This window comes from Streptomyces sp. SS1-1 (genome assembly GCF_008973465.1).
Lineage (GTDB): Bacteria > Actinomycetota > Actinomycetes > Streptomycetales > Streptomycetaceae > Streptomyces.
Genome location: NZ_WBXN01000004.1, coordinates 512,998 through 626,507, shown reverse-complemented (window position 1 = coordinate 626,507; position 113,510 = coordinate 512,998). Strand labels below are relative to the sequence as shown.

Genomic DNA, 113,510 nt, shown 5'->3' with positions numbered 1-113,510 from the left:
TTGTCGGCGTAGGGGTGCAGCCCGGAGGCGGCCGGGGGCATGGCGGCCACCCGGGCGGTGTCGGCCAGCATGTCCCAGTGCGCCATGAAGAAGTCCGGCCGGGCGCTGCGGAAGACGACGACCGTGAGGTCGGGGGCCTCTTCGATACGGGTGATCAGCTCCGCGAGCTGATCGAGGGTGTCGGCGTCGATCAGGTTGATCGCTCCGTTGGAGAAGGTCACCCGCCAGTACGACGGGCTGACCTCCTGGACGGCGAACTGCTCGGCGGCGCTCATGGACCGGTCCTTGTGTGAGGGGGGCGTCGCTCGTGACTGTGCCCCGCCCCCGCGCGATGCCCACGCGACCGCACCCGCGCGGGTGACACCGGGCGACGAGCGGCCCACTCCCTGTTTGCTTGACTCGTCAATCAAATGGAGTTACCTTCGCGGTGAGGTTGCTTGACGGAGCAAGTATTTCCGTGGACCGCCTCACGCATCACCGCACTCACGCATCACGCAGGGAAGGTCCTCATGACCAAGATCGGAATCATCATCGGCAGCACGCGCCCGGGCCGCAACGGCGAGGCCGTGGCGCGCTGGGTGCACGAGGTCGCCGCCGAGCGCACCGACGCCCAGTTCGAGATCGTCGACCTGCTGGACTACAAGCTCCCCGTCCTCGACGAGGCGTACCCGGCGTCCCTCGGCAACTACACGCAGCCCCACACCCAGGCGTTCGCCGAGAAGATCGCCTCGCTGGACGGCTTCGTGATCGTGACGCCGGAGTACAACCGTTCCGTGCCGGGCGCGCTGAAGAACGCGATCGACTTCCTCTACGCCGAGTGGAACAACAAGGCCGTAGGGTTCGTCAGCTACGGCTCGGTCGGCGGCACCCGTGCCGTGGAGCACCTGCGCGGCATCGCGGGCGAGCTCCAGCTGGCCGACGTCCGCTCCCAGGTGGCGCTCTCGCTGTTCACCGACTTCGAGAACTTCACCACCTTCACGCCCGCGCCCGTCCAGCGCGACACGCTGGTGACGACGCTCGACCAGGTGGTGGCCTGGTCGAAGGCGCTGGCCCCGCTGCGGGCCGCCGCCTGACGCCACGGCCGCCCCGGCCACCCGTGCGCGGGGTGGCCGGGGCGGCCGGTGCCGTGGGGCGTCCGGGCGTCGTCAGTCGCCCTCGGCGATGCGCTCCAGGACCCGGGCGGCGGCGGCGATGTCACAGCCCTCCAGGCGGGAGAAGACATGCCGCCGCACGCTCGCGAGGTTGGTCGGCCAGGCCAGCTTCAGCCGCTCCCAGCCCGCGTCGGTGAGGACGGCGAGCCAGGCCCGGCCGTCGTCCGGGCACTTCTGGCGGAGCACCAGCGACTGCGCCTCCAGGCGCTTGACCACGCGGGTCACCCCGCTCAGGGAGAGCCCGCACATACGGGCCAGGTCGCTCATCCGCATCCGGTTCTCCGGGGCCTCGGAGAGATGCACCAGCACCGTGTACTCGGTGCTGGTGATCGGCTGTTCCTTGGCCATGTCGGCGTCGACGACGCGCGGCAGGTACGCCATGACCCGTCCGAGGGCCCGGAGGAACGCTTCCTCGTCCTGGTCGAGGGGCTTGATCGCCGTCGTATCTGCCATGGACACAGTGTAATTGGGCACCACGGACGGCTTGCCGCTGACCGGCCCCTCCCCGGAGGACCCCGCGGGACCCTCAGAGGACCTTCAGCAGCTCGGCCGCGAGCGCCGCCGCCGACGCCGGGTTCTGCCCGGTGTAGAGGTTGCGGTCCACCACCGTGTACGGCTTCCACATCTCGCCGCGCACGAAGTCCACGCCCAGCACCTTGAGTTCGTCCTCCAGGAGCCACCGGGCCCGGGAGGCCAGCCCGACGCCGTCCTCCTCGTCGTTGGTGAACGCCGTCACCCGGTAGCCGGCGAAGGGGGAGACACCGTGCAGCCTGGTCGAGAGCATGGCGGCCGGTGCGTGGCACACGATGGCCAGCGGCTTGCCCGAGGCGAGGGCCGCGGTCAGCAGCCGTCCCGCGTCGGGGTCCTCCCAGAGGTCCTCCATCGGGCCGTGGCCGCCCGGGAAGTAGACGGCGTCGTAGTCCTCGAGGCGCGCGACGGCCAGCTGCAGCGGCCGGCGCATCTCCTCCGCGGAGCGGATGACCCCCTCCAGCTCCAGCGCGGTGTCCGCGCCGCCCGCCATGTCGGGGCGCAGGCTCATCATGTCGACGGTCGGGACCACGCCGCGGGGGGTCGCCACCGTGACCCGGTGGCCGGCGTCCGTGAACGCCTTGTACGGGGCGGCGAACTCCTCGGCCCAGTAGCCGGTCGCGTGCCTCGTCCCGTCCTTGAGCGTCCAGTACGAGGCACCGGTCATCACGAACAGCAGCTTCGCGCTCATGGTCACTCCCGTCGTCGCGGCAGGCTGCGGAGCGGGGCGCTCGCCACGCCCGCGGACGGAGCGATGGCCGCGGCCCCACGGGGCCATGCTGCTCCCGTTGCCCCCGGGCCGCACCCGCGGACGCCCGCCACTCCTGCCGGGGGCGTCCTCGACGCCCCGGACCGGCGGCCGTCAGGCGCGCAGATCCACCCAGGATCCGTGCGGGGCGGTCCGCAGCAGCGAGGACAGGCCCGCCTCGTGGAAGGCCAGTTCGAGGTCGGTGAACCCCTCGGAGAAGTGCGCCCAGCCGTCGTAGTGGGCCGGCACGATCACGCCGGCTCCGAGGACGGCCGCCGCGGCGGCGGCCCGCCGGCTGTCGAGGGACAGCGGGCGCCCGTCGAACTTCGCCGGCACCCGGGCCGCCCCGGCGTGCAGCAGGGCGGCGCCGATGTCCGGGACGCGGCGGGAGATCTCCGCCACGACCCGGATCGAGGCGTTGTCGCCGCTCACGTACAGCGTGGGCAGTCCGCGGCCGGACAGGACGAAACCGGTGACCTCGCAGTTGACGTTCCCGTCGGCGTCGCGTTCGGCGTCGTCGGGGCCGTGCGTCGCGGGCACCGCGAGCACGGTGAGGTCGCCCTCGCCGTCCGCGCGGGGCAGGGAGTGGCTGGTCCAGGGCGCGAGGCCGAGCGCCGGTGAGCCGAGCCGGGCGGCGGTGACGGGCCCGGTCAGGACCAGCGGGGCGGTCAGCGCGAACGCGCGGCCCCGCTCGTCGAGGTTGTCCGGGTGCAGATCGTGGCTGACCAGGACGAGGTCCACCGGGCCCACCGCGTCCTCGGTCCGGGCCGGCCCGGCCGTCTTGGTGAGATATCCGTGCGGGCCCGCCTCGTCGAAGGTCGGGTCGCTCACGATCCGCAGACCGCCCATGTCGATGACGGCGGTCGGTCCGCCCAGGACGGCGACCGCGCAGTCCTGGCGAGCGAGGGGCGTGGTCGTCATGGCGACTCCGTCCGGTGATCGGGCACGTGGTGCCGAGAGATGCCTGTCGGAAAACGATCGTGACGTCAGGAAATCTACGTCACCACCGGCGGCCCGTGGTCAGTCGTCCCGCCGTGCGCCCGGCCCGGCGCGCAGGGCCCGCACGGCGTCGCCCAGCGCGGCGATCTGTTCCGGCGCGAGCGCGGCGACGAACAGCTCGCGGATCGCGAGCAGGTGGGGGAGCGCCGCCGCCCGGAACGCCCGGGCGCCCTCGTCGGTGAGCACCACTTCGGCGCCGCGGCTGTCGGTGGCGCACTCCACGCGCCGTACCAGCCCGCGGCGCTCCATGCGTCCCAGCTGATGGGAGAGCCGGCTGCGCTCCCAGTCGAGGGTGCGTGCCAGGGCGGAGGGCCGCAGCCGCCCGCCGTCCGCCTCGCTCAGCGCCAGCAGGGTGGCGTAGTCGCCGGGGGAGAGCGAGGAGTCCTTCTGCAGGCGCGCGGCCAGCTCGGTGCGCAGCGCCTGCGCGGTCTCGATGAAGTCCCGCCAGATCCGCAGCTCTTCGGTCGTCGGGTAGGCCCGGCGTCTGCCGCCCATGCCGCCTCCTTTCGTTTGACGAGTCAAGTATGCGGAGTAATACTTGACGTGTCAAATAAAACGCCGGCCGGGCGCCCGTGCTCGCGCGAACCACCCCTCGAGGAGCCCTCATGTCCCAGTCGAACGACGCCCACCCGAACGACCCGTCCGCGCTCGTCCTCGGCCTCGACACGTTCGGCGACGTGCCCGTGGACGACTCCGGTGTCCTGCTCACCGACGCCGCGGCGATCCGGCAGGTCGTCGACGAGGCCGTCCTGGCCGACGGCATCGGCGTCGACGTGCTCGCCGTGGGGGAGCACCACCGCCCCGAGTGGGCCGTGTCCACCCCGGAGACCGTGCTCGCCGGTATCGCCACCCGCACCGACCGCATCCGCCTGTCCTCCGGGGTGACCGTCCTGAGCTCCGACGACCCGGTCCGGGTCTTCCAGCGGTTCGCCACGGTCGACGCGCTGTCCGGCGGGCGTGCCGAGGTCATCCTCGGCCGCGGCTCGTCCACCGAGTCGTTCCCGCTCTTCGGCTACGACCTCGCCGACTACGAGGTCCTGTTCGAGGAGAAGCTCGACCTGTTCGTGCGCCTCCTCGAGGAGCGGCCCGTCAGCTGGGAGGGCACGGTCCGGCCCCCGCTGAGGGACGCCCAGGTCCTGCCCCGGACCGAGTCCGGGCGCCTCACCACCTGGGTCGGCGTCGGCGGCTCGCCCCAGTCCGTCCTGCGCACCGCCCGGCACGGCCTCGCGATGATGCTCGCGATCATCGGCGGCCCCCCGGGGCGCTTCGTCCCGTACGTCGATCTCTACCGGCGCGCGACGGACCAGCTCGGCACCCCCGCCCACCCGGTCGGCATGCACTCGCCCGGCTTCGTCGCCGACACGGACGAGGAGGCGCGGGAGGCGTACTGGCGGCCGTACCGGGAGATCCGCGACCGCATCGGCGCCCAGCGCGGCTGGCCCCCGCTGCGACGCGCCGAGTACGAGGCCGAGATCGAGCACGGCTCCCTCTACATCGGCTCGCCCGAGACGGTCGCCCGCAAGATCGCCGCCAACGTCCGCTCGCTCGGCGTCGGCCGGTTCGACCTCCTCTACACCGCGGGCGCGCTGCCCGTGAGCGCCCGGCTCCGCGCGGTCGAGCTGTACGGCACCAAGGTGATCCCGATGGTCCGCGACCTGCTGGCCGGCTGACCCCCACGGAACGGAAGGAGACCCGATGGACACGGACATCCGCACGATCGGCGTCCTGGGCGCGGGCAAGCTCGGCACCGTACTGGCCCGGCTCGCCCTCGCCGCGGGCCACCGCGTACTGATCGCGGGGTCGGGCGAGCCCGGCGCCATCGCCCTCGCCGTGGACGTCCTCGCGCCCGGCGCGGTCCCGGTCACCGCCGCCGAGGCCGCCTCGGCCGCCGACGTGGTGATCCTGGCCCTGCCCCTGGGCCGCTACCGGAGCCTCCCGGTGGAGGCGCTGCGGGGCAGGCTGGTGATCGACGCCATGAACTACTGGTGGGAGGTCGACGGCGTGCGCGACGAGTTCGCCGACCCGCGCCGCTCCACCAGCGAACTGGTCCAGGCGTTCCTGTCGGACTCGCGCGTCGTCAAGGCGTTCAACCACATGGGCTACCACGACCTGGAGGGCGGCGCCCGGCCCGCCGGTGCCGCCGACCGCACGGCGATCGCGGTCGCCGGCGACCGACCGGAGGACCGGGCCGTGGTGGCCCGGCTGGTCGGGAGTCTCGGCTTCGACCCGGTCCCGGCGGGGACCCTCGCCGACGGGGTGCGGCTCCAGCCGGGCGCCGAGCCCTTCGGCGCGTATGTCGCGGCCGCCGAACTGCGCGCCATGCTCGACCGCTTCCCCCGGACCGAGCTGGGCCGCGCCGTGCGCCGGGCCCGCGCCGCCGCGCCCGCGGAATCCGGCGAGGCGGCCTGACGTCGGGACCCGTCCCGGGAATGGATCGGCGAGGGCTGGAGTTGTAAGAAGTGCTTGACTTGTCAAGCAAATAGCGGAGGGCTCGGAGCCCCCGCACCACCCACCGCGTGGCGCACCCCCGCCCACGCGTCTCACCCCTAGGAGCAGAGCCATGGGAACACTCGACGGCAAGGTGGCGCTCATCACCGGCACCGCGGGCGGCATGGGCCGGGTAGCGGCACAGGTCTTCGCCCGCGAGGGCGCCCGGATCGTCGGCACCGACATCCAGGCCGCCGCCGACGAGGAGACGGTCGAACTCGTCCGCCGCGCGGGCGGCGAGATGACGAGCATCGCCCCGGTCGACCTCACCGACCCGGACGACGTGCACCGGCTCGCCGAGGAGGCCGCCGCGGCCTACGGCGGACTCGACGTGATCTACAACAACGCGGCCATGCAGCGCTTCGGCCCGATGCCCGACTTCCCGGTGGAGGACTGGCACGCGACCATCGCCGGCGAACTCGACATCCCCTTCCTCGTGTCGAAGTTCACCTGGCCGCACCTGGTCCGGCGCGGCGGCGGCGTCATCATCAACGTCGCCTCGGAGGCCGGTCTCATCGCCGGTGCCACCCCTCCGATGGTCGCCCACACCGCCGCCAACGCCGGAGTCATCGGCATGACCCGGCAACTCGCGCTGGAGGGGGCCCCGCACGGCATCCGCGCGGTGGCGATCAGCCCCGGCCCGGTGCTCACCCCCGCCAGCGACCGCGACCTCGGCGACAACCAGGCCGCCCGGGACGCGATCACCAGCAAGACGCTGCTCAAGCGGTTCGCCCGCCCCGAGGAGATCGTCGAACTCGCCGCGTTCCTCGCCTCGGACCGGGCGGGCTACATCACCGGCGCCAACTACGCGGTCGACGGCGGCGCGAGCGCCTGGTGACCCACGCGGTCCCCGCGACCGGGACGGACACGACCCGTCCCGGTCGCGGGTCCGGTGCGCGGCCGCTGTCAAGTGGTGGCGGCCGGTCGGGCGATATAGCTTCGGAGAGACCGCCACGGGCCGGCGGACCCCGGCGCGACCGACCGGTCGCCGGCCCCCGGGACCACCTGCCGGGAAGGTACGCGCATGAAGGTGGAAGGGTCTGTCGCGTTCGTCACCGGGGCCAACCGCGGGCTCGGGGAGCAGTTCGTCCGGGCGCTGTTCGACGCCGGAGCCGCCAAGGTCTACGCCGGGGCCCGCGATCCCGCGAGGGTCACCGTGCCGGAGGCCGAACCCGTCGCCGTGGACATCACCGACCACGAGTCCGTCCGCGCCGCCGCCGACCTCGCCGGGGACGTCACCCTCCTGATCAACAACGCCGGCTCCACGACCCGGGCACACGTCCTCACCACGGAACTCGACTCGTTCCGCACGGAGTTCGAGACGCATGTGCTCGGCACGCTCGCCATGAGCCGCGCCTTCGCCCCCATCCTCGCCCGCAACGGCGGCGGCGCCCTCGTCAACGTCCTGTCCGTGCTGTCCTGGGTGTCGATCGTCCCCAGCGCCGGATACGCCGCCGCGAAGTCCGCCGAGTGGTCGGTGACCAACGCCCTGCGGCTCGCCCTCGCCGACCAGGGGACCCAGGTCACCGCCCTGCACGTCAGCTACCTCGCCACCGACATGGCCGCGGCCGTGCCCGGTCCGAAGGCCGACCCCGCCGTGGTGGCCCGCGCGACCCTGGAGGGCGTCGACGCCGGGCAGGACGAGGTGGTCGCCGACGACGTCAGCCGGCGCGTGCGGGGCGTGCTGTCCCAGGGGACCGAGGCACTGTACCCGCAGCTGCGCGGCGGCCCGTCCCTGCTCGACCCCACCGCGCCCGGCGCCTAGGTGTGCTGTCCCGGGACAGCACCTAGGACGTTCGGCCCATGGGCGGCACGGCCGTGAGAGGACGACGATCGGCGGGTACCCATGAGCGGACCCCGCCGGACGCGGGACCGCCGTGACAGGGAGGTGAGGAGGCCGTGCGCCTCACGATCCGCGCCGCCGGCCCGGCAGGACGCCACCCGGACGGCCCACCGGCACCACCTCCTTCGGCGGCTCACCCCGCACCGCCCCTCACCCGTCCGGGGCACCGGCCATGACCGCCCCCGCCCCCGAGGGGTCCCTCGCTCCGGTCCTGCGCGGAGTGGGCGCCGTCGTCTTCGACACCGACGGGGTGATCACCGACTCCGCCAAGGTGCACGCGGCCGCCTGGAAGGTGGCCTTCGACGACTTCCTGCGCGCGCATCCGCCGGCCGACCCCGCGGCGCGCCGCCCGTTCGACGCACGGGACGACTATCTGCGCCACGTCGACGGCAGGTCCCGGCTCGACGGGGCCGCCGCCTTCCTCGCCGCGCGCGGCGTCGACGCCACGCCCGAGACCGTGCGAGAGGTCGCCGCGGCCAAGGAACGCCTGTTCACCGACCGGCTCCGCGAACAGGGCGTCGACGCCTACCCGGGAACCGTCCGGCTGGTGCGGGAGCTACGGGCGGCGGGCGTGCCCCGTGCCGCCGCCTCCGCGTCCCGGCACGCCGGGGAACTGCTGAGCCGGGCCGGGGTGCTCGACCTGTTCGACGCGCTCGTGGACGGCGGAGAGGCGGCCCGGCTCGGCCTCGCCGGCAAACCCGAACCCGACCTGTTCCTGGAGGCGGCCGGCCGGCTCGGCGTCCCCGCCGGGCGGGCCGCCGTCGTCGAGGACGCCCTCGCGGGCGTCGAGGCGGGGCGGCGCGGCGGCTTCGCCCTCGTCGTCGGCGTGGACCGGGCGGCCGGCGAGGACACCGCCGCGCGCCTGCTGCGGCACGGCGCCGACATCGTCGTACGCGACCTCGGGGAACTGTGCGCGGGAGGAGAGCCGACGTGACGGACGCGGGCCAGGACGCCGAGGTGGACGGCTGGAGCTGGGAGTACGAGGGGTACAAGGCCGCCGACGAGCGGCTGCGGGAGTCCCTGTGCACGCTCGGCAACGGCTACTTCGCCACCCGGGGCGCGCTCCCCGAGTGCGACGCCGACGACGTCCACTACCCGGGGACCTATGTGGCGGGCATCTACAACCGCCTCACCTCGGAGGTCTCCGGCCGCCGGGTCGAGAACGAGGACATGGTCAACGTCCCCAACTGGCTTCCGCTGCGCTACCGCCTGCCCGAGGGCGACTGGATCGACCCCGACTCCACGGACGTGCTGGAACACCGGCAGGGCCTCGACCTGGCCACCGGCGTGCTGGAGCGGCTGACCCGCTACGGCCTCGGCGGCGGAAGCGTCCTGACGGTACGTCAGCGGCGTCTGGTGCACATGGCCGACCCCCATGTCGCCGCACTGCGCACCGAGTTCACGGCCGACGGTCTCACCGGCCCGCTGGAGGTGGAGGCGGCCCTGGACGGAGGAGTGACCAACGCGGGCGTACCGCGCTACCGGGACCTCGACGGCCACCACCTCACCCATGTGCACACCGGCACCTCCGCCCCGGACACGGTCTGGCTGCGCTGCCGCACCCGCACGTCCGACGTGCGGATCGGCCTCGCCGCCCGGCTGACCGCCGGCGCCCCCGTCACGGTCCGCCGTGAGACCTCCCGGATCGTCCAGAGCGTCACGCTCGACCTCAAGCCCGGCCGCCCCGCCACCGTCGACAAGACCGTCGCCCTGCACACCTCCCACGACCCCGCCATCAGCGACCCCCTGCACGCCGCCGTCGACCGCGTCGCCCGCGCCCCCGGATTCGACGCGCTGACCGGCACCCACCGGATCGCCTGGGGCCAGCTGTGGCGCCGCGCCGAACTCGACGTGCCCGGCGAACCCGGCCGCATCCTGCGGCTGCACCTCTTCCACGTCCTGCAGACCCTCTCCCCGCACACCGCCGACCTCGACGTCGGCGTGCCCGCGCGCGGACTGCACGGCGAGGCCTACCGCGGCCATGTCTTCTGGGACGAGCTGTTCGTCCTGCCCTACCTCAACCTGCACTTCCCCGAGGTCTCCCGCGCCCTGCTGCACTACCGCCACCGGCGCCTCGAACAGGCCTGCACCACCGCCGCCCGAGCCGGCCGGCGCGGCGCGATGTACCCGTGGCAGAGCGGCAGCGACGGACGCGAGGAGACCCAGCAGCTCCACCTCAACCCGCGCTCCGGGCGCTGGCTGCCCGACCACTCCTGGCTCCAGCACCACGTCGGCTCGGCCATCGCGTACAACGTGTGGCAGTACTGCGAGGCCAGCGGCGACACGGACTTCCTGCACACCAAGGGCGCCGAGATGCTGCTCCAGATCGCGCGTTTCTGGGCGGACAAGGCCGAGTACGACGACGCCCTGGGCCGGCACCGCATCAAGGGCGTCGTTGGGCCCGACGAGTACCACGAGGCCTACCCGGACGCCGACACCCCCGGACTCGACGACAACGCGTACACGAACGTCACCGCCGCCTGGGTGCTCGCCCGCACCCTCGACCTCATGGACACCCTCCCCGAGCCGCGCCGCCGCGAACTCGTCGAGCGGACCGCCCTGGACGGCGGGGAGCTGGAACGCTGGCAGGAGGTCTCCCGCACCCTGCACCTCCCCTTCCACGACGGGGTGATCAGCCAGTTCGAGGGCTACGGCGAGCTGTCCGAACTGGACTGGCACGGCTACCGGCAGCGGTACGGCGACATCCGGCGGCTCGACCGGATCCTGGAGGCGGAGGGCGACACCGTCAACCGCTACAAGGCGTCCAAGCAGGCCGACGTCCTGATGCTCGGCTATCTGTTCTCGCCGTCCGAACTGGGCGCGCTGTTCCGGCGGCTGGGGCACCGGCTGGACGAGGGCGTGTGGCGGCGCACCGTCGAGTACTACCTGCACCGCACCAGTCACGGCTCCACGCTCAGCGGCCTCGTGCACGGCTGGGTGCTCGCCCGGTGCCGGCGCAGCGAGGCGTGGACGTTCGTGCAGGAGGCCCTCCAGGGCGATATCGCCGACGTGCAGGGCGGCACCACCGGCGAGGGCATCCACCTGGGCGCCATGGCGGGCACCCTCGACCTCGTCCAGCGCGGCCTGACCGGCCTGGAGACCCGCGACGGCGCCCTGCGCCTGGACCCGGTACCGCTGCCCGAGCTGTCCTCGTACGGCTTCTCACTGCTCTACCAGGGCAACTGGGGCGTACGGCTGCGGCTGGAGCGCGGCCTGCTGGAGATCGCGGTGCCGTCCTCCGACATCTCCCCGATCACCGTCCGCCTGCCGGACCGCGAGGTCTCCGTCGAGCCCGGCGACCGGGCCCGGCTGGTCCTCCCCGGCTGACGCGCCGGGCCGGGGCGGGCCGGGCCGGGGCGGGCCGGGCCGTGCGGGACTCCGGCCGCGGGGCGACCCTGGAAGGGCGGGGGAGCGGCCCGGAAAGGGGACGACCATGGACGGTGCCGGCCCGGTGGTGGTGGGTGTGGACGGGTCGCCGTCGAGCCTCACGGCGGTGGAGGCCGCCGCCCGTGAGGCCCGCGCGCACGGAGTCGCCCTGCGCGTGGTGCACGCCTTCGGCAGGCCGCCCGCGCGCATCCCGGCCGGCGGCCGCCCCTGGGAGCCCGCCTCGGCCGCCGGGGTGCCCCAGCTCATCGACGGCACGCTCGGCGAGGCCGAGGAGCGCGCCCGCGCGGCGGCCCCCGGCGTCGAGGCCGCCCACGAGGTCGTCGTCGGCGACCCCGTCGAGGTGCTGGAGATCGAGTCCCGCACCGCGTCCATGATCGTCGTCGGCAGCCGGGGCCTCAGCCGCTTCGGCGCCCTGATGGTGGGGTCCACCGCCGGGCAGCTCGCCGCCCACGCCTCCTGCCCGGTCCTCGTGGTGCGCGGCGACCCCCGCCCCGCCGGGCCGGTCCTGCTCGGCGTCGACGGCTCGCCCGCCGCTCGCGGCGCCGTCGAGTTCGCCTTCTCGCAGGCGTCCCGGCACGGCAGGGACCTGGTGGCGCTGCACGTGTGGAGCAACCGGACCGAGCGCGCCTACGCCTCACCGGCCGACCCACCCTTCGTCACGTACGACGAGGGGCAGCTGCGCGACGAGGAGGAACGGGTCCTCGCCGAGGCGCTCGGCGGCATGGGAGACCTCTATCCGGACGTACGGGCCGAGCGCCGGCTGGTGCGCGGCCGGGTCCGGCACACCCTCATCGAGGCGGGCGCGGACGCCGGGCTCCTCGTCGTCGGCGCCCGCGGCCGGGGCGGCTTCACCGGCCTGCTGCTGGGCTCGGTCAGCCAGGCCGTCCTCCACCACGCGCCGTGCCCGGTCGCCGTCGTCCGCCCGCTCTAGAGTCCGGCCGCGTGGTCCGGGACATAGGTGCGCAGCTCGCGGGGCGGGCGCCGGTAGCCGGTCGACTCCGGCCGCTCGGGCAGCTCGATCACCGGCGGGGGACCTCGTCGTAGGGCACCGAGTCCAGCAGGTGGGCGATCATGTTCACCCGGGCCCGGCGCTTGTCGTCGCTCTCCACGACGTACCAGGGCGCCTCGGTGATGTCGGTGTGGACCATCATCTCGTCCTTCGCCCGCGAGTAGTCCTCCCAGCGGGTGATCGACTCCAGGTCCATCGGGGACAGCTTCCAGCGGCGCAGCGGGTCCTCCAGACGCCGCCGGAACCGCTCCTGCTGCTCCTCGTCGCTCACCGAGAACCAGTACTTGCGCAGCAGGATGCCGTCCTCCACCAGCATCCGCTCGAACTGCGGGCACTGCCGCAGGAACAGCTCGTACTCCTGCTTGGTGCAGAACCCCATGACGTGCTCGACGCCCGCGCGGTTGTACCAGCTGCGGTCGAACAGCACGATCTCACCGGCCGCCGGCAGATGCTCGACGTACCGCTGGAAGTACCACTGGGTGCGCTGCCGCTCGGTCGGCCGGGGCAGCGCCGCGATCCGCGACCCGGGGTTGAGATGCTCCGTGACGCGCTTGATGGTGCCGCCCTTGCCCGCCGCGTCCCGGCCCTCGAAGACCACGACCAGCCGGGCTCCCTCGGCCCGCACCCACTCCTGGAGCCTCACCAGCTCCGTCTGCAGCCGCAGCAGCTCCTTCTCGTACGTCTTGCGCCGCAGCTTCCCCGTGTTGTCGCCGGACATGGCGTCTCCCCACTACCCGATCCCGGTCACCCGAACTGCACCGTACTGAGCGGGCCCACCCGGCGCACGCCGGGGACCCCCGCCGCGGTGCGCGACGACGGCGCGGACCCCGGGCGTTCCCGGGATCCGCGCCGTGCGGCCGACCCTCATCCGGTGCGGTCGCCCTTCGGACGGCCCCGCTGGTCGGGGGTACCGTGCGGCGGCGGGCCGAAGGGCTGCGGCGAGGTCGCCGGCGACACCGGGGAGCCCGTGCGGCGCCCGCCGCTCTCGGGGCGCAGGGCTCCCGGATCGCCCGAGGTCGGCTCGGCACCGGAGTGCAGCTGGTCCAGCCGGGCGTCCAGCAGTTCCGTCACCGGGAGACGGTCGCCGTGGGCGTGCTCGTACGCCAGCAGCTCCTCCACCTCCCCGGCGGTCAGCGACCGTACGCGGCTCCGCAGACCGCCGAGCGGCAGATGGTCGTAGTCGGGCAACGGCAGTGCGTGGTGGGACCGGTCGGACATGATGCTCACTTCCGTCGGACGGACCGGGCGCGCGCCCGGCGCACCCGTGGCCGGCGCCGGCGGGACGGGCGTCAGCCCGAGCCGCCGCTGCCGAACGAGCCGCTGTGGCCCTCGTCCCACCGGGGCCGCCCCTCGTCGGAGCTGGCTCGGGAGGAGACGTTGCCGCCGCCCGGCATCTCGTGCGGGGTCAGGCGCTGGTCACTGCGCGGCACCTCGTCGGGCTCGCGGTGCTCCCGGATCTCGTGGACCGGGCCGTCCGCGGGCAGCCGGGGCTGTTCCTCGGGGCGGGGGCGGGGCGGTTCCCTGCGCTTGGAGCGCACCCCCAGGGCGAAGGCGCCGAGGAGCAGCGCCACGAGGATCAGTCCGACCACGGCCAGTCCGACACCCAGGGCGCCCTCTGCGGCGATGTCCGTCGATGCGAAGTTCATGGCCCGCGGGTACCCCCGGAACCCCCGGCGAACCAGGCCGGGCGCGGGTTTGACGCCGCGCGGGCGGGGCTACCCGGCCCCCGTGACATCGACGGCATCGCAGCAAGAACTCGTCCGGTTCCTGGAGGACCGCTTCACCTGTGCGCAGGCCTGCACGGACTGCGCCCGGGCGTGCGCCCTGCGCGCCAGCCTCGTCGACCCGGACGGGGCCGAGGACCACGAACTGCTGCGCCGCAAGGGCATCCTGTGCGCCGAGGTCTGCGACGCGACCTGCCGGATGCTGTCCGACCAGGGCCACTTCGACGCGGACGCCGAGGACACGCTGCGCATGCAGCTGGAGTGGACCCGGACGGTCTGCCTGGAGAGCGCGCACGTCTTCGAGCGGCACCCGGAGGCCGAGGAGACCGCCCGGGCCTGCCGCGCGTGCGCCCGGGCCTGCACCGACTTCATGGCGCTGCTCGTCTGAGTCCCGCCGCCCGTTCTTCGACGAGGCCGCACCGGCCGGCGTTCCCGCCGCTCCTGGCGCTCACCGCCGGACCGCGGCCACCGCTCGCCGGCGGGATCGGGCTGGGGCTGCCACGGGTGCGGCGTTAGCCTGCCGGTATGGGCGATCCCGGGCTCTTCACCCCGCACTCGGTCACCTGGCAGCTGCACGCCGACCCCATGATGTGGGTCGCCGGCATCCGCGCCCTCTACCTCCAGGCGCTGCACCCGCGCGCGGTGCGCGGGGTCCTGCAGAACTCCGACTTCCGCCGGGACGCCTGGGGCCGGCTGCGGCGCACCGCCGACTTCGTCGGGACCACCACCTACGGCACCACCGAGGCCGCCGAGAAGGCCGGGGCCCGGGTCCGCAGGATCCACCGGATGCTCGGCGCCACCGACCCGGACACCGGCGAGCGGTACGGCGTCGACGAGCCCGCGCTGCTGCTGTGGGTGCACTGCGCCGAGATCGACTCCTACCTCCAGGTCGCCCGCCGCTCCGGCTTCCCGCTCACCGACGCGCAGGCCGACCGGTACATCGCCGAACACCGGGTCAGCGCCCGCCTGGTGGGCCTGGACCCCCACGTCGTACCCGGTGACCGGGCGGAGATGGCGGCGTACTTCGCGACCGTGCGGCCCAAGCTGTCCTGCGGACCCGAGGCCCGCGTCGTGGACGACTTCCTGCTCCGTCCGCCGACGCACCCCCTTCTTGTCCCGGCGCGCGAGGTGCTGTGGCGGCGCGTGGCCCGGCTCGCGTACGCCGCTCTGCCGCCGTACGCCCACGACCTGTACGGACGGCCGGCCCCGGAACCCGCTGTCGTCACCCGCCGGTTGCGTGCCACGGGCACCGCCCTGCGCTGTGTTCCCGCACGTCTGCGGTGGCAACTCCCGCCCAAACACATCCTGCGCGCCATGGACCGGCTCGGCCCCGGCGCCCGCCCGGCGCCGTACAAACTCGGACGATAGCCCGCCATACTGGACGAGCCGGAAGGGCGGACCACACGGGGGGCGAGCGCGGCAGATGGGGGAAAGCAGGCTGATCCAGGGCCGGTACCGGCTGCTCGAACCGATCGGGCGGGGCGGTATGGGCGAGGTCTGGAAGGCATGGGACGAGTCACTGGGCCGGCGGGTCGCCGTCAAGTGCCTCAATCCGCTGGGGCCGCACCACGACCCGTCGTTCATGCGGGTCCTGCGGGAGCGGTTCCGCAGGGAGGCCCGGGTCGCGGCGGCGCTCCAGCACCGCGGGGTCACCGTCGTCCATGACTTCGGGGAGTCCGACGGGGTGCTGTTCCTGGTGATGGAGCTGCTGGAGGGCCGCAACCTCAGCCAGCTCCTGGAGGACAACAAGCACCACCCGCTGCCCGTCGCCGACGTCGTCGACATCGCCGAGCAGGTCGCCGCCGCCCTCGCCTACACCCATCAGCAGGGCATCGTGCACCGCGACCTGAAGCCGGCGAACATCATGCGCGTGGCCGACGGCACCGTGAAGATCTGTGACTTCGGCATAGCGCGCCTCGCCCACGACATCGGGTTCACCTCCCGGCTCACCGGCACGAACGTGGCGATGGGCACCCCCCACTACATGTCCCCGGAGCAGATCGGCGGAGAGGAGGTCGACCAGCGCAGCGACCTGTACTCGCTGGGCTGTGTGCTGTACGAGATCGCCACCGGCGTCCCGCCGTTCGACCTCGACGACCCCTGGGCGGTCCTCGTCGGCCACCGCGACACCCCGCCCCGGCCGCCGCGCGGCCACCGCGCCGACCTCCCCGAGTACTTGGAGCGGGTCATCCTGGACCTGCTCGCCAAACGCCCCGAGGAACGCCCGCACGACGGACGCGAACTGGGCCGCCGGATCAGCCTCGGCCGCACCACGCCCGCGTACGTGCCCACGGTGGTGACCGCACGGCCGGCGACCGGGCCCGGGCGGCCCGCCGGCCGCGCCCCCCGCCTGCCGTCCTGGACCCGGGGCATGACCACCGGCCACAAGGCCACCGGCACCGGACCGCGCAGCACACCGCCCGACGCCGCGGCCGGCCTCACCGGCGCAGTCCCCCGGCCGTCCGGCGCCGAGCCCGTTCCCACGGCCGCCGCGCTCACCGCCCTGGCCGGCCGGCACGGCGCGGGGCTGAGCCTCGGCCGCCTCGGCCGCTGGACGGAGGCCCGCGAGACGCACCGGGCGGTGGCCGCCGAACGCGAGCACCTCCTCGGCCCCGACCACCCCGACACCCTCGCCAGCCGCTACGAACTCGCCTTCGCCCTCAGCCGGACCGGCCGTGCCGCCGACGCGCTGCGCGAGTACAAGCACGTCGCCCGCTCCCGCAGCCTCGCGCTCGGCCCGGACCACCCCGACACGCTCGCCGCACGCCAGGAGATGGCGTACGTCCTGGGCCAGTTGGGCCGGCACGTCGACGCCCACCAGGTGTACACGTCCGTCCTGGCCGACCGGGAGCGCGCGATGGGCGCCGACCACCCCGACACCCTGCGCTGCCGCCACAACCTCGCGTTCAACCTCAGCAGACTCGGCCGCCCCGAGGACTCTCACCGGATGGCCGAGGAGGTGGCCGCCGCCCGCGCCCGTGTCCTCGGCCCGCACCACCCCGACACCCTGGTCACCCGCTACGAGGTCGCCTACGCGCTGGGCCAGTTGGGGCGCTGGACGGAGGCGCTCCAGACGTACCGCGAGGTCGCCGACGCCCGCGCCCACGTCCTCGGCCCGGACCACCCGGACACCCTCGCCGCCCGCTACGAGGTCGGCATCAGCCTCGGCCGGCTCGGCCGCGGCGCGGAGGCGTTCCAGCTGTACCGCGCCCTCGTCGACGACCGCACCCGGGTGCACGGCCCCGCCCACCCGGAGACCCTGCGCGCCCGCCACGGCCTCGGCGTCAACCTGGGCCGGCTGGGCCGCTGGGAGGAGGCGCTCGCCGAGGCCCGCGACGTGTGCGCGATCCGCGAGCGCGTCCTCGGCGCCGACCACCCGGACACCCTGGTCAGCCGCCGCGAGGTCGCCGTGGGCCTCGGCTGGCTGGGCCGCTGGGCGGACGCGCTGTCCGAGTACCGCCGGGTGGCCGCCGCCCGGGAACGCGTCCTGGGCGCCGGTCACCCCGACACCCTCGCCAGCCGCACCGACGAGGCCCACTGCCTGGACCAGCTCGGCCACGCCGCCGAGGCGGCCGAGCTGTACCGCCGGGTGGCGCTGCGGCGGCAGCGGGTGGCCGAGGGCCGCTGACCCGGGCGCCCCTGCTCTGGCCGCAGTGGATCACCCCGTGTTACGAAGGACCATGCCTGCACACGACGCACGCCCGGGACAGCGCACCTACGACGCCGTGATCGTCGGCGGGGGACACAACGGCCTGGTCGCCGCCGCCTATCTGGCCCGGGCCGGACGGTCCGTGCTGGTGCTGGAGCGGCTGGGGACCACGGGCGGGGCCGCCGTGTCCACGCGCCCCTTCGCCGGGGTGGACGCCCGGCTCTCGCGCTACTCGTACCTGGTCAGCCTGCTGCCCGACAAGATCGTCCGGGATCTCGGGCTGAGCTTCCGGGTCCGCAAGCGGGACGTCTCCTCGTACACGCCGGTGGAGCGGGACGGACGGCCGACCGGGCTGCTGGTCGGCGGCGGACCGGAGCGCACCCGGGAGGCGTTCGCCCGGCTGACCGGCGGCGACCGCGAGTACGAGGCGTGGCAGCGCTTCTACGGCCTGACCGGCGAGGTCGCCCGGCGTGTGTTCCCCACCCTCACCGAACCCCTGCCGAGCCGGGACGAGCTGCGCCGGCGGGTAGCGGACGACGACGCCTGGCGGATGCTTTTCGAGGAGCCGGTCGGAGTCGCCATCGAGGAACGGTTCACCGACGACCTGGTGCGGGGCGTCGTCCTCACGGACGCCCTGATCGGCACGTTCGCCGACGCCCACGACCCCTCGCTGAAGCAGAACCGCTGCTTCCTCTACCACGTGATCGGCGGCGGCACCGGCGACTGGGACGTCCCCGTCGGCGGCATGGGCGCGCTCACCGACGCCCTCGCCGAGGCGGCCCGCGCGGCCGGAGCGGACCTGGTCACCGGCCACGAGGCCGTCCGCGTCGACACCGACGGGCGCACCGCCGAGGTCACCTACCGCACCGCCGACGGCGAGGGCGTCGCCGCCGCCCGCCACGTCCTGGTGAACGCCTCCCCGCGGGAACTGGCCGCCCTCACCGGCGACCCGGCCCCGGAGCCCGCCGAGGGCGCCCAGCTGAAGGTCAACATGCTGCTCAAGCGGCTGCCCCGGCTGCGCGACACCTCCGTCGACCCCCGTGAGGCGTTCTCCGGCACCTTCCACATCGCCGAGGGCTACGGCCAGCTCGCCGCCGCCCACGCCCAGGCCGCCGCGGGGAACTCCCCACCGCGCCGCCGTCCGAGATCTACTGCCACTCGCTGACGGACCCGACGATCCTCGGCCCCGACCTCGTCGAGCGGGGCTACCAGACGCTCACCCTGTTCGGCCTGCACACCCCCGCCCGGCTGTTCGAGCGGGACAACGACGCGGTCCGCGAGGACCTGCTGAAGTCCACGCTGGCCCAGCTGGACGCCCACCTCGCCGAACCGCTCGCCGACTGCCTGGCGACCGACGCCGACGGACGCCCCTGCATCGAGGCCAAGACGCCCCTCGACCTGGAACGCGACCTGCGCCTGCCCGGCGGCAACATCTTCCACCGGGACCTGTCCTGGCCGTACGCCGACGAGTCGACCGGCCGCTGGGGTGTGGAGACCCGCCACGCGAACGTCCTGCTGTGCGGGGCGGGCGCCGTGCGCGGGGGAGGGGTGAGCGGGGTGCCGGGGCACAACGCGGCGATGGCCGTGCTGGAGGCCGGCGACGGTTCGTGAGGGTGCGTCAGTCCGCGGACGCCGTCCAGCCGTTGGCCGTCAGCCGGGCGGCGTCCGCGGGCCGCGACTCGTCGAACAGGACCCGGTGGGCTCTCTCGACCCGCAGCCCGTCCACGTACGCGCCCCGGCCCACGTAGAGCCGGTCGGTGGTGTAGCGCCAGCGCACCCGCAGCGCGGGGTCGGCGGGCAGCGGCGCGGTCAGCCGGTGCCAGGCCCGCCCCGACCACCCGGTGGCCGTGCCCGCCGGGTGCTCCTCGTCCCCGTCGCCCTTGCGCGCGGTCGTGAAGGGCAGCGGCTCCCAGGTGGCGCCCTCGTCGGTGGACGCCTCCAGCGCGAGGACGTCCGCCGCCGGCTCGGTGTCCCACCACACGGCACAGGTCAGCCGTGCGGCGCCGCGCGCGGTGTCGAGCGCGGGGAGCGCGAGGGTGGCGGTCGTGGCGCTGGCCATGCCCGAGAACCACGCGGTACGGCCGTGCGCCGGGCGCACCGGCACCGCGCGCGCCATGTTGTTGCCCGCGGCCACCCGGGGCGCCGACCCCGACCGCCAACTACGCACCGGGTGCACGGAGTTGCCGAGGACGACGAGGAACGAGTCGGTCGTCGGGTCGAGGACCAGCGAGGTGCCCGTGAACCCGGTGTGGCCGGCCGTGCGCGGGGTGGCCATGGCGCCCATGTACCAGTGCTGGTAGAGCTCGAAGCCGAGCCCGTGCTCGTCCCCCGGGAACGCGGTGTTGAAGTCCGTGAACATCAGCTCCACGGAGTCCGGCGTGAGGATGCGCGCCCGGCCGTAGGAGCCGCCGTTGAGCAGGGTCCGGCCGAGGACCGCGAGGTCCCAGGCGGTGGAGAACACCCCGGCGTGGCCCGCGACGCCGCCCAGGCTGAAGGCGTTCTCGTCGTGCACCTCGCCCCACACCAGCCCGCGGTCCAGACCGGACCAGGGGGTGCGGGCGTCCTCGGTCGCCGCGATCCGCGGCTTCCAGGAGGCGGGCGGGTTGTAGCGGGTGTGCTCCATCCCGAGCGGGCCGGTGATCTCGTCGTGGAGCAGGGTGTCCAGGGCACGCCCGGTGATCTTCTCCAGGACCAGCTGGAGGGAGATCAGGTTCAGGTCCGAGTAGAGGTAGGTGCTGCCGGGCGGGTTCAGCGGCGCCTCGTCCCAGATGAGCTGGAGCCTCCCCTCGTGGGTGGGCGCGCTGTAGAGCGGGATCCAGGCCCGGAACCCCGAGGTGTGGGTGAGGAGCTGACGGATCGTGATGTCCTGCTTGCCGGCCCGCCCGAAGTCCGGGAGGTAGGAGGCGACTGTGGCCTCCAGGCCGAGCCTGCCGCGCTCGATCTGCTGGACGGCGAGGATCGAGGTGAAGAGCTTGGAGACCGAGGCCAGGTCGAAGACTGTGTCCTCGGCCATCGGTATCTGCTGGTCGGCGGGGAACTCCACGCCGGTGTCGGTCGTCTCGTCGTACGCCTGGTAGCGCACCGCCATGCCGATCGGCTCGTGCAGGGCGACCGTGCCGCCGCGCCCGGCCAGCAGGACCGCGCCCGCGTACCAAGGGTGCTGCGGGGAGGGGCCGAGGAACGCCTCGGCGTCGGTGACGAGCCGGCGCAGCGCGGAGGAGAGGAGGCCGGCGCGCTCCGGGGAGCCGTGCCGCAGGGTGCCGGCGCGGCCGGTCGCGGCGGCCGCGGGGACGGCCGGGAGAGGGGCGAGCGCGAGGGCGCCGCCCAGGGCCATGACGCCCCTGCCGAGTTGACGTCGTGTCATGCCCGCGTTGTCGTCCGTCACCGAGATCCTCCCACCGTCCGGCTGAAACTATCTTTCGTGATCGCCGTGCCGGGTGAAACTTTCCTGTCAGAACGGGGTCATGTCAACGGTGTGCGCCCATTCCATGACTCGCACATGATCTGCCGATGCATCGGGAAAGGCCGTCCGTCGTCCGACCCCATGCGGCGAACGGCGGTTGTACGACCCGTACCGGCGGGGCCGTGCCCGGCCCGTGTGAGACGGCACGGCCCCGCCCCGCGCCCGGCGAGGACGCGCGGCGGGGCCGTGACCGCTCAGCGCTCGCGCACCCGCACGATCCGCAGCGCGGGAGACGCCAGCACGTCCTTCTCGCAGAACCTGGCCGTCACCCACTTCTCACCGGAGAACAGCCGGGTCTGGTCGCTGTAGTGCGGCGACTTCGGGTTCGACGACTGCGCGTACGTCAGCAGCGTCCGCGCCACCGGGCAGCGGCTGCCGTCCCAGCCGACCGCCTGGATGTGGCTGGAGCCGGTCGTCACCTCCGTGTAGCCGCCCTGCGCCGGATTCCACACGGGCTCGACCTTGTTCCACACCCCGAGCTGCTCGGTGCCGCCGGGAATGGCGATGCGCTGCCCGTTCCGTACGACGAACTGGTGGTCGCCCAGCCGGGAGTCCAGCGCGATGCCGGCGCCCCTCAGCTCGGCCACCGTGTCCGCGAGCGCCCTCGCGAACCCGGGCGCACCGGTGTTGAGGGTGTTCGGCGTGCGCACCGGGTCCGCCGCCGAGAACGGCACCTTCCACCGCTCCGCCGCCGGCACCGTGGCGTTGAACTTCCGCCAGAACCGGTCGAACAGCAGGGCGCCACGGCTGCCGGTGTCCATGGTGCGGTCCCACTTCGCGAGCACCCGGCAGGCCGCCGACACGTCGACCGCCGTGCCGTCGCCGCTCGTCGCCGTGCCGCCCGGCAGCGCGGCGCACGCCTCCGCCACGTCGGCGGCCGCCAGATCCGCGGCGGGCACCCGGTTCGCGAACTGCTGCCGCTGAAGGTCCCGTACGGTCAGCGAGCCCTTGCGCGCCATCGCCGCCACGTCCTCGACGGCACCGCGCGTGCGCGGCGAACGCTGGGTGCCCACCGTGCCGAAGATCCGCTCGTACCCGGTCAGCGGCCGGTCCGCGTTGGCGAGCCAGGCGCTGTCGTTGGAGTTCTCCACGTACGGCGCGTCCTTCAGCGTCGGCATACGCTTCGGCCCGAACGTCCCCGGCTGGACGGCGTCGGCGTCCCGGCCGAGCGCGCAGTCACCGCGCGAGCCGTCGAGCACCGCGAGGCCCGCCGCCGGGTAGGTCGCCTGGCCCAGCGGGGTGGAGCAGCGCGCCGCCAGCTCGTCGGTGATCCGGGGCAGCACCTGCGACTGGCTGAACAGCGAGTGCCCCGAGGAGTCCGCGGCGATGGTGTTCACCCACGGCAGACCCTGGTGCCGGGACAGCGACTTGAGCACGTCGGCCGTGCTCCTGGCCTTGCTGAAGCCCAGTGAGGTGTCGGCGAAGCGCATGTTCGCGGCGTTCGGGTCGTTGAGCGCGAACGCCGTCGTCGCCGTCCACGGCAGCGGCGGATTCCCGGTGGGGTCCGCCACGACGGGGCCGTACCGGGTCCACCACTGCGTACGGGTCACCGGGGCGGCGCCCTTGACCGCCACCGTCACGGTCCGCTTCGTCATCCGCTCACGCCGGCCGTCCACGAGGTACACGGTCGGGTCGGCCGGGTCCAGCGTGAGCTGGTGCAGGCTGAACGGCACACCCGTCGACACGGTGTGGCTCCACGCCACATGCGCGTTGTAGCCGATGGAGATCGTCGGCGACCCCAGCAACGACCCGCCCGCGACGTCCAGTTCACCGGGTATGGTCTGCTGCGCCTGCCAGAAGCGGCGCCCGCCCTGCCACGGGTAGTGCGGATTGCCCAGCAGCAGACCGCGGCCGTTCGCCGTGGTGTCGCCGCGGAAGGCCACCGCGTTCGATCCCATGGCCGCGTCGGCGGTCCGCTGCCGCACGGCACGGATCACGGCGTCGGCGTCCGGCGCGGCGCTCTCGGCGCCCGCGGCACCGGTGGGCGGCCGGGCCGAGGTGATGTCGTCGACGGAGCCGCCCTGGCCGCCGAGCACCGCGAAGGCGTAGAAGCGGGCGGCCACGTCCAGCGTGGTCACGGGCCGCACCCAGGCCGCACCCTTGCAGGCCGGGTCGGTGACACGGTTCTGCCTCAGCCACGCGTTGTACCCGGAGGCGAAACCGCGCAGCAGATCGGAGACCTGACGGCTCGGCCCGAGCGGCGCGGGCCGCGCGAGCAGCTTCTCGACCGTCCGCGTCTGGCGCACCCCGCGGAAGTACAGGTCGCTGGAGAGGTTCGTGCCCGCCGACGACAGCGAGAAGTCGGTCGCCGCGTCCGGGCCGAGGAACCGGGAGCGCTCGCCGCGCACGGTCAGGAACCCGTCGGCGAGGGTGCACACCTGGTCGGCGGCCTGCGCCCAACCGGTGCCGAAACCGAGGGACTTGTAGTCCCTGGCGACGATATGGGGGATGCCGTACTCGGTGTAGCGGATCTCGGCCGACAGGCCGCCGTGCGAGGGATGGTCGTGACGGCCCGGCCGTTCGGCCGCGGCGGCCGGCAGGGCCGCGGTGGCGGTGAACAGGACGGTGGCCGCGGCGGCCAGTCGTCTCAGACGGGTGGTGCGCATCGTGCCTCCCGACGTCGTTGAGGGAAGGAGCGGTTGAGCGTACCTACTGGTCGGTGCAAACGACCCCCGGATGCTTGACCTGTCCCCGGGGCCGCACCGAGGATCATGAGCCATGACGCAGGGACAGGGCAGCACGGTTGACGGGGTGCTGCGGCGCAGCGCCCACCGCACCCCGGCACGCATCGCCGTGGAGTACGGCGACCGCTCGTGGACGTACGCCGAACTCGACGACGCCGTCTCGCGCGCGGCGACCGTCCTGCGCGGCCAGGGACTCGCCCCCGGCGACCGGGTCGGCGCCTACGGCCACAACTCGGACGCCTACCTGATCGGCTTCCTCGCCTGCGCCCGCGCGGGCCTCGTCCACGTCCCGGTCAACCAGAACCTGACCGGCGACGACCTCGCCTACCTCGTGCACCAGTCCGGCAGCGCGCTGGTCCTCGCCGACCCCGCCCTCGCCGCCCGGCTGCCCGAGGGCACCCGGACCCTGGCGCTGCGCGACGCCGACGACTCCCTCCTCGCCCGGCTCGCCGGCGCCGAACCCTACGACGGCCCCGAGCCGCGCACCGAGGACCTGGTCCAGCTCCTCTACACCTCCGGGACGACCGCCCTCCCGAAGGGCGCGATGATGACGCACCGCGCGCTGGTCCACGAGTACCTGAGCGCCATCACCGCGCTCGACCTCAGCGCGGGCGACCGGCCCGTGCACTCCCTGCCGCTGTACCACTCGGCGCAGATGCACGTCTTCCTGGTGCCCTACCTCGCGGTCGGCGCCACCAACATCATCCTGGACGCCCCCGACGGCGACCGGCTCCTGGACCTGATCGAGGCCGGCCGGGCGGACAGCCTCTTCGCCCCGCCCACGGTGTGGATCGCCCTCGCGGGCCGCGACGACTTCGCCGACCGCGACCTGAGCGGGCTGCGCAAGGCCTACTACGGCGCCTCGATCATGCCGGTGCCCGTCCTGGAGCGGCTGCGCGAGCGGCTCCCGGAGCTGGGCTTCTACAACTGCTTCGGACAGAGCGAGATCGGCCCCCTCGCCACCGTCCTCGCGCCGGACGAGCACAAGGGCCGGATGGACTCCTGCGGCAGGCCCGTGCTGTTCGTGGACGCCCGCGTGGTCGACGAGGACGGCAAGGACGTCCCCGACGGCACGCCCGGCGAGATCGTGTACCGCTCCCCGCAGCTCTGCGAGGGCTACTGGGACAAGCCCGAGGAGACCGCCGCGGCCTTCCGGGACGGCTGGTTCCGCTCCGGCGACCTAGCGGTGCGCGACGCGCACGGCTACTTCACGATCGTCGACCGGGTCAAGGACGTCATCAACTCCGGTGGCGTCCTCGTCGCCTCACGGCAGGTCGAGGACGCCCTCTACACCCACGAGGGCGTCGCCGAGGCCGCCGTGATCGGGCTGCCGGACGACCGGTGGATCGAGGCGGTCACCGCCGTCGTCGTGCCGCGCGGCGAGGTCACCGAGGCGGAGCTGATCGAGCACGCGCGCGAGAAGCTCGCCCACTTCAAGGCCCCGAAGCGGGTGGTGTTCGTGGAAGGGCTCCCGCGCAACGCCAGCGGCAAGATCCTCAAGCGGGAACTGCGCGACCGGTTCGCGCGGTCCTAGTCATTCCTTCGGGCGCAGGTCCACGATCCGGCGGATCTTGCCGACCGAGCGCTCCAGCGACTCCGGCTCGACGATCTCCACGGTGACCGACACCCCGATGCCGTCCTTCACCGCCGCCGCGATCGACCGCGCGGCGGCGTCCCGGACCTCCGGCGACGCGTCCGGACGGGCCTCGGCCCGCACGGTCAGCGCGTCCATCCGGCCCTCCCGGCTCAGCCGCAGCTGGAAGTGGGGCGCCACGCCCGGCGTGCGCAGCACGATCTCCTCGACCTGCGTCGGGAACAGATTGACGCCCCGCAGGATGACCATGTCGTCGCTGCGCCCGGTGATCTTCTCCATCCGCCGGAACACCCGGGCCGTGCCCGGCAGCAGCCGGGTCAGGTCCCGGGTGCGGTAGCGGATGATCGGCATGGCCTCCTTGGTGAGCGAGGTGAAGACCAGCTCGCCCTCCTCGCCGTCGGGCAGCGGCTCACCGGTGATCGGGTCGACGATCTCCGGGAAGAAGTGGTCCTCCCACACATGGAGGCCGTCCTTGGTCTCCACGCACTCCTGGGCCACGCCCGGGCCGATGACCTCGGACAGCCCGTAGATGTCGACCGCGTCGATCGCGAACCGCTCCTCGATCTCGCGCCGCATCCGCTCGGTCCACGGCTCGGCCCCGAAGATCCCCACGCGCAGCGAGGTCCCGCGCGGGTCGACGCCCTGCCGCTCGAACTCGTCGAGCAGGGTCAGCATGTACGACGGCGTCACCATGATGATCTCGGGCTTGAGGTCCTGGATCAGCTGCACCTGGCGGGCGGTCATGCCGCCGGACGCGGGGATGACCGTGCAGCCGAGCCGTTCGGCCCCGTAGTGCGCGCCGAGCCCGCCGGTGAACAGCCCGTAGCCGTACGCCACGTGCACCTTGTCGCCGGGCCGCCCGCCCGCCGCGCGGATCGAGCGGGCCACCATGTCCGCCCACAGGGAGAGATCGCCCTCGGTGTAGCCGACGACCGTGGGGCGCCCCGTGGTGCCGCTGGAGGCGTGGAGGCGGCGGATACGGTCCTGGGGCACCGCGAACATGCCGTACGGGTAGTTCTCGCGCAGGTCGGCCTTGACCGTGAACGGGAACCGGGCCAGGTCGGCGAGCGAACGGCAGTCCTCCGGCCGTATCCCGGCCTTGTCGAAGGACTCCCGGTAGAACGGCACGTTGTCGTACGCGTGCCGCAGCGAGGCCTGCAGCCGCTCCAGCTGGAGCGCCCGCAGCCCCTCCAGGTCGAGGCGTTCCCCCGCGTCCCGCAGGTCCGTCACATCCGTCACATCCGTCATAGGGAGATCTCCACCAACCGCGCCAATCCGGACGACCGATCATTCGGTCTGGGTCTTCCGGGATCAGTAATTCAGGCGGTGCGTGATCAGGCAAGGGGGTCGCACGGATTTTTCGGCCGCTGAGATCGGCCGTCGCCGGGAGCCGCCCGGAATCCCCTTGCGGGCCGGCGCGGGCCACGACCATGATCGGGCCCATGCCCACCCTGCGCGCCGCCGACGGCACCAGACTCGCCTACCACCTGCGCGGGGACGGCGAGCCGCTGCTCGTCCTGCCGGGTGGGCCGATGCGTGCCTCCGCCTACCTCGGCGACCTGGGCGGCCTGTCCGCGCACCGGCGTCTCGTCCTCCTCGACCTGCGCGGCACCGGAGCCTCCGGAACACCCGCCGACCCGGCGACCTACCGCTGCGACCGTCTCGTGGACGACGTCGACCGGGTCCGGGAGCACCTGGGACTCTCCCGCGTCGACGTGCTCGGCCACTCCGCGGGCGGCAGCCTCGCCCTGCTGTACGCGGCCCGGCACCCGGAGCGGGTGGGGCGGCTGGCGCTGGTCACCGCGACCCCATGGGTCCTCGGCATGCGGGGCACGGCCGAGGAGCGCAGGGCCGCGGCGCTGCGGAGGGAGGGCGAGCCCTGGTTCGCCGAGGCGTACCCGCTGTTCGAGCGGTGGCTGACCGGGGACGGCGACTTCGACCCGGCCATCGCCCCGTTCTTCTACGGCCGCTGGGACGCCGCCGCCCGGGAGCACGACGCCCGCGCCGAGGACGAGTCCAACGACGAGGCCGCCGACATCTACTTCTGCGACGGCGCCTACGACCCGGCGGCCACCCTCGCCGCCCTGGCCCTTCTGACGGCCCCCGTCCTGGTCCTCGCGGGCGGGGCCGACGGCGGCCCCTGTCCCGGCCTGGCCCGCCGTACCGCCGCCGCCCTGCCGGTCGCCGAACCGGCCGTGCAGCCCGGGGCCGGGCACTATCCGTGGCTGGACGACCCGGTGTGGTTCGTCCGGCGGATCAGGGAGTTCCTGGACGCCGGTCAGCGTCCCTGAGAGCCGTACGCCGTCAGGAAGCGGTCCCGGAACCGGTCCATGCCCCAGGTCGGTGCGTCGTCGGCGGGCTTGAGGCCCTCCGTCCAGTTCCAGCCCTCGATCCGCTCCAGGACCTTCGGGTCCTTGGCGACGATCGTGACCGGCACGTCCCTGCTCGTGCTCCCTCCGGTGACCGTCGGCACGGGCTGGTGGTCGCCGAGGAAGACCAGCACGGTGTCGTCGGTGCCGTAGCGCTCGACCCACTCGGTGAGGCTCTGCACCGAGTACTCGATGGCACGCCGGTACTCGGTGCGCACCTTCTCGGAGTCCTTCCACACCTGCGCCGGGTCGGTGCCCTCCTTCTCGATCCCGTCGAACACCGAGCCGTCGCCCAGGTCGTCCCAGTCGACCATGCGGGGGATCGGCGACCACGGGTTGTGGCTGGAGGCGAGGATGATCTCCGCCATGATCGGGTCGCGGTCCTTCTTCCCGTGCTCGAGGCGCTGGAACGCCTCCAGGCTGAACTGGTCCGGCACCGGCGACCAGCTGAAGTACGGGCCCTGGTACCCCAGGTGCTCGGAGTCGTAGATGTGGTCGAGGCCGAAGTACTTGCCCTCGGGCCAGGCCTTGCGGACGCCCGGGACGATACCGACGGTCCGCCACGCGCCGGTCTTGCGGAAGTAGCTGGTGAGGGTGGCGCGGTCGCTGGTGGTCAGGGAGCGGTAGCGCTGCTGGTTCTTCACCCACAGGCCCGACAGGAACGTGGAGTGGGCGAGCCAGCTTCCGGCGCCCGTCACCGGCGACCTGAGCCAGCCGCTGCGCGCGGAGAAGCCCGCGGCCTTCAGCCGGGCGTCGCCCGCCCTGAGCGTCGCGTCGACGTGCGGGCCCATCTTCGGGTCGTCGATGGCGACCCGGCCGTAGCTCTCGATGAACGTGAGCATGACGTCCTTGCCGCGCAGCCCGGTCAGCAGCTGGTCGGACGGCGTCCTGGCGTAGGCGTCGGCGGTGAGCTGCTTCTCGAACACCGCGGCGTCGGCGAGGCCGTCCTGGACGTACCGCACACGGTTCGACAGGTACTGGCCGTAGCCCTTGGTGGCCACGGTGACGCCTCCGGCCTGCACGCCCACGGTGAAACAGATGACCCACACCACGCCGAGGACCAGCGTGGAGCGCGCGGCCACCCGGCGGTGGCGGGCCAGCACGTTGGCCAGCCGCAGCATCGCGAGCGCGCTCAGCACCAGCACGGCCACGGTCAGGGCGATGACCCCGATCACCGCCAGCACCTCGCCCGTGCGGCCGAGCGAGTCCTTCAGGAAGTCCGCCGCGTCCACGAGCAGCACCCAGTCGAAGACCAGGTCGAACGGCCGGGCCAGGGTCTGCCGGAAGCCCATGTCGAGGCACTTCAGGACGGCCGTCAGCCCGAGGAACACACCCAGGACGGCGGCCGTGATCCGCCGTGGCCGCGGCGGCAGGAGGAGCAGGACGCCCACGAGGACGAGACCCTCGACGGGGAGGCGGAAGAACGACTGGAGAGGCATCTGGTCGAGCCGGTTCGGCACGATCAGCACGACGTACACGAGCACGGCGGCCAGCACGGTCGTGCCCAGCCACACCCCTCGGGCGGTCCGCGGGAAACGCCGGCGCCAGCCGAACCAGCCGGCGCGCACGGGTTCCTGTACGCCGGGTTCGGAGTCCTTCCGGGGCTCGTCCACCGCCGTCTCGTCGGCGTCCGGGCTCCCGTCGGCGTCCGTGTCCGGCAGTTGGCGAGAGGGCGTGAGGTGCGACACCCGTTGTCCTTCCGTGCGGTTTCCCTGCTGGTACGGCGGACCGGGCCCGTGGGTCGGGACCGCCTCCCTCGCGTACGGCGCGCCCCCGCCGCCCGTTCAGATCCGCAGGTCAATCGCGGGCAAAGACTACGCCCCACGTCCCGTCCGGTCGGCGTGGCCGCACCGCGCGACCCGGCCGACCCCGCCCACGCCGACCGGCGCGCGGGTCACCGGGTCGACCACCCCTGTACGGGAGTTGGCGCAACGCGCTGAGTTACCCTGCGCCCACCTCCACGAGCACGACGTCACCCTGGAGAAGGTCCAGGCTTCACCGATGCCGAACTCGACGGCGACCTGCCCGTCGACATGTCCGGCGGGCTCCTGTCCACCAATCCGATCGGCGCCTCCGGCATGATCCGCTTCGCCGAGACCGCCGGACGCGTGAGCGGCACCCCCGTGCCACGGCGGCCACCGTTGGCACAAAGGTCCCCCTCACGTGGCCTGTTGGCGCCAGGAACCGGTCGCTAGGCTGGCCGCGGACGACGAACCGGGAGGAGCACGGACGTGGCCGAGAGCACCATCCAGCAGCAGTCGCCGCTCGCGGGCTGGGACAAGCCGGAGCTGGACCTCAGCAACGCCGACTGGCACTCGAGCAGCCGCGGCCTCGGCGATGTCCAGATCGCCTTCGTCGAGGGTTTCATCGCGATGCGCAACGGCGACCGGCCGGAAAGCCCCTCCCTGATCTTCACCCCGGCCGAATGGGGCGCGTTCGTGTCGGGCGCCAGGGAAGGCGAGTTCGACCTCACCTAGCACCTGGTCCGGAGCCGTTCCGGGGGTGTCGCACCCGTTTTTCCGGACACGCGACCTGGACAAGCGCACCCCGGCCGGTGCCTGCGTCAGGCTGGCCCCGGGGCGCGAAGGTCGTACTCCGGAGGTGAGGAACCCATGAGCACCCTGCCGGTCATCGCGGCGGTCGACGGTTCGGACGACAGCCTGGTCGCACTGGACTGGGCGTTCGAGGCCGCGCTCACGCGCGACGCGCAGCTGAGCGTGGTCCACGTCCAGCAGTACCCCGCGTGGGCCAGGCCCGACACCCTGCCCGTCGGCCGTCCCGAACCGGAGGACGACACGGTCCTGAACCTCTCGCGCCGCTACCTCGCCGGCCGCGAGAAGAAGCCGACGATCGCGTACCACGCCCTGGAAGGCGCCGTCGGCACGCTGTCCGCCCTCGGTGCCACCGCCCAGCTGCTGGTGCTCGGCTCGCGTGGCCGCGGCGGCTTCGCCAGCCTCCTGCTCGGCTCCACCGGCCTGGCCGCCGCCCGCGACGCCGAGTGCCCGGTCGTCGTCGTGCCCAAGCCGGGACGCCGGGTCCACGAGGGCGGTGTGCCCGTCGAGCCGGGGCCACGCGTCGTCGTCGGCCTCCAGGTCGACAGCCCCGACGAGGCCACCCTGTCCTTCGCCTTCGCCGAGGCCGCCCGGCGCGGCGCCCGGCTCCAGGCCGTCGCCGCCTACACCTGGCCGCTGCACCTGTGGTCGACGGCCACCGCCCAGATCATGCCCCCGGACGAGGACCAGGCGGCCGTCGAGGCGGAGACCCGCAGTCTCGCCGAGGGCTTCCTCGCCCCGCACCGGGCCCGCCACCCGGAGGTGCGTGCCGAGGTGGCCGTGGCCCCCGGCGACGCGGCCGGCCAGCTCGTCGCCGCCAGCCGGGACGCGACCCTCGTCGTCGTGGGCCGGCACCGCCGCCGGCTGCTCGCCCCGGCCCGCATGATGGGCTCGGTCACCCAGGCCGTCCTGCTGCACGCCGCCGCCCCGGTGGCCGTGGTCCCGCCCGCCCCCGCGGAGGAGTAGCGGCCCGCGGGGGACGTCCCGCGAGGGGTGTCGCGCACGCCCCGCCCGCACGACGTGGAACAGGCCCGGCCACGTACCATTGGCGGCATGTCGTTCCTCCGCCGCCGCAGCGCCACGCCCGCCGGGCCCGACTTCGACGTACTGGCCATGGACCCGGGCGACTGGCCCGGGAACCTCGGCGCCGGGCTGCTGCCCGCCCCCGACGGCAGCTGCCAGGGCGTCTTCCTGCGGTACGACCTCTTCGGCGGCCGCGGCCCCGCCATGATCATCGGCAATCTGCCGGAGGGCTCCCCGGCCCGGGAGACCGACGAGGACGAGATCCCGTTCGAGGTGGCGCAGCTGCTGCTCGCGCTGGAGAACGAGGAGGACGTCACCGTCGTCGGCAGCGAGGACGTCCCCGTGATGCAGGGCGACAACCTGCTGATCGTGCGCCGGCTGAAGCTCTCCGAGAGCCGTATCTCCTGCGTGCAGTTCGACCGCAGCGACAACGTCCTGGTGACCATCGCCGCCTGGGACCGCCCCATCACCGACGATCTGTACGCGCTGCTGAAGCCGCTGCCCGCCGAGCTCTTCCAGCAGGGCTGAGCCCGGCGGGGCGGCCCCGTCAGCTGCCCGACCGCACCACCTTCACGTCGGCCACCCGCACGAACGCCACCCGGTGCCCGTACTGGATCTCGTAGTACTGGTCCTTGCCCCGCACCACCCGGTGCGAGCCCTCGTCGAAGGTCACCGCGTAGTAGTACTCGCCCGGCACCTTGCCGCCCACCACGTACCGCTGCCCGGCCGGCAGGGTGTACGGCAGCGGCGACACCGCCTGCGCCGGCACGCCCGCCGGGTACGCGGACGCCTCCGGGTACGCGCGTCCGTACACCGGCACGCTCTCCGTCCCGTCCTTGGGCGTGACCACGTCACCGACCGCGTGCACGGCCGTCGGCGTCTTCGCCGGGTTCTTGAACCACGCCTTCTGCCCGAGGTACCAGATCGCCGTCCAGTCGCCGTCCTGGCCGGCCACCGCGAACTGCTGCCCGGTCGACACCCGCGAGGACAGGTCGTTGACGTCCTTGGTCGGGGTGGACCCGTCACCGATGTCCTTGATGAGCGGGTACGACTCGCCGGGCCCGGAGTACAGCCGCACCTCGCTGGACCCGTGGTCCGCGCACCGCTCGCCCGCCGTCACGCAGCCCGTGAACTCGGGCCGGTTCGTGGCGTAGTCGGGGCGGATCGTCACCAGGCCGCCCTTCGCGCCTGCGGTCGGCGCCAGGGGCCGGCCGAGCAGCTCGAAGTAGTGCCGCCAGTCCCAGTACGGGCCCGGGTCGGTGTGCATCCCGCCGATCGTCGACGTCGTCGGGCCGGGCACGGTGTCGTGCCCGAGGATGTGCTGCCGGTCCAGCGGGATGCCGTGCTGCTTGGCGAGGTACGCCACCAGCCGCGCCGACGAGCGGTACATGGCCTCCGTGTACCAGGAGTCCGGCCGGGTCAGGAAGCCCTCGTGCTCCAGGCCGATCGACTTGGCGTTGACGTACCAGTTGCCCGCGTGCCAGGCCACGTCCTTGGCCTTCACATGCTGGGCGATGTGCCCGTCGGTGGACCGCAGCGTGTACTGCCAGGAGACATAGGTCGGGTCCTGCACCATGTCCAGGACGCCCTCCCAGGCGCCCTCGGTGTCGTGGACGACGATGTACTCGATCTTCTGGTCCGCCGGGCGGTTCCCCAGGTCGTGGTTGCCGTAGTCGCCGTCCCCGAACTCCTCGTAGGGCGCCGGGATCCACTCGCAGGACACCGTCGGCGGGCACTCCGTCTCCGCGGCCCTCGCCCGGCGCAGCCCGGCCTGCCCCAGTTGCGCGGGGTCGGGGGCCAGTCCGGGACGCGCGGCCAGCGACACCCGCTGCCCCTCGTCGGTGCGGCGCTCCTGACCGGTGCGCAGCACCTCGAAGACGTCGTTCGCGTATGCCGTGGCCGTCGCCGTGTCGTCGGCGCCGGAGAACCGGGCCACCGCCCCGTACCAGTCGGCCGGGTCGGAGCTCAGCGGCTCGCCCAGCTCGCGCTGCGCGGCCGCGAGCAGCGCGGCGCCGCCCGCCACATTGGCGGCCGGGTCCGTGCGCAGCCGCTCGGGGCTCAGCCCGGTCAGCTCCGCCGCCTTCGGCAGCGTCCTGAGCCGGGCCGGGATCGTGGAGGTCTTCAGCGCCTTCGCCACGGGGGGCGGCAGCGGGCGGGCGCTGTCGCCGCGCGGGTCCTCGGTGCCCTCGCTGTGGTGCGCACGGGTGCCGGCCAGTGCCGCGCGCGCGTCGGTCAGATGCATCGGGCCGTAGCCGCCGGACACGCTGGGCGCGCCGCTGTGCGCGTCCCAGCGGGACTGGAGATAGGAGACGCCGAGCAGCACGCTCGACGGCACGTGGTACTCGGCGGCGGCCGCGGTGAACGCCGACTGGAGCCGGTCGCCGGAGTCGGCGCGGACCCCGGACGGGGCGGCGCCGAGCAGGGGCACCAACAGGGCCGCGGCGGCGACGGCGGTGACGGATCCTCGCAAAGCAGCCTCCTGGGACGGTCGTGCGCGGTGAGCCGTGCGGGCCGGGCGTGGTCAGTGGTACCCGCTGTCAGACGATCCGTCAATCATGCCAAGGGCTGGGCGAATACCCATGTCAACCGAGGGTTCCCGGGAGTTTCGCGGGGGCGGTGGCCGGGCCTGCGCGGCGTCAGTGGCCTACACCGATGACCGGACGCACGAAGGCCCGCGGAACGCCTCCGAATCGGAGAGCGCGCCGCGGGCCTTCGTCCCCGTCAGCGAGTGCCGACCGCCGCACGCACGGCCCGGCGGGCCAACTGGCAGTCGTCGTGCAGCCGCCTCAGCAGCAGCCGCTGTTCCTCGCCGGACGGCACGGCACCTTGGTGGGCCGTTCCCGGTGCCGTCGGGGCCGGGTCGTGCATCGAACGCTGCACCGCCATCTCGTACGTGCGGATCTCGCGGGTCAGCACCAGCATCAGGTTCACCAGGAAGGCGTCCCGGGAGGCCGGGCCCGCCGACTGGGCGATCTGGCTGATCTGCCGCCGGGCCACCGGCGCGTCCCCGAGCACCGACCACAGCGTCGCCAGGTCGTAGCCCGGCAGGTACCAGCCCGCGTGCTCCCAGTCCACCAGCACTGGACCGGCCGGTGAGAGCAGGATGTTCGAGAGCAGTGCGTCGCCGTGACAGAACTGGCCCATGCCCTGCCGGCCCGCGGAGGCCGCGATGCCGTGCAGGAGCTTCTGCAGGTCACCCATGTCCCGGTCGGTGAGCAGGCCCAGATCGTGGTACCGGGAGATCCGGGTCGCGTAGTCCAGCGGCGCGTCGAACGTCCCCGCGGGCGGTCGCCACGCGTTGAGCCGGCAGATCGCTCCGAGCGCCGCTCTGATGTCCGCCCGCGGCGGTGACTCCACCGGATGCCGCTGGAGTGCCGCCACCCGGCCCGGCATCCGCTCGATCACCAGGGTGCCGTTGTCCGGATCCGCCGCGATCAGTCTCGGCACCCGCACCGGGGGGCGATGCCGGACGAACGAGCGGTAGGCCGCTATTTCGTGCCGGATCCGCTCCGCCCACGCGGGGGACTGGTCGAGTAAGCACTTGGCGACCGCCGTGCTCCGGCCGGTCGTGCCGACCAGGAGCACGGACCGTCCGCTGCGGCGCAGCACCTGCACCGGCGCGAACTCCGGACAGATGCGGTGCACCGACGCGATCGCCGCGCGCAGCTGGGCGCCCTGGGGGCCGGACAAGTCGAGTCTCCCGCTGAGCGGTTGGGTGCCGAGCCCCGCGGGGCGCCGCGGCCGGCCCGCGCCGAGCACGGGAGCGGGCGCCGGACGCGCGGGGTCGAGGTAGGGACCGCCACCCGCCGGGCGGGCACGCAGCGGCCGGGGCGGGGCGGACACGGAGGACGATGCTGCGTACATGGGAGAGACAGATCCCTTCGTGTGCCTGCTACGTCAGTGCGCCACCCGACCCGGTCGCCGGGACACACCCTGGGGAGAGTCCCCCGGCGACCGGGTCGGGGTGGCGCGTTCCTACTCGACACCCGGCGCCCAGTGGCACACCATCTGGCGCACCCTGGCGAACCCTGGCGAATAGTCCCGGGGCACCTTTCACCGGGCTACTGTCAACTCAGCCGAGAACCTGGGGGCTTGACGTGAGCGGAGAACCCAACACCCGTCTTTCGGATCTGTTCGGCCTGGCCGGCTGGTCCAAGGGCGAACTCGCGAGGCTGGTCAACCGGCAGGCGGCGGCCATGGGCCACCCCCAGCTGGCGACCGACACCTCACGGGTGCGGCGGTGGATCGACATGGGAGAGATCCCGCGCGATCCGGTGCCGCGGGTGCTGGCGGCCCTGTTCACCGAGCGTCTCGGCCGTGTCGTGACCATCGAGGACCTCGGTCTGGTCCGGCACGGGCGTACGGGGAGACGGCAGGACGCCGGGAGCGTGGAGCATCCCGACGGTGTGCCGTGGGCGCCCGAGCGAACCGCCGCGGTCCTCACCGAATTCACGGGAATGGACCTCATGCTCAACCGACGCGGCTTGGTGGGCGCGGGTGCCGCGCTCGCCGCGGGATCCGCACTCAGCAGCGCCATGCACGACTGGCTGCGCACCGACCCGGCCCTCAGGGCCGACGCCCCCCAGTTCGACGACCCCTTGCACGCCGACCCCGCCGGGTTCGACCGTTACGAGGCCGCCCCCATCGGATCGCAGGAGATCGAGGAGCTGGAGCGCTCGGTCGAGGTGTTCCGGGCCTGGGACGCCGCCCGTGGCGGCGGACTCCAGCGCAAGGCTGTGGTGGGCCAGTTGAACGAGGTGGGCGGCATGCTCGCCTACCGTCACCCCGACCATCTCCAGCGGCGCCTGTGGGGCGTCGCCGCCAACCTCGCCGTGCTCGCGGGCTGGATGTCGCACGACGTCGGCCTGGAGCCCACGGCCCAGAAGTACTTCGTCATCGCCGCCCACGCGGCCCGTGAGGGCGGCGATCGGCCCCGTGCCGGGGAGGCCCTCTCCCGGGCCGCGCGCCAGATGGTGCACCTCGGCCGGCCCGACGACGCGCTCGACCTGATGAAGCTCGCCCAGTCCGGCTCGGGCGACCAGGTCCTGCCGCGCACCAGGGCCATGTTCCACACCATCGAGGCCTGGGCGCAGGCGTCCATGGGCAAGGGCCAGGCCATGCGCCGCACTCTGGGGCAGGCCGAGGACCTGTTCGTCTCCGACCGGAGCGACGTACCGCCGCCGAGCTGGATGCAGACCTTCAAGGACGAGGATCTGTACGGCATGCAGGCCCTGGCCTACCGCACCCTGGCCGAGTTCGAGCCGGGGGCGGCCGCCCACGCCCAGCACTTCGCGGAGAAGGCCCTCGCCCTGCGCGTCGACGGCCGGGAGCGGTCGAAGATCTTCGACCATCTGTCCATGGCGTCCGCCTGCTTCATCGCGGACGACCCCGAACAGGCCGACCGCTACGCCCGGCTGGCGCTCATGTCGATGGGCTCCAACTCCTCGGGCCGCACCTGGGACCGGCTCCGGCAGATGTACCGGCTCACCGCCGAGTACTCCAGCTACCCGAAGATCCATGAGCTGCGGGAGGAGATCCGGCTGGCGCTGCCCAAGGCGAGGAAGCCGCAGGGCGGAACCAGCGCCCAGGCGTAGCGGCGGGCGCCCGGCGCGCGCGATCCGTCTCCGTGACGGCTAGTCCGTCACCCTGGCCATGAGCACGCAGGCGTCGCCCTCGTGCTCCCTGTCACCGAACTCCTCGGCGACCAGCCGTACGCAGTCCTGTGCGGTGCCCGCCTCGACGAAGCGGGGGGCGAGGTCGAGGAGCCGGCGCGCGGAGTCCATGTCGCCCTGCCCCGGCAGCAGTCCGTCGGTGTGCAGCACGATCAGGTCGCCCGCCTGGAGGGTCTCCTCGGCGTCGCCGTAGGCGGCGCCCGGCGTCGCCCCCAGCAGGGGGCCGCAGGGGGAGTCCAGCCTGCGCCCGGTCCCGCCGCGGAACAGCAGCGGGGCGGGGTGTCCGGCCCTCGCCCAGGTCAGGGTGCGGGTCTCGGGCCGGTAGCGGCAGCACACGGCGCTGCCGAGGGCCGGCTGGTCGCCGGCGTCGAGCAGCTGGCCCAGCCAGGAGAGCAGTTGTCCCGGCTGGGTCCCGGCCATCGCCATGCCGCGTACGGCGCCCAGCAGCGTCGCCGTGCCCGAGGCCGCGGCGATGTCCTGCCCGGTGAGGTCGCCGACGCTGAACAGCGCGACTCCGTCCGGCAGTTCGAAGGAGTCGTACCAGTCGACGCCGATCGGTGCGCTCGCCGGGGACGACAGCCGGTGCGCCGCGATGTCCAGGGTGCCGGGGCCCTGCCGGGCCGGGTTCCGGGAGGTCCGCCAGGGTGGCGCGGCCTCCCGCACCCCGGCCGGGTGCCGATGCTCTCCCGGCGCGGGACGCCGGGCCCCGGGGAGTGCGTCACGGGTCTCGCTGACGGTGTGCCGGCGGCGGCGGACCTCGCTGACGTCCCGCAGCACGGCCCACATGGAGGCCGCGGCGCCGTCGGCGTCGAGCACGGGCTCGCCCATCATGTGCACGGTCCGGGCCTGTCCGTCCGGCCGGACGATCCGGAACTCCCCGTCGATCGGCTGGGCGTCGATCAGGCAGGCGGTGACCATCGTGGTGAGCCGGCGCCGGTCCTCGTCGTGCACCAGGGACGGCAGTTCGTCGAGCGTCAGGGGCGGGGCGGCCGGGTCCCGGCCGAGGATCTGGTACAGCTCCCCGGACCAGCTCGCCTCGTCCGTCAGCAGGTTCCACTCGGCGCTGCCGACCCGGCTGAGCACCGCCTCGGAGCGCGGCGCGGGGGCGGGGCCGTCCCGCAGCTGGGCCAGATGCGCGTCCAGGTCGTCGAGTTGGTGCAGGGCGAGGTCGCACAGGGCGCGCTGCCAGCGCTCGCGGGGTCCGCAGGCGTCGCTCGGGGTGTCCCGCCGCACGGCGTCCACCTCGCCCTTGAGCCGTCGCGTCTGCGTGATCAGCGCGTCGACCGGACCGGGTCCGGGTGGCGGTGCGGCGGGGCGGTCCGCGGAGACATGGGGCGGCATGACGCTCTCCGATGAGGGGACGGTACGACCAGGAACGACGGAGGGACCGTTACGACTGTCGCACAGCCCGCGACGCCCCGTAAGGGATTTGGCAACACCCGACACGGTGGTGCGTCCGGCATATGCCAGAGTCTCCAGGGACAGGTCGAGCGGTACGCATGGTGTACGTGCCCCAGAGGTACGAGTCGTATGCGGCGTACGCGATCTGAGGGGTCTCCGGGGTCGCCGGGCGGTACTCATGTGCACGTTCGACGGGCAAGTGTTCTAGCGGGGTGGGCCGGTGGCTCTGTGCCGGATGGTTGCGCCTTCACCGAAGTGACGCAGCTCACAAAAAGAATCCGCGCACAAGTGTCATGCGAAAGGTGAATGCGGGCTCATAAAAGCAAGCCGCAAAAATCACCGCCGCCGACACAGGGGAGAGTGCCCATGGAGATCGCCCTGGAGCAGCCCGCCCACGCCCGTCTGATCACCGGCGAGGAGCGCGAACTCCCCGTCCCCGCCACCCTGCGGTACCGGTCCTCGGACCCGCTGGCGGTGCACCTCGACTTCCCGGGCGAGGTCTCCCTCGACGGCCGGGGCGCCCTCTGGACCTTCGCCCGCGCACTGCTGGACGCCGGTCTGCGCGGGCCGGCCGGGGACGGCGACGTGCGCGTCTGGCCCTGCGGCCGCGAGCGCACGGTCGTCGAACTGCACTCCCCGCACGGCATGGCGCTGCTCCAGTTCGACACGCCCGCCCTCGAACGCTTCCTGCTGCGGACATGCGCCGTGGTCGCGCCGGGCGAGGAGGACCTGGGCGAGGCCGTGGAGCGCGGTCTGAGCGCCCTCTTCGACGGCGTGTGACCCGAAGGGGGCGCCGGCGGCACGACGAGGAGGCCGACCGTGGCCGTACCTCCTCGTCGCCCCCTCGTTCAGTAGCGCAGCACGCCCGCGATCCGCTCGGCGTCGTCCAGGGTGCCGTCCGGGACGAACCGGACGTCGGCGCCGGTCTCCAGGCACTGCTCGACGATCTCGTCCACGATGTCCTCGCGGGCGTCGAGTTCGCCGGCCGCCGCCGGGATCAGATGGCCGCCCTCGTCGCCGCGGACCGTCATCCGGAAGTTCTCCTCGACGGCCAGCATCCGCACCCGGCCCTCCCGGGCGCTCTGCCAGACCTCGTCGACACCGGCCGCGTACGCCTTGCGCCCCCGGGCCGCGACGAGTTCCCGCATCACCTCGTCCGTGCTCTCCCGCAGGTCGGCCGTGATCCGGGGCGCCACCGCGTGCCACACCGCGTCCCGTGTCCCGTGCGCCAGACCCCCGTGCGGGATGTGCACGGCGAGCTTCGCGGCCCCGCCGATCTCGTCCAGCAGGGACAGCGCCGCCGGTTCGCCGGTGACGTACAGGCGCCGGGGGTGGCGCCGCACGAGCGCGCTCAGCGCGGAGTCGGCGTCCTTGAGGAAGTGCCGGGTGTCCTCGTCGCGGAAGGTGCTCGGCGTGTCGCCGATCCGCTCGCGCCGCTCGGCGTCGAAGTTCTCCGGGCGCCGGGTGAGGGGGAAGCCGCCGGTCCTGGCCTCGGTGATGCGGTCCAGGGTGCCGGTCCACAGGGTGACGCGGTCGGCGGCGACCGAGCAGACCCAGTACGGCCGTTCGGCCGCCTGCGCGGAGACCAGGTTGCGCGTGAGGAAGGTGTCCGAGAGCACCACGCGCTCGGGCACGGACCGGGCGAGCGACCACACCTGGTGCTCGCCGGGCGCCGCGAAGATCACCAGGCCGTCCTCGGCGTACGTGAGGTCCACCTCGGCGAGGGCCTGGTCGAGTTCCCGCTCGACCTCCGCCCGGCGCTCCCGGGTCACCGACGGATCGGTCTCCAGCTGCTTCTTGGCCTCGGCCACGACATTGCGCAGCCGGACCTGGTCCTGGGCCCGGTAGGGCTCGCGGCGATGGGTGGGCGTCAGCACGGACACGGCCGGGTAGGGGCGCGGACGCCGCAGCTCGGACAGGGTGCTGGGACTCAGTGCGTGCTCCATAAGAAGACGATAGGTCCGATTCGCCGTTAGGGCATTTGGGGCAATTCCTCACCTGGTCGGAGGGCTACCGCCGGTCCTCGTCGGGCGCGCACGAACTGCCGTCCGGCGGCAGCGTGCCGTACAGCAGGAACGCGTCGACCTTGCCGTGCACGCACTTGGAGGAGGCGTAACCGGTGTGCCCGCTGCCCTTGTTGTCCAGCACCACGGCGGAGGAGCCGAGCCGCCGCGCGGTCTCCATGGTCCAGCGGTACGGCGTCGCCGGGTCGCCGCGGGTGCCCACGAGCAGCATCTTCGGCGTGTCCAGGTCCTTGACGTCCTCGCGGATGAAATCCGTGCCGGCGGGGCGGCCGTAGCACATCAGCACCTCGTTCAGCCGCTGCCGGCCGAAGACCGGGGAGGCCTCCTCGTACCGGGCGCGCAGCCGGTCCAGGCCGTCGGTGATCTCCCGGCCGGTGGGGCGGTCGGGGTCGTCGGCGCAGTTGATCGCCATCATGGCCGCGGCGGGGTTGTCGAGCGGGACGTCCTCCGCGTCGACCAGGCCGCCGTCGCCGGCCTTCGCCCGCCGCGCGGGGGAGCCCCCGCCCCCGGCGAACGCCTCGATGGCGTGGGTGCTGCCGTCCTCGACCAGGGTGGCCAGGGCGCGTTCCAGGGAGGGCCACAGCTCCTTGCTGTACAGGGCACTGCTCACCGCGGCGACCAGGTCCTGCCCGGTGAACGGCTCGCCGAAGACCGAGGGCACCGGGTCCTTGTCCAGCGAGTCGACGAGCATCACGACGTAACGGCGGGCCTGGCGCGCGTCACGCCCGAACGGACACGCGACGTCCTCGGCGCACCAGTCGGTGAACTCGTCCAGGGCCTTCTGCTGCCCCTCGGCCCCCGCCACCCCCTGCTCGGTCAGCGGCTCGGTGAGGGTGTCCACGCCGTCGAGCACCAACCGGCCCACCTTGTCCGGGAACTGGGCGGCGTACACCGCGCCGAGCCGTGTCCCGTAGGAGAACCCGAGGTAGTTGAGCTTCCTGTCGCCGAGCGCCGCGCGCATCACGTCCAGGTCGCGCGCGGCGTCGACGGTTCCTATGTGCGGCAGGACCGGGCCCGAGTGCCGGGCGCAGGCGGCCGCGGCGTCGCGGAGCCTGTCGAGGACGCCCTGCGGATCGCGCCGGACTTCCGCCGGATCGTCCGGGAGGTCGATCTGCTCCTTGCCGTCGCCGCAGCTGACCGGTGAGGAGCGGCCGACCCCGCGTGGATCGAACGTCACGATGTCGTAGTCGTCCGTGAGGCTCATGAACTCCTTGCCGGCGCCCGCGAACTGAGGGACGCCCGCACCGCCCGGTCCGCCGAAGTTCACCAGCACCGACCCCTTGCGGTGGCCCGTCGCTCGATAACGGGCGAGCGCCAGTTCGAGTGTCCCGTCGCGGGGGTGGTCGTGGTCGAGCGGCACGGTGACCTTGCCGCACTGCATGTCCTTGGGCATGCCCTCGCCCGGGCACTTGCCCCAGGACACCTTCTGGTCGTAGAAGCGGGACACGGCGGGCTCGGACGGCCTGCCCGTCGGCAGACCCGTGCCGATCACGGCCAGTCCGACCGCGCAGGTGACGGCGGCGCCGCGCCACAGGGTGGGGCGCGTTGACAGCTTTGCCGGCATCGAGGCCTCCAGGGACGCCCGTCGCGGGCCGGGAAGCGGCGTCCTCGGCTCACGATAAGCGGCACCCGGAAGGCACGCCTCCGCACGAACGGCGGACAGGGACCCCCGCCGACCGGGCGACATGTGCAGTGATCGGACTTTTTACCACTAGTTCGACAACCCTGCACTCGATGGGGTGAATGGCCGATAAGCCATAACTCGGATGGATCGCTCGCGTTTTATCCGGTGCGGGCGAGTGCTCGTGACCATGTCTGGAAGGCAGGGACCCTATGAGACGGGTTACCCGAAACGGTGTGATCGCCATCGCTGCCGCCTCGGGCGCGATGGCCGTGACGTTCCCGGCTTACGCCGACTCCGCGGCGGACGGTGCCGCGGCCGACTCGCCCGGAGTGCTCTCCGGGAACACCGTCCAGGTTCCGGTGCACGTACCGGTGAACGTGTGCGGGAACACCGTGAACGTGGTGGGGCTGCTGAACCCCGCCATCGGCAACAATTGCGTCAACGAGGACGCGGGCGCCAAGAGCGACAGCAAGAAGGAGGAGGCCACGTCCGCCACGTCCTCCGTGAGCGGGGCGAAGGCGGAGGGCGTCTCGACGGAGTCCGGCGGCATCGGCTCCGGCAACGTCGTCCAGCTCCCGGTGCACGTGCCGGTCAACGTCACGGGCAACAGCGTGAACGTGATCGGTGTCGGCAACGCCGCGATCGAGAACGAGTCGGCGAACGTCTCCGGCGAGGACACGCCGGCGACCACGCTGCCGGCGCCCGAGAAGGCGAAGCCGCGCGCGCCCAAGCCGCGGTCGGTGCCGCCCGTGCACGTGCCGCACGAGGAGGCCGGACCGGTCCTCGCCCACACGGGCGCGGACGCGACCGCCCCGCTCGCGGCGGGCGCCTCGGCGCTCATCCTCGGCGGCGCCGTCCTCTACCGCCGGTTCCGTACCCAGGCGGTGCGCTGACCTCGTCGTCAGGCATCGCGTGAAGGCCCCACCCGCTGGACTCGAGCGGTGGGGCCTTCCGGGCGTCATGGCGTGCGAACACACGGACGCCCGACGCGCCGCCGGCCCCGGCAACGGCTTGATCATGTCGTGACCGCCGCCCCGGAGATCCGCGAGGATGCCGCGTGACCCGCACCCCCACCGAACGGAGCGCCCCATGGCCCTCGCGGCCCCCACGGACCTCGTCGTCGGCCGGGCCGGACCGGAGGACTGGCCGGTCATCAGCGGATGGGCCGCCGCCGAGGGCTGGAACCCGGGGACGTCCGACGGACCGGCGTTCTTCGCCCAGGACCCGGACGGCTTCTTCCTCGGCCGGATCGACGGCGAGCCCGTCTCCGCGATCTCCGTCGTCACCTACGGCCCCGACTACGCGTTCCTCGGCTGCTACCTGGTCCGCCCCGACCTGCGCGGCCGCGGCCTCGGCCTGGCCACCTGGAACACCGCCCTCGCCCACGCCGGGAACCGCACGGTCGGCCTCGACGGCGTCGTCGCCCAGCAGGACAACTACCGCCGCTCCGGCTTCACGCACGCCCACCGCACCGCCCGCTGGACCGGCGTCGCCCCCACCACCGCTCCGCCGGCCGGAGTCCACCCCGTCCGCCGCGAGGACTTCGCGGACATCGCCGCGTACGACGCGCGGTGCACCCCCGCCGACCGGCCCCGCTTCCTGCGGCACTGGCTCGGCGCCCCCGGCCACCATGCCGTCGTCCGCCGCTCCGGCGCCCGCGTCACCGGCTACGGCGTCGTCCGGCCCGGACACGACGGCTCGCGCATCGGCCCGCTCTTCGCCGACGGCCCCGAGGACGCCCGGGCCCTGTTCGACGCGCTGACCACCCACACCGGCGGCCGGGAGGTCGCCGTCGACGTGCCCGAGACCAACCCGGCCGGCGTCGCCCTGGTCCGGGCGGCCGGCTTCACCCCGTCCTTCGAGACGGCCCGCATGTACACCGGCCCGGTCCGGCCGTACGCCCACGACCGGGTCTTCGGCGTCACGACCCTGGAGCTCGGCTAGCGCGCCCGCCCCGCCAGCAGCACCATGCCCGAGTCGCCGTAGTCCGGGAGCGTCGGGTCGGCGTCGATGCGGGTGACGGACAGCTCCCGGGTGAGGGGCGCGAACACCGCCGTGACGATGTCCGGGTCCACCGGGCAGCCCGGCCAGCGCGAGGCCGGGCCGATCCGGTACGTCGGCATGTTCTCCATGAACGCCGCCACCAGATACCCGCCCGGCGCCACACAGCGCACGAACGTCCGGCAGAACGCGGCGAACTCGGCGCGGTCCTCCGTGGCGCCCTCCGCGACGAAGTGCATGGACGCCAGCTCGTAGTGGCCGGGCGGCAGATCCCGCACGTCGGCGTGGACCACGTGCACCGGCGCCAGCGCCCCGGCCAGCGTCGCGGGCAGCGCCGGATTCAGGCGCCGGCACAGCTCGTGGAACGGCAGCCAGCTGGCGTCCGGGCCGTCCAGGATCTGCTGCTCCAGATAGGCCACGTTGCCCGCGCCCGCCTCCACCGCCTCCACCCGGCGGCTCGCCGCGGCCGCCAGGATCAGCGGATACACGTTCGGTCCCGCGCCGAACTCGACGGAGCGCCCGAGGGAGCCGGGCGGGAGCCCGCGGTAGAACGCCGAGTGATGCGCGATGACCGCCGCGTCGCAGGGATGCACCTCGCGGTAGTTCTCCGCCAGGTAGTCGACCACCGGCCAGCGGTCCCAGTCCACGTCGTCGTTGTGCGTGGTCATGTTCGGCTCAGTCCTTCGGACGCAGCGGGTAGCGCGCGGCGAGCCGGGTGAGGACGTCGTTCAGCCGGTCGATGTCCTCGTCCGTGTGCAGCGCCGTGAGCTGGACACGGAAGCCGACCCGGTCACGGGGAACCAGCGGATAGGCGGCCACCGTCACATAGATCCCCTCCTGCCACAGGAACCGCGCGACCTGCTCCAGGTCGGACGGGTCGGTGAGCGGCACCTCCACGATCGGCAGCCGGTCGCTGTTCAGGGTGCGCACGCCCAGCGCGTCCAGATGGTCCAGGACCCGGGCGGTCAGGCGGAACAGGTCGGCCCGCAGGGCGTCACCGCGCCGCTCGTTCACATCGAGCCCGGCGAGCGCGGTCGCCAGCGACGCCGTGGGGGAGGGACCCGAGTAGAGATAGGGGGCGGCGGCCGTCTTCAGCCGGTTCTTCAGCTCGGTCGGCAGCGCCAGGAAGGCCAGCAGCGACGAGTACGCCTTGGAGAACCCGCCGGCCAGGACGACACCGTCGTACGACTCGCCGGTGTGCCGCACCACCGCGTTGCCCCGCACGCCGTACGGGCACGGCTCGGCGGGGGAGCGTTCGCCGATGACACCGAAGCCGTGCGCGTCGTCGACGTACAGCGTGGCCCCGTGCGTGCGGGTGACGGAGGCCAGCGCGGGCAGGTCGGGGATGTTGCCGGTCATGCTGTTGACCCCGTCCAGGCAGACCAGCCGGGGCGCGCTCGCCGGGGCCGCGGCCAGCAGCTGGTCCAGCTCCTCGGGGCGTTCGGCGTGGAAGCGGCGCAGGGTCGCGCCCTGGCCCCGGGCCACCGTGCAGCCGTCGTAGATCGTGCGGTGCGCGGTCGCCTCCACGAAGACGTACCCGTCGTCGGCGAGGGCCGGGATCACCGAGGTGTGGATGATCGTCAGCGTCGGCAGCAGCAGGGTGTCCGGGGCGCCGAGCAGCTCCGCCAGCCGCTCCTCGATCCGCGGGTACAGCCGGGGGCTGCCCAGCAGCCGGGACCAGCTGGGGTGCGTGCCCCACTCCTGCACGGCCGGGTCGATGGTGGCGGCGATCTCCGGGTCCCAGTCGAAGCCGAGGTAGTTGCAGGACGCGAAGTCGATCAGCCAGTGGCCCCGGCTGCGGATGTGCCGGCCGCGGACCTCGTCCAGGACGGCGTCCGTCATCGGGCTGGTGCGGCGCAGCCGGTCCAGGTCGGCCTCCCGCGCGGCCCGTCTGCCGCGCGCCGGCAGGGTCCGGCGGTCGCCGTCGCGGCGCCGCTCGCCGGTCCCCGGTGCGGACCGGCCCCCGTCGCGGCGCAGCGCCTGCCGGCTCTGCTCCAGCGTCATCGGCCGGGCGAACAGGTAGCCCTGCCCGAACCGGCAGCCCATCCCGGCCAGCAGGTCCCGCTGCTCGGGCTCCTCGATGCCCTCGGCGATCACCTGGAGCCCCAGGGTGTCCGCGATGTGCACGATGCCCTCGACGAGCGCCACCTGCTGGGCGTCGCGCGGGATGTCGTCGATGTAGGACTTGTCGATCTTCAGGACGTCGACGGGGAAGTCCCGCAGGTACCGCAGCGACGAGAAGCCGGTGCCGAAGTCGTCGACCGCGATGTGCACCCCCAGATCCTTCAGGGACCGCAGCATCGCCTGGACCTGCGTGTCCCGGCGCAGCAGCACCGTCTCCGTCAGCTCCAGCTGGAGACTGCCCGGCGCGAGCCCCGGCGTCCGCAGCGCCTGGTCGACCTGCGGCACGAACCCGTTGTCGCGGAACTGCCGGGCGGAGACGTTGACGCTGACGTACGGGGGCCGCCCGGGCACCCGCTCCTCCTGCAGCCCCGCGATGTCCCGGGCCGCCTGCTCCAGCACCCAGGAGCCGAGCGCGCCGATGTGCCCGGTCTCCTCGGCCAGGCTGATGAACTGCTCCGGGGTGACCGGCCGCTGCGCGGTGCCCGGCCAGCGGGCCAGCGCCTCGAAGCCGACGACCTCGCCCGCGGTGATGTCCACGACGGGCTGGTAGCGCACCGCGAACTCCTGCGCGGCGACCGCCCGGGCGAGCCGGCTCTGCAGATCGTGCCGTTCGATCATGCGGCTGTGCAGCAGGGGCCGGAAGCGGCGCCACTGCCGTTTCCCCGCCGCCTTCGCCGCGTACAGCGCCAGATCGGCGTGGCCCAGCAACTCGTCGGCGTCCGTGCTGTCCCGTGCTGTGGCCACCCCGACGCTCGCCGCCACGGTCACGGACTCGCCGCCCAGCGCGAAGGGCCGGCTCAGGGTCTGGATCACCTGCGCGGCCAGCAGTTCCGCGTCGAGCGGCTGCCGCGCGTCCTCCATCAGGACGGCGAACTCGTCGCCGCCGAGCCGGGCCGCGGTGTCGGTGCGGCGCAGCGTCCGCGACAGCCGTATCCCGACGTCCTTGAGCAGATGGTCGCCCGCCGAGTGCCCGAGGGTGTCGTTGACCAGCTTGAAGTCGTCGAGGTCGATGAAGAGCAGACAGGTCAGCGACGCCTCGCGGCGGCCCCGCAGCAGGGCCCGCTCGATCCGCTCGAGCAGCAGCGTCCGGTTCGGCAGCCCGGTCAGCGAGTCGTGGAAGGCGCGCTCGGTCAGCTCGTGCTGCAGCCGCCGCTGCTCGGTGACGTCCCGCAGGGTGACCACCAGACCGGCGACCGTGCGTTCGTCACGGAAGTCGCTGCACCGCACCTCCACCTCGACCTGCCCGTCCGGATGCCGTACCCACCAGTGGTCGTGGGTGGCCCGCGGCCCGATCTCGCGGACCGCCGCGAGCTGCCGGGCCGCCCGCAGCCGGTCACGGGGGTCCACCAGCTCCGGCAGCGTCCGCCCCACCAGGTCCGAGCTGCCGAACACGGTGGCGGCGGACGGGCTGGCGTACCGGACGACGTCGTCGTCCTCCAGGATCAGGATGACGTCGGACGCGTTGCGCACCAGCGTGCGGAAGTACGCCTCGCTCTCCCGCCGGATGACCTCCTGGCGCAGCACCACCCGCTCCTTGGCGAGGCCCGCGTGCGAGGCGAGGATCTCCAGCGAGCTCCGGGTCTCGTTGAGCCGCGCGGGAGGCCCCGCCACCAGCAGCACCCCCGGTATGTCGCCCGCCGGCCGGTCCGGCGGCACCATCGGGCAGACTAGGGCGGATGTAAGACCGTCCAGACGGGCCGTGACCTCGGGTTCCAGGCTGTCGGTGGGGACCAGCCGGGCGTGGCGCGGGGCGAGCGCCGACGTCCGCTCGGCCGGCAGCAGCAGGGTGCGGTGGTGGACGGCGGGGCCGAGGAGCCGGTCGACGGCCGCCTCGCAGGAGCGGACGACCTCCTCCTGCCGGACCGCCGACACCAGCGAGGCACCGGCCGCGCGCAGCGCCAGCTCCCGCTCCACGGCCCGGCGATGGGCCACCACCATGCCGGCCAGACGCAGGATGACCAGCAGGAACAGCGTCCCCGAGAACGCCGCGATGATCGGCACGCCGTGCGGCTTGTCCTTCAGCCCCTCGATCAGCAGGACCGTCGGGGCGACGAACGTGGCCACCGCGAGGAGCAGCAGCCGGCGCGGCGGCGGGAGCAGGGACTCGCGCACCGGCTCCGCCGCGGTCAGCTCCACCATGGCGGGGTGCAGCGCGGCCAGGCCCCACGCCGTGTAGAAGACGATCCACCCGGCGTCGACCAGGGTGCCGGTCCGCCACTCGTCGTGCAGCTGCATGATCCCGTAGGCGATGTCGAAGCCGAGCAGCGTCACGGTGCCCACGACGAGCAGCGCCAGCGCCCCGTTGTGCCGGGTGGCGGCGCTCGGGGTCAGCAGCCGGGCGAGCAGGGCCAGGACGAGCACGTCGCCGAGCGGGTAGGCGATGCTGATCGCCCGCTGCTGCCAGGTGAGTCCGTCGATCTCGGTCAGCGGCTGGACCAGGAACACCCAGACGGGCAGCGCGAGTCCGGCGGTGAGGATGAGCGCGTCCACCAGTCCGGGCAGGTCGTGCCCGGTCCAGCGGTAGCGGATGAGACCGGACAGGCCGACGGCGAACAGCACGTAGTTCGCGAGGTAGAAGGCGTCGGCGGGGGACGGGAACGGGTTCTCGACGTGGAAGTACGTCTCCATCACGTTGTAGTAGGTGTCGCCCGTGATGAAGCAGAGCAGCCCCGCGGCCAGGACCCACCAGGGCCAGCGGTGGGCGGGCCGGTTCACATGGACGCCGATCAGCATGGCGGCGACGCCGAGCAGGCCGATCGTCGCCCAGACCGGGGTGAGCGCCGCCGGGACCGTCATGTAGACGACCGTCGCCGTCGCGACGAGGACGAGGAGGGCGCACATCAGCCGCCGCGGCGACGGCCACGACCGGCGCCCCGCACCGTCGGAGGAGACCGGGCTCCCCACCTGGTCCGTGCCCATCCTCGATCGTAGGCACCGCCGATCGGCGCCTGCATCTCGGGCGGACGGGCTGTCAGCCGGCGCGCCCGTGGAACCGCAGGTGCAGGGCGCGGATGTCCTGCGTCAGCTCGGGCACCGGCCCCTCGACGGTCACCCCCGGTGCCACCTCACGAACGGGGAGCGGCCGCACCGGCGCCGGGGGAACACCCAACTCGGTGAGCCAGCCGCTCAGTTGCTCCGATGAGGCGACGTACACGATCCGTCCGAGGCCCACCCAGGCGTGCGCGGCGGCACACATCGGGCAGTGCTCGCCGGAGGTGTACACCGTGGCCGCGGCCCGTTCCTCCGGGGACAGGTGGGCGGCGGACCAGCGCGCCAGCTCGAACTCCGGGTGCCGGGTGCCGTCCCCGGAGGCCACCCGGTTGCGGTCCTCCGCCCGTACGGTGCCGTCCGCCGCCACCAGGACCGAGCCGAAGGGCTCGTCCCCGGCGTCCAGGGCCTCGGCGGCCAGTTCGACGCAGCGGCGCAGGTACGGCAGTTCGGCGTCCTCGACGGCCATGGTGCGGGTCCTCCTCCAGGTGCGGTTCCTCCGGCCCCTCCATGGTCGCCGACGGACGCGCCCGTGGCGCGGCGGCTCCCCACGCGCCTCCGGTCACGCCGTAAAACGCTTGCTCACGCTCCGGGTTGGTGCTGAGGTGACCGCATGGATCCCGCCGCCGTCCTCGCCCTGTTCGACCGTGATCTGCGCGAGCACGCGCGGCCGGACGGCCCGGACTCCGTGGTGGAGCGGGTGGGCCCGGTCGTCCGCCAGGTGTCGTCGGCCCACGGGTGGAACGGCGTCGTGTGGTCGGCGCTGGACGGGACGACGGCCGACGCGGCGATCGCCGCGCAGATCGCCCACTTCGACGGGCTCGGGCTGGAATTCGAGTGGAAGCTGTACGGCCACGACCGCCCCGTCGACCTGGGCCGGCGGCTCCGGGACGCCGGTTTCACGGCCGAGCCGGAGGAGACGGTGATGATCGCGGAGGCCGCCGCCCTGGACCTGGACGTCCTGCCCCCGGCCGGTGTCCGCCTCGTCCCGGTGACCGACGCGGCCGGTGCCGAGCTCGTCGCCGAGGTGCACCGCGCGGCGTTCGGCGGCGACGGCACGCGCGTCCGGCACCAGCTCCTCGCGCAGCTCGCGACCGGCGAGGACACCGTGGCGGCCGTGGTCGCCCTGACGGACGACGGGGTGCCGGTGAGCGCCGCGCGGATGGAACTCGTGCCCGGCACCCGGTTCGCCGGGCTCTGGGGCGGCGGGACCGTCGAGGGCTGGCGGAGCCGTGGCATCTACCGCGCTCTCGTCGCGCACCGCGCCCGGCTCGCGGTGGACCGGGGCTACCGGTACCTCCAGGTCGACGCCATGAGCACCAGCCGTCCCGTCCTGGAGCGCCTCGGCTTCGAGCCGCTGACCACGACGACGCCGTACGTGCACACGCCCTGAGGACAGGGGTCCGCCCACGCGAAGGCCCGCGACCGGAGTGCCGGTCGCGGGCCTGTGCCTGGTGCGCGGTGGGTTCCCGCGCGGGGTGTCAGCGATGGGCCTTCGCACGGTCCAGGGCGGCGACGCCCACGGCCGCGAGACCGATCTGGATGAGCCACTCGACCCAGTCGACGCCGTCCGTGTCGTTCACGCCCAGTCCGGCGGCGATCGCCGACCCGATGAGTGCGGCCACGATGCCGACGAGGATCGTCCACAGCACGCCGATGTGCTGCCGGCCCGGTACGACGAGCCGTCCGAGCACACCGATGACAATGCCGATCACGATGGCACTGATGATCCCCGAGATCTCCATTTCGCTCCTCTTCTCCGATCCCCGCATCACTGCGGACTGTGCCCGCGTCACAGCGTGTGCCCCCGGGAGCGGGGAACAGTCCTCATCCGGTCGCACAGGCTTGCGGCGATCGGCATGAGGAGGCCGGTCCGTCGAGCGGACCGGCCCGGGCGACGCCCGTTCGTCGTGCGCTACGACCTGGTGGTGCTCCTCGCCGCCGTGCCGGCGCACAGCAGGCCGAGGACCACGGCCAGCGCGCCGATGACGATGTTGTTCACGACCACGCCCGCGTCGGGGCTGTCCCCGACGATCCACGGCGCGATGATCATCCAGACGCCCAGTGCGCAGAAGGCCCAGCTCAGGCCGTACATGCGCTCAGGAGCGCGGGTGAATCCGAGGGCCAGCAGACCGATGGCGATGCCCATGATCAGGTTGTGGGTCACCAGCGGGGGCTGGCTGGTCGTGTAGTGGAGTATCCAGGGGGACGCGGCGCAGTACAGACCGAGCAGGAACACCGGTCCGTCCAGGAGCGTCACATCGCGGCCCCCGAGCACGCGGTCGTAGCGGTCCCGCATCTCGGATACGTCCGGATGGCTGGCTATGTCACCTCTGGTGTGCGAGACGTCGGCCATGACTCGTCTCCTTTGACTCGCAGGCCTGACCGCTCCATGAGCGGGGTGCTGTTGAAGCCACCTTCAACCATTCTGCGCTTATTTTTTCCTTATGTGTAGCCGGGGGGCGTGGACGGAGGCCGGGCCGGGCTCCTCACCGGCCGCGCGCCCGCCGGAAGCGCTCCAGGCCCTCGCCGAGCCCGACGACCGGCGCCGGGTAGCCGAGCGCGGCACGGTCGTCGTCGCCGAGCCGCCACGGTTCGTGCACCCTGGGCCCCTCGACCTGCGCCAGCTCCGGCACCCAGCGGCGGACGTACCGGCCGTCGGGGTCGTACCGCTTGGCCTGCAGGACGGGGTTGAGGACCCGGTGGGGCCGGGTGTCGGTGCCGGTCCCGGCCACCCACTGCCAGTTCAGCTGGTTGTTGGCCAGGTCGCCGTCGACCAGCAGGTCCAGGAAGTGCCGGGCGCCGATCCGCCAGTCCACGTACAGCGTCTTGGTGAGGAAGCTCGCCGTCAGCAGCCGGCCCCGGTTGTGCATCCAGCCCTCGTGCCGCAGCTGGCGCATCGCCGCGTCCACGATCGGGTAGCCGGTACGGCCCTCCCGCCAGGCGGCGATGTCCGCCGCGGCCTCCTGCTCCGGCCGCCAGCGGTCGCCGCGGGTGCGGTAGTCGTCGGTGGCGGCGGCGGGCCGCGCGGCGAGGACCTGCCGGTGGAAGTCGCGCCACGCCAACTGCCGTACGAACGCGTCCGCGCCCGCGCCACCCTCCCGGCGGGCGCGGTGGACCAGCTCGACGGGGGAGAGGGTGCCGAAGTGCAGATGCGGCGAGAGCCGGGAGGTCGCGTCACCGGCGAGGTCGTCGTGCCGGTCCTCATAGGCCGCGACGCCCCCGCGCAGCCAGGCCGTGAGCCGCCGGCGGCCCTCCTTCTCACCCCCCTCCGCGAGCCCTTCGGACAGCCCGGACAGTCCACCGCGCCCGGGCAGCGGCTCGGACCCCACCCCGCCCGGCACCCGCACCGCCCGCGGCGGGCCGAGCGGGTCCCGAAGCCGGTGGTCGGACCAGCGCCGCAGGTACGGCGTGAACACGGCGAAGTGGTCGGAGGACGCCGGGGTGACCGCGCCGGGGGCCACGGCCGTCGTCACCGTGTCGTGCACGTGCAGCCGCACCCCCTGCGCCTCCAGTGCCCGGCGCAGCCGCTCCTCACGGCGCTGGGCGTGGGCGCTGACGTCGGACGCCATGTGCACCTCGTCGGCGTCCGCCTCCGTCACCACCCGGCACACCTGCTCGACGAGGTCACCCCGGCGCACGACCAGCCGGCCGCCCCGCTCGCGCAGCCCGGCGTCCAGATCACGCAGACAGTCCGCGAGGAACGCCAGCCGATTGGGCACCGCGAACCCGGCGGCGTCGACGGCCGTGTCGCGCACGAACAGAGGGACGGCCCCCTCGGTACCGTCCAGGGCCGCGCGCAACGGCGGATGGTCGTGCAGACGCAGGTCGCTGGTGAACAGGACGACCGAGATGCTCATGGGGGTACTCCGGGGGCGGGCTGCGGGGTGTGCGGGTGGGGGGCGGGGGGCTTCGGGACGTACGCGGGCGCGAGTCTGCGGCGGCCTCAGGACGCACGGGTCCGCGCGGCTCAGGGGTGGGTCGCGTGGTCCGTCTTCGCGGGCAGGGGCGAGGCGGCCGCCGCCCGGGCGATGTTGCGGGCCATGCCGCCGAACACGATCGCGTGGAACGGCGACACGCTCCACCAGTACGCGTGGCCGAACAGCCCGCGCGGATGGAACAGGGCGCGCTGCCGGTAGCGGGTCCGGCCGTCCGGGCCGGTGAGCGCCCGCATCTCCAGCCAGGCCAGCCCCGGCACCCGCATCTCCGCGCGCAGCCGCAGCAGCCGCCCCGGCTCGATCTCCTCGACCCGCCAGAAGTCCAGCGAGTCACCGACCCGCAGCCGTGCCGCGTCCCGCCGCCCGCGGCGCAGCCCCACCCCGCCCACCAGCCGGTCCAGCCAGCCGCGCACCGCCCAGGCGAGCGGGAACGAGTACCAGCCGTTCTCCCCGCCGATGCCCTCGACGACCCGCCACAGCGCCTCGGGCGAGGCGTGCACGACGAGTTCGCGGTGATCCGTGTAGAGGCTGCCGCCCGCCCAGTCGGGGTCGGTGGGCAGCGGGTCGCTGGGCGCGCCGGGCACCGACGCCGACGACCACCGGGTCGTCACCCGCGCGTCCCGCACCCGCCGCAGCGCGAGCCGCACCGCCTCGTCGAAGCCGATCGGATGCCCCGGCGGATCGGGCACGTAGCGGGCGATGTCGTGCTCGCGGCACACCACCTCGTGCCGCAGCGACTCGGTCAGCGGTCGGGCGATGGAGGACGGCACCGGCGTCACCAGGCCCACCCAGTGGCTGGACAGCCCCGGGGTGAGGACGGGCACCGGCAGGATGACCCGGCGGGGCAGCCCGGCCACCCGCGCGTACCGGACCATCATCTCCCGGTACGTCAGGACGTCCGGGCCGCCGATGTCGAACGTCCGGTTCACGTCCGGCGGCATCAGCGCGCTGCCGGCGAGGGCGCGCAGGACGTCCCGGACGGCCACCGGCTGGATACGGGTGTGCACCCAGCTCGGCGTGACCATCACGGGCAGCCGTTCGGTGAGGTAGCGCAGCATCTCGAACGAGGCGGAGCCCGAGCCGATGATGACGGCCGCCCGCAGCACGGTGGCCGGCACGGGGGAGTCGAGCAGGATGCGCCCGACCTCCGCCCGCGACCGCAGATGCGGGGAGAGCGTGTCCTCGGGCACCCCGGCCGGGGTGAGGCCGCCCAGGTAGACGATCCGCCGGACGCCGGCGGCCCGGGCCTGCTCGGCGAAGGTCCGGGCCGCCCTGCGGTCGGTCTCCTCGAAGTCCTTGCCGGTGCCCAGCGCGTGCACCAGGTAGTAGGCGACGTCGACGCCCTCCATGGCACGGGCCACCGACGCCGCGTCCGTGACGTCGCCGCGGACCACCTCCGCGTCCGGGGCCCACGGATGGTCGCGCAGCCGTTCCGGTGAGCGGGCCAGGCAGCGCACCCGGTGCCCGGCGGCGAGCAGTTCGGGCACGAGGCGCCCGCCGATGTATCCCGTGGCGCCCGTCACCAGGCACCGCACTCCCTCACCCGCCGCGTCGCGTTCCATGCCGTCGGTCGTCCTCACCTGTCGGGGCCTTCATGAGGACTTCCCCGCCGGGGGCCGTCCGGGATGCGGGCGCGGTACGACCCACCCCCGGACGGGCGAAACACCCCCGGACGGGCGAACACGGCGGAGGCCGGTGAAGTCGTGGACATGCTCAGGGCGGCCGGGGGCAGACGGTGTGTACCGGGCAGGACAGGACGATCCGGCCCGGGCTCGACGTGTGGGAGACGGTGTGGAGGTGGCTGCCGCCATGGGTGCGAAGGTGTTGGAGCGTTTTCCGGCGGGGTCTCCGCGTGGATCGTGGCCGGCGGAGGAGTACGCGGCCGAGCGCCGCGCCCAGGGCGAACCCGCGACGGTCGTCATGGACCTGAAGTCGGACGCGTTCCTCGTCGTCGTCCCCGTGGGCGACGACGACTGAGCCCTTCCGGCCCGCCCCCGGGGCCGGGGTCCGCTCAGGGCGCCTTCGAGGTCAGCACGTCCAGATGGGCGCCGCGCGACTCCGCCGTCTGGCCCTGCACCAGCAGGAACAGGGCCTCCCGGGCGAGGCGTTGCGCCGTACCGGTCAGCGCGAGGGAGCGTCCGCCGCCGGCGACCACCGCCGCGGTCGTGGCCGTGCGCATCAGCTCGGCCGCGTCGATCCGCAGCGCCAGCCGCTCCGCCAGGGTCGCGTCGGTGCCGGGCGCGTCGGCCAGTTCATAGGCCCGCGCGCGAACCGTCCCCAGCCGGGCGCGCAGAGGCCCGGCCACCTCGTCGTCCAGCAGCGCGAGCGCCGCCTCCGTGATCCCGAACACCGCCGGGGACGCGCTGACCGCCTTCGCCCGGTCCTTCACCGCCCACTCCTCGTACGGCACGCGCAGCGCGACCGACTCGGGCGGCAGCCACAGCCCGTCCAGCTCCAGCGAGACCGTGTGCGAAGCGGTGAGCGCCGCGAGCCGCATCGGCGCCGACGGCCGCAGCCCCGGCTGCTCCCTCGCCTCCGTGAACGCGAACACCGCCTCGCCGCCCTCCGCGATCCCGGCGAGCAGCATCACGTCGTTGAGCCCCCAGCCGGTGTACCAGGGCACCCGCCCGTCGAAGCGCAGCCCGCCGCGCTCCCCGGTCACCCGCACCGGCGTCCGCGGGTACGCCCGCAGATGCGCGTACGCCACCCCCGACAGCAGCTCCCCGCGGGCCAGTGGGCCGAGCAGGCGCTCGCGCACCGGGCCCTCGCTCGCCGCCAGCGTCGCCACCGGTGTGTGGTGCTGGGTCTGCACGAACCACGTCGAGCAGCAGGCCCCCGCGAGGATCTCCGCGGTGCGCCGGGCCACCGCCGCGGGCGCGGCCCAGCCGCCGTACTCCCGCGGGGCGCTCACCCCGAGCAGCCCGGAACGCCGGATCGCCTCGATGTGGGACGCGGGCACGCCCTCCTGGTCGACCCGCGCGGCCTGCGGGGCGAGCAGATCGGCGGCGAGACGCCGGGCGCGGTCGACGAGCGGGTGGTCCAGGGTGGTCATGCGGAGAATTCTCGCGGCAGGATCGCGCGGGGTGTCGATCCGGGGGCGCGCCGTTCGTGTAGAGGGTGAGAACCGCTACGACGTCCACGTCGCCCACGACGCCACTGGAGGCCGCCGTGAAGTACTACCTGCTCAATGTGATGCAACCGGTCGGGGAGCCGCCCGCCCCGGAGGTCCTGGCCGAGATCGAGAAGAACGTCGGCGCCGTCGACCGGGACATGCGCGAGGCGGGGGTGTGGGTGTTCGCCGGGGGACTGCACGGCCCGGAGTCCTCCACGGTGCTGCGGCCCCGCGACGGCGACGTCCTCGTCACCGACGGGCCGTACGCCGAGGGCAAGGAGATGCTCGGCGGCATCAGTCTCATCCAGGCGCCCGACCTGGACGCCGCCCTGGAGTGGGGCCGCCGGCTGGCTCTGGCCACCACCCTGCCCATCGAGGTCCGGCCGTTCGTGGACGAAGCCGGGGACCGATGAGCGGACCGGACGTCGAGACCGTCTTCCGCGCGGAGTACGGCCGCGCGGTGGCGGTCCTCGTCCGCCTCCTCGGCGACATCGACCTCGCCGAGGAGGCGGTCCAGGACGCCTTCACCACCGCTCTGGAGCGGTGGCCGCGCACCGGTGTGCCGCCGAGCCCGGCGGGCTGGATCATCACCACCGCCCGCAACCGCGCGATCGACCGGCTGCGCCGCGAGGCCACCCGGGACGGGCGGCACGCGCAGGCGGCCCTGCTGCACGCCCCCGACGCACCGCCCGAGGAGGGCCCCGTGCGCGACGAACGGCTCCGCCTGATCTTCACCTGCTGCCATCCCGCCCTCGCCGTGCCGGCCCGGGTCGCCCTCACCCTGCGCCTGCTCGGCGGGCTCACCACCGCGCAGATCGCCCGGGCCTTCCTCGTGCCCGAACCGACGATGGCCCAGCGGCTGGTGCGGGCCAAGGCGAAGATCCGCGACGCCCGCATCCCCTACCGGGTGCCGCGCGACGCCGACCTGCCGGACCGGCTCGCCGCCGTGCTCGCGGTCGTCTACCTGATCTTCAACCAGGGTTTCGAGGGGGAGTCCGGGCTGTGCGAGGAGGCCGTGCGCCTCGGGCGGCTGCTGGCGGACCTCATGCCGGACGAGCCCGAGGTCACCGGTCTGCTGGCCCTCATGCTCCTCGTCGAGTCCCGCCGGGCCGCCCGCCGGGACGAGCACGGCACGCTCGTGCCGCTCCCCGAACAGGACCGCCGCCGCTGGGACCGCTCCCTGATCGCGCAGGGGCAGACGCTGGTACGACGGTGCCTGCGGCGCGGCCGGCCGGGCCCGTACCAGATCCAGGCCGCCATCCAGGCCGTGCACAGCGACGCGCCGCGCCCCGAGGACACGGACTGGGGGCAGATCCTGCGGCTCTACGACCAGCTCACGGCCGTCGCACCCAGCCCCGTCGTGGCGCTGAACCGTGCCGTCGCGGTCGCCGAGACCGAGGGCCCGGCGGCGGCCCTCACCCTGGTGGACTCCCTGGACCTCGACGGCTATCGGGTCCTGCACGCCGTCCGCGCCGACCTGCTGCGCCGCCTGGGCCGGACCGACGAGGCCGTACGCGCCTACGAGCGAGCCGTCGAGCTGTCCGGGAGCCCCGCCGAACGGGCCTACCTCTCCCGCCGGCGCCGGGAACTGGCGCCGGCGCCCTGAGCCGCCGTACGCCGACTTCTCTTCCCCACGGCCGAGTTGAATGGTCTACACCCTTGACTGGTACAGACCAAAGGGGTTGAGTGTGACTCTACACCCCCCACCACGGCCGCCCCCACGCCGTGGCCGACCTCGTCGGCGCGTGCGCACAAGGAGCCTTGCTTTGTCATGCCCTTGTCGGGTGCGGCCGTGCTCTCCGCGAAGGAGCTGATCACGTGCTGAAGCGCCGTCTGGCCGCACTCCTCTCCACGCTCGCCCTGGGCAGCACCGTCCTGCTGCTCCAGCCGGCCCAGAGTGCCTCGGCCGCCGGATTCGTCGTCAGCGAGGCCCAGTTCAACCAGATGTTCCCGGGCCGGAACGCGTTCTACACCTACAGCGGCCTGGTCGCGGCGCTCAGCGCCTACCCCGGCTTCGCGAACACCGGCAGCGACACGGTCAAGAAGCAGGAGGCCGCCGCCTTCCTCGCCAACGTCAACCACGAGACCGGCGGACTCGTCCACATCGTCGAGCAGAACACGGCCAACTACCCCCACTACTGCGACCGTGGCCAGCCCTACGGCTGTCCCGCCGGGCAGGACGCCTACTACGGGCGCGGACCCATCCAGCTCTCCTGGAACTTCAACTACAAGGCAGCGGGCGACGCCCTCGGCATCGACCTGCTCAACAACCCCTGGCGCGTGCAGAACGAGGCGGCCGTCGCCTGGAAGACCGGGCTCTGGTACTGGAACACCCAGACCGGCCCCGGCTCCATGACCCCGCACAACGCCATGGTCGATCAGGCGGGCTTCGGCCAGACCATCCGCTCCATCAACGGCTCCCTGGAATGCGACGGCAAGAACCCCGCCCAGGTCCAGAGCCGCGTCGACGCCTACCAGCGCTTCACCCGGATCCTCGGCGTCTCCGCCGGCGGCAACCTCTCCTGCTGACCGCCCTCCCGGGTCCCGCGGCGTGTGCGACACTCCGCCGATGACCACCGAAACGATCACCGCGCACGCCGCGGGCACCTGGGACCTCGGCGACCTGTCCGTCAACCGCCTCGGCTTCGGCGCGATGCGGCTGACGGGCAGCGCCGCCTTCCACCACGGCGTCCCCAGCCGGCGGGACCGCTCGATCGCCGTCCTGCGCACCGCGGTCGAACTCGGGGTGAACCACATCGACACGGCCGCCTTCTACTTCTCCGCCCTGCGCTCGGCCAACGAACTCATCAACACCGCGCTGTCGCCGTACGCCGACGACCTCGTCATCGCCACGAAGGTCGGCCCCCACCGCGAGTACGACGGCGAGTGGGGCACCGCCGCCCGGCCCGACCAACTGCGCGGCCACGTCGAGGAGAACCTCCGCCAGCTCGGCCGCGACCACTTGGACCTCGTGTACCTGCGCCGCATGCGGCAGGACTCCATCGCCGAGCACTTCGGCGCCCTGGCCGAACTGCGCGAGGCCGGGCTCGTCCGCCACCTCGGCATCTCCGCCGTCCGGCCCCACCATCTCGCCGAGGCCCGGGCCATCGCCCCCGTGGTCGCCGTCCAGAACCGCTACGCCCTCGACCGGCCCTCCCCGGAAGCCGACGCGCTGCTGCGCCTGTGCGGCGAGGCGGGCATCGCGTTCGTGCCCTTCTACGCGGTGGCCGGGGACGCGGGCGAGCACGGCGCGACCGACGCGCACGACGCGGAGGTCCTGGCCGTCGCACGGGCGCACGGCGTCACCCCGGCCCAGATCCGCCTCGCCTGGACCCTGGCCCAGGGCCCCCACGTCCTCGCCATCCCCGGCACCGGCAACCCGGACCACCTGCGGGAGAACGTGGCGGCGGGCGCGGTGCGCCTGACGGAGGAGGAGCTCGGGCGGCTGAACGCGGTGCGCGCACAGGGGAGTTGAGTCCCGCTCGGCGTCCGCCCGGGGGGAGCGGCAGGCCGGTGGGCCGTCGGCGCGGGTGCGCGGTTCCCGGGCGCGCCGGCCTCCCTCCTCGAGCCCCGCCCCACACGCGCATCGGCACGCTTCCTTCCGGGACTGGCGCCACCCAGGTTTTACGTATAACCTCTCCCGCTAACCACCCGACCCGGAAGGCCCCGATGTCCCGTCTCGCCCTGGTCACCCTCGTCGTCGACGACTACGACGAGGCGATCCGCTTCTACACCGACGCCCTCGGTTTCCGGCTCGTCGAGGACGCCCCGCGGCCCGACGGGTCCCGCTGGGTCGTCGTGGCGCCGGACGGTGAGGGGAGCGGACTGCTGCTGGCCCGCGCCAAGGGGGACGGGCAGCGGGCCCGCGTCGGCGACCAGACCGGCGGGCGGGTCGGGTTCTTCCTGCACACCGACGACTTCGCCCGCGACCACGCCCGGATGCTCGCGGCCGGCGTGACCTTCCTGGAGGAGCCCCGGCACGAGCCGTACGGTTCCGTCGCCGTCTTCCAGGATCTGTACGGCAACCGCTGGGACCTCCTCCAGCCCGCCGCCTGACCCGCTCGCACCCCCCGTCGCACCCCCGCCCTTCGAGAAAGACTGCACCATGACCGCTACGCGCGTAGACGCCGATGTGATCCGCCGCCTCCCCAAGGCCGTCCTGCACGACCACCTCGACGGCGGACTGCGCCCCGCCACCGTGGTGGAGCTCGCGGCGGAGATCGGGCACACCCTGCCCACCACCGACCCCGACGAGCTCGCCGCCTGGTACTACGAGGCCGCCAACTCCGGTGACCTGGTCCGCTACATAGCCACCTTCGAGCACACCCTCGCCGTGATGCAGACCCGCGAGGGCCTGCTGCGCACCGCCGAGGAGTACGTCCTGGACCTCGCCGCCGACGGCGTCGTCTACGGCGAGGTGCGCTACGCCCCCGAGCTGAACACCCGGGGCGGGCTGACCATGGCCGAGGTCGTGGAGACCGTCCAGGAGGGCCTGGCCGCCGGCATGGCGAAGGCCGCGGCGGCCGGCACCCCGGTGCGGGTGGGCACGCTGCTGTGCGGCATGCGGATGTTCGACCGGGTGCGCGAGGCCGCCGACCTGGCCGTCGCGTTCCGGGACGCCGGCGTCGTCGGCTTCGACATCGCCGGGGCCGAGGACGGCTTCCCGGCCGCCGACCACCTCGACGCGTTCCAGCACCTGCGCCGCGAGAGCGTGCCCTTCACCATCCACGCCGGCGAGGCGCACGGCCTGCCGAGCATCCACCAGGCCGTGCAGGTCTGCGGCGCCCAGCGCATCGGCCACGGCGTGCGGATCACCGAGGACATCGTCGACGGCAAGCTGGGCCGGCTGGCCGGCTGGGTGCGGGACCGCCGGATCGCCCTGGAGATGTGCCCCACCTCCAACCTCCAGACCGGTGCGGCCACGTCGATCGCCGGGCACCCGATCACCGCGCTGAAGGACCTCGGCTTCCGGGTCACCCTCAACACCGACAACCGGCTCGTGTCCGGTACGACGATGACCCGTGAGATGACCCTGCTGGTCGAGGAGGCCGGCTGGACGGTCGAGGACCTGCGCACGGTCACCGTGAACGCCGTCAAGAGCGCGTTCATCCCGTTCGACGAGCGCAAGGCCCTCCTGGAGGACGTCGTCCTGCCGGGCTACGCGCTCTGAAGGAGTCCGCGGACGTAGGCGGCCTGTCCGACGTGCTGGAGATCGTCGGACAGGACGCTGACCAGCCGCACCCCCAGCGTGACCGGCGGGTCCCAGTGCTCGTCCACGACCCGCTCCAGGTCCTTGGCGGCCACCGTCCGCAGCACCCCCAGGGACTGCTCGTGCACGGCGTCGTAGTAGCCGGTCAGCAGGTCGCCCGAGGACACCTGGACCTTGGCGACCTTCGCCGGGGTGTGCCCGTAACCGGTGTCGTGGCGGGGCAGGTCGAGCCCGAACCTGCCGTGCCAGTCCTGTGCCAGCCACACCTGTTCCAGCCCGAAGGCGTCGGCGACGTGGTCGTCCTGGATGCGGGCGAGATGCCAGATCAGCCAGGCGACGGAGTTGGCGTCGGGGGAGGGGCGGCTGCCGAGCTCGTCGGGGCCGAGGCCCTCGACGGCCGCGTGGACCTCTTCGCGGATCCGGCCGTAGGCCTCGATGAGGATGTCCTTCGCATGCATGGCTCCACCATCGCGCATGTCCGCGTCAGGCGCCCTCGGTCTCCAGCAACCCCATCAGCGCCCGGGCGGCCGGACTCGTGGCCTGCTCCGGCGGCAGCAGGGCGACCGTCCGGTACACGGTGTCGCCCGCGCCCTTGACCGGAAGGGCCGTGAGGGACGGGCGCTTGTGCCGGAAGTGGCGCGGTACGACGGCGATCCCCAGGTTCTCGTCGACCAGGTCCAGCAGGCCGTGCACGTCGTTGACCTCCAGGGCGACCGTCCGGCGCACGCCCGCCGCCGCGAACACGCTGTCGGTGGCCCGGCGCGGCCCCCAGTCGGGGTGGAAGTCGACGAACACCTCGCCGCCCAGGTCCTCCGGGGTGACCGGGGCGCCGGCCTGCGCGAGCGGATGGCTCGGATGGCACAGCACCGTCATGGGCTCGCTGGTCAGCGGGACGGCCCGCAGCTGGTCGGTCTCCTCCTGGGCGGTCCGCACGGCGAAGGCGAGGTCGAGCCGCCCGGCCGCGACCTCCTCCGCGAGCGCCCCCGAACCCGCCTGCCGCAGACAGATCTCCACGTCCGGATGCTCACGCCGGAACGCCGCGAGCAGTCCCGCCACATGCACCCCGGCGATGCACTGCTCCGAGCCCAGCGCGAGCATCCCGCGCAGCACGCCCTGCACGGCCGCCACCGCCTCGTGCGCGGCCCGCACCTGTGCCAGGATGCGCTCCGCCTCGCACAGCAGCGCCCGCCCGGCCGGGGTGAGCGTCACCCGGCGGGTCGTCCGCACGAACAGCGGGGTCTGCAGCTCCCGCTCCAGCGCCCGGATGGAGGCCGACAGGCCGGACTGGGACACCATGAGGCGTTCGGCCGCGCGGGTGAAATGCTGGTCCTCGGCGACCGCAACGAAGTGCTGGAGATGGCGCAGTTCCATGATTGAGCAGCCTAGCCGCTGAATCCCATCTGATTTACCTGTTGGACCACTGCCCGCAGGTCGCGACAGCATGGACGCGACCGGAACGGCGTCGCACGCGCGCCGCCCCCCGTGTGCCCACCTCTCTGGAGTCGCGTTGTACACCGCACACCCCGACCGCTACGCGGACATGCCCTACCGGCGCACCGGACGCAGCGGCCTCAAGCTCCCCGCGCTGTCGCTCGGCCTCTGGCACAACTTCGGGCCCGACCGGCCCGCCGAGACCCAGCGCGCCATCCTGCGCCGCGCCTTCGACCTGGGCGTCACCCACTTCGACCTGGCCAACAACTACGGCCCGCCGCCCGGCGCCGCCGAGACGGCGTTCGGGGAGGCACTGAAGGCGGACCTCGCGCCCTACCGGGACGAGCTGATCATCTCGACCAAGGCCGGCTATCTGATGTGGCCCGGCCCGTACGGCGAGTGGGGCTCGCGCAAGTACCTGCTGTCCTCGCTCGACCAGAGCCTGAAGCGGATGGGCCTGGAGTACGTCGACATCTTCTACTCGCACCGCCCCGACCCGGACACTCCGCTGGAGGAGACGATGGGCGCGCTGCACACGGCGGTGCAGCAGGGCAAGGCGCTGTACGTCGGCATCTCCAACTACTCGGCGGAGCAGGCCCGGGAAGCCGCCCGCATCCTGGGCGAGCTGGGCACCCCGCTCCTCATCCACCAGCCGCGCTACTCGATGCTCGACCGGCGCCCCGAGGACGAGGGCCTGCTCGACGCCCTCGACGAGCTCCAGGTCGGCTCGATCGTCTTCTCCCCGCTGGAGCAGGGCCTGCTGACCGGCCGCTACCTCGACGGCATCCCCGAGGGGTCGCGCGCGGCGAGCGACAGCCCGTTCCTGAACTCCGACGCCATCACCGAGGACCTGGTCGCCCGGCTGCGCGCGCTGAACGAGATCGCCGCGTCCCGCGGCCAGACGCTGGCCCAGCTGGCCCTGGCCTGGGTGCTGCGCGGCGGCCGGGTCACCTCGGCGCTGGTCGGCGCGAGCAGCGCCCGGCAGATCGAGGACAGCGTGGCCGCGACCCGCAACCTGGACTTCGACGCGGAGGAGCTGGCCCGCATCGACGCGGTGATCAAGGGCTGACCCCGCCCGCACCGCCGGCCGCGCCGGAGCCCGTGGACCTCGAGGGGTGCACGGGCTCCGGCGTGTGTGCCGACGCCGGCCGGGTGACCAGGCCGCCGTCCCGTTTCGGCCAACGCGCGCCGTGAATATGCCAGGAGACTGGCCGGAAAGTCATGGTGACAGTGTTTCAGTAGTGAACATACTCGACAGCGAGGGTGCTTCACATGGGGCGACGGCGCGCTCACACACCGCTCACGAGCCGCACGGGAAGCGAGGTCCGCCGACAGGCGAACACGGGCACCACGGGGGAGGTCACGTGCACGACGAGTTCCTTTGCCACGTCACCGCGTACGGCGTCTGTGACGGACGGCGGATCGGCGTACCCCTCGGGACCTACCGGGCCCCCACCCTCGCCCTCGCCCTGTGGTGGCTGCGGGACCGGGCGTCCTGGATGGCCGAGCGATTAGACCCGCGACCGGAGTCCGAGCACCTTCCGCCGGGTGCGCTCGTCCCGGTCGCCGACACCGTGCCCGACGTCCCCGCCGTGCTGCGCGCCTGGTGCGGCGACGTGGACCGACAAGAGCTGATCGCCGACGAGTTGGCGGCGGGGCGGCTCGTACGGATCGCCGTGAGCGACGAGACCACCGAGTACGAACTCCTCGCCGAGTCGGTGGACGCCGTGCGTATGCAGCGCACCGTCCCCGCCCTGATCGTGCCCGTCGGCTAGACCCCGGGCCCTTGTCATGGCCCGGAGGCGATCAGGCGCGAACACGGGCAGATCGATAGAATCCAGGCATGGCGGAGCGTTCGATCGCACCGACTGCGCCCGTACTGGTCCTGGAGACCGAGGCGGGCTCCACGGTGATGACCCCGGGCCGCGACTACCACGTGGGACGCGACCCGCTCAGCGACATCGTCATCGACGACGCCCGTGTCTCCTGGCACCACGCCGTGCTGCGTCCCGAGGCCGACCACTGGACCCTCGCCGACGAGAACAGCACCAACGGCACCTACACCGACGGGCAGCGCGTCGACCACTGGGACGTCGGCCCCGGCACCGTCATCCGCTTCGGCAACCCCGCCGACGGACCCCGTGCCGTCCTGCTCGACCGCCCCACCCCGGCCGCCAGGCCCGAGCGCCCCTCGGCCGTGTCCATGCCGAGCCGTACCGGCACCTTCCGGCAGCCCACCAACGTCCGGCCGCTGCCCGCCCGCACCATCCGCGTCGGCCGCGCCGGCGACAACGACCTCGTCGTCGACGACCTGATCGTCTCCCGGCACCACGCCGAGCTGCGCGCCCTGCCCGACGGGACCTACGAGATCACCGACCTGGGCAGCCACAACGGCACCTACCTGAACGGCAGTCCGGTCACCAGCGCCCCGATCGCCGAGGGCGACATCGTCGGCATCGGCCACTCCGCGTTCTGCCTGGTCGGCGACCAGCTGCAGGAGTACGTCGACACCGGCGAGGTGTCCCTGGAGGTGCAGGACCTCGCCGTCGCCGTCGACCACGGCCGCAAGACCTTGCTCGACCACGTCTCCTTCCCGGTGGGGGAGAAGTGCCTGCTCGCCGTCGTCGGCCCGAGCGGCGCCGGGAAGTCCACCCTCCTCAACGCCCTCACCGGGCAGCGCCCCGCCGACCACGGCACGGTCCTCTACGACGGCCGCGACCTCTACCACGACTACGCCGAGCTGCGTCAGCGCATCGGACTGGTCCCGCAGGACGACATCCTGCACGGACAGCTCACCGTCCGCAGCGCCCTGTCGTACGCCGCCGAACTGCGCTTCCCGCAGGACACCGCGAAGGCCGAACGCCGGGCCCGCGTCGACGAGGTCATCCACGAACTGGGCCTGGAACAGCGCGCCAAGCAGCCCGTGCACAGCCTGTCCGGCGGCCAGCGCAAGCGCGTCAGCGTCGCCCTGGAACTGCTGACCAAGCCCTCGCTGCTCTTCCTCGACGAGCCGACCTCCGGACTCGACCCCGGCATGGACCGCTCCGTGATGCACATGCTGCGCGGCCTCGCCGACGACGGCCGCACCGTCATCGTCGTCACCCACAGCGTCCTCAGCCTCGACGTCTGCGACCGGCTCCTCGTCCTCGCCCCCGGCGGACGCATCGCCTACTACGGACCACCCGAGGAGGCGCTGGCCTACTTCGGGTTCGACCACTGGCCGGAGGCCTTCGAGGCGTTCGAACGCGACCAGGACCGGGACTGGGCCGGCGACTACCGGACCTCACCGCAGCACCGGCGCTACATCGCCGACGCCACCGGGCAGCCCCGGCAGGACCGCACCGACCCCGTCGTCATCACTCAGCCCCCGAGACCCCGCAGCCGCGGCGCCCAGCTGCGCACCCTCATCCGCCGCTACGCCGCCGCGCTCAGCGCCGACCGCACCTTCCTCATCATCATGATCGCCCTGCCGTTCGTGATGGGGGTGATGGCCCGCGCCCTGGCCGGCAGCAAGCTGACCCAGGAGACGGCGATGAACGCCCTGCTCATCCTGTGCGTCGGCGGCGTCCTGACCGGCGCGGCGAACGCCGTGCGCGAACTCGTCAAGGAACGCGTCATCTACCAGCGGGAACGGGCCGTCGGCCTGTCCAGATCGGCGTACCTGATGTCCAAGGTGGTGGTGCTCGGGACGATCACCGTGCTCCAGGCCGTCGTCCTCACCCTGGTCGCCCTGCTCGGCGTCGACCTCAACGCGCCGCGCGGCGAAGGCGTGCTGCTGCCGCCCCTCGTGGAGATCATCATCGCCGTCGCCCTGCTCGCGTTCACCGCGATGATGCTCGGCCTCGTCGTCTCCGCCCTGGTGCGCAAGGAGGAGGTGACGATGCCGCTGCTGGTGCTGCTCGCGATCGTGCAGGTCGTCTTCTGCGGGGCCCTGCTGAAGCTGCACGGCGTCCCCGGCCTGGAGCAGCTGTCCTGGCTGGTGCCCTCGCGCTGGGCGCTCGGCGCCATGGCCGGCACCGTCGGACTGTCCAGGATCGTGCCCGGCGACCTCACCGGTGACCCGCTGTTCAAGCACTCGGCGGGGATCTGGCTGTTCAACATCGGCATGCTCGTGGTGCTCTCGCTGATCTTCGGCTTCCTCGTCTCCCGGCTGCTGCGCCGGCGTGAACCCGTCGTGATGCGGAAGTAGGCACCCGATGGCGACCCCTGGATTCCGGCCCACCCACGTCGTCCCCCAGCACGGCATGCCCGCCTGGGAGACCCCCGACCCCGACCGGCCCACCGTGGCCCTCGACGCGCTGCTGCCCGTCCAGCTCACCGAACGCCGGGGCGACTGGGGGCACGTCCTGTGCGCCAACGGCTGGTCCGCCTGGGTCGACGCCCGCGGTCTCGTCGCCGTCCCGCAGGACCCGCCCACCGCCGGCGCTGGCCCGCTCGCCCGCACCGCCGACCCGCGCCCGCTCCTCGCCCGCGTCGAACGGGCCCTGGGCGGATACCGGTCCGCCGTCGAGGAACTCGCCGCCGGCGGCCTGGACGGCGAGGCGTTCCACTCCCGCACCCACGGCGTCCGGGTCGGGATCGTCGTCGACGGCGAGTCCGTATGGCTGTACGACACCGAGCACGAGCGGTGGGTGTACGCGGACGGGGCCCGCATGAGCACCTACGCGACGGACGACGCCCCCCACGCGCGGGCCGAGCCCGGGCACGCCCCGACGCAGGTCGTGACCCCCGATGGCCCGTGAGACCAGCCTGTTCTCCGGGCGCCCCTCCGAGCTGATCGGCCGGCAGGTCGCGGGCTACCGCATCGAACGCGAGATCGGGCGGGGCGGTATGGCCGTGGTCTACCGGGCCCGGGACCTGCGCCTGGAGCGCACCGTCGCGCTGAAGCTGCTCGCCCCGGAACTCGCCCGCAACGACACCTTCCGCCGCCGCTTCACCCACGAGTCCCGCGCGGCCGCCGCGATCGACCACCCGCACATCGTGCCGGTGTTCGAGGCGGGCGAGACCGACGGCGTGCTGTACATCGCCATGCGGTACGTCGCCGGCAGCGATCTGCGCCACCTGCTGGACCAGCAGGGCCCGTTGCCGCCCCCGACGGCCCTGCGGATCGCCGCGCAGGTCGCCTCCGCGCTCGACGCCGCCCACGAGAACGGCCTCGTCCACCGGGACGTCAAACCCGGCAACATCCTCGTCGCGCGCGGCACCGACAGCGACCACCCCGAGCACGCCTACCTCACCGACTTCGGGCTGACGAAGAAGTCGCTGTCCCTCACCGGCTTCACGACCGTGGGCCAGTTCGTCGGCACCCTCGACTACGTCGCCCCCGAGCAGATCTCCGGCAAGCCGGTCGACGCGCGCTGCGACGTCTACGGGTTCGCCGGCGTGGTCTACGAGTGCCTGGCCATGCGGCCGCCGTTCCAACGCGACGACGACATGGCCCTGCTGTGGGCCCACCAGTACGACGAGCCGCCCCCGCTGACCGAGGCCCGCCCGGACCTGGACCCGGCCGTGGACGCCGTGTTCGCCTCGGCGCTGGCCAAGAGCCCCGACGACCGCCAGGACTCCTGCCTCGCCTTCGTCGCCGAACTCCGCGCGGCCGTCGCCGGCGGCACCCGCGGGGCCCACCCCCCGACCCAGATCGACCACGCCGTCACCCACCTGGCCGAGCCCGCCCCCGCGACCCCGTCCCCCGCCCCCGGGACGCCACCGGCGCCGGCAGACCCATGGCCCCCCCACCGGAACCGCCCCCGTGGGCACTCCCGGTGTACCGCCGCTGACATCCCCCCTCGGGCGCCGCCCCCCGCCGGGACGTCACCGCGCTGCGGTGGGCGCCGGGCGAGCAGCCCGCCCGTGACGCCTCGATCCCGGCCCTCCCGGTCCTCCGCCCCTGACCAGCCGCCCTCAGCGCGCGCGCCCCTCGGCCTCCGCCCCCGCCGGGACCTCGCCCCGATGCCGCAGCCGTCGGGCCAGCAGGCCGCCCAGGAAGCCCGTGACCAGGCCCCACAGCAGGGCCAGGCCCAGGGCGCTCCAGATCTCGGGTTTCAGGAAGAGGGTGCCGGACAGGCCGCCGCCCAGGTCGCCGATGCCGAGGATGGACAGGCCGTAGCGGGCGGAGATGCGGCCGACCAGGCAGATCATCAGCACCGTCAAGGCCAGCGCGACCGCCATGTGGACCGCGTGCTGCCACGGCCGCACCCGGGCGGGTGAACGCCGGGCCATCACGACCGCGGCGGCCAGCAGCAGCACCGCGTCGACAACGAGCAGCCACCACACCCGGCCGTCCTGCTCGGCCAGCGTGCCCAGGTTGACCTCCGACACGTCCCGGCCGCGCAGCACCTCGTCGAGGACGTGCGGCATGGGCAGCCCGAACGGCCCCTCCACCCTGCCGTTCCAGGTCGCGCCGAGGCCGATCGTCAGGGCGAGCCACACCAGGTTGGGCAGCCCGAGCAGCAGGACCGCGAAGGTCTCCGCGACATGGCCGCGCGTCGCCGCCACCACCAGGCCGATCACGACGCCCAGCACCACGTACGCCAGCAGCAGGACCACCATCGCGTACGCCGCCGGCCGCACCGACTCCTGGAAGCGCAGCAGCGGACCCGGCAACGGGGCGCCGCGCGCGACCAGCAGCGCCAGCACCAGCACGCCCAGCAGCCACAGGGTGCCGAAGAGGACGCTCAGCGCCACGTCCGTCGTGAAGCCGACCTTCGGTTCGATGCCGAACAGGTCCCCCAGATCGCCCAACGCGTCCTGGCCGAGGTCGCTCAGCGAGAGCGTGAAGGTCTGGCGCGCCCCGAAGGACAGCGCCAGCATGGCCAGGATCCACAGGCCGGCGATCCGGCCCGCCCAGCCCGCCAGTTCCCCGGCGCCCGCGACCGCCCGGTGCCGCAGCGGCCGCAGGAACCCGGCCGCCAGCACCAGCGCCCCGGTCAGCGTCACGGACAGCGGGATCACCGTCAGTTCGGCGTCGGACGAGGCCAGCCCCCCGGCGCTGCCCGTGAGTTCGACCGTGCCGCCGACCGCCGTGACCACGGTCGCGGCGACCACCCGGGGAAGGCGCCGTCCGGCAGGTCGGCCGCCCCGGCCGCCCACAGTCCCAGCGCCGCGACGACCCCCATGGCGACGGCCGTCGCGAGGACCACGACGAGGGCCTGCACCCAGCCGTGGGCGGCGACGGCCGGGCGGGAGGGGGTCTGCGCGCTCACCCCGCCCACGCTAAGCAGCACCCCGGTGCCCCGCCCGCCGGGAGGGCCGTCCGCGTCGGCTTGCGAGCCCCGCCGAGCCGGAGCACAGAATGGGAACGAAGCACAAAGAAGCGCTGAGAAGCGCAAGAAATGCGACGAAACATAGTAACTGCGACAAGAGCGGCACTGCGGTGCTCCGTGTCGCGGGACGGGCCGCGCGGGCGACGTGCCGGCGGCGTCCCGCGGGAGCCCGCGTCGGGAAGAAGGCCTCGTGAGCGTCGACCCTCCGTCGTCCGGCCGTCCCACAGGACCGCCCTCGGGCCCCCTGTCGGGCCCCTCCCAGCCACCCTCGGGACCGCCCTCCCAGCCCCCGTCCGGCGGTGGCGGTGGTGGCGGCGGTGGTGCGTCCGGCGGTTCCGGACCGCAGCCCCCGTGGTGGCGGTCCGTGCCCCGTATCGCGGCCCTCACCGCCGTGGTCGTGGCCGCCGTGGTCGTCGCCGTGGTGCTGTCCCGCGGTGACGGCGGCTCGAACAACACCGCGGCCGACGGCGAGGTCTTCCTCACGGCGGCCGACAAGAAGGGCCCCGACCCCTTCACCGAGTCCACCGCGAAGGACAGCACGACCAAGCGCGCCACCCCGTCCGGGGCCACCGAGTCGGCGCCCTCGAACGCCGTGCGCGCGGTCGACGGCGGCACGGACGGCCTGTACGGCGGCACCCGTGACGTCGCCAGCTGCGACGTGGAGAAGCAGATCCGCTTCTTCCGGGACGACCCCGCCAAGAACAAGGCGTTCGCCTCCGTCGCCCACGTCGAACCGTCCGGCGTGCCCGCCTACCTGCGCTCCCTCACCCCCGTGCAGCTGCGCCTGGACACCCGCGTCACCAACCACGGCTTCCAGGACGGCGCCGCCACCAGCTACCAGGCCGTCCTCCAGGCCGGCACCGCCGTCCTCGTCGACGACAAGGGCGTGCCCCGGGTGCGCTGCGCCTGCGGCAACCCGCTGACCCCGCCGGTCCAGCAGAAGGGCACGGTCCGCCACACCGGCGACTCCTGGCCCGGGTTCCGCTCCTCCGAGGTCGTCGTGGTGATGCCGGCGAAGCAGCCCGTCGACGAGTTCGTCATCTACGACGACGAGCACGACGAGTGGATCGCCCGGGAGCCCGGCGACGACGTGCACAGGGACAAGAAGACCCACCGCCCGGCGAAGCCCTCGCCGTCCGTGAGCGACTCCTCGTCCCCCTCCACCTCGCCCGGCACGAACACCCCGACGAGTCCGGGCACCACCACCCCGGAGACGTCCACGCCCGAGACCAGGACGTCCGAGCCGACCTCCGAGCCCGGCACCACGACGTCCGAGCCGCCCCCGGACGGCGGTACGACGACCACCACGGGCTCGGCCCCCACAGGACCGGAGACGGCCTCGTCCTCGCTGTGACGTACAGCGCGACGAAGAGGTGGACTGCGCGGCGCAGGACTGGGTACCAGGACTGGTGCAGCAGCGTCCGGCGGTGCCGGCTTCCGAGAGAGAAACGATGATCGACCTTGTGGACGGGGCAGTGATTCCGACTGGTTTCGACGTGCCCGTGGAGCCGCTGCGGCGCGCGGCCCACTTCAGCGGGGAACAGGGCTGCATCGCCGAGGCGCGGTCCTTCGCCGCGCTGTTCCTCGGCCGGCTCAGGACCAAGTGGTGCGCCACCATCGGGCAGCCCGTGGAGGACAAGGTGCTCCTCGTGGTCAGCGAGCTGATCACCAACGCCGACCGGCACAGCAACGGCCCGTACATCCTCGACCTCGAGGGCACCGACGACTCCGTCTCGATCTGCGTGTACGACAGCAGTTCCGCGCTGCCCCGCCGCTTTCCCAAGGACCCCACGCGCATCGGCCGGCACGGACTGGAGATCGTCCACGCGCTGGCCGCCGAGGTCGTCGTGGAACGCGTCCCGGTCGGCAAACGCGTCCGCGCGGTGCTGCGCCTCGGCGCCGAATGACGAGCGCCGCCGCCCGATTTCGTCCAGGGCGGAACGCGCACACCTTCCCCTGACGCCCCCGGCTCCTAGGCTGGGAAGGTGAGCGAACAAGCGCCGAACGAAGCCCGCGTCATCCCCCTGCGCCGAGCGCCGTCCGTCCGGCCGCCGTACGCCCCGGGACGACCCGCCCCCCGTCCGAACGCCCCGCCCCCGCCCGCCCGTCCACCGCCACGCCCCCGGCGGCCGCGCCCCGGGAACCCCTGTGGCGCGACCTCGTCGGCGACGTCCTGCGCCGCGAACGCCTCGCCCAGGAGCGCACGCTCAAGGACGTGGCGGACGCGGCCCGGATCTCCATGCCCTACCTCTCAGAGGTCGAGCGCGGCCGCAAGGAGGCCTCCTCCGAGGTCCTCGCGGCCGCCGCCCACGCCCTGGGCCTCGGTCTGGGCGACCTGCTGACCCTCGTCCAGGGCGAGTTGACCCGGGTCACCTCCCGCCGGGTGCCCCCGTCCGGACGCGGCCGCTCCGGGTCGCCGTACGACGGGCTGTGCCTGGCCGCGTGACGCGGTGCCGGCGCCTCAGACCCGCACGAGGCGCCGGCTCACCACCTCGTCGGCCAGCCCGTACGCGACGGCCTCCGGCGCCGTGAACACCTTGTCGCGGTCCATGTCCGCGCGCAGCGTCGTGATGTCGTGGTGGGTGTGCCGCGCCAGCACCTCCTCGACCTGCGAGCGGATGCGGACCATCTCCTTGGCCTGGAGCGCCAGGTCCGACACCACGCCCCGGCTCCCGCCGGTCGCGGGCTGGCCCAGCAGGACCCGGGCGTGCTCCAGCACGAACCGCCGGCCGGGGTCCCCTCCGGCCAGCAGCACCGCGGCCGTCGACGCCGCCTGCCCCACGCAGAACGTGGAGATCGGGGCCTGGACGTACGTCATGGTGTCGTAGATCGCCATGAGCGAGGTGTACGAGCCGCCCGGGGAGTTGATGTAGAGCGAGATCTCGCTCTCCGGCGCCGACGACTCCAGGTGCAGGAGCTGCGCGATGACGACGTTGGCGACGCCGTCGTCGATCTCGGTGCCGAGGAAGATGATCCGCTCCGACAGCAGCCGGCTGAACACGTCCGAGGACCGCTCGCCGTGCGGGGTGCGCTCCGTGACGTACGGAATCGTGTAGTTGCCCATGATCACAGTCCCATCCGTCGCCGGGCGGCGGCCGGGCGGACGTCCGCGAGGGACTCCAGGACCCGGTCCACCATGCCGTACTCCCTGGCCTGCTCGGCCGTGAACCAGCGGTCGCGGTCCCCGTCCCGGGAGATGGTCTCCGGGGTCTGGCCCGTGTGCTCGGCGGTGATCCGCTCGATGGTCCGCTTGGTGAACTCCAGGTTGTCCGCCTGGATCTCGATGTCCGCGGTGGTGCCCCCGATGCCCGCCGACGGCTGGTGCATCATGATCCGCGCGTTCGGCAGCGCGTACCGCTTGCCCGCCGTGCCGACGCTCAGCAGGAACTGGCCCATGCTGGCCGCGAACCCCATGGCGAGCGTGGAGACGTCGTTCGGGATGAGCCGCATCGTGTCGTAGATGGCCAGGCCCGCGTGGACCGACCCGCCCGGGCTGTTGATGTACAGGCTGATGTCGGTGCGCGGGTCCTCCGCCGACAGCAGGAGCAGCTGGGCGCAGACCCGGTTCGCGGACGCCTCGGTGACCTCGGTGCCCAGCAACACGATGCGCTGGCCCAGCAGTTGGGAGGCCAGCTGGTCGTCGAAGCGGGTCGGCGGCGTCTCGCCCTCCTCCGCGCGGGGCGTGAGCGTGACAGGTGGAGTCATCGGTCCTCCTCGGTGATGGGTTGCCGTCGCCTCCACTGTCGGCCGGGCCGGGTCCCACCGGCGGCTTTCTCTGCCCGCGGCAGATCGGCCGAGGGCAGAACGCCCCCCGCCCCGGCCGCCCCGGCCGGCGTTTGTCCGGACATCGGGGCTCCGCTTACGATCGGCTGCCACCGCAGCCCCAGGAGCCCCGCATGCCCGCCGAACGTCCCCGCATCCTGTACGTCAGCGACCTCGCCTACCCGGCCCGCGGGCGCCGCTACTGCGACGAGGACATCCACCTCACCTCCCGGCTGCGCGAGGACTTCGACCTGGCGCTGTGCCACCCGCGCGACGCGGCGGCGCTGATGGACGCCTTCGACGCCGTCGTCGTCCGCAACAGCGGCCCCGTCCTCGGCTACCAGGACGTGTACGACGACTTTCGGCGCCGCGCGCTCGCCGCCGGGACCCGTGTCTACAACCCGCTCACCGGCAAGGGGGACATGGCGGGCAAGCAGTACCTGCTCGACCTGACCGCCGCCGGGTTCCCGGTCATCCCCACCGTGGACCGCGCCGAGGACCTGCACCGGCTGTCCGGCGCGGGGCGCTATGTGGTCAAGCCGAAACTCGGCGCCGACTCCATAGGACTGCGGATCGTCCACGAACCCCAGGCGCGCGAGGCCGCCGACGGCACCGTCCTCGTCCAGCCGCACATCGACTTCGCCTACGAGGTGTCCTTCTACTTCGTCGACGACGCCTTCCAGTACGCCCTGTACGCCCCGCACACCGACCGGCGCTGGCAGCTCGAACCGTACGAACCGAGCGCCGCCGACCTGGACTTCGCCCGGCGCTTCGTCGACTGAACGGCCTCGCGCACGGCATCCAGCGCGTCGACGCCTGCCGCGCCCCCGACGGCACGCTGCTGCTGGTGGAGCTGGAGGACCTCAACCCCTATCTCCCTGGACGCCGTGGACGACGCCCGGCGGGACGCCTTCGTCGCCGCCCTCAAGGAGTCCCTGCGCCGTTTCCTCACCGGCCCCGCCCCGGGGCGCCTGAACCGGCCGGGCGGCACCGCCGTATCTCTGGGCGGGGATTGGCCAACCCGTGCACGACGGGACGGAAGGAGAGCGGTGTGCCCACCAGCCCGACCCCGCGGAACCCGGCGGAGAACCGGCCCTGGAACCGATCCATGTGCTGCGCCCACGCCGTACCGACGCCCTAGCGGAGCTCTTCCGCGAGTGGGAGGAGGACACCGCCGGCGGCTACGAGACGGTGGCGCTGCCCCGGCCCGCGCCCGGTGCCGAGGACGCGACGCAGGAACTGCCGGCCGTCCCCGGGGACGGCGGCACCGTCCGGTACGGCGGCGCCGCTCCCGCTCCCGCCGCGCACGGCGCGGGCTTCCGCCGGACCGCCCTCGCGGTGACCGTGACGGCCGCGGCGGTCCTCGGCTTCGGCGGGGCCCTCCTGCTGGTGGAGCGCGACGACGGCGGCACCCGGGCGGCGGCCCGGGAGCCCGCCTCGGACGCGAAGCCCTCCGCCTCCGCGTCCGAGGCACCTGGGGGAGCCGGGCCCGGCACCGACGCGGGCTGTACCGCGTCCTTCCGGACCGTCTCCAGCTGGCAGGGCGGCTTCCAGGGTGAGGTGACGGTGACCGGCGCCCCGTCGGCCGCCGTCTCGGCCTGGACGGCGACCGTCGTACCGGCCGACGGCGCCCGGCTCACCCAGGTCTGGGACGGCACGCTGTCCACCGGGACCGACGGCTCGGCGACCGTCGCCAACGCCGACTGGAACGGCAGCCTCGCCCCGGGCGCCAGCGTCACCTTCGGCTTCCTGGCGGCGACCGCGTCGGACGCCTCGCCGTCCGCGCGGGTCAGCTGCGCGGCACGCGGCGCGTCCTGATCAGGGGCCCCGCCGCCGGGTCAGCGCCCGCGTTCGACCAGGGCCTGCGAGACCGCGCGGACACTGCGCGCGATGTGCTGCAGCTGCATGACCTCGGCCGCGTACATCTTGATGGTGTGCTCGATGACCGACTCGGGAAGACCCAGCCCCGGCAGGTCGGCCCGGGCTGTCTGCAGCGCGGTGCGCGCGACCCGGATCTCCTGCTGCACCTGGATCTGCGCGTGCCGGGCCAGCAGGACGGGGTGGCGGATCAGCGCCGGGTAGCTCGCGTAGCGGGCCGGCACGAGGTCGCGCAGCCACTTGGCCGCGGAGCGTTCCCAGTCGTAGGAGCCGGGGGTCTTGACCTGGCACGGCCAGTCCGGGCTGATGCGCGTCGTCGTCAGGGGCATGATCATCGCTTCCACGGGTGTGCGGCGTCGTCCGGGGTGTCCGACGGGGTTTCGGCGCGGCCCCGGCCTAGGGGATGACCGGGGCCGCCGCCACCGGGCACACACGCAGGTGGTGCCCGACCGAACAGCCCGTGCGCCGACGCGGGTAGGAGACGGCGGCAAGGGCTGTTCGTTGTGGAGCCCGACGCGGCAGCCGGGATGCACACGACGGATGGGAGGACGTGTGCATGAGCGGACCGGCTGCCTTCTGTCGGGCGGGTGATGCGCCTGCAGTATTTATATATGCCGTCTGGTTTGCAAGGCGTATGAAAACATTCATGTGTGATGTGAAGTGAGAGCTGCCCGTGTGCCGTGGTTCGGCAGGTGGGGTGGGAGCGGTCCCGTCAGTCCCGCAGGAAGAACTGGTGCTGCTCGGAGATCTGCTCGTAGTCCTCCAGGCGCCCCTGGGTGCGCTCCGGATCGGCGTCGGTCATGGCCTGGAGCAGCGCGGCCGCCATCACGCCGGGCGCCGCGTAGGAGTCGAAGACCAGGCGGGAGCCGGTGCCCGTGGCGAAGACGACGTCGGCGGCGTCCGCCACCGGGCCGAGCGCGAGATCGGTGACGAGGGCGATCTTCAGGCCGGCGCTGCGCGCCACCTGCACCGCCGTGAGCGTCTCCTGGGCGTGCCGGGGCATCGAGAACGCCAGCACCCAGGTCCCCCCGGCCTCGCGCGACTGGAGCAGGGCGTCGTAGGCGACGCTGCCGCCCCGGGTGACCAGCCGTACGTCGGGGTGGATACGGCGGGCCGCGTAGGCGAAGTACTCGGCCAGGGAGGCCGAGATGCGCAGCCCGAGGATGGTCAGCGGCGTGGAGCGGGACAGCTTGCGGCCGACCTCGATCACCTCGTCGGGATCGACGAAGTCCCGCCGCAGGTTCTCCAGGTTCTCGATCTCGGCGTCCACGGCGGCCTGCAGCTCGTTGGCGCCGTTCTCCTCCGAGGCGGGGCCGCCCGCGAACGTCCCCAGGGCGATCGACTGCAGCTTCTCCCGCAGCGCCGGGTAACCGCTGAAGCCGACCGCCGCCGCGAACCGCGTCACCGACGGCTGGCTCACCCCGACCCGCTCGGCGAGATCGGTGATCGACAGGAACGCCGCCTCCGTGAGGTGCTCGATCAGGTACTGGGCGATCCGGCGCTGCCCGGGCGACAGCCTCGGCTGGTCGAAGAGGTCCCGGAGCTGGGAAGTCGGGGAAGCCTCCGCTTCCGGAGCGGTCTTTCCCGAGGTGATCGCGGACGCCTGTGCGCGCGCCTGCTGGGGCGAGGGCGACGGCGCGCCTCCATTGTCTTCCACAGTGCTTCAACATAGCCCACCCACCGTGGTGACCAGGGATCGAACGGGTTCCCGCTCACCGCCGGTACAGGGTGATCGAGTGCCCGACCGTCTCCACGGGACGGCTCCCTGCGATCAACCGGGCCAGCCGGCCGGTCGCCTTGGCCGCCGCCGAGTCCGACACGACGAGCAGTCCGCGCACCTCACGCTCGGGCACCTCGCGTGGGTCGCGGGCCCGGATGCCGTAGTACGACGGCACCCCGCTGCCCTTGTAGACCAGCCAGACCCGCTCGCCCGGGTACCGCTCCCGGAGCCGGTCGGCCAGCCGGCCCAGGTCCTGGCCCCAGTCCACGTTGGAGTCGTGCAGCCGCAGCCGGGTCCGCTCCGGACCGCCGAACGCCTCGTTGGAGTACGGGAGATAGTAGGGGAACGTCCGCAGCGAACTGACCGCGACGAACACCACCAGCGCCGCCACCCCGGCCGTGACCCACCGCCGCCGCACGGCGAGCGCGCATCCCGCGGCCACGGCCAGGAACATCGGCAGGAACAGGGCGTACCGCGTACCGAAGTTGCGGGCCCCGAGCATCGCCGTGGCCAGCAGAACGGCGGCGGGCACCAGCGGATAGGGCGCCGCGGGGCGCAGCCGCCGCACCGCGAGCACCGCCGCCGCGCCCGCCGCCCAGAGGGCGAGCATGCCGAGCGGCGTCTTCACGAGCAGGGCGGCCGGCAGGTAGTACCAGAGCGCCCCGGTGTAGAGCCGGCCGAACAGGAAGCCCTGCCAGGGGTGGTTCTCGAAGGCGAACTGGACGCGAATGCCGTCCCGGTAGGACTCCGGGAACGGCAGCAGGTCCACCGCCAGGCCCCGCAGGCCGCGCACGACCGGCATGGGCTGGTCCGGGTCCCAGCGCAGCCGCGGATCGACCACCAGATACGTCACCCAGACGACGGCGACCGCGACCACCGCCACCACGCCGGCGGCCATGGCCGCCCTGCGCAGCGCCGGGAGCCGGTGCGGCGACGCCGGCCGCGCGGACCACACCGACAGCGCGGTGAGCGCGAGCAGCACGGGTAACGCGGGGAGCGTGCTCATCTTCGTGGCCAGGGCCGCCCCGAGCGCGAGCCCGGCGAGCGGTACGTACCGGCGCGGCCGGTGACGCGCCCGCCACGCCAGCCATACGGAGGTGAGCACGAACCCGGCCGCCGGGACGTCCAGCGTGGCGAGCGCACCGTGCGCGATCAGATCGGGGGAGAAGGCGTACAGCCCGAGTGCCGCCAACCCGGCGAGCGGGCCCGCGAGTTCACGGGCGAAGACGAACACGACCCAGCCGAACGCCAGCGTCAGCACGATCACCGGGAGCCGCGCGAACAGCATCACCCGCCAGGGGTCGTTGCCGGACCCGTACAGCAGGTCCCGGCCCAACTCGCCCTGGTCGTCGCCTGATCGGGGGTCCCAGTGCGGATCGGCGAGCGCCACCCCCACCGCGATCACCAGCTTGCCGAGCGGCGGGTGCTCGGGGTTGTGGACCAGCTCGTGCGCGTGCAGATACTCGGCGGCCGTCCCCACGTACACCGGCTCGTCGATCGTCGGCGTCTGCTGCACGGCCGTCGTCACCATGGCCACCGCCATCTGCCCGAGCAGCAGCACCACCAGCAGGGGCAGCGGCCACCGCCGCGTGGCCCCGGTGGTGTCGGGAGGCGTCTGCGGCGACGGGGGCGCCACCGCGACCGGGTTCTGTTCGAGCGCCATCATCCGCACCTTCCGCCGTGCCCAGGGGTACGGCTCGCGCGGGGCGCGGGTTCACTCACGAGGGCAGCGCGGTCGCCGCCGGCACCACCAGGTCGGCCGGTCCCGGGTCGCGGCGACCAGCTCCGCGTTGCGCTGGTCGGAGCGCATCACCCAGGCCACCGCCTCCTCGTGCGTCTTGCCGAACCGCTCATGACGGGCGATCAGCCGCCGCAGCCGCTCCCGCTCCTCCAGCTCGCAGAACCAGACCTCGTCCAGCTGGGGCCGCACCAGCGCCCACGCGCCCGTGTCCAGCAGCAGGTAGTTCCCCTCGGTGACGACCAGCCGGGCCGCCGGCTCCACCGGCACGGCACCGGCGATCGGCTGCTCCAGGACCCGTTCGAACCCGGGCGCGTAGACGGTGAGTCCGCCGGGCTCCTCGCGCAGCCGTCGCAGCAGGGCCGCGTACCCGGCGGCGTCGAAGGTGTCCGGGGCGCCCTTGCGGTCGCGGCGACCGAGCCGTTCCAGCTCGGCGTCGGCGAGATGGAAGCCGTCCATGGGCACATGGGCGACCCAGGGGTCACCCGTGCCGTTCAGCTCCCGCACCAGGGTCTCGGCCAGGGTCGTCTTGCCCGCCCCGGGGCTGCCCGCGATGCCGAGGACGGCACGGCCGCCCTCGTCGGCCAGAGCGCGGGCACGGTCGAGGAGGTCTTCGAAGGTCGGGGCCACACAGCAGAGTGTGGCATCCGGGTGGCGCCGGGCCACCCCCGGTGGGCGCGCTGACCGGGGCGGACGCGCCGTCCGTGCGGCACCTGGCCCAACGCACCCCACCGCCATGCCCGGTACGGGTTAGTTTGTCGATGTTTTTAATCTTTTCGGCTCCCCGCGCCACTCGCCGGGCCGCGGGGCCAGAAGACCCGCGGCACGCGGGGGTGAGGGGTGATCGATGGCGCACGGCACCAAGCCCATGCTCATCAGCACGGGACGGCCCGACCAGCGGACCGGACCGGCGGGCCACGGCGGCTGCGCGGCGATCTCCTGCTCGCGGCCGTGGCCGGCGCCTTCACCGTCGCCCAACTCCTGCTCGTGGGCCCCGCCATGGGCCTCGGCTGGGACGAGATCGTCTACGTCAGCCAGGTCTCCGCCGACCGGCCCGCCGCCTTCTTCAGCGCACCCCGCTCGCGCGGCGTCTCCCTGCTGGTATGGCCGGTCGCCTCGTGGTCGTCGTCCACGGTCCTGCTCCGCGTCTACCTCGCCGTCCTGTCCGGACTCGGCCTGTACCTCGCCCTGCGGGTGTGGCGGGGACTCTTCCCGGCCCGGGTCCTGGCCGGCGCCGGCGCCTTCTTCGTCACCCTGTGGATCACGATGTTCTACGGCCCGCAGGCCATGCCGAACCTCTGGGTCGCCTTCGGCGCGCTGATCTGCGTCGGCTGCTTCCTGCGGGTGAGCGCCGACCGCTTCGACACCCCCGCGCTGTGGGGCGTCGTGGGCGGCGCCGCGCTGATGGCCTGGATGCGGCCCACGGACGCCGTGTGGGTGACGCTGCCGCTGCTCGTCCTCGTGGCCGTCCGGCGCCGGTGGCGGCTCGGCGCCGCCCTCGCCGGGGGCCTGGCCGCCGGGGGAGTCGAGTGGGTCGTCGAGGCGTTCCTCGCCTTCGGCGGACTGCGCGAACGGCTCAACGAGGCGTCCCGCATCCAGGGCGACCTGGGCTGGAACATCGCCGTCGACGACCAGATGCGCAGCCTCATGGGGTCCGCCCTGTGCCGGCCCTGCGGCGGCGAACTCCCCGACCCGGGCATCTACGCCTGGTGGCTCACACTCCCGGTGCTCGCCGGCTACGGCCTCTTCGTCGCCGTCCGCGCGGGCCGCACCGAGCGCACGCTGCTCCCGCTGGCCTGCGCCACCACGGCCGCCGTCCCCTACCTCTTCCTCATCGGCTACGCCGCCCCGCGCTTCCTGCTGCCCGCCTACGCGCTGTTCGCCATCCCCGTCGTGGACGCGCTGTTCCATCTGGCCCTCGGCAGGAACGGACGCCCGCGTCCGGTGGCCCTCGCCGTGATCGCCCTGGCGCTGATCGGTCACCTCAGCGTGCAGTTCTCCGTCCTGGACAGCACCGTGGAGCGCACCACCAAGGCCCGGATCGACTGGGCCCGTTCGGCCACCACACTGCACCGGCTCGGCGTACGCCCGCCCTGCCTGCTCACCGGGGAGCAGTCCATCCCCATCGCCTTCTACGCCGGCTGCACCTCCGGCGCCGTCGCCGGCCACAACGCCGACACCTCCGAGGCCGCGATCCTGGACACCGCCCGCCACACCCCCGTCGCGGCCCTCAGCAGGCGCCGCGGCGACGGCCCGTCGTACGCCCGCACCTGGGAACTGCACCACCTGCCCCGCCTGGACGCCCGGGTCGCCCCGCTCCCGGGCGCGGGCGGACCTGGATGACGCCGGACCCGGCCCTCACCCCCGCCCGGCGCGCACGCGCCTACGCGCACACCGCGCTCACCCTCGCCGTCCTGCTGGCCGTGGTCTGGCTGGCCCGGCGGCACTGGCCGGTGCTGCACACCGGCGCCGTCCGGCTCGCCGCCGCCGACCGGGCCTGGCTGCTGGCGGCCGCCGCGGCCACCCTGACGACCTGGCCGTGCGCGGCGCTCGCCCAGCAGGGAGCCGTGCTGCGCCTACTGCCTCCCACGGCCCTGCTGGGCGCCCAGTTCGCCGCGTCCGCCGCGGGGCATGTGCTGCCGGTCGGGCTCGGCTCCGGCGCGGTGAACCTGCGCTACCTCGTGCGGGCCGGGCTGCCGCTCGCCCGCGCCGCCATCGCGATGGCCGTCAAGGGCACCGCCGGGGTGGCCGTACGGGCCGCCCTGATCGCGGGCCTGGTGCTGGCCTGCCCGGGCGTGCTCCGCCTTCCCGGGACGGCGGGGGAGTGCCGGCCGCCCTGTGCGCGGCGGCCCTGTGCCTCCTGCTGCTCAGCGACACCGTACGGTCCCGGGGCCGCGCCGCCCTCGCCGCGCTGCGCGGCCACAGCGTCGCCGTCCACGCCCGGCCGGCCCGCGCGGCGGCCTGTGGGGCGGCTCCCTCGGCTATGTCCTCGGGCACTGCGCCGCGCTCACCGCCGTCGCCCACGCGGTCGGGCTGACCTCGGCCCGGCCCGGCTGGCCCTGCTGTACCTCGCGGCGAGCGGAGCGGCCGCGCTCCTGCCGACGCCGGGTGGCCTCGGCTCCCTGGACGCGGTGCTCGCCTACGCCCTGACCACGGCCGGCGCCCCGGCGGCCACGGCCGCCTCCACGGTCCTCGGCTACCGCCTCCTGACGGTCTGGCTACCGCTGCTGCCGGGCTTGCTGGTCCTGGCGTTGCTGATCCGACGGCGGACGCTGTGAGCCGTACGGCGTTCAGTCCCGTACCCCCGTCTCGCGCCGCCAGCGGACGAACTGTTTCGCCGGGTCGCCGGTGTAGGCCCAGGGGGTGCGGGTGGCGCGGGTGCCCAGCATGTGGAGGAGGGGGCCGGCGATGTCGTGGACGCCGGCCTGACAGGCGGCGTGTGCCAGGTGGTTGAGGTCGCGGACCTCGGCCGGGGCCACGGTGGTGCCGGGGCGGCCCTTGATCCAGCGCTCCCAGGTGCGGCGGACGTCCCCGACGGCGCCGGGGCCGCTCCAGTGCGTGCCGAGACCCATGGAGGCGTGCTGCCCGCCGCTGGCGTCCAGGGCGTAGCGGTACTCCTCGACCCGCGCGTACTGGACGAGCACCGGCAGCGGGCAGCCGGGCGGCGCCACCCCGGCCGCGTCCCGGGCGAAGTCGTACATCAGGCCGTGCGAGCCGTGCCACCGGGACGAGTAGTAGTGGAGCACCTGGAGGTGCCCCTCGACGCTGTACGGGTCGCGGCGGTGCAACTCGTCCCACCAGCGCCCCAGTTCCTGCCGCCGCACCCCGGACGGGTACAGCCGCGCGACGGAGATGAGCGACACCCACGGGGTCGGGTCCTCCGGGTGCGCCTCGGTGGCCCGCAGGCACGCCAGGACCGCCGCGTCGACGCGCCGCTGGTCGACGGGGACGCCCCGCCCGGCGGCCACGGCGAGGCTGAACGCCCGGGCCGTCTCGGTCGCCGCCCGCAGCACGAGCGCGTCGGCGTCGCGGGGTTCGGCGGCCAGCCAGGACTCCGCCGTCGAACTGGCCGCGCACGCCTGCGCGAGCGAGCGGACCCGGTGCCCGCGGGACGCCCAGCAGGGGCCGGTGTCCCGCAGCAGTTCGCGCAGGCCCTGCCAGCGGCCGATGACGATGTCCTGGCGGGCGCGGGTGAGTTCGGCGTCGCCGCAGTCGGGGTCGAAGTCGGGGGTGGGATCGCGTCGGGAACCGCCTCGCGCCATCTGGGCCTCCGTCAGAAGTCGGTGGGAGAGCCCTCGTGGACGAGGGAGGAGGAACCCTGGCGGGCGGCGGGCACGTAGTCCGCCTCGACGGTCCGCGTGGCGTCCAGCGGGGCCGGCCGGTAGTAGTCGCTGCCCCGCCGCCAGTACCAGAACATCGGGATCGCCCCGACGGCCAGGCCGCCGATGCCGATGGTGATCGCGCAGCCGCTCAGCTCGCTCAGCGACTCGACGAGGATCGCGAACATGAACAGCGACCCGAACAGCGGCCACACCCCGCCGAGCACGAAGTCCCGTACCGACCGCAGCAGCAGCCCGCGGTACGCGACGACCGCCGCGAGTCCCGTCAGCCCGTAGTAGACGGCGATCTGCAGCCCCATCGCGGCGATCGCCTCATGGAGGATGTCGCCCACCGTGCCGAGGAGGTTGGACGCGACGAACATCGCCGGCGCCACCACCCCGACGACCGCGATCGCCACCCACGGCGTGTTCCAGCGCCGGTGCACCCGGCCGAGCGCGGCCGGCATCGTCCGGTCCCGGCCCATCGCGAACAGCGAGCGCGTCACCTGGATCAGCGTGGTCTCCAGCGTCGCGACGGTGGACAGCATCACCGCCCCGATCAGCACCTTGCCGCCCCAGCCCGGCCACACCTGCTCGCCGAGCACGGCCAGCACGTTCGCGCCGTTGGCCTGCATCTGCCCGGACGACAGGATGACGTTGACCGCGATGGTGAGGACCTCGAACAGCAGGAAGACGACACCGACCCCGATCAGACCGGCGAGCCCCGTCGTCCGGCGGCTGTCCCGGGTCTCCTCGCTCAGGTTGCTCGCGACGTCCCACCCCCAGTAGTAGAACGCGGCGATCAGCGCCCCGGAGGAGAACCCGGCGACGCCGTCGAAGTGCCCGAAACCCAGCCACGACCAGTCGAACGCGCGGGCCCCGTCGGCGCGGAACAGGGCGAGCACCGCGAACAGCAGCAGGATGAGCAGTTCGGCCCCGGTCAGCACGAACTGGGCCCACACGGTGAGCCGTGCCCCGCCCAGCACCACCAGCAGCATGACCAGGAACCAGCACGCGCCCACCAGGGTGGACAGCGCGGTGTCGTGGGCGAGCCCCTCGTCGAAGAGGGCCAGCGTCATCGCGCCGGCCGGCAGCGACCCCGCCACCATGAAGATCGTCGCCGAGACGACCAGCGCCCAGCCGCTCAGGAACCCCAGGAAGGGATGGAGCGTGCGCGCGACCCACGAGTAGCCCGCCCCGGCGTGCACGGCGATCCGGTTGAGCCGGCTGAAGGCGAGCGCGATGCCCAGCATGGGTATCGCGCAGTACAGCAGCGCGGCGGGGCTGGCCAGGCCCACCGCGCCCACCAGGACCGCCGTGGTCGCGGCGATCGAGTACGCCGGGGCACTGCCCGCGACCGCCATCACCACGGTGTCGAAGGTGCCGAGGGCGTTGGCCTGGAGCCCTCTGCCCCGGGGGTTGCTCATGGCTGCGCCGCTTTCCGTCGTGCACGGCGCACGGGACCCCGGCCCCGGCGCCGTAAAGAGTGTGGGGGGTGGGACAACGCCACGAACCTCCAAGGGATGACCTCGGGTCGGGGGCGGCCGACATGGGGGTGGCGGACACTGTACGCCGTTGCGTCGCCGGGTCGTCACGCGGTGTGCGCAGTGATGATAGCCACAAGTGGACGGCCGTACGGGGGCGTCGGGGATCTTCCTGGGTTGGACGCGGTGCTTTGGGAAACGCGGTCCAGGACACGCGCGGGCACGACAGTGGCCGCGCCTGGAGTGAGGGAGGCAGGCATGAGCGAGAACACCCCGATGGCCGACGACGCGTACCAGCCGACCGGCGGCAACGAGGAGCAGGAGGACGGGGCGCCGCTCGACCTGCAGGACGCCCTCGACGAGCGTACGTACGACGACACCCTGGACGAGGGCTACTCACCGCCGGAGAAGCCGCTCGGCGTGACCAAGTACGGCACCACGGCGGCCGAGCAGCACGAGGGCGAGAGCCTCGACCAGCGGCTCGCCGAGGAGGTCCCGGACGTCGGGGTGCCCGCCGGCGACGACGTGGGCGACCTGCCCGGCGGCGAGGGCGAACCCGTCGACCCGGAGGCGGGCGACGAGCGGGCCGGCCGCCTGGTCGCCCCGGACGAGGGCGCGCACACCGACGCCGTGAAGGAGGAGATCGCCTCCGACGTGGGCATCGACGCCGGGGCGGCCGGCGCCGAGGAGGCCGCGATGCACGTCGTGGACGACGAGGACCTGTAGACGCCGCCCCGGCCCCTCGGGCCCCTCGTTCGCTCAGTCGACGATGTGGTCGATCTGCCGCAGCCGGTTCGTGGCGTCGAGGGCGGCCACCTTGTACGACTCCGCGAGCGTCGGGTAGTTGAAGACCGCGTCGACCAGGTAGTCGACCGTCCCGCCGCACCCCATCACCGACTGGCCGATGTGGATGAGTTCGGTCGCGCCCGTGCCGAAGCAGTGCACCCCCAGCAGCGTGCGGTCCTCGGGCGAGACCAGCAGCTTCAGCATGCCGTGCGAGTCGCCGATGATCTGCCCGCGGGCCAGCTCGCGGTAGCGGGAGATGCCGACCTCGAACGGCACCCGCTCCTCCGTGAGCTGGTCCTCGGTCCGGCCGATGAAGCTGATCTCCGGGATGGTGTAGATCCCGATCGGCTGCAGATGGTGCATCCGGCCGACGGGCTCCCCGCACGCGTGGTACGCCGCCGCCCGCCCCTGTTCCATCGAGGTGGCCGCCAGCGCGGGGAACCCGATGACGTCGCCGACCGCGTAGATGTGCGGCACCTCGGTGCGGTAGTGCTCGTCCACGGTGATCCGGCCCCGGTCGTCCGCGCTCAACCCGGCCTTGGGCAGGTCCAGTTCGTCGGTGAGACCCTGCCGGCCCGCCGAGTACATCACGGCGTCGGCCGGTATCTTCTTGCCGCTCTCCAGGACCGTGAGCGTGCCGCGGGCGTGCCGCTCCACCGCGGCGACCGTCTCGCCGAAGCGGAACGTCACCGCGAGGTCCCGCAGGTGGTACTTGAGCGACTCGATCACTTCGACGTCGCACATGTCGAGCATCCCCGGGCGCTTCTCGACCACGGTGACCTTGCTGCCGAGCGCGGCGAACATCGACGCGTACTCCATGCCGATCACCCCGGCCCCGACGATCACCATGGACCGCGGGACCCGCTCCAGCGACAGCACGTTGTCCGAGTCCATGATCGTCCGCCCGTCGAACTCCACACTGGCGGGCCGCGCGGGCCGCGTGCCGGTGGCGATGACGATGTGCTCGGCGGTGAGCAGCCGTTCCTGGCCGGTGATCTCGCGCAGCGCGACCGTGTGCGGGTCGACGAAGCGGCCGACGCCGGCGTACAGGGACACCTGGTTGCGGGAGAGCTGGCTGCGGATGACGTCGACCTCGCGGCCCACCACGTGCCGGGTGCGCGAGGTCAGGTCGGCGACGGTGATGTCGTCCTTCAGCCGGTAGCTCTGCCCGTACAGATCGCGTTGGGTGAGGCCGGTCAGATAGAGCACGGCCTCGCGCATGGTCTTGGACGGGATGGTCCCGGTGTGGATGGAGACGCCGCCGACCATGTCGGGGCGGTCCACGACGGCGACGCGACGGCCGAGCTTGGCGGCGGCGATGGCGGCCTTCTGGCCGCCCGGTCCTGATCCGATGACGAGCATGTCGTAGTCGGGCACCTCAGGAGTCTGGCAGCCGGTGCCCTGTTCCGGAAGGGTGAGCGGGCAACCATCCACGCGGGCGGGCGGCCCGGCGGCACCGCGCGGATAATGGCGGACATGGGTCACCGACTCGCCGACGCGAGCGCACCGGCCCGGCTGGCCGGCCCCGGCGAGGGCATCGGCCCGGACGAGCTGGCGCTCGCCGCGCGCAACCACGGCCTGCCGCTGGAGACTCTGCGCCACGACCTCACACCGCCGGGCCTGCACTACGTGCTCACGCACTACGACATCCCGTACGTCCCCGACGCCACCGCGTGGCGGCTGACCGTCGACGGCCGGGTCCGGCGCCCGCTGAGCCTCGCCCCGGCCGACCTCGCGGCGTTCCCTCGGGTGACCACCCGGGTCACGCTGGAGTGCGCCGGCAACGGGCGGGCCCTGCTGGACCCCCGGCCGGTCAGCCAGCCCTGGCTCGTGGAGGCCGTCGGCACCGCCGAGTGGACCGGTGTCCCGCTGCGGCTGCTGCTCGCCGAGGCGTCGGTGCGGGCGGAGGGCGTCGACGTCGTCTTCACCGGCGCCGACCACGGGGTGGAGCGCGGAGTCGAGCAGGACTACCAGCGGGCCCTGCCGATGGAGGTGGCCGCGGGCGAGGACCCCGAGGTGCTGGTGGCGTACGCGATGAACGGCGCCCCGCTGCCCCCGCAGCACGGCCGGCCGCTGCGGCTGATCGTGCCCGGCTGGTACGGCATGGCGCACGTCAAGTGGCTGCGCGGGATCACGGTCGTCGACGAGCCGTTCACCGGGTTCCAGCACACCGCCGCCTACCGGCTGCGCCGACGGCCCGAGGACCCGGGGGAGCCGGTGACCCGGATCGCCCCGCGCGCCCTGCTCGTCCCGCCCGGCTTCCCCGACTTCATGTCCCGCTCCCGGGTGCTGCGGCCCGGCCCGGTGACCCTGGAGGGGCGGGCCTGGTCCGGGTACGCGCCGGTCACCCGTGTCGACGTCAGCACGGACGCGGGGGCCACCTGGCGCCCGGCGGAACTGGACCCCGGCGACGGGCACCGCTGGGCGTGGCGCCGCTGGCGGCACTCGTGGACCGCGGTCCCCGGCGCGCATGTGCTCAGCGCCCGCGCGACCGACGCCGACGGCCGCACCCAGCCGCTGCGACCGCCGTGGAACCGCGGGGGGTTCGCCAACAACCTCATCCAGCGGGTGCCGGTCCTCTGCCTCGACGCGTGACCCTCGACGCGTGACTCCGGCGGGCCTACGACGCCGCGCGGGCCGCCCCGGGCGTCGGCTCGCACCCTGGGCGGCCCGCGCGGTCGGGGCCGTGGGGGACTTCTACGGCAGCAGCTTCTCCAGGGCGGAGGGCCCTTCCGCCTCGATCTTGCGCTTGGCCCATTCAAGGTTGTGCGCCGTGAGGTCCTTGCCCGAGGCAAGCACGATGTCCTCGGGCGACACCTCGGTGCCGGTGCGGGCGTGGAGCAGGTCGTCCGGGGTGCAACGCTCCTCGGACGGCCCGGACGCTTCGGGCTGGGACGTCGGCATCATCTCTGCTCCCTCGGATCCGGGGATCTTCGGTTCGGGCCCGGTGCGGTCATCGGGTCTGCTACCCACCATTCATCGCGGGAGCGCCTCCTGCATCCGGAGGGCCCCGCGGGCCCGCGAGCGCACCGTGCCCCGGACCCTCGGGGTACCTCCCCGGGCCGGGACGGAAACCCGCCCCGGGCCGCCCCGCGCCCCGGAGGGATCAGGCGAACGGCGTGAGCGTCAGCGTCAGCCCGGTCGGCGCCGTGTCCTGGATGTACGACGCGAAGTCGGCGACGTCGTCGAAGGCGAAGCCGTACGCCCGGCCGTCCTCGGTGGCCGCGTGCACGGCCTTGGCGTAGTGGTTGGTGAGGTCGGTGCCGTAGAACCCGGTGGGGTCGGTCGTCGGCTGGGCCGGCTCGCCGAGCAGCGTCGAGCGGTTGAAACCCGCGCCGAGGATGGCCGCGACCGGTCCGGTGGTGCCGTCGTTGGGGGCGGCCAGATTGCCGTCGCAGAACAGCACGTCACGGGTCGACGGCTTGGCGAAGGACACCTGGGCGGGCCCGTCGAAGGTGAAGCGGTCGCCGCGCACCCGGCCCGTGAACGTGCCCGCGTTGGTCTTCACGGTGAGGTCCCGGCCCGTGTACGTGCTCCACACCTCGTCGATGTAGGGGGCGAAGTAGTCCTTGGCGAACAGGCCGGCGTCCAGGCCGTGACCGGGCGCGATGACCCGGGTGTCGTCCACGACGAGCTCGGCGAAGTCCCCGGCCGCGCGGACCGCGTCGAAGACGCTCGCGCGCCCGCCCGCCTTCAGCTTGCCCGTCGTCTGGTCCTTGTCACCGGTGAGCCGGATGCTCAGCGGGACGCTGAACATGTCGACCATGGTGGTGTTGCAGAACATCCCGGAGGAGTTGAACGTGAACTCGGCGCAGTCGTGCAGCACCGGGAAGTTGGGGTCCGAGGAGACCCAGCCGGCCGGGTACTGGAGCGCGGCGTTCCCGTTCCCGTCGGCGACCGCCTTGAACTTGAGCTTCTCGCCGAGCGCCACGTAGATCCGGCCGGACATGTGGGGGAGGGACAGCTTGGTCTCGCTCCCGGTGAGGCTGATCGCGTAGTCGGTGAAGCCGTCGGCGCCGTTGTCCGACAGGGCGATCGGCGCGAGGGTGCCCTCCGGGGTGAGGCGCACCTGACGCCCGTCCTGGTTGCCGACGACGTAGACGTGCACGTTCGCGTCGTCGAACTCGCCGTTGCTGTTGACGATCGTCAGCGGCAGCGTGTCGGCCGCCGCCTTCGCCTCGCCGTCCCCGGACGTCCCGGCGAGGGCGTACGGCGCGACGGTGGCGATGGCGGGGACGGCGACCGCCGCGCCGCCGAGGGCGAACAGGAGCCGGCGGCGGCCGAGGGGGCGCTGGTGTCGGGATGTCATGTGGGGGGTCTCCCGGGGGTGTCGAGCGGGTGCCTTGGTCGGCGGCTGCTCCTCCGACGTCCGTGAGAGCCTTCTGAGAGCGCTCTCTGAAACGAGGGCCATGCCGTCGATGGGCCCCGATGGTACGCACCCCTTCCGCAGGGGCCAACAGGCTCGCGTCGAGCCGAAACCGCTCTGACCTGGGGAAATATCGATGGTCATGAAACATGCACGATCGTTTAATCTTTGCCTAAGGCCGCCTTAAGGCGTCCGGGACCTTTGAGAGCGCTCCCCGGAAAGCCGGAAGGGGCGCGAAGGCCAGCTGGCCGGGAAAAGCCGTGGACGGTGGCGTAAGAGGCCACGTACCGTCCGGGGGCTTTCACCGTCCGCGACCCGGAGGACTTCATGACCGATTTGGTCATCCGCACGCTCACCGCCGCCGACGCCGAACTCTTCGACGCCCACCCCGATCCGCTCTCCGCCGCCGAGGGACACCTGAGGACCGTGTTCCGCCCCGAGTGGAAACGGGTGGCCCTGCGCGACGGAACCGTCGTCGCCCGCGGTGCCTGGTGGGGCGGCCCGGACGATCAGGAGCCGGTCAACGTCAACTGGTTCGACGTCGCCGAGGGCGAGGAGGAGGCCGGAGCCGCGCTGCTGCGCACCTCACCGTGGCAGGTCGAGCTGGAGATCAACCTGCCCGGCGGATGGCGGGACGACCCCGTCCTCACGTCGGCCGCCGAGGCCCGCTTCACCGCCGCACGCGCGGCCGGCCACACCCTGCTCGTCGAGCGTTTCCAGTACCGCTGGACGCCCGACCTGGGGCTGCCCGAGCGCCCCGGACGTCTGCGGTTCGAGCCCGAGCCGGACGACGCCGTCTTCTTCGACGCCCTGCGGCGCATCCACTCCGCCACCCTCGACGCCCACGCGCTGCGCGCCATCGAGGAGGGCGGCCTCGACCTCGCCGCCCAGGAGGAGCTGGACTTCTTCCACTGGTGCCCCTCCCCGCGGGAGTGGTGGCGGATCGCCCGGACACCCGACGGCGAGCTCGCCGGCATCCACGTCCCCGCGCACAACCCGTCCGGACCGACCATCGGGTTCATCGGCGTCGTCCCCGAGCAACGCGGCCACGGCTACGCCTACGACCTGCTCGCCGAGTGCACCCACCATCTGGTCCGGCACGGCGCCGAGCGGGTCACCGCGTCCACCGACCAGGGCAACGCCCCCATGGCCGCGCACTTCGCCAAGGCGGGCTTCCCCGTCGTCAATGAGCGGATCAACTTCCAGCCCCCGAGCGGCGATTAGCCGAACCGCTCAGGACGGGGCGCCCGCTGCGCCGCGTGCCGTGCGGCGCAGCCGTGCGGCGTCCCGGCTGGGCGGTGTCCCGAACTGGCGGCGGTACTCCCGGCTGAACTGCGAGGGGTTGTCGTAGCCGACACTGCGGCCCACCCCCGTGACGTCACCGGGCCTGGTGGCCAGCAGCAGCCGTGCCTCCTGGAGCCGGATCTGCTTCTGGAACTGGATGGGGCTCATCGCGGTCACCGCCTGGAAGTTGCGGTAGAACGCGGAGGCGCTCATGCCGGACATCCGGGCCACGTCCTCGACCTGGAAGGGCTCCGCGTAGTGCTCGCGGATCCACCGCACGGCACGTGACACATGGCTCAGACCGCTGTCGGCGAGGCCCAGTTGACGCACCGTCGCGCCCTGCTCGCCGGTGATCACCCGCCACAGGATCTCCCGCTTCACCAGCGGGGCGAGGACGTCGCGGTCGCGCGGCTCGTCCAGCAGGCGCAGCAGCCGTACCACGGCGTCGAGCAGCGCGTCGGAGGCGGTGCTGACGGCGATCCCCGAGGGGGTGCCGCCGCCGGTCCGGGCGCCCGCCCCCGGTCCGGCCTGGAGCAGCAGCTCCGCGACCGCCGACGGCTCCAGGACCATGCCGAAGCCGAGCGCCGGGTGCTCGGGGCCGGCCCGGGTGAACTGGCCGGTGACGGGCAGGTCGACGGAGGCGACCAGGTACTCGCCGGGGCCGTACTCGAAGACGCGGTCCCCGAGAGCGAGCCGTTTGGCCCCCTGGGCGATGACCGCGAGGATCGTGCCCGACGTCTCGGGGGCCGGCGGTCCGGACCGGTCGATCCGCGCGACATGGACGCCCTCGATCGCGGTCGTCGAGTCGGGCCGCGCGTGCCGGGCGAGCAGCGCCTTGAGTTCCGTGAGGTCCATACGTCCATTGCAGCACCGCACCGGGCCCCTGTTCCCGTACGCGGGAGGATCGTGCAGGTCAGCGAGAGGATCGTTCTAACGTTTGTGCAGGTCAGAGGCTTTGAATGGAGGCATCGAGGTTGTTCCGGTGCAAGCCGGGGCGACAGATATGAACCATTTCCGCGAAGGAGAGACGCCATGAAGGTCGCCATCGTCACCGGGGCCAGTTCCGGCATCGGGCGCAGCGCCGCCCTCGAGATCGCCCAGCGCGGCGTCGGGGTGATCCTCACCTACGGCAGGAACAAGGAGGGCGGCCTGGAGACCGTCGCCGCGATCGAGAAGGCCGGCGGTACCGCCGTCGCCCTGCCCCTGGACGTCGGTGACAGCGCCGGCTTCCCGGCCTTCCGCGACGCCGTCACGGACGCGCTGCGGGACGTCTGGCGGCGCGACACCTTCGACCACCTCGTGAACAACGCCGGCATCGCCCACACCGCGATGTTCGAGGACACGACCGAGGACGACTTCGACCGGCTGATGCGGGTCCTGCTGAAGGGCCCCTACTTCCTCACCCAGACCCTGCTCCCGCTGCTGGCGGACGGCGGCTCCGTCGTCAACACCAGCAGCAACGTCACGTCCTCCGGGCTGCAGCCCGGCTACTCCGCCTACGCCGCCGTCAAGGGTGGACTGGATGTCCTGACCCGGGCCCTGGCCAAGGAGTTCAGCCCGCGTGGCATCCGCGTCAACGGCGTCGCCCCGGGCGCGACCCGCACCCGGCTCGGCGACGACGCCTTCACCCGGTTCCCGGAGATCATCCCGGCGCTCGCCGAGCGGACCGCGCTCGGCCGGGTCGGGGAGCCCGACGACATCGGCGCGATGATCGCCACCCTCGTCTCCGACGAGAGCCGCTGGGTCACCGCCCAGACCATCGAGGTGTCCGGCGGCTACAACCTCTAGGCTCCCTCCAGGCCCCAGTGTGCTCCGCGCGGGCGGCCCGCTCGTCAGCCTCCGGCGGCGAGCCGGGCCTCCGCGTCCGCCAGGATCTCCGTCACGCGCAGACCGAACCGCGCGTCGCAGGCGTGCGGCTCTCCGGTGCGGACCGCGCCCAGCAGGGCGTCCGCCGCCCCGCGCAGCGCGTCCACCGCGGTCGCGGTGGACTCCGGGAGGAGCGCCACCCCGGCCGCGCCCCGCAACTCCACCGTCGCCCCGGCCGCCGCGGGAGGTGCCGTGAGACTCAGCGTGAGCGTGCTGGACGCTCCGCCGGAGTGCTCCAGGACCAGATGGACGGTGTCCCCGGGACCGTGCGCGGCCGCCGCCACCCGCCGGGCGTCGCCCAGCACCGGCAGCAGCACCGACAGGGCGTGCGGGCCGACGTCCCACAGGGCGCCCTTGTCCCGCCGCCACGGCGAGTCGGCGAACGGGCTGTCCTCGCCGCTGAACACCGCGCCCAGCCACTCGGCCCGCCCCGTGAACCAGCTCCCGGCGGCGGCCTGCCGGCCGATCCAGTCCTCCGTCTCCGGCTGGAACCGGGCGGTGAAGAACACCACCGAGGCCACCCCGGTCTCCCCGGCGGCCGCCACGACCTCCCGTGCCTGGGCCACCGTGGGCGCCAGGGGCTTGTCCAGCAGCAGATGCCGGCCGGCCCGCGCGGCCCGGGCGGCCAGCTCCGCCTGGATGTCCGGCGGCAGCGCCACGGCCACCGCGTCCACGTCGGCGATCAGCGCGTCGACGTCGTCGTAGGCGCGGACGCCGTGGGCGTCGGCGAGTTCCTTCGTGGGAGCCGTACGGCGGCCCCACACGCCGGCGAAGTCCAGCTCGCCGTGCTCGCTCAGGGCGGGGGCGTGGGCCATCCGGGCCCACGGGCCGGTTCCTAGCAGTCCGATGCGCATGCCGCCGCCTCTCACAGTCCGGGAAACACCGGCCGAGCGTGCCACACCGGTCCCGGCACCGCGCAAGCGGCCCGGTTTGCGGTCACCGCCTCCGGGGACCCGCCACGCGATTCAGCGGCACCGTCGCTGAATGCGTTCTCATTCTTCTATTGGACCTCGCGCGGCACGGCGGTCAGGCTGGTGAGGTCCGGGAACGCCCACCACCGCGCGACGCGAAAGAGGTCACGAACCCATGCACACCCGCCGTATCGGGGACGTCGAGGTCAGCGCCATCGGACTGGGCGGGATGCCCATGTCGATCGAGGGACGCCCGGACGAGGCCCGGTCCCTCGCGACCCTGCACGCCGCGCTCGACGCGGGCGTCACGCTCATCGACACCGCGGACGCCTACCACCGCGACGCCGACGAGGTCGGCCACAACGAGACCCTGATCGCCAAGGCCCTCGCCTCCCACGAGAGGGGCAAGGACGTCCTCGTCGCCACCAAGGGCGGCCATCTGCGCCCCGGCGACGGCAGCTGGACCCTGGACGGCAGCCCCCGGCACCTCAAGGAGGCCTGCGAGGCGTCCCTGCGCCGGCTCGGTGTGGAGGCCATCGGGCTCTACCAGTTCCACCGCCCCGACCCCCGGGTGCCGTACGCCGAGTCCGTCGGCGCCCTGCGGGAACTGCTCGACGAGGGCAAGATCCGCATGGCGGGCATCTCCAACGCGAACCCCGACCAGATCCGCGAGGCCGACGAGATCCTCGGCGGCCGGCTGGTCTCCGTGCAGAACCAGTTCTCCCCGGCGTTCCGCTCCAGCGAGCCGGAACTGCGCCTGTGCGACGAGCGCGGCATCGCGTTCCTGCCGTGGAGCCCGCTCGGCGGCATCGCCAAGGCAGGTGAACTCGGCTCCGCCTACGCCCCGTTCGCCCGGGTCGCCGAGGCCCACGGGGTGAGCCCGCAGCAGGTCTGCCTGGCCTGGATGCTCGCCAAGTCCCCCGTGGTCGTGCCGATCCCGGGTTCCAGCCGGCCGGAGACCATCCGGGACTCGCTCGCCGCGGCCGAACTGAGCCTCACCGAGAAGGAGTTCGCCGAGCTCGACGCCGTGTGACCCGCCGTCCCGATCCCACGGCCCCGGGGGGAGGGCACCGCCGATGGCGTCGTCGCAGGAGAGACCGCTCGACCACCGCTACCGGGACGAGCACCCCGTCCGCACGCTCGCCTACCTGTTCCGCGCCGACCGTCGCCGCCTCGCGGCGGCGGTCGGCGTGTTCACCGTCAAGCACAGCCCGATCTGGCTGCTGCCCCTGATCACCGCGTTCATCATCGACACCGTCGTGCAGCACCAGCCGGTCTCCCGGCTCTGGCTGAGCACCGGCGTCATCCTGCTCATCCTGCTGCTCAACTACCCCCTGCACGTCCTCTACGTCCGCCTGCTGTACGGCAGCGTGCGGCGGATGGGCACCGCACTGCGCTCCGCGCTGTGCACCCGGATGCAGCAGCTGTCCATCGGCTACCACGCGCGGGTCAGCGCCGGTGTGCTCCAGGCCAAGGTCGTCCGCGACGTGGAGACCGTCGAGCAGATGGTGCAGCAGACCGCGGAGACCGGCCTCGGCGCCACCACCGTGCTCATCGGCGGCCTCGCCATCATCGCCGTGCGCACACCGGAGTTCGTGCCCGTCTTCCTCGTCGTCGTCCCCGTCGCCGCGCTCGTCGTCGCCCGGCTGCGGGCCCGGCTGCGCACCCACAACGAGCACTTCCGGCACGAGGTCGAGACCCTGTCCTCCCGGGTCACCGAGATGACCCGCCTCATCCCCGTCACCCGCGCCCACGGCCTGGAGGGCAAGGCGCTGCGGCGCATGGACGGCACCCTCCACCGGCTGCTCACCTCCGGCATCCGGCTCGACCTCGTCAACGGCCGCTTCGGCTCGCTCGCCTGGGTCGTGCTCAACGTCGTCGGCGTCCTCGTCCTCGCCGGCGCGGCACTCGTCTCGTACTACGGCGTCTGGGGCGTCACACCGGGCGACGTCGTCATGCTCAGCGCGTTCCTGACCACCCTCACCAACTCCACGACCACGCTCGCCGGTCTGGCGCCCGTCATCACCAAGGGCCTGGAGTCGGTCCGTTCGGTCGGCGAGGTCCTGCAGGCGCCCGAACTGGAGGACAACGAGGGCAAGGACGAACTCACCGCGCTGCGCGGCGCCGTGACCTTCGAGGCCGTCACCCACGCCTACGAGGACGGCGACCGGCCCGCCGTCCGGGACTTCACCCTCGACGTGGCGCCGGGCGAGACCATCGCCCTCGTCGGCGCGTCCGGCGCCGGCAAGTCCACCGTGCTCAACCTCGTGATCGGGTTCATCCGCCCCACCGCCGGCCGTGTCCTCGTGGACGGCGTCGACATGAACACCCTCGACCTGCGCACCTACCGGCGGTTCCTGTCGGTCGTGCCGCAGGAGTCCATCCTGTTCGACGGCACCGTCCGCGAGAACGTCGCCTACGGCATGGACGACGCCGACGAGGAGACCGTCCGGGCGGCCCTGCGGGACGCCAACGCGCTGGAGTTCGTGGACCGCCTGCCGCAGGGCCTGGACACCCTGGTCGGCGAGCGCGGCGCACGCCTGTCCGGCGGGCAGAAGCAGCGCCTGGCCATCGCGCGGGCCCTCATCCGCGACCCCCGGGTCCTCGTCCTCGACGAGGCGACCTCCGCCCTGGACACCCGCTCCGAGGCGCTCGTCCAGGAGGCCCTGGCCCGGCTGCTGCGCGGCCGGACCACATTCGTCGTGGCGCACCGCCTGTCCACCGTGCGGGGCGCGGACCGGATCGTGGTGATGGGCGACGGCCGCGTCCAGGAGACCGGCACCCACGAGGAACTCCTCGCCCGTGACGGCGCGTACACCGCCCTGCACAGCGGCCAGGTGGCCTAGACAACAGTGCGATAACGCAGGGCAACTGACAGGGCCTCGGCTCGGTCTGCTCCACTATGAAGATCTCGTTCCTGCTGCACAACGCCTACGGGATAGGGGGCACGATCACCACCACCTTCAACCTGGCCCAGGCACTCGCCGACCGGCACGAGGTGGAGATCGTCTCGGTGCTCCGGCACCGCGAACACCCCAACAACTCCCTGGACCCGCGCGTACGGCTGCGCCCCCTGGTGGATCTGCGGCAGGAGAAGGACCACCCCCTGCACCAGCGCCCGGCCCGCGTCTTCCCGGTCGCCGAGTACCGCTACCACCAGTACAGCGAGCTGACGGACCAGCGGATCGCCGAGACCCTGGCCACCACCGACGCCGACGTCGTCATCGGCACCCGGCCCGGCCTCAACGTGCACCTCGCACGGCAGGCGCCCGACCACGTCCTGCGCATCGGGCAGGAACACCTCACCCTCGACAACCACCCGCCCCGGCTGCGCACCGCGCTGCGCCGCGCCTACCGCCGGCTCGACGTGCTCACCACCGTCACCGAGGCCGACGCCGCCGCCTACCGGCGCAAGATGCGCCTGCCCGGTGTCCATGTCGAGGCACTGCCCAACAGCGTGCCCGACCCGGTGCTGCCCCCCGCCGACGGCACCGCCAAGGTCATCGTCGCCGCCGGACGGCTGGTCCCCGTCAAGCGCTACGACCTGCTCATCGAGGCCTTCGCCCCGGTCGCCGCCGCCCACCCCGACTGGCAGCTGCGCATCTACGGCAAGGGCGAGGAGCACACCCGGCTGCGCCGGCTCATCCAGCGCCTCGGACTGAGCGACAACGCGTTACTGATGGGCCCCGCCGCGCCGATGGAGGCGGAGTGGGTCAAGGGCTCGATCGGCGCGACCGCGGCCAACTTCGAGCCCTTCGGCATGACCATCGTCGAGGCCATGCGCTGCGGACTGCCCGTCGTCAGCACCGACTGCCCGTACGGCCCCGCCGAGATCATCGAGGACGGCGCCGACGGACGCCTCGTACCCGTCGGCGACCGGGACGCCCTGACCGCCGCCCTGCTGGACCTCGTCGGCGACGATGAACTGCGCCGCCGCATGGGCCGTACCGCTCTGAGCAACGCGCGGCGCTTCGGACCCGTCCCCGTCGTCGAGCAGGCCGAGCGCCTGATCGAGGCGGCGGCCACGGCCCGCCGCACCGGCCGGCCCCCAGCGCCACCGCAACCCGCGCGGCTGCGCCGGGCCCTGTCCGGCCACGGCTTCGCCGCCCGGGACGCCGCCCACGCCGCGGCCGACGTCGCCCGGCGCGCCCTACGCGGAGGACAACGATGACCACGACGACCGAAACCGCGCTCACCACCACCCCGCGCGCCGCCTGCACGGCCGACGCGGACGGCAGGATCACCTTCCACCTCGCCCCGCCCGACCCGGCGGCCTTCCCGTCGCCCCGGCTGCTGCTGCGACTGCGCCCCGGGAAGGGGGAGCCCGAGAAGACCCTCCGGACGCTCGACCTCACCCCCGGCGGAGACGGGCGGCTGAACGCCGTCCTCGACCCGCAGCCCACTCTGCCCGAGGGCCGCTGGGACCTGTATATGCTGCCCGCGCCTGAGGGAGAGCGGGTGCGTCTGCGCCCCGGCCCGCGGGACCTGCGGGCCCTCGTGGACGGGCACGTCCGCGACCGGGTGGCACCGGTGGCCGTCCGCATCCCCTACGTCACCAAGGACGGGTACCTCGCCCTGCGGACCTGGCTGCGCGACGCCCACGCGGAGGTCGCCGGCATCGACGTCACCGACCGGTCCACCACCGTCCGGGCCCGCCTGCACGGCGCCTCGCTCGACGCGGGGGCCTCGGTGCGGCTGAGGCTGCGGGGCGGCAAGGGCGTCGAGCGGACCGTGGCACCGCGCGCCGGGGCGGACGGCCGCGACCTCGCCTTCACCGTGGAACACGCCGACCTGCTGCCCGAGAGCGGGAGGGGCGACCGTGTCTGGGACGTCTTCGTCCGGGTGGGGTCCGGCGCCGACGCGCCCCCGGTCCGGGTCGGCCGGCTGCTCGACGACGTGGCGGACCGCAAGGAGATCTTCGTCCATCCCGCCGCCACGGCCGGGGAGTTCGCGGTGCGGCCCTACTACACGGTCGACAACGACCTCGCGGTCGAGGTGGTCCGGCGGACCTGAGCCGGCCGGGCGTCAGGCGGCGCTGCTGCGGTGCGGCGACCGGTGACGGCAGGTCAGATCGTGTTCGCTGCCGAGGCTGGTCCACCAGCGCTCGCAGCACGCCGCCTCGAGCTCGGCCCGCACGATCGCCTCGGCGGCGCAGGCGCCGCCGCTCCGCGCGGCCGGAGCGGCCGACTCCCGCAGCAACTGGTCCTGTTCACCGATCACGGTCTCGCGCACCACGGCGATCACCGGCACCAGGCTGGCGGCGGCGAACAGGCACGCCGCCCACACCGGGCCGTACCGGATCTCCAGCACCGTGACCCAGGCGAGCCCGGCGCTCGTGGCCAGGTAGAGGAGGCAGAGCAGGCGGCTGAAACAGTTCATGGGCTACACCGTCCTTGGGGGAGGATCGATACCTCTTGCCCAACTGTCGGCTGGCCCATACGGACTCGGGTGATTTATCCCACCGTTACCGAAGACGCCTCCGCGACGGTTCTTCCCTGGAAGGCGGTGCGATAGGCATACGGGGTGGTGCCGACCACCCGCCGGAACCGCTCACGGAACGCGGTCGGCGACCCGAACCCGGCCTGCCGCGCGATGCGTTCGACCGGATGGTCGCTGTTCTCCAGCAGGTACTGGGCCCGCCGCACCCGCGCCCGCAGCAGCCACTGGAGCGGCGTGGTCCCCGTCTGCTCACGGAAGCGGCGGCTGAAGGTGCGCTCGCTCATCCCGGCACGCTCCGCCATCGCGGCCAGGGTGAGCGCCCCGGCCAGGTTGTCCTCGATCCACTCCAGCACCGGTTCGAGCGCCGAGCCACGCGGCACCGGCGGATGCTCGTGCACGATGAACTGCGCCTGCCCGCCCTCCCGTTCGAGCGGCACGACGGACATCCGCGCGCTGTGCGCGGCCACCGCGGACCCCAGGTCACGGCGGATCATGTGCAGGCACATGTCCAGGCCCGCGGCGGCCCCGGCCGAGGTGAGGACGGAGCCGTTGTCCACGTACAGCACGTCCGGCTCGACCTTCACGGCCGGGAAACGCCGGGCCAGTTCGTCGGTGGCCATCCAGTGCGTCGTGGCGCGCAGCCCGTCCAGCAGCCCCGCTTCGGCGAGCACGAAGGCGCCCGAGCACACGGACGCGATCCGGGTGCCGGCCCGGGCCGCCTCGCGCAGGGCGGCGACGACCGCGGCCGAGGGCGGCCCGGAGTGGTCGCTGCCCGGCACGACGACCGTGTCGGCGTCCAGGAGCCCGTCCAGACCCCGGTCGATCCGCAGGGCGAAGCCCTCCGTCCGTACCTCCGGCCGCTCCGCGCACAGCCGGACCCGGTACGGCCGGCGCCCGTCCGGCAGCCGCGCCCAGCCGAACATCTGGAAGGGCGCCGCCATGTCGAACGGCACCACGTCGTCGAGGACCAGGATCGCCACGGTGTGCATGAGGGCACCCTAGGCGGATTCCCGCCACCCGCAGAATCCCAGGTCGCATGAGGTGGGTCTCACCGATGCACCGGTGGGACCGGCTGGCGGGAACCCGTGGGATCCTGTCGTTCCAGCCACTGTGCGCGAACGGGGACGATCTCTAGCGTGGGCGGCGCCGATCACCCGCCGACACCGAGGAACCCCGCTCCCCATGACCAAGTTCCTGCTCACCCTGCACGTCCTGGCCGCGATCGTGGCCGTCGGACCCGTCACCGTGGCCGCCAGCATGTTCCCGCCCGCGGCGCGGCGCGTCCCCGCCGCGGACGGTGCCGTCGCGCTGGGCACGGTCCGGCTGCTGCACCGCGTCTGCCGGGTCTACGCGGCCCTCGGGGTGTCGGTCCCCGTGCTCGGTCTCGCCACCGCCCTCGCCATGGGGGTGCTCGGCAGCGGCTGGCTCATCACCTCGATCACCCTTACGGCGGCCGCCGCCGGCCTCCTCATCGCGTTCGTGCTGCCCCGGCAGGAGGAACTGCTGGAGGAGCTGGACGCCGGACGGCCCGTCGAGCGGCCCGCCACGGTCCGACTCGCCATGTTCACCGGGATCTTCAATCTCCTGTGGGCCACCGTCACCGTGCTGATGATCGTCCGGCCGGGCTCCACCACGGGCGCCTGAGCCCCGGGCCATAGCACCGGTTCCGCTCCCGCCCAAGCACTCTGGCAGAATTCGTACTTCAGTGTGCGTCGGCGCCTAGACTTCACAGCCGTGCCCAAAATGCACACAGGGCCACGACAGAAAGGCGCGTTGACGGGTGTTCCAGGATTCCCCCATCTACGACCGGCTCATCGCTGAGCGCGGCGACATCCCCCTCCAGGTGCGCAGGGAGGCGGAACGCGTGAGCAGGGACCTGGAGTTCGTCCTTCAGCCGCTCCAGTCCCCGGGCCGCCCGCCGGCCCCCAGGGGCCAGGCCGCGCCGGCCCCGGCCTGGCAGCGCACCGCCCTGCCGCCGGGGCCCGCGTCCCTCTGATCCCGTCCCTCAGACCATCGTCGTGTCCGCGTCGCCGCTGTGCGCCGGCCTTCCCGGCAGCGGGCCGGCCAGCCACTCGGCGATGGACCGGGCGATCGGCTGACCGGTGTCCACCTCGACGAACCCGAACTGACCGGACTGGTTGCACTCCAGGAACCACCACGTCCCGTCCGCGTCCTCGGCGAAGTCGAACGCCCCGTAGGCGAGCCCGGCCCGCCGCAGATAGGAGTGGACGCCCTCGGCGACCCGCGCCCCCACCTCGACGGGCCGCCACGGGCTGTCGGACGGCGCGAACCGCACGTCCACCTCGGCGTCGGCGTCGGCCGGCTTGCGGGCGGCCAGCAGCGCACCGCCGACGGCGGTCAGCCGGATGTCGGCCCGCTTGGCGATCCGGCGCTGCAACAGCGTCGGCCCGAACGCCACCGCGGAGAAGTCCGCGTCCGGAGCCACCCTGCTGGTCGGCACCGCCCGCGGCGGGTCCTGCGGATGCGCACCCGACACCGGCTTCACCACCAGATCCGGGTGGCGCGCCGCGAACTCCCTGGCCGCCTGCGGGAACGTCGTGATCAACGTGGCGGGGACGGGCAGCCCGCAGCGCTGGGCGAGCCGTAGCTGCCACGGCTTGTGGCGGGCGCGGCGGGCCGCGTCCGGATGGTTCATCCAGCGCAGGTCACTGGCCCGCAGCATCCCGTAGAGGGCCTGGCCGGACTCCTCCGCGAGCCACGGCGAGGGAGCGGCGGCCCGCGCGGCGGGCGCACCCGGACGGCGCACCCACACCGACCGCAGCCCACTCAGCGTCACCAGCCGTCCCCCGGACGACAGATGCCCGTGGAACGTGCCGTGCGCGTATTCACCGGACAGGGCGACGTCGCCGGTCAGGTCGGCGGGGTCGAGCCGGACCACCGGGACACCGGCGGCGTTCAGGTGCACGACCACCATGTCCGCCGTCACGTCCTCTTCGTTGGTCAGAATCAAGACGGTCATCTTCGGCGGCCTGTGTTCAGTCGTCGAAGTGAGTCTTGGAACCCGCCGTGGACGTCGTGGTGCCCAATTCCCGCAGGAGCGCGTGATCGCTGGCGGCTATGCGCCCGTCACGCAGCACGTTCAACTGCAGACCGGAGTCGTAGACGTACACAGCGGCGATCTCCAACTCCGCTGCCGGCCGTGCATAGTTGAGCGCGAACGGTTGCATCGTCTCTCCCTCACAGGTGCTGCTCCGATCGAGCCTGGTCACCCAGCGGCGTCACGCTGCCCTACGACGCCCTTCGGTTTCCACTTACTTAAACGAATCGAACGAGTGGTTGGTTTCCTTACTTTCCGTGACCAACGGCGTCCGATGGCCCGAGCCGGGCGAACGGCGCAGCGTGCGCAGTGCCAGCAGGAGCACACCGATGTCGTCCAGATACACCGGATCCGGCATCAGATCGGTGGGCAGCACGAAGTACAGGACGGCTCCCCAGAAGACCCAGCGGGGGCCGGTCGGCAGCCCGGCGCGGCGCATCACGCGCCGGGTGCGCACCAGACGCGTCAGCACCGCGACGGCCACGGCGAGCACGACGGCCGCCAGGGCCGCCCCTGCGACGATCCACGTGGTGGTCGGCTCCACGGACCCTCCTCCCGGCGGGTGGCGCACGCCACACGCTCCGCAGGTCGGATTCCCCCTCGCGCCGCGCACATGGCATGACGGCGGTCACCCGGCCGCATCACGTCACCCGTCAGGACGGTAGACGCCGGATCGGGGCCGGTCACCTGCCTGGGCGGGCGTGCGAAACCGTCGAGCGCCCCACCGAAGCGCCCCCGCCCGTTGCGGTACGCCCTCCCCGGGCAACCGGCGCAGCGGCCCTACGCCGGGTGGTCAGCGGTCGGCGTTCTCCCGGGGCCGCTCGGCGGTCTCCCCGGGGGCGGGGGCCTGCTTGCGGACCCGCGCCGAGGCCTTGAGCCGCTCGAAGGTGCGGGTCAGCTGCTGGAGCGGGGACGGGGCCGGGCCGTCGGCGGGCGGCGCGGGCGGCAGCGCGGCCACGGCGTCCGCGGACTCCCGGAAGGCGGCCAGCGCGGCGTGCGCCTCCTCGGCGGCCTCCCGGTACAGGTCCCGCGACCTCGTCATCGCGTCGAGCGCCTCGGCGTACATCCGCACCAGTTCGCGCTCGCGTTCGAGCTGCTCCTCGAGGGTGAGCAGGGTCCAGTCCTCACGGAGCGCGGTCAGGGTGGCGTCGGCGCCGGGCGGCAGCGCGTGCGGCAGGGCCGCGTAGCGGGTGACGGCGTGGATGAGTTCGGCCGGTTCGGTGCCGTCCAGGAAGACGGTGCGGACGGTGAAGTCGTCCGGGTCGTAGCCGGACGGGGCCGGGGTGCCGGGAAGTACGACGGCGCCGCCGCGCGGCAGCTCCGGGCCGAGGTCGCGCAGGGCGTAGTTGACGACGCGCAGCTGGCTGGGGACGGCGCGGTGCTCGACCACCCGGTGCCGCAGGCCGGGCGGCAGCATGCCGGCCAGCGGGGTGCGGCCGCGCTCGTCGGTGGTCATGGCCTCGTGGACGAGGACGTGGATGCTCCCGCCGTCCCGGACGGCGTCCCGCAGCAGGCGCCGTACGGCCTTGTCGTCCGTCGGCAGCAGGTTGACGGTGCCCAGGGGGAGGCCGGTGGCGGCGTCGTGGGCCCAGGGCGCGTCGTCCTCCTCGGGCCAGAACAGGGCGGCCGGCGACGGCCACCGGGGGTCCCAGGGGGCCTCGGCCTCCGCGACGAGCGTCCATACGGTGCCGTCGCCGCGGCTCTCCTCCAGATCCAGCCGGGCGCGGACGGTGACCTGACCGGCGACCCGCCAGCGGGCCTCGAAGGCCGTGGCGTCGCTTCCGTCGGGGTCGGGCCGTTCCCGGAAGTCGTCGAGGTCGCCGCTGACGTCGCGCCGGGTGAGGGCGGTCAGCAGGTCGTCCCGCGCGGCGGGCCCCCGGTGCCGGCCGCGGGCCGACCACACGGTGGGGGGAGTCATGGGGCGGGTGCGGGAGGAGCTGGGCATGAGTCCATCTGTGGCCGGGGGCGCGTGCTCTGTCCAGTATCGTCCCCGCGCGCCCGGACCGGGGCAGCGGGGGGTGCACACGGGGTGTGTGTCGTGCGCACCGACCGGTCCGCGCTCACTCGTGGTCCGGGCCGCGGGGGCTCGTGACAATGACTCGGTGAGCGGGACCCGTCCACCATCCGCACCGGGACGGGTCCCCTCGCCGGCCCGTCGGCCGGTCAGCTGTGGAACGTGATGTACCCGTTGCCGTCCCGGTCGTTCGAGCCCTTGGTGTAGGCGTGCGTGTCAGCGCCCGCGCCCGACGGCTTCTTCAGGTAGATCGTGTCCTTGTCGTTGTTCCACATGAAGTTGCAGTTGTTGCGGTAGACGACGTTGCGCGCGTCGGAGTCCGTGCCGTGCCCGCCCCGGAGCTTCACGTAGTCGCCCGGCTGGAGGTAGTGGTTGCGGGTGAAGGTGAACTTGTTGCCGGCCTTGTCCTTCACCACGTAGCCCTTGAGGTTGACCGTGGCGCTCGACGAGTAGTTCTTGATCGTCAGGTATTCGTCGTCGGTGTTCCCGGTGGCGCAGTTGTTGGAGTCGCGGCCGGGCGCGTCGTACTGGACGCCGCGGACCTTGAGCGCGGACGAGTACTCGGTGGCCTGGGCCGGGGTGGCCGTCAGGGCCGCGAGGGCGCCGGCGGCGACGGCCGTCGTGACGATCGTGCGTATGCGCATGGAGAAACATCCCCCCTGTGTGGAGCTTGTGTGAAGATCAGGAGTGTATACAACCACTCCGGCCGTGCCGGTCACTTCGCCGGAACCCGGGACGCGGGCGCCTCAGTGGGGGTAGGCGCGAGGCGGCCGCTGGCGGGGGAGCCCGTCCCGGAACTCCTTGATACGCGTGCTGATCTGGCGCATCAGCGCCGTGTCCTCCAGGCGGTCCAGGTAGAGATTGCGCCGGGCCAGGGCGAGCGCGTCCACGCAGAAGTACAGCGCCATGAGCGGATTGACGAAGAGTTCGCTGTCCTTGGTGCGCTCGGTGAAGCGCACGTCCCCGAACTCCCCGCGCACGGCCGCCGCGACCGAGCCTTGGACGATGCTCGGATACTCCGGTGTCTCCCGCCGCGCGTGCTCCACCGCGTCGAGGAACAGCCGTCCCTCCTCGCCGGTGCGCGGAAGGGAGAACGCGCCCAGGTAGCCGCCGTCCCGTTCCAGGGCCGCCAGGTTCTCCAGCACCAGGGCGTGGCTGACCCCGTGGTAGGCGTCCACGCCGAAGCCGAGGCAGGCCACCAGTCGTACGGCGACCCCGTCGAGCCCGGCGACCGCGGCCAGGCTGGCCATGTCCTCCTCCGGGGTGCCCAGCCCGTGCTCGTCCCCGCGCATCAGGATGTCGGTGCCGCCGTCCACCAGCACCACCGCGTCGACGCCGCCGAGATGGTCCAGCAGGGTGCGGTACGCGGCGCGCAGCGGCCGTACACCGGTCAGCGGGAACGCGTACACCGTGGCTGGCAGGTCGTGCGCGGCGAGCCAGCGGGCGAGGCTCCGCTCGGGGAAGTACCGGCCGCGCGCCTCGGTGTCCGGGCGTATCGCGGCGACGTCGGGATCGACCCACACGCCGTCGTCCAGACCGAACAGGTCGGAGAAGGAGAGGCTGGCGAGGTGCACCTCCTTGCCGGCCGCGCGCAGCGCCAGGGCGAGGGGCAGCCCGGCGTAGACGTCGAAGCCGCCGCCGGCACCGGCGACGAGCACCCGCCGCGCGTCGCGCAGGCGGGTGAAGAACGGGGGTTCGAGAAGCGAGAACACCCGGGGAAGCTAACAGACGGTGATCTTCGGGGCGTCGTGTTCGTGCATGAAGGAGGGCCGGGGCTCGAGCCCCGGCCCTCCTCGCCGCGTTCGCTGACGCGCTTACGCGCCGCTCTCCCGCAGCATGTCCTCGCGCTCGACGATCTTCACACGCTCACGGCCCTGAGGCTCGCCCAGCGCCTTCTCGGCGGCGTCGAGCTTGTACCAGCCGTCCCACGTCGTGAAGCGGACCTCACGCTCGGCCAGGAACGCCTCGACGGCCTCCGGCTCGGGCGAACCCGGCGTCTGCAGACGGCCGTTGGCGAAGTCGTCCAGCAGGTTCGCCACGGTCTCGTTGGCGTCGCCCTTGGTGTGCCCGATGAGGCCCACCGGACCACGCCGGATCCAGCCGGTGACGTACGTCGACCGCAGGTGCTCGCCGGACTCCTGGACGACCCGGCCGCCCTGGTCGGGAACGGTGCCCGAGTCGATGTCCCACGGCAGCTTGGGCAGCTTGTCGGACAGGTAGCCGACCGCGCGGTAGACGGCGGTGACGTCCCAGTCCGTGAACTCGCCGGTGCCCTTGACGTTGCCGGTGCCGTCGAGGGCGGTGCGCTCGGTGCGCAGGCCCACGACCTTGCCGTCCTCGCCGAGGATCTCGGTGGGCGACTCGAAGAAGTGCAGGAACAGCTTGTGCGGCCGGTCGCCGACGTCGCGGATCGCCCAGTTCTCCAGCGTCTTGGCGACCATGTCGGCCTGCTTGTTGCCGCGCCGCGTCTCGATGGAACCCGCGTCGTAGTCGATGTCCTCGGGGTCGACGATGACCTCGATGGTGGGGGAGTGGTCCAGCTCCCGCAGCTCCATCGGGGAGAACTTCGCCTGCGCGGGGCCGCGGCGGCCGAAGACGTGGATCTCCACGGCCTTGTTCGCCTTGAGGCCGTCGTACACGCTCGGCGGGATCTCCGTCGGCAGCAGCTCGTCGGCGGTCTTGGCCAGGATCCGGGCCACGTCCAGCGCGACGTTGCCGACACCGAGGACGGCGACCTTCTCGGCCTCCAGCGGCCAGGTGCGCGGCACGTCCGGGTGCCCGTCGTACCAGGACACGAAGTCGGCGGCGCCGTACGAGCCGTCCAGGTCGATGCCCGGTATGCGCAGCTCGCGGTCGGCCGTCGCGCCCGTGGAGAAGATCACGGCGTCGTAGAACGCGCGCAGGTCGTCCAGGCTGATGTCGTTGGGGTAGTCGACGTTGCCGAAGAGGCGGATCTGCGGCTTGTCGAGCACCTGGTGCAGGGCGGTGACGATGCCCTTGATCCGCGGGTGGTCGGGGGCCACGCCGTAGCGGATCAGTCCGAAGGGCGCGGGCATCCGCTCGAACAGGTCGATGGACACACCGGGCTCGGCGGCCACCTCGGACTTGAGCAGCGCGTCGGCCGCGTAGATCCCGGCGGGGCCGGCTCCGACGATGGCTACCCGCAGGGGGCGGGGCATGATCAGGTTCCCTTCGAGAGGCGATAGATCGACTCGGGGGAAGCCTAAACTAAGGCAAACCTTACCCGGTACACGGGTCCGGTCTATGAGCTCATAGATCCATTCTATGACCGGTTCCGGGGCGTTCCGGCCGTCGGGTGTGCGGGCCGCCGGGTGCGAGGGCGGCGGCCCGCGCCGCGCTCGGGTCAGTCGATGTGGAAGCTGTCGCCGTAGACCTTCCAGTCCAGCGGGGTCCTCAGGTCGAGGTTGCCCGCCCGCAGGAAGACCCGCTGGGCGGTGTCCACCCTGCTGGTGTCGCTGTGCGCCTCCTCCTGCCGCATCGCCCAGACCCGCGCGTCCAGGAAGGCGTCCAGGTAGGCGGTCTCGTCGCCGCCCTCGGCGGGCGGGCGGGCCCGGTCCAGGGCGCGGCGGCGGATGGCGCGGAAGCTCGTGGGGTCGGTGCCGTCGCCGTGCATGACGATGGCGTCGTAGTAGGCGAACTGGCCGAGCGCGCGCAGCCCGTCCGCCTTGCCCTGGCGGACGGCCGGGTCGAAGTACACCCGGTCCCGCTCGTCGTTCTGGGCCTGCTGGAACGCCTGGTCCCCGGCGGCCCGCGCCCAGTCCCGCGGGTAGTCCGGGTCGAGTCCGGCGTGGGAGTCGGTGCCGTCCACGCGGCGCAGCGCCGGCAGGTAGCGGGCCAGGACGTTGCCGGGGCGGCGGCTCGCGTACAGCTCGACCAGGTCGAGCATGTCGCCCGTGCCGGAGCAGAAGCCGATGATGCCGGCGGTGTAGCCGCGGCCGTCGCCGATGTCCTCGATGTAGCGGTACTGCGCCTTCCAGTCGAGCGAGGAGTTCTCCGCGCTCGACACCAGGCGCATGGCGATCTCCTTCTTCGCCGGGTCGTCGAGACCGGGCGCCCGGCGGTGGGCGGCGGCGGGCGCGGGGTTCAGGAGCGGGACGGACACGAGGGCCGCGCCGAGCGCGGTCAGCAGGGTGCGTCGGGGCAGGGGTGTGGGGTGCTTCACGGCGACTCCGCATCGTGTGGGGGAAGGAGGCTGGGCCGTACGTGCACTGATAGGAAGGTTTCCTATCAGATCCTGGGCATGCGGAACAGCAGGCGCGTCAAAGGTTCGTACCAATGCACAAAGGCCGTACGGCCGCGGCCCGCTACGGCAGGGGCTGCGCCGCCCAGATGACCTTGCCCGCCGGCAGGTAGCGGGTGCCCCAGCGCTCCGCCAGCTGGGCGACCAGGAACAGGCCGCGGCCGCCCTCGTCCGTCATCGCCGCGTACCGCAGATGCGGCGAGGTGCTGCTGCTGTCGAAGACCTCGCAGATCAGGCTGCGGTCGCGCAGCATCCGCACCCGGATCGGCTCCCCGCCGTACCGGATCGCGTTGGTCACCAGCTCGCTGAGGATCAGCTCCGTGGCGAACGTCAGCTCACCCAGCCCCCACTCCTCCAGGGTCCGGGTCACCGCCGCCCGCACGCGTGCCACGGCCGCCGGGTCGGACGGCACGTCCCACTCGGCGACCCGGTCCGCTCCGAGCTCCCGCGTGCTGGCCACGAGCAGCGCGATGTCGTCGTTCTGCCGGTCCGCCGGCCGCGCCTCCAGCACCGCCCGGCAGGTCTCGTCGGGGGTGCGCCCGGCGCCCGCCAGGGCCTCCCGGAGCAGTTCGAGGCCCTCGTCGATGTCGTGCTCGCGGTCCTCCACCAGCCCGTCGGTGTACAGCACGAGGCGGCTGTCCGGCGCGAGTTCGAGCTCCGCCGCCTCGAACGGCAGGCCGCCGAGCCCCAGCGGCGGCCCCGTCGGCACGTCCGGGAACTCCACCGAGCCGTCCGGGCGCACCACGGCCGGCGGCGGATGCCCGGCCCGGGCGATCACGCACCGCCGGGACACCGGGTCGTAGACCGCGTACAGGCAGGTCGCACCGGTCACCGGAGCGGTGTCGGCGTCCTCCGCCTCGTCCTGGTCGATCCGGGCCACCAGCTCGTCCAGCAGCCCGAGCAGCTCGTCGGGCGGCAGGTCCAGGGCCGAGAAGTTGTGCACCGCCGTACGCAGCCGGCCCATCGTGGCCGCCGCGTGCAGACCGTGCCCGACGACGTCCCCGACCACCAGCGCCACCCGGGCCCCGGACAGCGGCAGCACGTCGAACCAGTCGCCGCCCACGCCCGCCTGCGCCGGGAGATAGCGGTAGGCGACGTCCAGCGCGCTCTGCTCCGGCAGCCGGCGCGGCAGCAGACTGCGCTGCAGCGTCACCGCCATACCGTGCTCACGGGTGTAGCGGCGGGCGTTGTCGATGGACACGGCAGCGCGGGCGACCAGCTCCTCGGCGAGCGCCGGCTCCTCCGCGTCGAACGGCGGCGACTTGCGCGACCGCCAGAAGCTCACCACGCCCAGCACCAGCGAACCCGCCCGCAGCGGCACCGCGATCAGCGAGTGGATGCCGAACTCCGTCACCTGCGCCGACCGCTCCAGGTCCTGCGCGCGCCAGCCCCGCGCCTCGTCCAGCCGCGGCTCGACCACGGCCTGCGCGCCCTTCAGCGCCCGGGCCTGCGGCGAGGACTCCACGAACCGGATCTGCCGGCCCACCGGGTACAGCGGCGCGTCCTCGCGCACCCCGCTGAGCGCGCAGCGCCGCACCAGCGTCGTCGCCTCCGGCTGCCCGCCGTCCAGCACCGCGTCGAACAGGTCGACCGTCGCGTAGTCCGCGAACCGGGGCACGGCCAGTTCCGCCAGCTCCTCCGCCGTCCGGGACACGTCCAGGGAGGTGCCGATGCCGACGCCGGCGTCGTACAGCATGTTCAGACGCTCGCGGGCCTCCTCCGCCCGGCCCGACAGCGCCCGCAGCTCCGTCGAGTCACGGACGGTGGCCACGCTGCCGGACGGGCGGCCGCGCAGATGCGTGGGCCGCTGGTTCACCGCCAGCAGACGGTCCTTGACCAGGTGCACCTCGTCGGTGGCCGTCCGCCCCGAGTGCAGCAGCTCGGCGGTCCCGGGGGCGAGGCCCAGGTCGAGCACCCGGCGTCCCTGCGCGTCCTCGGGCAGGTCGAGCAGCCGGTGCGCCTCGTCGTTGGCGAGCAGCAGCCGGCCCTCGCCGCCGACGATGACGACGCCCTCGCGCACCGCGTGCAGCACGGCGTCGTGGTGCTCGTACATGCGGGTCATCTCGTCCGGGCCGAGACCGTGCGTCTGCCGCAGCAGCCGCCGGCTGACCAGGGCCGTGCCCGCCGTGGACAGGAGCAGCGCGGCCGCCGCCGCGCTCAGCAACAGTGGCAGCTGCCGGTCGGCGGTGCCGCCCACGGTGTCCGTGGTGATCCCCGCCGACACCAGCCCCACCACCCGGCCGGCCGGGTCCTCGACGGGCACCACCGCCTGCACGAGGGGCCCGATCGTCCCCGTGATCTCCTCCACCACGACGCCACCGGACCGCGCCGGCTCCAGCGTGCCGACGAACGTCTTGCCGATGCGGTCCGGCTTGGGGTGCGTGTAGCGCAGCCCGTCGGTGTTCATGACGACGATGAAGTCCACGCCCGTCGCCTTGCGGGCCGCCTCGGCCCTCGGCTGCAGGACGGCGGTCGGATCGGGTTCGTCCAGCGCCTGCCGGGTGCCCGGCGCGTTCGCGAACGCCTCGGCGACCGCCACCGAGCGGTTGCGGGCCTCCTGCGTGGAGTCGTACCGCACCTGCAGGACCAGCGCGACCACCGCGGCGACGACCAGCAGCAGCACGATCACGATCTGAAGGACGAACACCTGACCGGCCAGACTGCGCCCGCCGACCGTCGACCGCGCCGCGGCGAACCACCCCGGGCGCGGCCCTCGCTCCGCCGCCGGGGCGGGCCCGCGTCCGGACGCGACAGCGGTGGGGCCGGGCGCCGTACGGGCGCGCAGACCGCCGGGACGACGGGCCGACCGGGCCCCCGAGCGACCCCGTAGTCGGACCATGCGCCATGTCTACACTGCCGCGCCCCGGGAGGCGAGACCCCCTACTTCGGCCGGAGCGGCATGGAACGCCGGGTCGCGAGCAGCAGGGCGATGTCGTCCGGGCGGTCCGCCATGTGCCGGGCCGCCGCCGTGAGCCGGTCGGCCATGGACGACAGCGAGCGCCCCTGCGGACGTCCGCCCGGCGCACCGGCCCGGGCCAGCGCCACCCGCAGCGCGCTGATCCCCACGTCGATGTCGATGCCGGGCCGCTCCACGAGCCCGTCGGTGTACAGCGCGAGCACGGCCCCCGGTTCGACGCGCAGCTCCGTCACCGGGTACCGGGCCTGCGGATCCACGCCCAGGACCACCCCGCCGGGCAGGTCCAGCACCTGCGTACGGCCGTCCGCGCCGCGCAGCAGCGGCCGCGGATGCCCGGCCACCACCGCGTGCGCGACGCCGGTCGCCGGGTCGAGCCGGATGTAGCAGCAGCTGGCGAACAGCCCGGCGTCGAGGTCGATGAGCAGGTGGTTGGTGCCGCTCATGACCTCGTCGGGGGGCCGGTCGCCGAGCGCGAAGGCGCGGACGGCGCTGCGCAGCTGGCCCATCGTGGCGGCCGCCTGCACGCCGTGCCCCTGCACATCGCCGATGACCAGCGCCATCCCGTCCCCGGCGGCCACGACGTCGTACCAGTCGCCGCCGACCTCCATGCCCTGTGTGCCGGGCAGATAGCGGCCGGTGGTCTCCATCAGCGGGTGCTGCGACAGCCGCCGGGGCAGCAGCGCCTGCTGCAGACCCCGGGCGAGCGCCGCCTCGCTCTCGTAGCGCTGCGCCTTCTCCATGGCGTGCGCGATCAGCCCGGCCAGCGCGGTCAGGACCGTGCGTTCCTCGTTGCTGAACCTGCGCGGCCGGTCGAAGCCGAGGATGCAGGAGCCGACCGGGCGACCCGAGGCGATCAGCGGCAGGAAGGCGCGGGAGCCCTCCTCCGCGTCCAGGGCGATCCCCGGGTAGGCGTCGGCGAGCTGCCGCATCGACTCGAAGAACAGGGGGCGGCCACTGGTCAGGGTCTCCACGCCGGGCAGCCGCTCGTCCATCCCCACCCCCTCGAACGGCGCGAGGAACCCCTTGGGGAAGCCGGTCTCCCACGCCAGGTACAGGTGCCGCTCCTGCAGCAGGTAGATGGCCAGCCGGTTGCCGCCGAACGCGGGCAGCAACTCCCGCATCACCACGGCGGACACCTGCCGGGCGGTGACGGCCTCGGTCAGGGCGATGGCGAGGATGATGGGCCGGTACAACGGGGACAGGGAGCCGGTTTCCGGCGGCTGGGGGGCGGCCTGCGCGTCCGACGGCCCCGACGGGGCGTCCGCGACCCGGTGCCCCAGCCGGACCGTGCAGGTCAGGAAGTCGGCGCCCGGATAGACGGACAGGGCCAGCCAGTCACCCGAGAAGGGGTGCGGGGGACGCTCGCGCCCCTGCCCGGACGGCCGTCGGACATGGAAGTGCACCGGGTCCGGGGACAGCAGCGCACCGCGCAGATGGTCCTCCAGCGTCGGCTGGTTCAGCCAGGGCACGCCCTCCCACAGCGTGCGCCCCAGCAGCTCGGTGCGCGGACGGCGCAGCAGCCGCGCCGCGTGCGGGTTGGCGTAGACGACATGGCCCAGCCGGTCCAGGCACAGCACCCCGTCCGGCAGCAGGTCGGCGGCCGCGTCCGCCACCGAGTCCGGCCCCGGGTCGAGGACGACGCCCCGCACCGCCGGCGGCGCGGCGGAGCCCCGGGCGTCCGTGTGCGGCCCCCACACCTCGACCAGCCGGG

At 73.4% G+C, this 113,510-nt stretch carries 97 protein-coding genes and 8 pseudogenes (2 of these 105 only partly in view); 52 read left to right on the top strand and 53 right to left on the bottom strand.

Going from position 1 to position 113,510, the window contains the following annotated elements; translation table 11 throughout:
• On the bottom strand, window positions 1-275 hold the 5' portion of the coding sequence (locus tag F8R89_RS03850; protein ID WP_151782614.1) for an enoyl-CoA hydratase/isomerase family protein. It extends 550 nt beyond the left edge of the window; 275 of the gene's 825 nt are visible here — the first part of the coding sequence; the start codon lies at window positions 273-275; the stop codon falls past the left edge of the window.
• Window positions 276-509: 234 nt separating this feature from the next.
• On the opposite strand from F8R89_RS03850, the gene F8R89_RS03845 reads away from it, so the two are divergent.
• Window positions 510-1,073 (top strand): NADPH-dependent FMN reductase, encoded by a 564-nt coding sequence (locus F8R89_RS03845; protein WP_151782613.1) that lies wholly within the window; start codon window positions 510-512, stop codon window positions 1,071-1,073.
• A gap of 72 nt (window positions 1,074-1,145) precedes the next feature.
• Here the strand turns inward: F8R89_RS03845 and F8R89_RS03840 are convergent, their stop codons facing one another.
• From F8R89_RS03840 to F8R89_RS03825, 4 genes are all read right to left on the bottom strand, one after another.
• The gene (locus tag F8R89_RS03840) at window positions 1,146-1,604 is read right to left on the bottom strand and encodes a MarR family winged helix-turn-helix transcriptional regulator (RefSeq protein WP_151782612.1); all 459 of its coding nucleotides are present in this window, start codon (window positions 1,602-1,604) and stop codon (window positions 1,146-1,148) included.
• Window positions 1,605-1,677: 73 nt separating this feature from the next.
• On the bottom strand, window positions 1,678-2,370 hold the full coding sequence (locus F8R89_RS03835; protein WP_151782611.1) for a type 1 glutamine amidotransferase domain-containing protein: 693 nt from the start codon (window positions 2,368-2,370) through the stop codon (window positions 1,678-1,680).
• Window positions 2,371-2,541: 171 nt separating this feature from the next.
• Window positions 2,542-3,348, bottom strand: coding sequence for an MBL fold metallo-hydrolase (locus F8R89_RS03830; RefSeq protein ID WP_151782610.1), 807 nt, complete (start codon window positions 3,346-3,348; stop codon window positions 2,542-2,544).
• A gap of 99 nt (window positions 3,349-3,447) precedes the next feature.
• Window positions 3,448-3,921 carry a MarR family winged helix-turn-helix transcriptional regulator gene (locus tag F8R89_RS03825; protein ID WP_151782609.1) on the bottom strand — a complete coding sequence of 158 codons (474 nt, stop codon included), beginning with the start codon at window positions 3,919-3,921 and terminating at the stop codon, window positions 3,448-3,450.
• Between the two features lie 110 nt (window positions 3,922-4,031).
• Here F8R89_RS03825 and F8R89_RS03820 point away from each other — a divergent pair, with 110 nt between their 5' ends.
• The 7 genes from F8R89_RS03820 (at window position 4,032) to F8R89_RS03790 (ending at window position 12,074) form a co-directional block, all read left to right on the top strand.
• Window positions 4,032-5,096 (top strand): LLM class flavin-dependent oxidoreductase, encoded by a 1,065-nt coding sequence (locus F8R89_RS03820; RefSeq protein ID WP_151782608.1) that lies wholly within the window; start codon window positions 4,032-4,034, stop codon window positions 5,094-5,096.
• 25 nt (window positions 5,097-5,121) lie between these two features.
• A complete protein-coding gene (locus F8R89_RS03815; RefSeq protein ID WP_151782607.1) occupies window positions 5,122-5,835 on the top strand; it encodes an NADPH-dependent F420 reductase in 714 nt (237 codons plus the stop codon).
• Between the two features lie 151 nt (window positions 5,836-5,986).
• A complete protein-coding gene (locus F8R89_RS03810) occupies window positions 5,987-6,751 on the top strand; it encodes an SDR family NAD(P)-dependent oxidoreductase (protein ID WP_151782606.1) in 765 nt (254 codons plus the stop codon).
• Between the two features lie 186 nt (window positions 6,752-6,937).
• Entirely contained in the window at window positions 6,938-7,678 is a 741-nt protein-coding gene (locus F8R89_RS03805) for an SDR family oxidoreductase (RefSeq protein WP_151782605.1), read from the top strand.
• A 250-nt stretch (window positions 7,679-7,928) separates the two neighbouring features.
• On the top strand, window positions 7,929-8,690 hold the full coding sequence (locus tag F8R89_RS03800; RefSeq protein ID WP_151782604.1) for an HAD family hydrolase: 762 nt from the start codon (window positions 7,929-7,931) through the stop codon (window positions 8,688-8,690).
• Window positions 8,691-8,713: 23 nt separating this feature from the next.
• A complete protein-coding gene (locus tag F8R89_RS03795; RefSeq protein ID WP_151787987.1) occupies window positions 8,714-11,083 on the top strand; it encodes a glycoside hydrolase family 65 protein in 2,370 nt (789 codons plus the stop codon).
• A gap of 106 nt (window positions 11,084-11,189) precedes the next feature.
• The gene (locus F8R89_RS03790) at window positions 11,190-12,074 is read left to right on the top strand and encodes a universal stress protein (RefSeq protein WP_151782603.1); all 885 of its coding nucleotides are present in this window, start codon (window positions 11,190-11,192) and stop codon (window positions 12,072-12,074) included.
• On the opposite strand, the pseudogene ppk2 reads toward F8R89_RS03790, so the two are convergent.
• The 3 genes and pseudogenes from ppk2 to F8R89_RS03775 all read right to left on the bottom strand — a co-directional run bounded on the left by ppk2 (window position 12,071) and on the right by F8R89_RS03775 (window position 13,798).
• Window positions 12,071-12,870 (bottom strand): annotated as a pseudogene (ppk2, locus tag F8R89_RS03785) (polyphosphate kinase 2). The gene F8R89_RS03790 and the pseudogene ppk2 sit on opposite strands and share 4 nt — an antisense overlap.
• Before the next feature lie 146 nt (window positions 12,871-13,016).
• The gene (locus F8R89_RS03780; RefSeq protein WP_151782602.1) at window positions 13,017-13,370 is read right to left on the bottom strand and encodes a hypothetical protein; all 354 of its coding nucleotides are present in this window, start codon (window positions 13,368-13,370) and stop codon (window positions 13,017-13,019) included.
• A 71-nt stretch (window positions 13,371-13,441) separates the two neighbouring features.
• Window positions 13,442-13,798, bottom strand: a complete 357-nt coding sequence (locus tag F8R89_RS03775; RefSeq protein WP_151782601.1) for a DUF6479 family protein — start codon at window positions 13,796-13,798, stop codon at window positions 13,442-13,444.
• 82 nt (window positions 13,799-13,880) lie between these two features.
• Between F8R89_RS03775 and F8R89_RS03770 the strand changes: the two genes are divergently transcribed.
• The 4 genes and pseudogenes from F8R89_RS03770 to F8R89_RS03755 all read left to right on the top strand — a co-directional run bounded on the left by F8R89_RS03770 (window position 13,881) and on the right by F8R89_RS03755 (window position 19,136).
• Window positions 13,881-14,264, top strand: coding sequence for a ferredoxin (locus F8R89_RS03770; RefSeq protein WP_151782600.1), 384 nt, complete (start codon window positions 13,881-13,883; stop codon window positions 14,262-14,264).
• Window positions 14,265-14,401: 137 nt separating this feature from the next.
• Window positions 14,402-15,244 (top strand): oxygenase MpaB family protein, encoded by an 843-nt coding sequence (locus tag F8R89_RS03765; RefSeq protein WP_151782599.1) that lies wholly within the window; start codon window positions 14,402-14,404, stop codon window positions 15,242-15,244.
• A 55-nt stretch (window positions 15,245-15,299) separates the two neighbouring features.
• Window positions 15,300-17,504, top strand: a complete 2,205-nt coding sequence (locus tag F8R89_RS03760; protein ID WP_151782598.1) for a serine/threonine-protein kinase — start codon at window positions 15,300-15,302, stop codon at window positions 17,502-17,504.
• A 52-nt stretch (window positions 17,505-17,556) separates the two neighbouring features.
• Window positions 17,557-19,136, top strand: a pseudogene (locus F8R89_RS03755) (phytoene desaturase family protein).
• Window positions 19,137-19,143: 7 nt separating this feature from the next.
• On the opposite strand, the gene F8R89_RS03750 reads toward F8R89_RS03755, so the two are convergent.
• Entirely contained in the window at window positions 19,144-20,889 is a 1,746-nt protein-coding gene (locus tag F8R89_RS03750; protein WP_151787986.1) for a serine hydrolase domain-containing protein, read from the bottom strand.
• A 293-nt stretch (window positions 20,890-21,182) separates the two neighbouring features.
• On the bottom strand, window positions 21,183-23,594 hold the full coding sequence (locus F8R89_RS03745; protein WP_151782597.1) for a penicillin acylase family protein: 2,412 nt from the start codon (window positions 23,592-23,594) through the stop codon (window positions 21,183-21,185).
• Window positions 23,595-23,706: 112 nt separating this feature from the next.
• Here F8R89_RS03745 and F8R89_RS03740 point away from each other — a divergent pair, with 112 nt between their 5' ends.
• Window positions 23,707-25,206: an acyl-CoA synthetase gene (locus F8R89_RS03740; protein WP_151782596.1), complete on the top strand. Its 1,500-nt coding sequence runs from the start codon at window positions 23,707-23,709 to the stop codon at window positions 25,204-25,206.
• On the opposite strand, the gene paaK is transcribed toward F8R89_RS03740, so the two are convergent.
• Complete coding sequence (paaK, locus tag F8R89_RS03735; RefSeq protein WP_151787985.1) at window positions 25,207-26,505, bottom strand: phenylacetate--CoA ligase PaaK; 1,299 nt, start codon at window positions 26,503-26,505, stop codon at window positions 25,207-25,209.
• Between the two features lie 203 nt (window positions 26,506-26,708).
• Here paaK and F8R89_RS03730 point away from each other — a divergent pair, with 203 nt between their 5' ends.
• Window positions 26,709-27,557 (top strand): alpha/beta fold hydrolase, encoded by an 849-nt coding sequence (locus F8R89_RS03730; RefSeq protein ID WP_151782595.1) that lies wholly within the window; start codon window positions 26,709-26,711, stop codon window positions 27,555-27,557.
• Here F8R89_RS03730 and F8R89_RS03725 read toward each other — a convergent pair.
• A complete protein-coding gene (locus tag F8R89_RS03725) occupies window positions 27,545-29,323 on the bottom strand; it encodes a sulfatase (protein ID WP_151782594.1) in 1,779 nt (592 codons plus the stop codon). The genes F8R89_RS03730 and F8R89_RS03725 overlap by 13 nt on opposite strands.
• A gap of 291 nt (window positions 29,324-29,614) precedes the next feature.
• Here F8R89_RS03725 and F8R89_RS36580 point away from each other — a divergent pair.
• From F8R89_RS36580 to F8R89_RS03705, 4 genes and pseudogenes are all read left to right on the top strand, one after another.
• Window positions 29,615-29,752: pseudogene (locus F8R89_RS36580) on the top strand (thiolase domain-containing protein); the annotation flags it as partial.
• Window positions 29,753-29,866: 114 nt separating this feature from the next.
• Window positions 29,867-30,112, top strand: a complete 246-nt coding sequence (locus tag F8R89_RS03715; protein ID WP_062669662.1) for a DUF397 domain-containing protein — start codon at window positions 29,867-29,869, stop codon at window positions 30,110-30,112.
• Window positions 30,113-30,247: 135 nt separating this feature from the next.
• Window positions 30,248-31,153, top strand: a complete 906-nt coding sequence (locus tag F8R89_RS03710) for a universal stress protein (protein WP_151782593.1) — start codon at window positions 30,248-30,250, stop codon at window positions 31,151-31,153.
• A gap of 87 nt (window positions 31,154-31,240) precedes the next feature.
• Window positions 31,241-31,738 (top strand): hypothetical protein, encoded by a 498-nt coding sequence (locus F8R89_RS03705; protein WP_151782592.1) that lies wholly within the window; start codon window positions 31,241-31,243, stop codon window positions 31,736-31,738.
• Between the two features lie 19 nt (window positions 31,739-31,757).
• Here F8R89_RS03705 and F8R89_RS03700 read toward each other — a convergent pair whose 3' ends face one another.
• Together F8R89_RS03700 and F8R89_RS03695 are read right to left on the bottom strand one after the other, a co-directional pair.
• Window positions 31,758-33,680: an N-acetylmuramoyl-L-alanine amidase gene (locus F8R89_RS03700; protein WP_151782591.1), complete on the bottom strand. Its 1,923-nt coding sequence runs from the start codon at window positions 33,678-33,680 to the stop codon at window positions 31,758-31,760.
• A gap of 251 nt (window positions 33,681-33,931) precedes the next feature.
• On the bottom strand, window positions 33,932-35,074 hold the full coding sequence (locus F8R89_RS03695) for an aminoglycoside phosphotransferase family protein (protein WP_151782590.1): 1,143 nt from the start codon (window positions 35,072-35,074) through the stop codon (window positions 33,932-33,934).
• Between the two features lie 233 nt (window positions 35,075-35,307).
• Here F8R89_RS03695 and F8R89_RS03690 point away from each other — a divergent pair, with 233 nt between their 5' ends.
• Window positions 35,308-36,804, top strand: a complete 1,497-nt coding sequence (locus tag F8R89_RS03690; RefSeq protein WP_151782589.1) for a hypothetical protein — start codon at window positions 35,308-35,310, stop codon at window positions 36,802-36,804.
• A 39-nt stretch (window positions 36,805-36,843) separates the two neighbouring features.
• Here the strand turns inward: F8R89_RS03690 and F8R89_RS03685 are convergent, their stop codons facing one another.
• Window positions 36,844-38,223, bottom strand: a complete 1,380-nt coding sequence (locus F8R89_RS03685; protein ID WP_151782588.1) for a PP2C family protein-serine/threonine phosphatase — start codon at window positions 38,221-38,223, stop codon at window positions 36,844-36,846.
• Window positions 38,224-38,649: 426 nt separating this feature from the next.
• Between F8R89_RS03685 and F8R89_RS03680 the strand changes: the two genes are divergently transcribed.
• Complete coding sequence (locus F8R89_RS03680; RefSeq protein WP_151782587.1) at window positions 38,650-39,063, top strand: SsgA family sporulation/cell division regulator; 414 nt, start codon at window positions 38,650-38,652, stop codon at window positions 39,061-39,063.
• A 68-nt stretch (window positions 39,064-39,131) separates the two neighbouring features.
• Here the strand turns inward: F8R89_RS03680 and F8R89_RS03675 are convergent, their stop codons facing one another.
• Together F8R89_RS03675 and F8R89_RS03670 are read right to left on the bottom strand one after the other, a co-directional pair.
• Complete coding sequence (locus F8R89_RS03675; RefSeq protein WP_151782586.1) at window positions 39,132-40,229, bottom strand: chemotaxis protein; 1,098 nt, start codon at window positions 40,227-40,229, stop codon at window positions 39,132-39,134.
• A gap of 64 nt (window positions 40,230-40,293) precedes the next feature.
• Complete coding sequence (locus tag F8R89_RS03670; protein ID WP_151782585.1) at window positions 40,294-41,871, bottom strand: alpha/beta hydrolase; 1,578 nt, start codon at window positions 41,869-41,871, stop codon at window positions 40,294-40,296.
• Between the two features lie 269 nt (window positions 41,872-42,140).
• On the opposite strand from F8R89_RS03670, the gene F8R89_RS37220 reads away from it, so the two are divergent.
• Both F8R89_RS37220 and F8R89_RS03660 read left to right on the top strand, forming a co-directional pair.
• Window positions 42,141-42,824, top strand: coding sequence for a chaplin (locus F8R89_RS37220; RefSeq protein ID WP_151782584.1), 684 nt, complete (start codon window positions 42,141-42,143; stop codon window positions 42,822-42,824).
• Window positions 42,825-43,020: 196 nt separating this feature from the next.
• Window positions 43,021-43,875 carry a GNAT family N-acetyltransferase gene (locus F8R89_RS03660; protein WP_151782583.1) on the top strand — a complete coding sequence of 285 codons (855 nt, stop codon included), beginning with the start codon at window positions 43,021-43,023 and terminating at the stop codon, window positions 43,873-43,875.
• On the opposite strand, the gene F8R89_RS03655 is transcribed toward F8R89_RS03660, so the two are convergent.
• The 3 genes from F8R89_RS03655 to F8R89_RS03645 form a co-directional block, all read right to left on the bottom strand.
• Window positions 43,872-44,600 carry a class I SAM-dependent methyltransferase gene (locus tag F8R89_RS03655; protein ID WP_151782582.1) on the bottom strand — a complete coding sequence of 243 codons (729 nt, stop codon included), beginning with the start codon at window positions 44,598-44,600 and terminating at the stop codon, window positions 43,872-43,874. The genes F8R89_RS03660 and F8R89_RS03655 overlap by 4 nt on opposite strands.
• 7 nt (window positions 44,601-44,607) lie before the next feature.
• The gene (locus F8R89_RS03650) at window positions 44,608-48,897 is read right to left on the bottom strand and encodes an aminotransferase class I/II-fold pyridoxal phosphate-dependent enzyme (protein WP_151787984.1); all 4,290 of its coding nucleotides are present in this window, start codon (window positions 48,895-48,897) and stop codon (window positions 44,608-44,610) included.
• Between the two features lie 130 nt (window positions 48,898-49,027).
• Complete coding sequence (locus F8R89_RS03645) at window positions 49,028-49,513, bottom strand: nucleoside deaminase (RefSeq protein ID WP_151782581.1); 486 nt, start codon at window positions 49,511-49,513, stop codon at window positions 49,028-49,030.
• Window positions 49,514-49,657: 144 nt separating this feature from the next.
• Here F8R89_RS03645 and F8R89_RS03640 point away from each other — a divergent pair, with 144 nt between their 5' ends.
• Window positions 49,658-50,437 carry a GNAT family N-acetyltransferase gene (locus tag F8R89_RS03640; protein WP_151782580.1) on the top strand — a complete coding sequence of 260 codons (780 nt, stop codon included), beginning with the start codon at window positions 49,658-49,660 and terminating at the stop codon, window positions 50,435-50,437.
• Window positions 50,438-50,525: 88 nt separating this feature from the next.
• Here the strand turns inward: F8R89_RS03640 and F8R89_RS03635 are convergent, their stop codons facing one another.
• The 4 genes from F8R89_RS03635 to F8R89_RS03620 all read right to left on the bottom strand — a co-directional run bounded on the left by F8R89_RS03635 (window position 50,526) and on the right by F8R89_RS03620 (window position 54,544).
• Window positions 50,526-50,789, bottom strand: a complete 264-nt coding sequence (locus F8R89_RS03635; protein WP_151782579.1) for a GlsB/YeaQ/YmgE family stress response membrane protein — start codon at window positions 50,787-50,789, stop codon at window positions 50,526-50,528.
• Window positions 50,790-50,959: 170 nt separating this feature from the next.
• The gene (locus F8R89_RS03630; protein ID WP_151782578.1) at window positions 50,960-51,400 is read right to left on the bottom strand and encodes an SPW repeat protein; all 441 of its coding nucleotides are present in this window, start codon (window positions 51,398-51,400) and stop codon (window positions 50,960-50,962) included.
• A 133-nt stretch (window positions 51,401-51,533) separates the two neighbouring features.
• Entirely contained in the window at window positions 51,534-52,904 is a 1,371-nt protein-coding gene (locus tag F8R89_RS03625; protein WP_151782577.1) for a cryptochrome/photolyase family protein, read from the bottom strand.
• 110 nt (window positions 52,905-53,014) lie between these two features.
• Entirely contained in the window at window positions 53,015-54,544 is a 1,530-nt protein-coding gene (locus F8R89_RS03620; protein ID WP_151787983.1) for an SDR family oxidoreductase, read from the bottom strand.
• Window positions 54,545-54,791: 247 nt separating this feature from the next.
• On the opposite strand from F8R89_RS03620, the gene F8R89_RS36105 reads away from it, so the two are divergent.
• A complete protein-coding gene (locus F8R89_RS36105; protein ID WP_192806036.1) occupies window positions 54,792-54,959 on the top strand; it encodes a hypothetical protein in 168 nt (55 codons plus the stop codon).
• Window positions 54,960-54,993: 34 nt separating this feature from the next.
• On the opposite strand, the gene F8R89_RS03615 is transcribed toward F8R89_RS36105, so the two are convergent.
• Window positions 54,994-56,034, bottom strand: a complete 1,041-nt coding sequence (locus F8R89_RS03615) for an acyl-CoA dehydrogenase family protein (RefSeq protein WP_151782576.1) — start codon at window positions 56,032-56,034, stop codon at window positions 54,994-54,996.
• Window positions 56,035-56,150: 116 nt separating this feature from the next.
• On the opposite strand from F8R89_RS03615, the gene F8R89_RS03610 reads away from it, so the two are divergent.
• The 6 genes from F8R89_RS03610 to F8R89_RS03585 all read left to right on the top strand — a co-directional run bounded on the left by F8R89_RS03610 (window position 56,151) and on the right by F8R89_RS03585 (window position 61,264).
• On the top strand, window positions 56,151-56,507 hold the full coding sequence (locus F8R89_RS03610) for a YciI family protein (protein WP_151782575.1): 357 nt from the start codon (window positions 56,151-56,153) through the stop codon (window positions 56,505-56,507).
• Complete coding sequence (locus tag F8R89_RS03605; protein ID WP_151782574.1) at window positions 56,504-57,700, top strand: RNA polymerase sigma factor; 1,197 nt, start codon at window positions 56,504-56,506, stop codon at window positions 57,698-57,700. Before F8R89_RS03610 ends, F8R89_RS03605 begins: the two co-directional genes overlap by 4 nt.
• Before the next feature lie 212 nt (window positions 57,701-57,912).
• Window positions 57,913-58,623 carry a chitinase gene (locus F8R89_RS03600; RefSeq protein WP_151782573.1) on the top strand — a complete coding sequence of 237 codons (711 nt, stop codon included), beginning with the start codon at window positions 57,913-57,915 and terminating at the stop codon, window positions 58,621-58,623.
• A 40-nt stretch (window positions 58,624-58,663) separates the two neighbouring features.
• Complete coding sequence (locus F8R89_RS03595; RefSeq protein WP_151782572.1) at window positions 58,664-59,569, top strand: aldo/keto reductase; 906 nt, start codon at window positions 58,664-58,666, stop codon at window positions 59,567-59,569.
• Window positions 59,570-59,763: 194 nt separating this feature from the next.
• The gene (locus F8R89_RS03590) at window positions 59,764-60,150 is read left to right on the top strand and encodes a VOC family protein (protein WP_151782571.1); all 387 of its coding nucleotides are present in this window, start codon (window positions 59,764-59,766) and stop codon (window positions 60,148-60,150) included.
• A gap of 49 nt (window positions 60,151-60,199) precedes the next feature.
• Entirely contained in the window at window positions 60,200-61,264 is a 1,065-nt protein-coding gene (locus tag F8R89_RS03585; RefSeq protein ID WP_151782570.1) for an adenosine deaminase, read from the top strand.
• Here F8R89_RS03585 and F8R89_RS03580 read toward each other — a convergent pair.
• Window positions 61,252-61,761, bottom strand: coding sequence for a mycothiol transferase (locus F8R89_RS03580; protein ID WP_151782569.1), 510 nt, complete (start codon window positions 61,759-61,761; stop codon window positions 61,252-61,254). The genes F8R89_RS03585 and F8R89_RS03580 overlap by 13 nt on opposite strands.
• A 25-nt stretch (window positions 61,762-61,786) precedes the next feature.
• On the bottom strand, window positions 61,787-62,674 hold the full coding sequence (locus tag F8R89_RS03575) for a LysR substrate-binding domain-containing protein (RefSeq protein WP_151782568.1): 888 nt from the start codon (window positions 62,672-62,674) through the stop codon (window positions 61,787-61,789).
• A 136-nt stretch (window positions 62,675-62,810) separates the two neighbouring features.
• On the opposite strand from F8R89_RS03575, the gene mgrA reads away from it, so the two are divergent.
• From mgrA to F8R89_RS37325, 5 genes and pseudogenes are all read left to right on the top strand, one after another.
• Window positions 62,811-63,803, top strand: coding sequence for an L-glyceraldehyde 3-phosphate reductase (gene mgrA, locus F8R89_RS03570; RefSeq protein ID WP_151782567.1), 993 nt, complete (start codon window positions 62,811-62,813; stop codon window positions 63,801-63,803).
• A gap of 295 nt (window positions 63,804-64,098) precedes the next feature.
• Window positions 64,099-64,509, top strand: coding sequence for a hypothetical protein (locus F8R89_RS03565; RefSeq protein WP_151782566.1), 411 nt, complete (start codon window positions 64,099-64,101; stop codon window positions 64,507-64,509).
• A gap of 68 nt (window positions 64,510-64,577) precedes the next feature.
• Entirely contained in the window at window positions 64,578-66,923 is a 2,346-nt protein-coding gene (locus F8R89_RS03560) for an FHA domain-containing protein (RefSeq protein WP_151782565.1), read from the top strand.
• A gap of 7 nt (window positions 66,924-66,930) precedes the next feature.
• Entirely contained in the window at window positions 66,931-67,476 is a 546-nt protein-coding gene (locus tag F8R89_RS03555) for a hypothetical protein (RefSeq protein WP_151782564.1), read from the top strand.
• Window positions 67,466-68,122 (top strand): annotated as a pseudogene (locus tag F8R89_RS37325) (serine/threonine-protein kinase); the annotation flags it as partial. The gene F8R89_RS03555 and the pseudogene F8R89_RS37325, both read left to right, overlap by 11 nt.
• Window positions 68,123-68,635: 513 nt before the next feature.
• Here the strand turns inward: F8R89_RS37325 and F8R89_RS03545 are convergent.
• Window positions 68,636-69,936: pseudogene (locus F8R89_RS03545) on the bottom strand (streptophobe family protein).
• A 250-nt stretch (window positions 69,937-70,186) separates the two neighbouring features.
• On the opposite strand from F8R89_RS03545, the gene F8R89_RS03540 reads away from it, so the two are divergent.
• The 3 genes and pseudogenes from F8R89_RS03540 (at window position 70,187) to F8R89_RS37215 (ending at window position 72,442) form a co-directional block, all read left to right on the top strand.
• Entirely contained in the window at window positions 70,187-71,350 is a 1,164-nt protein-coding gene (locus tag F8R89_RS03540; protein WP_151782563.1) for a DUF6777 domain-containing protein, read from the top strand.
• Window positions 71,351-71,447: 97 nt separating this feature from the next.
• Entirely contained in the window at window positions 71,448-71,903 is a 456-nt protein-coding gene (locus F8R89_RS03535; protein WP_151782562.1) for an ATP-binding protein, read from the top strand.
• 78 nt (window positions 71,904-71,981) lie between these two features.
• A pseudogene (locus tag F8R89_RS37215) lies at window positions 71,982-72,442 on the top strand (helix-turn-helix domain-containing protein).
• A gap of 15 nt (window positions 72,443-72,457) precedes the next feature.
• Here F8R89_RS37215 and F8R89_RS03525 read toward each other — a convergent pair.
• Window positions 72,458-73,060: a ClpP family protease gene (locus tag F8R89_RS03525; protein ID WP_151782560.1), complete on the bottom strand. Its 603-nt coding sequence runs from the start codon at window positions 73,058-73,060 to the stop codon at window positions 72,458-72,460.
• Window positions 73,061-73,062: 2 nt separating this feature from the next.
• Window positions 73,063-73,701, bottom strand: a complete 639-nt coding sequence (locus F8R89_RS03520) for a ClpP family protease (RefSeq protein ID WP_151782559.1) — start codon at window positions 73,699-73,701, stop codon at window positions 73,063-73,065.
• Between the two features lie 191 nt (window positions 73,702-73,892).
• Between F8R89_RS03520 and F8R89_RS03515 the strand changes: the two are divergent.
• Window positions 73,893-74,708: pseudogene (locus F8R89_RS03515) on the top strand (hypothetical protein); the annotation flags it as partial.
• Window positions 74,709-74,781: 73 nt separating this feature from the next.
• A complete protein-coding gene (locus F8R89_RS37210) occupies window positions 74,782-75,576 on the top strand; it encodes a cellulose binding domain-containing protein (protein WP_318841272.1) in 795 nt (264 codons plus the stop codon).
• Between the two features lie 20 nt (window positions 75,577-75,596).
• Here the strand turns inward: F8R89_RS37210 and F8R89_RS03505 are convergent, their stop codons facing one another.
• From F8R89_RS03505 to F8R89_RS03490, 4 genes and pseudogenes are all read right to left on the bottom strand, one after another.
• Window positions 75,597-75,971 (bottom strand): hypothetical protein, encoded by a 375-nt coding sequence (locus tag F8R89_RS03505; protein WP_151782557.1) that lies wholly within the window; start codon window positions 75,969-75,971, stop codon window positions 75,597-75,599.
• A gap of 377 nt (window positions 75,972-76,348) precedes the next feature.
• Window positions 76,349-77,293, bottom strand: coding sequence for a MurR/RpiR family transcriptional regulator (locus F8R89_RS03500; protein WP_151782556.1), 945 nt, complete (start codon window positions 77,291-77,293; stop codon window positions 76,349-76,351).
• Window positions 77,294-77,348: 55 nt separating this feature from the next.
• Window positions 77,349-79,022 carry an ArnT family glycosyltransferase gene (locus tag F8R89_RS03495; protein ID WP_151782555.1) on the bottom strand — a complete coding sequence of 558 codons (1,674 nt, stop codon included), beginning with the start codon at window positions 79,020-79,022 and terminating at the stop codon, window positions 77,349-77,351.
• A gap of 52 nt (window positions 79,023-79,074) precedes the next feature.
• A pseudogene (locus F8R89_RS03490) lies at window positions 79,075-79,724 on the bottom strand (nucleoside/nucleotide kinase family protein).
• 321 nt (window positions 79,725-80,045) lie between these two features.
• Between F8R89_RS03490 and F8R89_RS03485 the strand changes: the two are divergent.
• Together F8R89_RS03485 and F8R89_RS03480 are read left to right on the top strand one after the other, a co-directional pair.
• Window positions 80,046-81,437, top strand: coding sequence for a hypothetical protein (locus tag F8R89_RS03485; protein WP_151782553.1), 1,392 nt, complete (start codon window positions 80,046-80,048; stop codon window positions 81,435-81,437).
• Window positions 81,434-82,372: a lysylphosphatidylglycerol synthase domain-containing protein gene (locus F8R89_RS03480; RefSeq protein WP_318841271.1), complete on the top strand. Its 939-nt coding sequence runs from the start codon at window positions 81,434-81,436 to the stop codon at window positions 82,370-82,372. The genes F8R89_RS03485 and F8R89_RS03480 overlap by 4 nt, the downstream gene beginning before the upstream one ends.
• Before the next feature lie 12 nt (window positions 82,373-82,384).
• On the opposite strand, the gene F8R89_RS03475 is transcribed toward F8R89_RS03480, so the two are convergent.
• Together F8R89_RS03475 and F8R89_RS03470 are read right to left on the bottom strand one after the other, a co-directional pair.
• Entirely contained in the window at window positions 82,385-83,356 is a 972-nt protein-coding gene (locus F8R89_RS03475) for a hypothetical protein (protein WP_151782552.1), read from the bottom strand.
• Window positions 83,357-83,367: 11 nt separating this feature from the next.
• Window positions 83,368-84,840, bottom strand: a complete 1,473-nt coding sequence (locus tag F8R89_RS03470) for an APC family permease (protein ID WP_151782551.1) — start codon at window positions 84,838-84,840, stop codon at window positions 83,368-83,370.
• Between the two features lie 315 nt (window positions 84,841-85,155).
• On the opposite strand from F8R89_RS03470, the gene F8R89_RS03465 reads away from it, so the two are divergent.
• The gene (locus tag F8R89_RS03465) at window positions 85,156-85,623 is read left to right on the top strand and encodes a DUF5709 domain-containing protein (protein ID WP_151782550.1); all 468 of its coding nucleotides are present in this window, start codon (window positions 85,156-85,158) and stop codon (window positions 85,621-85,623) included.
• A gap of 33 nt (window positions 85,624-85,656) precedes the next feature.
• Here F8R89_RS03465 and sthA read toward each other — a convergent pair whose 3' ends face one another.
• Window positions 85,657-87,060, bottom strand: a complete 1,404-nt coding sequence (gene sthA, locus F8R89_RS03460; RefSeq protein ID WP_151782549.1) for a Si-specific NAD(P)(+) transhydrogenase — start codon at window positions 87,058-87,060, stop codon at window positions 85,657-85,659.
• A gap of 99 nt (window positions 87,061-87,159) precedes the next feature.
• Here sthA and F8R89_RS03455 point away from each other — a divergent pair, with 99 nt between their 5' ends.
• Window positions 87,160-88,278: a sulfite oxidase gene (locus F8R89_RS03455; RefSeq protein WP_151782548.1), complete on the top strand. Its 1,119-nt coding sequence runs from the start codon at window positions 87,160-87,162 to the stop codon at window positions 88,276-88,278.
• 102 nt (window positions 88,279-88,380) lie between these two features.
• On the opposite strand, the gene F8R89_RS03450 is transcribed toward F8R89_RS03455, so the two are convergent.
• Together F8R89_RS03450 and F8R89_RS03445 are read right to left on the bottom strand one after the other, a co-directional pair.
• The gene (locus F8R89_RS03450; protein WP_151787982.1) at window positions 88,381-88,587 is read right to left on the bottom strand and encodes a hypothetical protein; all 207 of its coding nucleotides are present in this window, start codon (window positions 88,585-88,587) and stop codon (window positions 88,381-88,383) included.
• 202 nt (window positions 88,588-88,789) lie between these two features.
• Entirely contained in the window at window positions 88,790-89,992 is a 1,203-nt protein-coding gene (locus F8R89_RS03445) for a beta-1,3-glucanase family protein (RefSeq protein WP_151782547.1), read from the bottom strand.
• 384 nt (window positions 89,993-90,376) lie between these two features.
• Here F8R89_RS03445 and F8R89_RS03440 point away from each other — a divergent pair, with 384 nt between their 5' ends.
• Window positions 90,377-91,273, top strand: coding sequence for a GNAT family N-acetyltransferase (locus F8R89_RS03440; protein ID WP_151782546.1), 897 nt, complete (start codon window positions 90,377-90,379; stop codon window positions 91,271-91,273).
• A 9-nt stretch (window positions 91,274-91,282) separates the two neighbouring features.
• On the opposite strand, the gene F8R89_RS03435 is transcribed toward F8R89_RS03440, so the two are convergent.
• Window positions 91,283-92,188, bottom strand: coding sequence for an AraC family transcriptional regulator (locus F8R89_RS03435; protein ID WP_151782545.1), 906 nt, complete (start codon window positions 92,186-92,188; stop codon window positions 91,283-91,285).
• Window positions 92,189-92,365: 177 nt separating this feature from the next.
• Between F8R89_RS03435 and F8R89_RS03430 the strand changes: the two genes are divergently transcribed.
• Window positions 92,366-93,121, top strand: coding sequence for an SDR family NAD(P)-dependent oxidoreductase (locus F8R89_RS03430; protein ID WP_151782544.1), 756 nt, complete (start codon window positions 92,366-92,368; stop codon window positions 93,119-93,121).
• 44 nt (window positions 93,122-93,165) lie between these two features.
• Here the strand turns inward: F8R89_RS03430 and F8R89_RS03425 are convergent, their stop codons facing one another.
• Window positions 93,166-94,053, bottom strand: coding sequence for a Gfo/Idh/MocA family protein (locus tag F8R89_RS03425; RefSeq protein WP_151782543.1), 888 nt, complete (start codon window positions 94,051-94,053; stop codon window positions 93,166-93,168).
• 232 nt (window positions 94,054-94,285) lie between these two features.
• Here F8R89_RS03425 and F8R89_RS03420 point away from each other — a divergent pair, with 232 nt between their 5' ends.
• From F8R89_RS03420 to F8R89_RS03405, 4 genes are read left to right on the top strand one after another with little or no spacing between them, the layout of a single operon-like run.
• Window positions 94,286-95,143, top strand: coding sequence for an aldo/keto reductase (locus tag F8R89_RS03420; protein WP_151782542.1), 858 nt, complete (start codon window positions 94,286-94,288; stop codon window positions 95,141-95,143).
• A 43-nt stretch (window positions 95,144-95,186) separates the two neighbouring features.
• Complete coding sequence (locus F8R89_RS03415; RefSeq protein ID WP_151782541.1) at window positions 95,187-96,956, top strand: ABC transporter ATP-binding protein; 1,770 nt, start codon at window positions 95,187-95,189, stop codon at window positions 96,954-96,956.
• A gap of 56 nt (window positions 96,957-97,012) precedes the next feature.
• Window positions 97,013-98,281, top strand: coding sequence for a glycosyltransferase family 4 protein (locus tag F8R89_RS03410; RefSeq protein WP_151782540.1), 1,269 nt, complete (start codon window positions 97,013-97,015; stop codon window positions 98,279-98,281).
• Complete coding sequence (locus F8R89_RS03405) at window positions 98,278-99,123, top strand: transferase (protein WP_151782539.1); 846 nt, start codon at window positions 98,278-98,280, stop codon at window positions 99,121-99,123. The genes F8R89_RS03410 and F8R89_RS03405 overlap by 4 nt, the downstream gene beginning before the upstream one ends.
• A gap of 12 nt (window positions 99,124-99,135) precedes the next feature.
• Here the strand turns inward: F8R89_RS03405 and F8R89_RS03400 are convergent, their stop codons facing one another.
• Both F8R89_RS03400 and F8R89_RS03395 read right to left on the bottom strand, forming a co-directional pair.
• Window positions 99,136-99,489, bottom strand: coding sequence for a hypothetical protein (locus tag F8R89_RS03400; RefSeq protein ID WP_151782538.1), 354 nt, complete (start codon window positions 99,487-99,489; stop codon window positions 99,136-99,138).
• A gap of 74 nt (window positions 99,490-99,563) precedes the next feature.
• Complete coding sequence (locus tag F8R89_RS03395; protein WP_151782537.1) at window positions 99,564-100,538, bottom strand: GlxA family transcriptional regulator; 975 nt, start codon at window positions 100,536-100,538, stop codon at window positions 99,564-99,566.
• Between the two features lie 193 nt (window positions 100,539-100,731).
• On the opposite strand from F8R89_RS03395, the gene F8R89_RS03390 reads away from it, so the two are divergent.
• The gene (locus F8R89_RS03390) at window positions 100,732-101,193 is read left to right on the top strand and encodes a DUF2269 family protein (protein WP_151782536.1); all 462 of its coding nucleotides are present in this window, start codon (window positions 100,732-100,734) and stop codon (window positions 101,191-101,193) included.
• Window positions 101,194-101,329: 136 nt separating this feature from the next.
• Window positions 101,330-101,545 (top strand): hypothetical protein, encoded by a 216-nt coding sequence (locus F8R89_RS03385; protein WP_151782535.1) that lies wholly within the window; start codon window positions 101,330-101,332, stop codon window positions 101,543-101,545.
• 9 nt (window positions 101,546-101,554) lie between these two features.
• Here the strand turns inward: F8R89_RS03385 and tgmB are convergent, their stop codons facing one another.
• The 10 genes from tgmB to F8R89_RS03335 form a co-directional block, all read right to left on the bottom strand.
• Window positions 101,555-102,529: an ATP-grasp ribosomal peptide maturase gene (gene tgmB, locus F8R89_RS03380; protein WP_151782534.1), complete on the bottom strand. Its 975-nt coding sequence runs from the start codon at window positions 102,527-102,529 to the stop codon at window positions 101,555-101,557.
• Window positions 102,530-102,545: 16 nt separating this feature from the next.
• Window positions 102,546-102,737: a putative ATP-grasp-modified RiPP gene (gene tgmA, locus F8R89_RS03375; protein ID WP_062672239.1), complete on the bottom strand. Its 192-nt coding sequence runs from the start codon at window positions 102,735-102,737 to the stop codon at window positions 102,546-102,548.
• Between the two features lie 84 nt (window positions 102,738-102,821).
• Window positions 102,822-103,151 (bottom strand): YkvA family protein, encoded by a 330-nt coding sequence (locus F8R89_RS03370; protein ID WP_151782533.1) that lies wholly within the window; start codon window positions 103,149-103,151, stop codon window positions 102,822-102,824.
• A gap of 249 nt (window positions 103,152-103,400) precedes the next feature.
• The gene (locus F8R89_RS03365) at window positions 103,401-104,552 is read right to left on the bottom strand and encodes a hypothetical protein (protein WP_151782532.1); all 1,152 of its coding nucleotides are present in this window, start codon (window positions 104,550-104,552) and stop codon (window positions 103,401-103,403) included.
• A 218-nt stretch (window positions 104,553-104,770) separates the two neighbouring features.
• Window positions 104,771-105,265 carry a lamin tail domain-containing protein gene (locus F8R89_RS03360; RefSeq protein ID WP_151782531.1) on the bottom strand — a complete coding sequence of 165 codons (495 nt, stop codon included), beginning with the start codon at window positions 105,263-105,265 and terminating at the stop codon, window positions 104,771-104,773.
• Between the two features lie 102 nt (window positions 105,266-105,367).
• The gene (locus F8R89_RS03355) at window positions 105,368-106,333 is read right to left on the bottom strand and encodes a DUF1152 domain-containing protein (protein WP_151782530.1); all 966 of its coding nucleotides are present in this window, start codon (window positions 106,331-106,333) and stop codon (window positions 105,368-105,370) included.
• Between the two features lie 102 nt (window positions 106,334-106,435).
• A complete protein-coding gene (locus tag F8R89_RS03350) occupies window positions 106,436-107,800 on the bottom strand; it encodes an FAD-dependent oxidoreductase (protein WP_151782529.1) in 1,365 nt (454 codons plus the stop codon).
• Between the two features lie 185 nt (window positions 107,801-107,985).
• Window positions 107,986-108,804 (bottom strand): chitosanase, encoded by an 819-nt coding sequence (locus F8R89_RS03345; RefSeq protein WP_151782528.1) that lies wholly within the window; start codon window positions 108,802-108,804, stop codon window positions 107,986-107,988.
• A 142-nt stretch (window positions 108,805-108,946) separates the two neighbouring features.
• A complete protein-coding gene (locus tag F8R89_RS03340; protein WP_151782527.1) occupies window positions 108,947-111,721 on the bottom strand; it encodes a SpoIIE family protein phosphatase/ATP-binding protein in 2,775 nt (924 codons plus the stop codon).
• 41 nt (window positions 111,722-111,762) lie between these two features.
• Window positions 111,763-113,510 carry the 3' portion of a SpoIIE family protein phosphatase gene (locus F8R89_RS03335; protein WP_151782526.1) on the bottom strand. The gene runs 781 nt beyond the window's last position, so the window shows 1,748 of its 2,529 coding nt (coding positions 782-2,529); its start codon lies beyond the right edge, outside the window — the gene reads right to left on this strand; it ends in the stop codon at window positions 111,763-111,765.

Bases quoted from the DNA above. Each gene is read 5' to 3' on its own strand.
- F8R89_RS03585 (WP_151782570.1), top strand. From the start codon at position 60,200: ATGACCGCTACGCGCGTAGACGCCGATGTGATCCGCCGCCTCCCCAAG.
- F8R89_RS03465 (WP_151782550.1), top strand. From the start codon at position 85,156: ATGAGCGAGAACACCCCGATGGCCGACGACGCGTACCAGCCGACCGGC.
- F8R89_RS03575 (WP_151782568.1), bottom strand. From the start codon at position 62,674: ATGGAACTGCGCCATCTCCAGCACTTCGTTGCGGTCGCCGAGGACCAG.
- F8R89_RS36105 (WP_192806036.1), top strand. From the start codon at position 54,792: ATGGGTGCGAAGGTGTTGGAGCGTTTTCCGGCGGGGTCTCCGCGTGGA.
- F8R89_RS03405 (WP_151782539.1), top strand. From the start codon at position 98,278: ATGACCACGACGACCGAAACCGCGCTCACCACCACCCCGCGCGCCGCC.
- F8R89_RS03625 (WP_151782577.1), bottom strand. From the start codon at position 52,904: ATGAGCATCTCGGTCGTCCTGTTCACCAGCGACCTGCGTCTGCACGAC.
- F8R89_RS03760 (WP_151782598.1), top strand. From the start codon at position 15,300: ATGGGGGAAAGCAGGCTGATCCAGGGCCGGTACCGGCTGCTCGAACCG.
- F8R89_RS03765 (WP_151782599.1), top strand. From the start codon at position 14,402: ATGGGCGATCCCGGGCTCTTCACCCCGCACTCGGTCACCTGGCAGCTG.
- F8R89_RS03645 (WP_151782581.1), bottom strand. From the start codon at position 49,513: ATGGCCGTCGAGGACGCCGAACTGCCGTACCTGCGCCGCTGCGTCGAA.
- F8R89_RS03555 (WP_151782564.1), top strand. From the start codon at position 66,931: ATGGCGACCCCTGGATTCCGGCCCACCCACGTCGTCCCCCAGCACGGC.
- F8R89_RS03820 (WP_151782608.1), top strand. From the start codon at position 4,032: ATGTCCCAGTCGAACGACGCCCACCCGAACGACCCGTCCGCGCTCGTC.
- F8R89_RS03430 (WP_151782544.1), top strand. From the start codon at position 92,366: ATGAAGGTCGCCATCGTCACCGGGGCCAGTTCCGGCATCGGGCGCAGC.
- F8R89_RS03635 (WP_151782579.1), bottom strand. From the start codon at position 50,789: ATGGAGATCTCGGGGATCATCAGTGCCATCGTGATCGGCATTGTCATC.
- F8R89_RS03805 (WP_151782605.1), top strand. From the start codon at position 6,938: ATGAAGGTGGAAGGGTCTGTCGCGTTCGTCACCGGGGCCAACCGCGGG.
- F8R89_RS03390 (WP_151782536.1), top strand. From the start codon at position 100,732: ATGACCAAGTTCCTGCTCACCCTGCACGTCCTGGCCGCGATCGTGGCC.
- F8R89_RS03670 (WP_151782585.1), bottom strand. From the start codon at position 41,871: ATGCCGGCAAAGCTGTCAACGCGCCCCACCCTGTGGCGCGGCGCCGCC.
- F8R89_RS03475 (WP_151782552.1), bottom strand. From the start codon at position 83,356: ATGGCGCGAGGCGGTTCCCGACGCGATCCCACCCCCGACTTCGACCCC.
- F8R89_RS03415 (WP_151782541.1), top strand. From the start codon at position 95,187: ATGGCGTCGTCGCAGGAGAGACCGCTCGACCACCGCTACCGGGACGAG.
- F8R89_RS03365 (WP_151782532.1), bottom strand. From the start codon at position 104,552: ATGCCCAGCTCCTCCCGCACCCGCCCCATGACTCCCCCCACCGTGTGG.
- F8R89_RS03520 (WP_151782559.1), bottom strand. From the start codon at position 73,701: ATGACTCCACCTGTCACGCTCACGCCCCGCGCGGAGGAGGGCGAGACG.
- F8R89_RS03835 (WP_151782611.1), bottom strand. From the start codon at position 2,370: ATGAGCGCGAAGCTGCTGTTCGTGATGACCGGTGCCTCGTACTGGACG.
- F8R89_RS03445 (WP_151782547.1), bottom strand. From the start codon at position 89,992: ATGACATCCCGACACCAGCGCCCCCTCGGCCGCCGCCGGCTCCTGTTC.
- F8R89_RS03740 (WP_151782596.1), top strand. From the start codon at position 23,707: ATGACGCAGGGACAGGGCAGCACGGTTGACGGGGTGCTGCGGCGCAGC.
- F8R89_RS03810 (WP_151782606.1), top strand. From the start codon at position 5,987: ATGGGAACACTCGACGGCAAGGTGGCGCTCATCACCGGCACCGCGGGC.
- F8R89_RS03410 (WP_151782540.1), top strand. From the start codon at position 97,013: ATGAAGATCTCGTTCCTGCTGCACAACGCCTACGGGATAGGGGGCACG.
- F8R89_RS37220 (WP_151782584.1), top strand. From the start codon at position 42,141: ATGAGACGGGTTACCCGAAACGGTGTGATCGCCATCGCTGCCGCCTCG.
- F8R89_RS03800 (WP_151782604.1), top strand. From the start codon at position 7,929: ATGACCGCCCCCGCCCCCGAGGGGTCCCTCGCTCCGGTCCTGCGCGGA.
- F8R89_RS03780 (WP_151782602.1), bottom strand. From the start codon at position 13,370: ATGTCCGACCGGTCCCACCACGCACTGCCGTTGCCCGACTACGACCAT.
- F8R89_RS03400 (WP_151782538.1), bottom strand. From the start codon at position 99,489: ATGAACTGTTTCAGCCGCCTGCTCTGCCTCCTCTACCTGGCCACGAGC.
- tgmA (WP_062672239.1), bottom strand. From the start codon at position 102,737: ATGCAACCGTTCGCGCTCAACTATGCACGGCCGGCAGCGGAGTTGGAG.
- F8R89_RS03745 (WP_151782597.1), bottom strand. From the start codon at position 23,594: ATGCGCACCACCCGTCTGAGACGACTGGCCGCCGCGGCCACCGTCCTG.
- F8R89_RS03440 (WP_151782546.1), top strand. From the start codon at position 90,377: ATGACCGATTTGGTCATCCGCACGCTCACCGCCGCCGACGCCGAACTC.
- F8R89_RS03470 (WP_151782551.1), bottom strand. From the start codon at position 84,840: ATGAGCAACCCCCGGGGCAGAGGGCTCCAGGCCAACGCCCTCGGCACC.
- F8R89_RS03750 (WP_151787986.1), bottom strand. From the start codon at position 20,889: ATGACACGACGTCAACTCGGCAGGGGCGTCATGGCCCTGGGCGGCGCC.
- F8R89_RS03845 (WP_151782613.1), top strand. From the start codon at position 510: ATGACCAAGATCGGAATCATCATCGGCAGCACGCGCCCGGGCCGCAAC.
- F8R89_RS03660 (WP_151782583.1), top strand. From the start codon at position 43,021: ATGGCCCTCGCGGCCCCCACGGACCTCGTCGTCGGCCGGGCCGGACCG.
- F8R89_RS03605 (WP_151782574.1), top strand. From the start codon at position 56,504: ATGAGCGGACCGGACGTCGAGACCGTCTTCCGCGCGGAGTACGGCCGC.
- tgmB (WP_151782534.1), bottom strand. From the start codon at position 102,529: ATGACCGTCTTGATTCTGACCAACGAAGAGGACGTGACGGCGGACATG.
- F8R89_RS03580 (WP_151782569.1), bottom strand. From the start codon at position 61,761: ATGCATGCGAAGGACATCCTCATCGAGGCCTACGGCCGGATCCGCGAA.
- F8R89_RS03815 (WP_151782607.1), top strand. From the start codon at position 5,122: ATGGACACGGACATCCGCACGATCGGCGTCCTGGGCGCGGGCAAGCTC.
- F8R89_RS03695 (WP_151782590.1), bottom strand. From the start codon at position 35,074: ATGTACGCAGCATCGTCCTCCGTGTCCGCCCCGCCCCGGCCGCTGCGT.
- F8R89_RS03350 (WP_151782529.1), bottom strand. From the start codon at position 107,800: ATGCCCCGCCCCCTGCGGGTAGCCATCGTCGGAGCCGGCCCCGCCGGG.
- F8R89_RS03590 (WP_151782571.1), top strand. From the start codon at position 59,764: ATGTCCCGTCTCGCCCTGGTCACCCTCGTCGTCGACGACTACGACGAG.
- F8R89_RS03450 (WP_151787982.1), bottom strand. From the start codon at position 88,587: ATGCCGACGTCCCAGCCCGAAGCGTCCGGGCCGTCCGAGGAGCGTTGC.
- F8R89_RS03420 (WP_151782542.1), top strand. From the start codon at position 94,286: ATGCACACCCGCCGTATCGGGGACGTCGAGGTCAGCGCCATCGGACTG.
- F8R89_RS03705 (WP_151782592.1), top strand. From the start codon at position 31,241: ATGTCGTTCCTCCGCCGCCGCAGCGCCACGCCCGCCGGGCCCGACTTC.
- F8R89_RS03395 (WP_151782537.1), bottom strand. From the start codon at position 100,538: ATGCACACCGTGGCGATCCTGGTCCTCGACGACGTGGTGCCGTTCGAC.
- F8R89_RS03675 (WP_151782586.1), bottom strand. From the start codon at position 40,229: ATGGAGCACGCACTGAGTCCCAGCACCCTGTCCGAGCTGCGGCGTCCG.
- F8R89_RS03655 (WP_151782582.1), bottom strand. From the start codon at position 44,600: ATGACCACGCACAACGACGACGTGGACTGGGACCGCTGGCCGGTGGTC.
- F8R89_RS03620 (WP_151787983.1), bottom strand. From the start codon at position 54,544: ATGGAACGCGACGCGGCGGGTGAGGGAGTGCGGTGCCTGGTGACGGGC.
- F8R89_RS03775 (WP_151782601.1), bottom strand. From the start codon at position 13,798: ATGAACTTCGCATCGACGGACATCGCCGCAGAGGGCGCCCTGGGTGTC.
- F8R89_RS03730 (WP_151782595.1), top strand. From the start codon at position 26,709: ATGCCCACCCTGCGCGCCGCCGACGGCACCAGACTCGCCTACCACCTG.
- F8R89_RS03560 (WP_151782565.1), top strand. From the start codon at position 64,578: ATGGCGGAGCGTTCGATCGCACCGACTGCGCCCGTACTGGTCCTGGAG.
- F8R89_RS03840 (WP_151782612.1), bottom strand. From the start codon at position 1,604: ATGGCAGATACGACGGCGATCAAGCCCCTCGACCAGGACGAGGAAGCG.
- F8R89_RS03685 (WP_151782588.1), bottom strand. From the start codon at position 38,223: ATGCCGCCCCATGTCTCCGCGGACCGCCCCGCCGCACCGCCACCCGGA.
- F8R89_RS03650 (WP_151787984.1), bottom strand. From the start codon at position 48,897: ATGTGCGCCCTCCTCGTCCTCGTCGCGACGGCGACGGTCGTCTACATG.
- F8R89_RS03435 (WP_151782545.1), bottom strand. From the start codon at position 92,188: ATGGACCTCACGGAACTCAAGGCGCTGCTCGCCCGGCACGCGCGGCCC.
- F8R89_RS03790 (WP_151782603.1), top strand. From the start codon at position 11,190: ATGGACGGTGCCGGCCCGGTGGTGGTGGGTGTGGACGGGTCGCCGTCG.
- F8R89_RS03615 (WP_151782576.1), bottom strand. From the start codon at position 56,034: ATGACCACCCTGGACCACCCGCTCGTCGACCGCGCCCGGCGTCTCGCC.
- F8R89_RS03495 (WP_151782555.1), bottom strand. From the start codon at position 79,022: ATGATGGCGCTCGAACAGAACCCGGTCGCGGTGGCGCCCCCGTCGCCG.
- F8R89_RS03360 (WP_151782531.1), bottom strand. From the start codon at position 105,265: ATGCGCATACGCACGATCGTCACGACGGCCGTCGCCGCCGGCGCCCTC.
- F8R89_RS03710 (WP_151782593.1), top strand. From the start codon at position 30,248: ATGAGCACCCTGCCGGTCATCGCGGCGGTCGACGGTTCGGACGACAGC.
- F8R89_RS03830 (WP_151782610.1), bottom strand. From the start codon at position 3,348: ATGACGACCACGCCCCTCGCTCGCCAGGACTGCGCGGTCGCCGTCCTG.
- F8R89_RS03425 (WP_151782543.1), bottom strand. From the start codon at position 94,053: ATGCGCATCGGACTGCTAGGAACCGGCCCGTGGGCCCGGATGGCCCAC.
- F8R89_RS03595 (WP_151782572.1), top strand. From the start codon at position 58,664: ATGACCACCGAAACGATCACCGCGCACGCCGCGGGCACCTGGGACCTC.
- F8R89_RS03630 (WP_151782578.1), bottom strand. From the start codon at position 51,400: ATGGCCGACGTCTCGCACACCAGAGGTGACATAGCCAGCCATCCGGAC.
- F8R89_RS03640 (WP_151782580.1), top strand. From the start codon at position 49,658: ATGGATCCCGCCGCCGTCCTCGCCCTGTTCGACCGTGATCTGCGCGAG.
- F8R89_RS03825 (WP_151782609.1), bottom strand. From the start codon at position 3,921: ATGGGCGGCAGACGCCGGGCCTACCCGACGACCGAAGAGCTGCGGATC.
- F8R89_RS03340 (WP_151782527.1), bottom strand. From the start codon at position 111,721: ATGGTCCGACTACGGGGTCGCTCGGGGGCCCGGTCGGCCCGTCGTCCC.
- F8R89_RS03455 (WP_151782548.1), top strand. From the start codon at position 87,160: ATGGGTCACCGACTCGCCGACGCGAGCGCACCGGCCCGGCTGGCCGGC.
- F8R89_RS03680 (WP_151782587.1), top strand. From the start codon at position 38,650: ATGGAGATCGCCCTGGAGCAGCCCGCCCACGCCCGTCTGATCACCGGC.
- F8R89_RS03525 (WP_151782560.1), bottom strand. From the start codon at position 73,060: ATGGGCAACTACACGATTCCGTACGTCACGGAGCGCACCCCGCACGGC.
- F8R89_RS03480 (WP_318841271.1), top strand. From the start codon at position 81,434: ATGACGCCGGACCCGGCCCTCACCCCCGCCCGGCGCGCACGCGCCTAC.
- F8R89_RS03535 (WP_151782562.1), top strand. From the start codon at position 71,448: ATGATCGACCTTGTGGACGGGGCAGTGATTCCGACTGGTTTCGACGTG.
- F8R89_RS03505 (WP_151782557.1), bottom strand. From the start codon at position 75,971: ATGATCATGCCCCTGACGACGACGCGCATCAGCCCGGACTGGCCGTGC.